General features: G+C 35.1%; 124 protein-coding genes, 2 other RNA genes, 6 pseudogenes and 2 riboswitches (1 of these 134 running past the window's edge). Of the genes and pseudogenes, 26 read left to right on the plus strand and 106 right to left on the minus strand.

What is annotated here, in order from left to right; genetic code table 11:
• Positions 1-219: 219 nt before the first annotated feature.
• The 14 genes and pseudogenes from ACIQ7L_RS02745 to ACIQ7L_RS02810 form a co-directional block, all read right to left on the minus strand.
• Positions 220-1,254 carry a lipid II:glycine glycyltransferase FemX gene (locus ACIQ7L_RS02745; protein WP_400566348.1) on the minus strand — a complete coding sequence of 345 codons (1,035 nt, stop codon included), beginning with the start codon at positions 1,252-1,254 and terminating at the stop codon, positions 220-222.
• A gap of 115 nt (positions 1,255-1,369) precedes the next feature.
• Positions 1,370-2,500, minus strand: a complete 1,131-nt coding sequence (locus tag ACIQ7L_RS02750; protein WP_400566351.1) for a glycosyltransferase — start codon at positions 2,498-2,500, stop codon at positions 1,370-1,372.
• 2 nt (positions 2,501-2,502) lie between these two features.
• Positions 2,503-3,807: an O-antigen polysaccharide polymerase Wzy gene (gene wzy / locus ACIQ7L_RS02755; RefSeq protein ID WP_400566354.1), complete on the minus strand. Its 1,305-nt coding sequence runs from the start codon at positions 3,805-3,807 to the stop codon at positions 2,503-2,505.
• A gap of 34 nt (positions 3,808-3,841) precedes the next feature.
• A complete protein-coding gene (locus ACIQ7L_RS02760) occupies positions 3,842-4,696 on the minus strand; it encodes a glycosyltransferase family 2 protein (protein WP_400567131.1) in 855 nt (284 codons plus the stop codon).
• Positions 4,697-4,730: 34 nt separating this feature from the next.
• Entirely contained in the window at positions 4,731-5,849 is a 1,119-nt protein-coding gene (locus ACIQ7L_RS02765) for a glycosyltransferase (protein ID WP_400566356.1), read from the minus strand.
• 37 nt (positions 5,850-5,886) lie between these two features.
• Positions 5,887-7,119, minus strand: coding sequence for an oligosaccharide flippase family protein (locus ACIQ7L_RS02770; RefSeq protein ID WP_400566359.1), 1,233 nt, complete (start codon positions 7,117-7,119; stop codon positions 5,887-5,889).
• Between the two features lie 48 nt (positions 7,120-7,167).
• Complete coding sequence (locus ACIQ7L_RS02775; protein WP_400566361.1) at positions 7,168-8,994, minus strand: polysaccharide biosynthesis protein; 1,827 nt, start codon at positions 8,992-8,994, stop codon at positions 7,168-7,170.
• Between the two features lie 275 nt (positions 8,995-9,269).
• Positions 9,270-9,428 (minus strand): annotated as a pseudogene (locus ACIQ7L_RS02780) (tyrosine protein phosphatase); the annotation flags it as partial.
• A gap of 206 nt (positions 9,429-9,634) precedes the next feature.
• Positions 9,635-10,375: a YveK family protein gene (locus tag ACIQ7L_RS02785; RefSeq protein WP_400566364.1), complete on the minus strand. Its 741-nt coding sequence runs from the start codon at positions 10,373-10,375 to the stop codon at positions 9,635-9,637.
• Between the two features lie 67 nt (positions 10,376-10,442).
• A complete protein-coding gene (locus tag ACIQ7L_RS02790; RefSeq protein ID WP_400566367.1) occupies positions 10,443-11,117 on the minus strand; it encodes a CpsD/CapB family tyrosine-protein kinase in 675 nt (224 codons plus the stop codon).
• A gap of 717 nt (positions 11,118-11,834) precedes the next feature.
• Positions 11,835-12,224, minus strand: coding sequence for a hypothetical protein (locus ACIQ7L_RS02795; protein WP_400566369.1), 390 nt, complete (start codon positions 12,222-12,224; stop codon positions 11,835-11,837).
• Positions 12,225-12,315: 91 nt separating this feature from the next.
• A complete protein-coding gene (locus tag ACIQ7L_RS02800; protein ID WP_400566372.1) occupies positions 12,316-12,909 on the minus strand; it encodes a histidine phosphatase family protein in 594 nt (197 codons plus the stop codon).
• 151 nt (positions 12,910-13,060) lie between these two features.
• A pseudogene (locus ACIQ7L_RS02805) lies at positions 13,061-13,574 on the minus strand (serine hydrolase); the annotation flags it as partial.
• A 269-nt stretch (positions 13,575-13,843) separates the two neighbouring features.
• A complete protein-coding gene (locus tag ACIQ7L_RS02810; protein WP_097898890.1) occupies positions 13,844-14,005 on the minus strand; it encodes a peptidase in 162 nt (53 codons plus the stop codon).
• A 381-nt stretch (positions 14,006-14,386) separates the two neighbouring features.
• Between ACIQ7L_RS02810 and ACIQ7L_RS02815 the strand changes: the two genes are divergently transcribed.
• Complete coding sequence (locus tag ACIQ7L_RS02815; protein WP_400566375.1) at positions 14,387-14,809, plus strand: YfmQ family protein; 423 nt, start codon at positions 14,387-14,389, stop codon at positions 14,807-14,809.
• A 201-nt stretch (positions 14,810-15,010) separates the two neighbouring features.
• Here ACIQ7L_RS02815 and ACIQ7L_RS02820 read toward each other — a convergent pair whose 3' ends face one another.
• The 5 genes and pseudogenes from ACIQ7L_RS02820 to ACIQ7L_RS02840 form a co-directional block, all read right to left on the minus strand.
• Positions 15,011-15,844, minus strand: coding sequence for a hypothetical protein (locus ACIQ7L_RS02820; protein ID WP_400566378.1), 834 nt, complete (start codon positions 15,842-15,844; stop codon positions 15,011-15,013).
• Positions 15,845-15,866: 22 nt separating this feature from the next.
• Entirely contained in the window at positions 15,867-17,126 is a 1,260-nt protein-coding gene (locus tag ACIQ7L_RS02825; protein WP_400566380.1) for an MBL fold metallo-hydrolase, read from the minus strand.
• A pseudogene (locus ACIQ7L_RS02830) lies at positions 17,123-18,796 on the minus strand (ABC transporter permease). The gene ACIQ7L_RS02825 and the pseudogene ACIQ7L_RS02830 overlap by 4 nt, the downstream one beginning before the upstream one ends.
• A gap of 12 nt (positions 18,797-18,808) precedes the next feature.
• Positions 18,809-19,834, minus strand: a complete 1,026-nt coding sequence (locus tag ACIQ7L_RS02835; protein WP_400566383.1) for an ABC transporter substrate-binding protein — start codon at positions 19,832-19,834, stop codon at positions 18,809-18,811.
• Complete coding sequence (locus ACIQ7L_RS02840; protein ID WP_400566385.1) at positions 19,812-20,804, minus strand: ABC transporter ATP-binding protein; 993 nt, start codon at positions 20,802-20,804, stop codon at positions 19,812-19,814. The genes ACIQ7L_RS02835 and ACIQ7L_RS02840 overlap by 23 nt, the downstream gene beginning before the upstream one ends.
• A 164-nt stretch (positions 20,805-20,968) precedes the next feature.
• Here ACIQ7L_RS02840 and ACIQ7L_RS02845 point away from each other — a divergent pair, with 164 nt between their 5' ends.
• Entirely contained in the window at positions 20,969-21,868 is a 900-nt protein-coding gene (locus ACIQ7L_RS02845; protein ID WP_400566387.1) for a LysR substrate-binding domain-containing protein, read from the plus strand.
• Positions 21,869-21,955: 87 nt separating this feature from the next.
• Here ACIQ7L_RS02845 and ACIQ7L_RS02850 read toward each other — a convergent pair whose 3' ends face one another.
• The 3 genes from ACIQ7L_RS02850 to ACIQ7L_RS02860 all read right to left on the minus strand — a co-directional run bounded on the left by ACIQ7L_RS02850 (position 21,956) and on the right by ACIQ7L_RS02860 (position 24,070).
• Positions 21,956-22,483, minus strand: coding sequence for a hypothetical protein (locus tag ACIQ7L_RS02850; RefSeq protein WP_400566390.1), 528 nt, complete (start codon positions 22,481-22,483; stop codon positions 21,956-21,958).
• Positions 22,484-22,677: 194 nt separating this feature from the next.
• Positions 22,678-22,815 carry a hypothetical protein gene (locus ACIQ7L_RS02855; protein ID WP_400566393.1) on the minus strand — a complete coding sequence of 46 codons (138 nt, stop codon included), beginning with the start codon at positions 22,813-22,815 and terminating at the stop codon, positions 22,678-22,680.
• Positions 22,802-24,070 carry an MFS transporter gene (locus tag ACIQ7L_RS02860; RefSeq protein WP_400566395.1) on the minus strand — a complete coding sequence of 423 codons (1,269 nt, stop codon included), beginning with the start codon at positions 24,068-24,070 and terminating at the stop codon, positions 22,802-22,804. Before ACIQ7L_RS02860 ends, ACIQ7L_RS02855 begins: the two co-directional genes overlap by 14 nt.
• Positions 24,071-24,188: 118 nt before the next feature.
• Between ACIQ7L_RS02860 and ACIQ7L_RS02865 the strand changes: the two genes are divergently transcribed.
• Both ACIQ7L_RS02865 and ACIQ7L_RS02870 read left to right on the plus strand, forming a co-directional pair.
• Positions 24,189-25,403, plus strand: a complete 1,215-nt coding sequence (locus ACIQ7L_RS02865) for a helix-turn-helix domain-containing protein (protein WP_400566398.1) — start codon at positions 24,189-24,191, stop codon at positions 25,401-25,403.
• A gap of 68 nt (positions 25,404-25,471) precedes the next feature.
• Complete coding sequence (locus tag ACIQ7L_RS02870) at positions 25,472-25,651, plus strand: H-type small acid-soluble spore protein (protein ID WP_400566400.1); 180 nt, start codon at positions 25,472-25,474, stop codon at positions 25,649-25,651.
• A 181-nt stretch (positions 25,652-25,832) separates the two neighbouring features.
• Here the strand turns inward: ACIQ7L_RS02870 and ACIQ7L_RS02875 are convergent.
• Positions 25,833-26,381: pseudogene (locus tag ACIQ7L_RS02875) on the minus strand (MMPL family transporter); the annotation flags it as partial.
• Positions 26,382-26,893: 512 nt separating this feature from the next.
• Here ACIQ7L_RS02875 and ACIQ7L_RS02880 point away from each other — a divergent pair.
• The 3 genes and pseudogenes from ACIQ7L_RS02880 (at position 26,894) to ACIQ7L_RS02890 (ending at position 28,211) form a co-directional block, all read left to right on the plus strand.
• Positions 26,894-27,229 (plus strand): antibiotic biosynthesis monooxygenase family protein, encoded by a 336-nt coding sequence (locus ACIQ7L_RS02880; RefSeq protein ID WP_400566403.1) that lies wholly within the window; start codon positions 26,894-26,896, stop codon positions 27,227-27,229.
• Between the two features lie 3 nt (positions 27,230-27,232).
• Positions 27,233-27,838 carry a dienelactone hydrolase family protein gene (locus ACIQ7L_RS02885; protein WP_400566406.1) on the plus strand — a complete coding sequence of 202 codons (606 nt, stop codon included), beginning with the start codon at positions 27,233-27,235 and terminating at the stop codon, positions 27,836-27,838.
• Between the two features lie 12 nt (positions 27,839-27,850).
• A pseudogene (locus tag ACIQ7L_RS02890) lies at positions 27,851-28,211 on the plus strand (hypothetical protein).
• A gap of 32 nt (positions 28,212-28,243) precedes the next feature.
• Here the strand turns inward: ACIQ7L_RS02890 and ACIQ7L_RS02895 are convergent.
• The 19 genes from ACIQ7L_RS02895 to ACIQ7L_RS02985 all read right to left on the minus strand — a co-directional run bounded on the left by ACIQ7L_RS02895 (position 28,244) and on the right by ACIQ7L_RS02985 (position 42,172).
• Positions 28,244-28,639 carry a DUF5367 family protein gene (locus ACIQ7L_RS02895; protein ID WP_400566409.1) on the minus strand — a complete coding sequence of 132 codons (396 nt, stop codon included), beginning with the start codon at positions 28,637-28,639 and terminating at the stop codon, positions 28,244-28,246.
• A complete protein-coding gene (locus ACIQ7L_RS02900) occupies positions 28,629-29,204 on the minus strand; it encodes a TetR/AcrR family transcriptional regulator (protein ID WP_400566411.1) in 576 nt (191 codons plus the stop codon). The genes ACIQ7L_RS02895 and ACIQ7L_RS02900 overlap by 11 nt, the downstream gene beginning before the upstream one ends.
• A gap of 87 nt (positions 29,205-29,291) precedes the next feature.
• A complete protein-coding gene (locus ACIQ7L_RS02905; protein ID WP_400566414.1) occupies positions 29,292-29,465 on the minus strand; it encodes a DUF3951 domain-containing protein in 174 nt (57 codons plus the stop codon).
• 62 nt (positions 29,466-29,527) lie between these two features.
• Complete coding sequence (locus ACIQ7L_RS02910; protein ID WP_400566416.1) at positions 29,528-29,839, minus strand: AzlD domain-containing protein; 312 nt, start codon at positions 29,837-29,839, stop codon at positions 29,528-29,530.
• Positions 29,830-30,555, minus strand: coding sequence for an AzlC family ABC transporter permease (locus tag ACIQ7L_RS02915; protein WP_400566418.1), 726 nt, complete (start codon positions 30,553-30,555; stop codon positions 29,830-29,832). The genes ACIQ7L_RS02910 and ACIQ7L_RS02915 overlap by 10 nt, the downstream gene beginning before the upstream one ends.
• Complete coding sequence (locus tag ACIQ7L_RS02920; protein WP_400566420.1) at positions 30,555-31,385, minus strand: TrmB family transcriptional regulator; 831 nt, start codon at positions 31,383-31,385, stop codon at positions 30,555-30,557. The genes ACIQ7L_RS02915 and ACIQ7L_RS02920 overlap by 1 nt, the downstream gene beginning before the upstream one ends.
• Positions 31,386-31,627: 242 nt before the next feature.
• Positions 31,628-32,041, minus strand: coding sequence for an NUDIX domain-containing protein (locus ACIQ7L_RS02925; RefSeq protein WP_400566422.1), 414 nt, complete (start codon positions 32,039-32,041; stop codon positions 31,628-31,630).
• Positions 32,042-32,341: 300 nt separating this feature from the next.
• Positions 32,342-33,115: a flagellar hook-basal body complex protein gene (locus tag ACIQ7L_RS02930; protein WP_400566424.1), complete on the minus strand. Its 774-nt coding sequence runs from the start codon at positions 33,113-33,115 to the stop codon at positions 32,342-32,344.
• Positions 33,116-33,158: 43 nt separating this feature from the next.
• On the minus strand, positions 33,159-34,469 hold the full coding sequence (locus ACIQ7L_RS02935; RefSeq protein ID WP_400566425.1) for an ATP-binding cassette domain-containing protein: 1,311 nt from the start codon (positions 34,467-34,469) through the stop codon (positions 33,159-33,161).
• A gap of 15 nt (positions 34,470-34,484) precedes the next feature.
• The gene (flhA, locus tag ACIQ7L_RS02940; RefSeq protein ID WP_400566428.1) at positions 34,485-36,551 is read right to left on the minus strand and encodes a flagellar biosynthesis protein FlhA; all 2,067 of its coding nucleotides are present in this window, start codon (positions 36,549-36,551) and stop codon (positions 34,485-34,487) included.
• Between the two features lie 23 nt (positions 36,552-36,574).
• Positions 36,575-37,621 carry a flagellar type III secretion system protein FlhB gene (gene flhB / locus ACIQ7L_RS02945; RefSeq protein ID WP_400566430.1) on the minus strand — a complete coding sequence of 349 codons (1,047 nt, stop codon included), beginning with the start codon at positions 37,619-37,621 and terminating at the stop codon, positions 36,575-36,577.
• A 10-nt stretch (positions 37,622-37,631) separates the two neighbouring features.
• Positions 37,632-38,393 (minus strand): flagellar biosynthetic protein FliR, encoded by a 762-nt coding sequence (locus ACIQ7L_RS02950; RefSeq protein ID WP_400566433.1) that lies wholly within the window; start codon positions 38,391-38,393, stop codon positions 37,632-37,634.
• 15 nt (positions 38,394-38,408) lie between these two features.
• On the minus strand, positions 38,409-38,684 hold the full coding sequence (locus ACIQ7L_RS02955; RefSeq protein ID WP_400566436.1) for a flagellar biosynthetic protein FliQ: 276 nt from the start codon (positions 38,682-38,684) through the stop codon (positions 38,409-38,411).
• A 38-nt stretch (positions 38,685-38,722) separates the two neighbouring features.
• Positions 38,723-39,481: a flagellar type III secretion system pore protein FliP gene (locus ACIQ7L_RS02960; protein ID WP_097896208.1), complete on the minus strand. Its 759-nt coding sequence runs from the start codon at positions 39,479-39,481 to the stop codon at positions 38,723-38,725.
• Positions 39,478-39,792 carry a flagellar motor switch protein FliN gene (locus ACIQ7L_RS02965; protein ID WP_335359121.1) on the minus strand — a complete coding sequence of 105 codons (315 nt, stop codon included), beginning with the start codon at positions 39,790-39,792 and terminating at the stop codon, positions 39,478-39,480. The genes ACIQ7L_RS02960 and ACIQ7L_RS02965 overlap by 4 nt, the downstream gene beginning before the upstream one ends.
• Positions 39,793-39,804: 12 nt before the next feature.
• Positions 39,805-40,164: a flagellar motor switch protein FliN gene (locus tag ACIQ7L_RS02970; RefSeq protein WP_335359120.1), complete on the minus strand. Its 360-nt coding sequence runs from the start codon at positions 40,162-40,164 to the stop codon at positions 39,805-39,807.
• 10 nt (positions 40,165-40,174) lie between these two features.
• The gene (gene fliM / locus ACIQ7L_RS02975) at positions 40,175-41,161 is read right to left on the minus strand and encodes a flagellar motor switch protein FliM (RefSeq protein ID WP_400566438.1); all 987 of its coding nucleotides are present in this window, start codon (positions 41,159-41,161) and stop codon (positions 40,175-40,177) included.
• A gap of 14 nt (positions 41,162-41,175) precedes the next feature.
• Positions 41,176-41,400 carry a flagellar motor switch protein FliN gene (locus tag ACIQ7L_RS02980; protein WP_097896215.1) on the minus strand — a complete coding sequence of 75 codons (225 nt, stop codon included), beginning with the start codon at positions 41,398-41,400 and terminating at the stop codon, positions 41,176-41,178.
• 64 nt (positions 41,401-41,464) lie between these two features.
• Complete coding sequence (locus tag ACIQ7L_RS02985; protein ID WP_400566441.1) at positions 41,465-42,172, minus strand: lytic transglycosylase domain-containing protein; 708 nt, start codon at positions 42,170-42,172, stop codon at positions 41,465-41,467.
• 357 nt (positions 42,173-42,529) lie between these two features.
• Here ACIQ7L_RS02985 and ACIQ7L_RS02990 point away from each other — a divergent pair, with 357 nt between their 5' ends.
• Together ACIQ7L_RS02990 and ACIQ7L_RS02995 are read left to right on the plus strand one after the other, a co-directional pair.
• Positions 42,530-43,660, plus strand: a complete 1,131-nt coding sequence (locus ACIQ7L_RS02990) for a flagellin N-terminal helical domain-containing protein (RefSeq protein WP_400566443.1) — start codon at positions 42,530-42,532, stop codon at positions 43,658-43,660.
• 453 nt (positions 43,661-44,113) lie between these two features.
• Positions 44,114-44,902, plus strand: a complete 789-nt coding sequence (locus ACIQ7L_RS02995; protein ID WP_400566446.1) for a flagellin N-terminal helical domain-containing protein — start codon at positions 44,114-44,116, stop codon at positions 44,900-44,902.
• Positions 44,903-45,203: 301 nt separating this feature from the next.
• Here ACIQ7L_RS02995 and ACIQ7L_RS03000 read toward each other — a convergent pair whose 3' ends face one another.
• The 22 genes from ACIQ7L_RS03000 to ACIQ7L_RS03105 all read right to left on the minus strand — a co-directional run bounded on the left by ACIQ7L_RS03000 (position 45,204) and on the right by ACIQ7L_RS03105 (position 64,133).
• Entirely contained in the window at positions 45,204-46,151 is a 948-nt protein-coding gene (locus tag ACIQ7L_RS03000) for a DNA-binding domain-containing protein (RefSeq protein WP_400567132.1), read from the minus strand.
• Between the two features lie 593 nt (positions 46,152-46,744).
• Positions 46,745-47,653, minus strand: a complete 909-nt coding sequence (locus ACIQ7L_RS03005; protein ID WP_400566449.1) for a chemotaxis protein — start codon at positions 47,651-47,653, stop codon at positions 46,745-46,747.
• A 493-nt stretch (positions 47,654-48,146) separates the two neighbouring features.
• Positions 48,147-48,632, minus strand: a complete 486-nt coding sequence (locus ACIQ7L_RS03010) for a LysR family transcriptional regulator (RefSeq protein WP_400566452.1) — start codon at positions 48,630-48,632, stop codon at positions 48,147-48,149.
• A 38-nt stretch (positions 48,633-48,670) separates the two neighbouring features.
• On the minus strand, positions 48,671-49,006 hold the full coding sequence (locus ACIQ7L_RS03015; protein WP_400566455.1) for a DUF3964 family protein: 336 nt from the start codon (positions 49,004-49,006) through the stop codon (positions 48,671-48,673).
• 68 nt (positions 49,007-49,074) lie between these two features.
• A complete protein-coding gene (gene flgE / locus ACIQ7L_RS03020; protein ID WP_400566457.1) occupies positions 49,075-50,286 on the minus strand; it encodes a flagellar hook protein FlgE in 1,212 nt (403 codons plus the stop codon).
• Positions 50,287-50,324: 38 nt separating this feature from the next.
• A complete protein-coding gene (locus ACIQ7L_RS03025; protein WP_400566460.1) occupies positions 50,325-50,858 on the minus strand; it encodes a flagellar hook capping FlgD N-terminal domain-containing protein in 534 nt (177 codons plus the stop codon).
• On the minus strand, positions 50,859-52,064 hold the full coding sequence (locus ACIQ7L_RS03030) for a flagellar hook-length control protein FliK (protein ID WP_400566462.1): 1,206 nt from the start codon (positions 52,062-52,064) through the stop codon (positions 50,859-50,861). It abuts the gene before it with no gap.
• Positions 52,057-52,467 carry a cytoplasmic protein gene (locus ACIQ7L_RS03035; protein WP_097896235.1) on the minus strand — a complete coding sequence of 137 codons (411 nt, stop codon included), beginning with the start codon at positions 52,465-52,467 and terminating at the stop codon, positions 52,057-52,059. Before ACIQ7L_RS03035 ends, ACIQ7L_RS03030 begins: the two co-directional genes overlap by 8 nt.
• Positions 52,468-52,581: 114 nt before the next feature.
• A complete protein-coding gene (fliI, locus tag ACIQ7L_RS03040) occupies positions 52,582-53,886 on the minus strand; it encodes a flagellar protein export ATPase FliI (RefSeq protein WP_400566465.1) in 1,305 nt (434 codons plus the stop codon).
• Positions 53,883-54,575: a FliH/SctL family protein gene (locus tag ACIQ7L_RS03045; protein ID WP_400566467.1), complete on the minus strand. Its 693-nt coding sequence runs from the start codon at positions 54,573-54,575 to the stop codon at positions 53,883-53,885. The genes fliI and ACIQ7L_RS03045 overlap by 4 nt, the downstream gene beginning before the upstream one ends.
• On the minus strand, positions 54,562-55,566 hold the full coding sequence (locus tag ACIQ7L_RS03050; protein WP_400566470.1) for a flagellar motor switch protein FliG: 1,005 nt from the start codon (positions 55,564-55,566) through the stop codon (positions 54,562-54,564). The genes ACIQ7L_RS03045 and ACIQ7L_RS03050 overlap by 14 nt, the downstream gene beginning before the upstream one ends.
• A gap of 13 nt (positions 55,567-55,579) precedes the next feature.
• Positions 55,580-57,136, minus strand: coding sequence for a flagellar basal-body MS-ring/collar protein FliF (gene fliF, locus ACIQ7L_RS03055; RefSeq protein ID WP_400566472.1), 1,557 nt, complete (start codon positions 57,134-57,136; stop codon positions 55,580-55,582).
• A gap of 22 nt (positions 57,137-57,158) precedes the next feature.
• Complete coding sequence (fliE, locus tag ACIQ7L_RS03060; RefSeq protein WP_097896245.1) at positions 57,159-57,458, minus strand: flagellar hook-basal body complex protein FliE; 300 nt, start codon at positions 57,456-57,458, stop codon at positions 57,159-57,161.
• 17 nt (positions 57,459-57,475) lie between these two features.
• A complete protein-coding gene (gene flgC, locus ACIQ7L_RS03065; RefSeq protein ID WP_335360742.1) occupies positions 57,476-57,889 on the minus strand; it encodes a flagellar basal body rod protein FlgC in 414 nt (137 codons plus the stop codon).
• Positions 57,890-57,908: 19 nt separating this feature from the next.
• Positions 57,909-58,316: a flagellar basal body rod protein FlgB gene (flgB, locus tag ACIQ7L_RS03070; protein WP_097896249.1), complete on the minus strand. Its 408-nt coding sequence runs from the start codon at positions 58,314-58,316 to the stop codon at positions 57,909-57,911.
• A gap of 620 nt (positions 58,317-58,936) precedes the next feature.
• Positions 58,937-59,209, minus strand: coding sequence for a flagellar biosynthesis protein FlgG (locus ACIQ7L_RS03075; protein WP_400566477.1), 273 nt, complete (start codon positions 59,207-59,209; stop codon positions 58,937-58,939).
• Positions 59,199-59,567 carry a flagellar export chaperone FliS gene (locus tag ACIQ7L_RS03080; protein WP_400566480.1) on the minus strand — a complete coding sequence of 123 codons (369 nt, stop codon included), beginning with the start codon at positions 59,565-59,567 and terminating at the stop codon, positions 59,199-59,201. The genes ACIQ7L_RS03075 and ACIQ7L_RS03080 overlap by 11 nt, the downstream gene beginning before the upstream one ends.
• A gap of 22 nt (positions 59,568-59,589) precedes the next feature.
• Positions 59,590-60,945: a flagellar hook-associated protein 2 gene (locus ACIQ7L_RS03085; protein ID WP_400566482.1), complete on the minus strand. Its 1,356-nt coding sequence runs from the start codon at positions 60,943-60,945 to the stop codon at positions 59,590-59,592.
• 22 nt (positions 60,946-60,967) lie between these two features.
• A complete protein-coding gene (locus tag ACIQ7L_RS03090; RefSeq protein WP_400566485.1) occupies positions 60,968-61,831 on the minus strand; it encodes a flagellar hook-associated protein 3 in 864 nt (287 codons plus the stop codon).
• Positions 61,832-61,883: 52 nt separating this feature from the next.
• Positions 61,884-63,182, minus strand: coding sequence for a flagellar hook-associated protein FlgK (gene flgK / locus ACIQ7L_RS03095; RefSeq protein WP_400566487.1), 1,299 nt, complete (start codon positions 63,180-63,182; stop codon positions 61,884-61,886).
• A gap of 17 nt (positions 63,183-63,199) precedes the next feature.
• A complete protein-coding gene (locus ACIQ7L_RS03100) occupies positions 63,200-63,652 on the minus strand; it encodes a hypothetical protein (RefSeq protein WP_400566489.1) in 453 nt (150 codons plus the stop codon).
• 16 nt (positions 63,653-63,668) lie between these two features.
• The gene (locus tag ACIQ7L_RS03105; protein WP_400566492.1) at positions 63,669-64,133 is read right to left on the minus strand and encodes a YaaR family protein; all 465 of its coding nucleotides are present in this window, start codon (positions 64,131-64,133) and stop codon (positions 63,669-63,671) included.
• 143 nt (positions 64,134-64,276) lie between these two features.
• Here ACIQ7L_RS03105 and ACIQ7L_RS03110 point away from each other — a divergent pair, with 143 nt between their 5' ends.
• Positions 64,277-64,774, plus strand: coding sequence for a flagellar motor switch protein FliG (locus ACIQ7L_RS03110; RefSeq protein ID WP_400566494.1), 498 nt, complete (start codon positions 64,277-64,279; stop codon positions 64,772-64,774).
• A gap of 41 nt (positions 64,775-64,815) precedes the next feature.
• Positions 64,816-65,598: a CheR family methyltransferase gene (locus ACIQ7L_RS03115; protein ID WP_400566496.1), complete on the plus strand. Its 783-nt coding sequence runs from the start codon at positions 64,816-64,818 to the stop codon at positions 65,596-65,598.
• Positions 65,599-65,659: 61 nt separating this feature from the next.
• Here ACIQ7L_RS03115 and ACIQ7L_RS03120 read toward each other — a convergent pair whose 3' ends face one another.
• From ACIQ7L_RS03120 to ACIQ7L_RS03150, 7 genes are all read right to left on the minus strand, one after another.
• Entirely contained in the window at positions 65,660-66,373 is a 714-nt protein-coding gene (locus ACIQ7L_RS03120; protein ID WP_400566498.1) for a hypothetical protein, read from the minus strand.
• A 46-nt stretch (positions 66,374-66,419) separates the two neighbouring features.
• A complete protein-coding gene (locus ACIQ7L_RS03125) occupies positions 66,420-67,676 on the minus strand; it encodes a transglycosylase (RefSeq protein ID WP_400566500.1) in 1,257 nt (418 codons plus the stop codon).
• Between the two features lie 29 nt (positions 67,677-67,705).
• Positions 67,706-69,334 carry a flagellar motor switch protein gene (locus ACIQ7L_RS03130; protein ID WP_400566502.1) on the minus strand — a complete coding sequence of 543 codons (1,629 nt, stop codon included), beginning with the start codon at positions 69,332-69,334 and terminating at the stop codon, positions 67,706-67,708.
• A 176-nt stretch (positions 69,335-69,510) separates the two neighbouring features.
• On the minus strand, positions 69,511-71,487 hold the full coding sequence (locus ACIQ7L_RS03135) for a chemotaxis protein CheW (RefSeq protein ID WP_400566503.1): 1,977 nt from the start codon (positions 71,485-71,487) through the stop codon (positions 69,511-69,513).
• 134 nt (positions 71,488-71,621) lie between these two features.
• The gene (locus ACIQ7L_RS03140) at positions 71,622-71,990 is read right to left on the minus strand and encodes a response regulator (RefSeq protein WP_335360254.1); all 369 of its coding nucleotides are present in this window, start codon (positions 71,988-71,990) and stop codon (positions 71,622-71,624) included.
• A gap of 150 nt (positions 71,991-72,140) precedes the next feature.
• On the minus strand, positions 72,141-72,818 hold the full coding sequence (locus tag ACIQ7L_RS03145; protein WP_400566505.1) for an OmpA family protein: 678 nt from the start codon (positions 72,816-72,818) through the stop codon (positions 72,141-72,143).
• An 18-nt stretch (positions 72,819-72,836) separates the two neighbouring features.
• On the minus strand, positions 72,837-73,670 hold the full coding sequence (locus tag ACIQ7L_RS03150; RefSeq protein WP_400566507.1) for a MotA/TolQ/ExbB proton channel family protein: 834 nt from the start codon (positions 73,668-73,670) through the stop codon (positions 72,837-72,839).
• A gap of 170 nt (positions 73,671-73,840) precedes the next feature.
• Here ACIQ7L_RS03150 and ACIQ7L_RS03155 point away from each other — a divergent pair, with 170 nt between their 5' ends.
• Positions 73,841-74,443, plus strand: coding sequence for an HD domain-containing protein (locus tag ACIQ7L_RS03155; RefSeq protein WP_400566510.1), 603 nt, complete (start codon positions 73,841-73,843; stop codon positions 74,441-74,443).
• A 400-nt stretch (positions 74,444-74,843) separates the two neighbouring features.
• Here ACIQ7L_RS03155 and ACIQ7L_RS03160 read toward each other — a convergent pair whose 3' ends face one another.
• Entirely contained in the window at positions 74,844-75,083 is a 240-nt protein-coding gene (locus tag ACIQ7L_RS03160) for a Spo0E family sporulation regulatory protein-aspartic acid phosphatase (RefSeq protein ID WP_400566513.1), read from the minus strand.
• A 400-nt stretch (positions 75,084-75,483) separates the two neighbouring features.
• Here ACIQ7L_RS03160 and ACIQ7L_RS03165 point away from each other — a divergent pair, with 400 nt between their 5' ends.
• Both ACIQ7L_RS03165 and ACIQ7L_RS03170 read left to right on the plus strand, forming a co-directional pair.
• Complete coding sequence (locus tag ACIQ7L_RS03165; RefSeq protein ID WP_400566516.1) at positions 75,484-75,951, plus strand: VOC family protein; 468 nt, start codon at positions 75,484-75,486, stop codon at positions 75,949-75,951.
• A gap of 5 nt (positions 75,952-75,956) precedes the next feature.
• Positions 75,957-77,192 (plus strand): MFS transporter, encoded by a 1,236-nt coding sequence (locus tag ACIQ7L_RS03170; protein ID WP_400566518.1) that lies wholly within the window; start codon positions 75,957-75,959, stop codon positions 77,190-77,192.
• 284 nt (positions 77,193-77,476) lie between these two features.
• Here the strand turns inward: ACIQ7L_RS03170 and nfsA are convergent, their stop codons facing one another.
• Entirely contained in the window at positions 77,477-78,211 is a 735-nt protein-coding gene (nfsA, locus tag ACIQ7L_RS03175; RefSeq protein ID WP_400566520.1) for an oxygen-insensitive NADPH nitroreductase, read from the minus strand.
• 275 nt (positions 78,212-78,486) lie between these two features.
• A complete protein-coding gene (locus ACIQ7L_RS03180) occupies positions 78,487-79,068 on the minus strand; it encodes a YdcF family protein (protein WP_400566523.1) in 582 nt (193 codons plus the stop codon).
• Positions 79,069-79,440: 372 nt separating this feature from the next.
• Between ACIQ7L_RS03180 and ACIQ7L_RS03185 the strand changes: the two genes are divergently transcribed.
• A complete protein-coding gene (locus ACIQ7L_RS03185; protein WP_400566526.1) occupies positions 79,441-80,118 on the plus strand; it encodes a DUF421 domain-containing protein in 678 nt (225 codons plus the stop codon).
• Positions 80,119-80,138: 20 nt separating this feature from the next.
• Here the strand turns inward: ACIQ7L_RS03185 and ACIQ7L_RS03190 are convergent, their stop codons facing one another.
• The gene (locus tag ACIQ7L_RS03190; RefSeq protein WP_400566529.1) at positions 80,139-81,494 is read right to left on the minus strand and encodes an MATE family efflux transporter; all 1,356 of its coding nucleotides are present in this window, start codon (positions 81,492-81,494) and stop codon (positions 80,139-80,141) included.
• 105 nt (positions 81,495-81,599) lie between these two features.
• A complete protein-coding gene (locus ACIQ7L_RS03195) occupies positions 81,600-82,433 on the minus strand; it encodes a MerR family transcriptional regulator (protein WP_400566532.1) in 834 nt (277 codons plus the stop codon).
• Positions 82,434-82,724: 291 nt separating this feature from the next.
• Here ACIQ7L_RS03195 and ACIQ7L_RS03200 point away from each other — a divergent pair, with 291 nt between their 5' ends.
• Complete coding sequence (locus ACIQ7L_RS03200) at positions 82,725-83,885, plus strand: cation:proton antiporter (RefSeq protein ID WP_400566534.1); 1,161 nt, start codon at positions 82,725-82,727, stop codon at positions 83,883-83,885.
• Between the two features lie 268 nt (positions 83,886-84,153).
• Here the strand turns inward: ACIQ7L_RS03200 and ACIQ7L_RS03205 are convergent, their stop codons facing one another.
• The 7 genes from ACIQ7L_RS03205 to ACIQ7L_RS03235 form a co-directional block, all read right to left on the minus strand.
• Positions 84,154-85,503: an aspartate aminotransferase family protein gene (locus ACIQ7L_RS03205; RefSeq protein WP_400566537.1), complete on the minus strand. Its 1,350-nt coding sequence runs from the start codon at positions 85,501-85,503 to the stop codon at positions 84,154-84,156.
• Between the two features lie 190 nt (positions 85,504-85,693).
• The gene (locus tag ACIQ7L_RS03210) at positions 85,694-87,244 is read right to left on the minus strand and encodes a solute symporter family protein (RefSeq protein ID WP_400566540.1); all 1,551 of its coding nucleotides are present in this window, start codon (positions 87,242-87,244) and stop codon (positions 85,694-85,696) included.
• Positions 87,245-87,246: 2 nt separating this feature from the next.
• Positions 87,247-87,588, minus strand: coding sequence for a DUF485 domain-containing protein (locus tag ACIQ7L_RS03215; RefSeq protein WP_400566543.1), 342 nt, complete (start codon positions 87,586-87,588; stop codon positions 87,247-87,249).
• Between the two features lie 339 nt (positions 87,589-87,927).
• Entirely contained in the window at positions 87,928-88,557 is a 630-nt protein-coding gene (locus ACIQ7L_RS03220) for a sterol desaturase family protein (RefSeq protein WP_400566546.1), read from the minus strand.
• Between the two features lie 77 nt (positions 88,558-88,634).
• A complete protein-coding gene (locus ACIQ7L_RS03225) occupies positions 88,635-88,928 on the minus strand; it encodes a cytoplasmic protein (RefSeq protein WP_400566549.1) in 294 nt (97 codons plus the stop codon).
• A gap of 19 nt (positions 88,929-88,947) precedes the next feature.
• Complete coding sequence (locus tag ACIQ7L_RS03230; protein WP_097897983.1) at positions 88,948-89,580, minus strand: LysE family transporter; 633 nt, start codon at positions 89,578-89,580, stop codon at positions 88,948-88,950.
• Positions 89,581-89,719: 139 nt separating this feature from the next.
• On the minus strand, positions 89,720-90,448 hold the full coding sequence (locus tag ACIQ7L_RS03235; RefSeq protein ID WP_400566552.1) for a YqcI/YcgG family protein: 729 nt from the start codon (positions 90,446-90,448) through the stop codon (positions 89,720-89,722).
• 268 nt (positions 90,449-90,716) lie between these two features.
• On the opposite strand from ACIQ7L_RS03235, the gene cspD reads away from it, so the two are divergent.
• Complete coding sequence (gene cspD, locus ACIQ7L_RS03240) at positions 90,717-90,914, plus strand: cold-shock protein CspD (RefSeq protein ID WP_097848555.1); 198 nt, start codon at positions 90,717-90,719, stop codon at positions 90,912-90,914.
• Between the two features lie 119 nt (positions 90,915-91,033).
• Positions 91,034-91,282 carry a DUF2564 family protein gene (locus tag ACIQ7L_RS03245; protein ID WP_400566554.1) on the plus strand — a complete coding sequence of 83 codons (249 nt, stop codon included), beginning with the start codon at positions 91,034-91,036 and terminating at the stop codon, positions 91,280-91,282.
• A gap of 34 nt (positions 91,283-91,316) precedes the next feature.
• Here the strand turns inward: ACIQ7L_RS03245 and ACIQ7L_RS03250 are convergent, their stop codons facing one another.
• The 3 genes from ACIQ7L_RS03250 to ACIQ7L_RS03260 form a co-directional block, all read right to left on the minus strand.
• Entirely contained in the window at positions 91,317-91,493 is a 177-nt protein-coding gene (locus ACIQ7L_RS03250) for a zinc-finger domain-containing protein (protein ID WP_400566556.1), read from the minus strand.
• A gap of 12 nt (positions 91,494-91,505) precedes the next feature.
• Entirely contained in the window at positions 91,506-92,165 is a 660-nt protein-coding gene (locus tag ACIQ7L_RS03255) for a ribonuclease H family protein (protein ID WP_400566558.1), read from the minus strand.
• A 146-nt stretch (positions 92,166-92,311) separates the two neighbouring features.
• Entirely contained in the window at positions 92,312-92,797 is a 486-nt protein-coding gene (locus tag ACIQ7L_RS03260; RefSeq protein ID WP_097897988.1) for a QueT transporter family protein, read from the minus strand.
• Between the two features lie 6 nt (positions 92,798-92,803).
• A riboswitch (PreQ1 riboswitch) is annotated at positions 92,804-92,848 on the minus strand.
• A 131-nt stretch (positions 92,849-92,979) separates the two neighbouring features.
• On the opposite strand from ACIQ7L_RS03260, the gene ACIQ7L_RS03265 reads away from it, so the two are divergent.
• The 3 genes from ACIQ7L_RS03265 to ACIQ7L_RS03275 all read left to right on the plus strand — a co-directional run bounded on the left by ACIQ7L_RS03265 (position 92,980) and on the right by ACIQ7L_RS03275 (position 95,252).
• The gene (locus ACIQ7L_RS03265; protein ID WP_400566559.1) at positions 92,980-93,852 is read left to right on the plus strand and encodes an aldose 1-epimerase family protein; all 873 of its coding nucleotides are present in this window, start codon (positions 92,980-92,982) and stop codon (positions 93,850-93,852) included.
• Positions 93,853-93,946: 94 nt separating this feature from the next.
• Complete coding sequence (locus ACIQ7L_RS03270; RefSeq protein ID WP_097897990.1) at positions 93,947-94,345, plus strand: reverse transcriptase-like protein; 399 nt, start codon at positions 93,947-93,949, stop codon at positions 94,343-94,345.
• 1 nt (position 94,346) lies between these two features.
• Positions 94,347-95,252: a DMT family transporter gene (locus ACIQ7L_RS03275; protein WP_141523236.1), complete on the plus strand. Its 906-nt coding sequence runs from the start codon at positions 94,347-94,349 to the stop codon at positions 95,250-95,252.
• A 2-nt stretch (positions 95,253-95,254) separates the two neighbouring features.
• Here ACIQ7L_RS03275 and ACIQ7L_RS03280 read toward each other — a convergent pair whose 3' ends face one another.
• Genes ACIQ7L_RS03280 through ACIQ7L_RS03290 form a run of 3 tightly spaced genes read right to left on the minus strand, consistent with a single transcriptional unit; the run spans position 95,255 to position 97,129 of the window.
• Positions 95,255-95,515 carry a DUF6123 family protein gene (locus tag ACIQ7L_RS03280; protein WP_400566562.1) on the minus strand — a complete coding sequence of 87 codons (261 nt, stop codon included), beginning with the start codon at positions 95,513-95,515 and terminating at the stop codon, positions 95,255-95,257.
• A 57-nt stretch (positions 95,516-95,572) separates the two neighbouring features.
• Positions 95,573-96,772: an MFS transporter gene (locus ACIQ7L_RS03285; RefSeq protein WP_400566565.1), complete on the minus strand. Its 1,200-nt coding sequence runs from the start codon at positions 96,770-96,772 to the stop codon at positions 95,573-95,575.
• 6 nt (positions 96,773-96,778) lie between these two features.
• On the minus strand, positions 96,779-97,129 hold the full coding sequence (locus ACIQ7L_RS03290; RefSeq protein WP_400566568.1) for a MerR family transcriptional regulator: 351 nt from the start codon (positions 97,127-97,129) through the stop codon (positions 96,779-96,781).
• Between the two features lie 262 nt (positions 97,130-97,391).
• Between ACIQ7L_RS03290 and ACIQ7L_RS03295 the strand changes: the two genes are divergently transcribed.
• A complete protein-coding gene (locus tag ACIQ7L_RS03295; RefSeq protein ID WP_400566571.1) occupies positions 97,392-97,952 on the plus strand; it encodes a cysteine hydrolase family protein in 561 nt (186 codons plus the stop codon).
• A 62-nt stretch (positions 97,953-98,014) separates the two neighbouring features.
• Here the strand turns inward: ACIQ7L_RS03295 and ACIQ7L_RS03300 are convergent, their stop codons facing one another.
• Together ACIQ7L_RS03300 and ACIQ7L_RS03305 are read right to left on the minus strand one after the other, a co-directional pair.
• Positions 98,015-98,644 (minus strand): hypothetical protein, encoded by a 630-nt coding sequence (locus tag ACIQ7L_RS03300; RefSeq protein WP_400566574.1) that lies wholly within the window; start codon positions 98,642-98,644, stop codon positions 98,015-98,017.
• 80 nt (positions 98,645-98,724) lie between these two features.
• Positions 98,725-100,176, minus strand: a complete 1,452-nt coding sequence (locus ACIQ7L_RS03305; RefSeq protein ID WP_400566576.1) for an RNA-guided endonuclease InsQ/TnpB family protein — start codon at positions 100,174-100,176, stop codon at positions 98,725-98,727.
• A gap of 155 nt (positions 100,177-100,331) precedes the next feature.
• Between ACIQ7L_RS03305 and ACIQ7L_RS03310 the strand changes: the two are divergent.
• A pseudogene (locus ACIQ7L_RS03310) lies at positions 100,332-100,581 on the plus strand (winged helix-turn-helix transcriptional regulator); the annotation flags it as partial.
• A 94-nt stretch (positions 100,582-100,675) separates the two neighbouring features.
• On the opposite strand, the gene ACIQ7L_RS03315 reads toward ACIQ7L_RS03310, so the two are convergent.
• From ACIQ7L_RS03315 to ACIQ7L_RS03350, 8 genes are all read right to left on the minus strand, one after another.
• Complete coding sequence (locus ACIQ7L_RS03315) at positions 100,676-100,927, minus strand: hypothetical protein (RefSeq protein ID WP_400566579.1); 252 nt, start codon at positions 100,925-100,927, stop codon at positions 100,676-100,678.
• A gap of 137 nt (positions 100,928-101,064) precedes the next feature.
• Positions 101,065-101,205, minus strand: coding sequence for an FbpB family small basic protein (locus ACIQ7L_RS03320; protein ID WP_097963294.1), 141 nt, complete (start codon positions 101,203-101,205; stop codon positions 101,065-101,067).
• Positions 101,206-101,635: 430 nt separating this feature from the next.
• A complete protein-coding gene (locus ACIQ7L_RS03325; RefSeq protein WP_400566581.1) occupies positions 101,636-102,502 on the minus strand; it encodes a 5'-3' exonuclease in 867 nt (288 codons plus the stop codon).
• Positions 102,503-102,645: 143 nt separating this feature from the next.
• Positions 102,646-103,368 carry a P-type ATPase actuator domain-containing protein gene (locus ACIQ7L_RS03330; RefSeq protein WP_400566583.1) on the minus strand — a complete coding sequence of 241 codons (723 nt, stop codon included), beginning with the start codon at positions 103,366-103,368 and terminating at the stop codon, positions 102,646-102,648.
• A gap of 383 nt (positions 103,369-103,751) precedes the next feature.
• Positions 103,752-103,915: riboswitch (M-box (ykoK) riboswitch) on the minus strand.
• Positions 103,916-104,231: 316 nt separating this feature from the next.
• Positions 104,232-104,408, minus strand: a complete 177-nt coding sequence (locus ACIQ7L_RS03335) for a tyrosine-protein phosphatase (protein WP_400566586.1) — start codon at positions 104,406-104,408, stop codon at positions 104,232-104,234.
• A gap of 39 nt (positions 104,409-104,447) precedes the next feature.
• The gene (locus tag ACIQ7L_RS03340; RefSeq protein ID WP_400566589.1) at positions 104,448-104,834 is read right to left on the minus strand and encodes a DUF350 domain-containing protein; all 387 of its coding nucleotides are present in this window, start codon (positions 104,832-104,834) and stop codon (positions 104,448-104,450) included.
• Positions 104,831-106,063 (minus strand): glutathionylspermidine synthase family protein, encoded by a 1,233-nt coding sequence (locus ACIQ7L_RS03345; protein WP_400566592.1) that lies wholly within the window; start codon positions 106,061-106,063, stop codon positions 104,831-104,833. The genes ACIQ7L_RS03340 and ACIQ7L_RS03345 overlap by 4 nt, the downstream gene beginning before the upstream one ends.
• A gap of 3 nt (positions 106,064-106,066) precedes the next feature.
• Positions 106,067-106,378, minus strand: a complete 312-nt coding sequence (locus ACIQ7L_RS03350; protein ID WP_400566594.1) for a hypothetical protein — start codon at positions 106,376-106,378, stop codon at positions 106,067-106,069.
• 81 nt (positions 106,379-106,459) lie between these two features.
• Between ACIQ7L_RS03350 and ACIQ7L_RS03355 the strand changes: the two genes are divergently transcribed.
• On the plus strand, positions 106,460-106,909 hold the full coding sequence (locus ACIQ7L_RS03355; RefSeq protein ID WP_400566596.1) for a hypothetical protein: 450 nt from the start codon (positions 106,460-106,462) through the stop codon (positions 106,907-106,909).
• Positions 106,910-107,063: 154 nt separating this feature from the next.
• On the opposite strand, the gene ssrS (ACIQ7L_RS03360) is transcribed toward ACIQ7L_RS03355, so the two are convergent.
• The 5 genes from ssrS (ACIQ7L_RS03360) to ACIQ7L_RS03380 all read right to left on the minus strand — a co-directional run bounded on the left by ssrS (ACIQ7L_RS03360) (position 107,064) and on the right by ACIQ7L_RS03380 (position 109,192).
• Positions 107,064-107,247, minus strand: a non-coding RNA gene (ssrS, locus tag ACIQ7L_RS03360) — 6S RNA.
• A 21-nt stretch (positions 107,248-107,268) separates the two neighbouring features.
• Positions 107,269-107,451: non-coding RNA, 6S RNA (gene ssrS, locus ACIQ7L_RS03365), on the minus strand.
• A 115-nt stretch (positions 107,452-107,566) separates the two neighbouring features.
• Positions 107,567-108,400 carry a sulfurtransferase gene (locus tag ACIQ7L_RS03370; protein WP_400566598.1) on the minus strand — a complete coding sequence of 278 codons (834 nt, stop codon included), beginning with the start codon at positions 108,398-108,400 and terminating at the stop codon, positions 107,567-107,569.
• Positions 108,401-108,402: 2 nt separating this feature from the next.
• Positions 108,403-108,675: a DUF2533 family protein gene (locus ACIQ7L_RS03375; protein WP_097897178.1), complete on the minus strand. Its 273-nt coding sequence runs from the start codon at positions 108,673-108,675 to the stop codon at positions 108,403-108,405.
• Positions 108,676-108,733: 58 nt separating this feature from the next.
• Positions 108,734-109,192 carry a GNAT family N-acetyltransferase gene (locus tag ACIQ7L_RS03380; RefSeq protein ID WP_400566602.1) on the minus strand — a complete coding sequence of 153 codons (459 nt, stop codon included), beginning with the start codon at positions 109,190-109,192 and terminating at the stop codon, positions 108,734-108,736.
• Positions 109,193-109,263: 71 nt separating this feature from the next.
• Between ACIQ7L_RS03380 and ACIQ7L_RS03385 the strand changes: the two genes are divergently transcribed.
• On the plus strand, positions 109,264-109,518 hold the full coding sequence (locus ACIQ7L_RS03385) for a DUF3931 domain-containing protein (protein ID WP_400566604.1): 255 nt from the start codon (positions 109,264-109,266) through the stop codon (positions 109,516-109,518).
• 3 nt (positions 109,519-109,521) lie between these two features.
• Here the strand turns inward: ACIQ7L_RS03385 and ACIQ7L_RS03390 are convergent, their stop codons facing one another.
• Positions 109,522-113,181, minus strand: coding sequence for a dynamin family protein (locus ACIQ7L_RS03390; RefSeq protein WP_400566607.1), 3,660 nt, complete (start codon positions 113,179-113,181; stop codon positions 109,522-109,524).
• Positions 113,182-113,667: 486 nt separating this feature from the next.
• Here ACIQ7L_RS03390 and ACIQ7L_RS03395 point away from each other — a divergent pair, with 486 nt between their 5' ends.
• Positions 113,668-114,831, plus strand: a complete 1,164-nt coding sequence (locus ACIQ7L_RS03395) for a DUF418 domain-containing protein (RefSeq protein ID WP_400566609.1) — start codon at positions 113,668-113,670, stop codon at positions 114,829-114,831.
• Positions 114,832-114,850: 19 nt separating this feature from the next.
• Here the strand turns inward: ACIQ7L_RS03395 and pbuX are convergent, their stop codons facing one another.
• Positions 114,851-115,343, minus strand: the 3' end of a protein-coding gene (pbuX, locus tag ACIQ7L_RS03400) for a xanthine permease PbuX (protein ID WP_400566612.1). 830 nt of this gene lie beyond the right edge of the window; only the last 493 of its 1,323 coding nucleotides appear in the window; its start codon lies beyond the right edge, outside the window — the gene reads right to left on this strand; the stop codon is at positions 114,851-114,853.

The following is a 115,343-nucleotide window of genomic DNA, read 5'->3' on the forward strand; positions in this document are numbered from 1 at the left end:
ATGTTAGAATCCATGGAACGCTAGGCTATTTGAGCCCTGTTCAGTACAGACAGGAACACCTTAAAAAAATTGTCTAGTTTCGTGTTGACATACCACTTATTCTGCCCCTAAGATTAGATTAGTTAACGGATTTTTGTTCGTTTCGGCTCATACTTAGAGAAAAAGGAAAGTTTTTATGAATAAGCACTATACTCTCTCATTTTTTAAATAAAAATCGTATCATAAAACACTTCTATATAATGGGAAAAACTCCTCATTTAAAGAACCTAATTTCGCTGCCACATCACACAGATTATCATATAAAGCTTCATCATAAATTTTGCTGCCTACATAATATCCATAGTGATTATTATCAGTAAATGAATTTTTAAATTTAAATAAACCATCATTTTCGCTATAACCTCCTCCTAAATGAAGGAACTTAGCGCCTTTTCCTAGACAAAACTTTACCATATAATCAAACAAAATATTATTTGGTCTTAAATGCAAACAATCCGTTTTCGATGCCCCTAAATGATAGTGTGCAAATTGAGATTTCTTTCCCAGTAGTACCATCAAACCTGCGATAATTTGATTCTCATATTTAGCAAACAACAAGTAGCATTCATAAAGAGACGTTTCATTCACTTGATTATAAAAATAATCCATGTCAAAGTAATATATTTCTTTAGCATGATTCCGATCCATCGTCTCTTTATATAAACTTGCAAATATATCAATGTTCTCTTTAGATATAGTAGCCTTCTCGACCACAATTCCATTCTTAAAAGCTTTTTTTATATTTCTCTTATTGCTGGATGTATAATGATCAAATATCTCTTCATAACTATTACTCAAATTTACAGCCGTCGTTTTTCTAATATAACGAATGTCCATCACTTCTTCTAAATACGTATGATTACTTAATAATGGATGACATCGAATTGTCTCGGTTACAATATTTCTATCTTTACAATATTCTGCAAACAACTTATAAAAGTTCTTTATCTTTTCTTTATTCCCTATCAGATACGGTCCACCATACCCATATGCAGTCACAATGTCTTGGTAATCATAATTTTCAAAAGGAATCTTTCTAACTATATACGGATAAAAAATCTTACAATCGTTATCCTCGTAAAATAGTGCTTCCCCCCTGCCATTCTCTTGTAACGCAAACAAGTCAATATACTCTTTTGAATAATATATATCAAGATTATCAAAATAAGAAATACTCTCATCCCATTCGGACTTTGTAGATACAACTTTAAACATTTTGATCCTCCAATTCGATTTTCTGGATATAATATTCCATTCTATATTATATTTAAAAAAATCTTTAATTTTTGCATGCAAAAAAGAGTATCCATGTAACTGGTACTCTTCTCTCCTATTGCATGTCACTATAAACTTGTTTTAGTTCGTGTAAAATCTTCTCTAATGAATATTCCTCTAACATTTTCTTATAACTACTTTCTTTAAAATTCTCTGCTAACTTCGAATTGGTTAATATACTATAACAGCATTCGGCTATCTGTTGTGGCGACTTAACATCTACAAGAAAACCATTTTTAGAATTTTCCACTAAATCTCGATTCCCTCTAATATTTGTCAATACAACAGGTACCTTCATTGCCATCATTTCCATTACAGATTTAGGTAGTCCTTCTCTTAAAGACACTAACAAACCTACATTAGTAATACTTAATATCTGATTTACATCATTTCTAAAACCTAAACATTTAACATTATGATCTAAACCTAATTCTTTAATTTTATTTTTTATGTCACCAAGCATTTTACCCGTTCCCACTAATAACACTACAAATTTGTCTCCATACTTTTTAATTAGCTCCTTAGCAGCAAGTACTATATCTAACTGTCGTTTATTATCATTAAATTCAGCAATATGTGTAATAATTTTCGAATCTTCTTTTATTCCTAATTCTTTCTTAAGTTTTAATTTAGCTTCAAGATCTATTACTTGTAGATTATACTGATGCATATCTACCCCTACCCCTTTTATATACCTAAGCTTAGTAGGGGAAATAATCTCTCCTCCAGATTTATAGTCATCCTTATTAATAACGATTAATTTATCTGTTTTTAAAGCTCCTATCTTTTCTGCTAATTTGAATACTGTATTTGTGACAAATGAACCATTTTCATTAAAATGGAAACCATGTGCTGTATAAATTACTTTTGTATTTTTCTTACTAGCTAACCTTGTAAGAAAAGAGGCTATGGGGGTATGCACATGAATGAAGTTATAATCTGTTTCTGAAATTAATTTTTTCATTTGCTTATATGCCTTTACATTCTCAAGACTTTTCACACTTCGACTAAACGGAAGGTTATAAACTTCATACCCCTTCAATATACTTCTAAATTTTCTTTCATCACCTATAATCTTTGTAGCAATTTCAACTTGAAATCCCATATTTTCAAGCAATTTGATATGTGGTATTAAAAATGCTGTAACAGTAGTACTAATTGTCGTTACTATCAATACCTTCTTCATAACTAACTCCTTAACTCAAAATATTGTTTCTTTTTATAGCTATGATTTAATATCAAAACTGTAATTAATATTGGAACCTGAATAATTAAAATAGTAAATGCCCCATATGCAGCTAAGTCAATGCATATAATTGATGAAACAGCATACAAATCTACTTTGTTTTCTACTATTGTATTTAACATTCGAATCGCAATCCCATAAAAATAGCCCACGAAAAGTATTCCCACTATTCCAAAATTCAAAATTCCTTCCACAATACCTCCAAAAGCATACCCCCATGATAAATCAGATATACTAACTGCCCCAGCATTATCACCCACATTAGATGCTAGTAAGAAAGTAAACCAACTCTCTGTTGAGTATCCTTTAAAAGGAGCTAGAAAACGTGGAATATAAGCAAAGAAAGTATATATATACCCCGAGCCATAATACGGCAATATATTACTCGAAATGAAATCTGTATTTTCTAACGTTAACCATAGTGTCCAATTCCTGTCAATATCTCCATTAAGAAAAGTAGCAATACCATCACTAAAAGTCGTCACACCTTCAAGTTGATAGCTACTTTTAAAAATAGTTGCATATAAGATAGCAAAGAAAAAAGCACATGTAATCCCTAAAATCAGTGGCTTTAAAGTGTTTTTATATGCATATAGAACAATTAGTGGTAACAAAAAAATCAGTATTAAGTCTGTCCTTTGTCCACGTATAAATGCAATAACCGTAGCACAAATCATGAAAAATACTGCATTTAATAGATTTACTTTTGTCTTATGTTTTATTAATTCACCCCAAAAATAAACCGATACACCCAATGGTATTTGTAACAATATAACTAATGGACCAAATGAACTGAGTTTTTCTCTCAAAATATAATTATTATCCATATTAGACAAACCAATTGAGTTCAGTATATTTACTATAAGAAAAAGGGCTAAAAAAACCCCAATTATTATTACTTTTTTCAAAAAATTTAAATTAAATCGAATTCTCGAAACGCTATTTGCTATTTTTTTAGTAACAACTCGCGAAGAATAATATCCTATATATGTAAAAATCACAAATAAAAAAACTAAACCTATCCCCTGGTATACTACCTCCTCATTAGAAGGATTGTATTTAAACTCAAATATCCCCATTCTTCCTAGAAAATATGGAAAAATAAAAAAAATAAAAATGCCTATATTTGACCAATCTAACATACTAAAAATTTGTTTTTGTTTTTTCAGATATACAATTCGAATTACCAAATATGAGACACACCATATAAAAATAAAACAATCAAAAAAGGCTAGCAAATAAATCACCTACATGTTATTTAATAGTCTACAGCTAAAATTTTTAGATTCGGTAATTTAAACACTCTTTCAAGATATTGTTTGCTTTAATTTCTTCTTCCGGTTCCATTAAATTGTTTCTTCTGGCAATTAAAATATCTTCTCTTTTAATTAAATAACATAATGAATATATGAACTCTTTAGCATAAGATTTCGCAACCAGCTCTAATGTTTTCAAGTCTCCAACCAATTTTGGTCCATAATCCTTAAATATTTTCCTATCAGTCTTACAGCTTAATCTATAATTCTTTAAGTTGATTTGACTATTTTCTCTATAAAACAAAAGAGATTCTTCCATTATAAAAAAATTTGAAGTCTCAATGGTTCTTACCCATATCTCATGATCTTCAGCTCTTAAGTATTCTTCAGAATAGGGATTAGAACGAAACCACGCCCTTTTCCCCATCACGGTAGGATGAATAAATAAGCCTTTAGCCAGTACTATAGGGGGCTCAATGTTACAATCTATCTTTTTTCTTTTTCCAATTATATTATTATTCTCATTAATGATATAAGCACATGTACCAACCAAATCAATATCCGGATTACTTTGAAGATAATCCAATTGCTTTTTGATTCTATCTGGATGCATAATATCATCTGCATCCATTCTAACAATGTAGTCACCTTTTGCTAATGAGGCAATCTGATTCAATCTATACGATAAACCTCTATTTTCTCCATCATGATATACTTTCACTCTAGAATCCTTAATCGATTGAGCTATTTTCAATGATTCATCTAAAGAACCATCATCTATTAATACAAGTTCCCACTCTTGATGTGTTTGAGCAAAAATCGATTTTATAGTAGCCTGTAAAGTTTTTCCACAATTATAAAAGGGTAAACCTATTGTCACTAACAATACTTTCCCTCCCATTCATACTTCCACACTAGTTAATTATTTTTCCGAATAGCGAATCAAATTTAGGAATTACATTATCTTCATTAAATTCTTTAATCCTCTCTAAACTCTGGTGCTGATAAAATTTTATTTTTCCCTTATCTAATAACATACTTTCTATGGCTATACACATCGAATTTTCATCTTGGGATTTTACTAATACCCCATACTTACCATCTTCTAAAATCTCTGCTGGTCCACTCGGACAATCGGTTGAAATAATAGGAATACCTAGAGCCATTGCTTCTGCAATAACCATACCAAACCCTTCAAATCTAGAACTTAATACGAAAATATCTGCTTTTTTTATCCAACTATATGGATTATCTTGAAAACCAGCTAAAAATACAGATTTCTCCATATTTAACTCTTTAATTAACCTTAAAAGATTTACTTTCTCTTCACCTTCACCTAAAATAACTAATCTATGATTAACACCTTTACTTATTAATCTGGCGTGGCATCGAATAAGGTAATCAAATGATTTTTGATATGTTAACCTTCCAGCAGCAATAATAAGAGGACTATCAACTACAAAAGAATTTGGTTCCTCTGCATATTCTCTTATTTCCTTTACTGGTAATGGATTATAAATAACCTCCGTCTTCCCCTTAAGTTTGGGAATAACTTTAATAACCGCCTCTTCTACCCCCTCAGATACAGCAATAGCAGACCTTAAATGTGGATACAGCATTTTCAAAAGAATTTTATGCGAAAATTTTTTTGAAACATGAAATTCTGCAATATCTATATGTATCCAACCAACAGTTGGTTTTTTTGCCATTAGTCCTGCTATTATTGAAAAATATGTAGTTGTTAATTCTAATGAGCTTACTATCAAGCTTGATTGCAAAGCTTGCTTTTTTAACTTATTAATAACCTTAAATGAATTTTTAGTAAAACTTTTCCCAGCTTCTAAAGCATAGTTCACCTCTAAATAACTCGGTAATTTATTAAGATAAACCCCTTCATTTACAAATAAGAATAATACTGGATGATATTTATTCCGATCTATTTTATTTATTACATTTAGAACTACTTTTTCTGCGCCTCCGCCTTGTAAACTCGGTAATACGAATAAGATTCTTTGTTTACTTTTCGAACTCAATCGGCTTTCCTCCTCAGTATAAAATAGTCAATTTATATTACCTTCTTAGGGTGACATAACAAGCCCATCCACTTATCAAAACATACACAAGTGAAGCAATAATCATGGCATATGCTGCACCCATCACTTTATATTGAGGAATAAGAGTAGCACTAAAAATGATATTTGCTATAACTACAACCCCTAATAAATATGGTTGCACCTTAAAGTTACGCATAGCCGTTAGTGCAAACCCAAAAAATGACGAAATATAACCTAATCCAAAATAAATCATTAAAATCACTAATAATTCATGATACTGTGCAAAGTCATTCGTATATAACATTTTTAATATTTCTTGTCCAAACAATTTAGTAATTATCACACCCAAAATCAGTAAGGCTAATCCTACTAACAGAAATTTCATTAATATATTAACAAAATTTCTAATTTTATTTTCCGAATAGTAATGTGCTAGTTTAGGACTAGCAGCTTGTCCTAATGCCATAATAATAATATTACCTGAGAAAGGGATATAAGCTATTGAAGCAAAATACCCTAACTCTTTAGTTCCCACAAAATGCTCTAAAAAATAACGTGGAATATTTTCATTTAGTGAAATAAGCATCATAACAATTCCTAAAGGCATACTTTGAATAGCAAGAGAATATAATTTCTCTTTTTTAAATTCAATTTTCACCCTTACAATTTTATTTACATACTTTAAATCATAGAAAAACAGCATAAATATTCTTGTAAAAACAAAACTCACTAATATAGACAGCACAAAGTTATTAAATATTAATAAAGACATTAATAGGATTACCAACGACAAAGAACCTTTTATAATTAAAGATTTTGACATCAAATCCATTACTTCATTCTTCTGAAACACTCCAAATAACATATCACTAATTGATTCTATCGCTTTAGCTATAGCAATTAATAGGATAATAGTAGTTGTGGCAATACTATAATTATTAAAGAAACATATTATTAAAATGAATACACAAGCTAAAGCCGCTGATACACACCTTAACCCCAAATATACACCAAAAGGTTTTGGTTCTTTTATATCAGTAATGTGCACTTGTCGTAACTGTAAATTTGCAAGCATAAAAACAGGAGCCGTAACTGCTAAAGCTAACGAATACAACCCAATTGTTTCTGATCCACTAAATTTAGCTAAAACGACTATAATTCCCCACTGTGTTGCGGCATACACAATATTACCAATTAAATTCCAAGAAAAGTTTTGCATTAAGGATTTTTTCATTAAAGATTTTTGCATTACGACATTACTTTTTATATAAATAACCTCCCAGGATAAGAACTCTTCTTAAACTGTTAATAACAATTTATTAGCATTACTCAATTGATCATGCGCTATATCTAAAATAATGCTTCTTAATACATCGTTTTCATACTCCAAATACCTTGTTATTAATCTAATAATAACATCCATATCAGTATCCTTTTTCTTCCCTATATATATCTTTGGATATATTTGTTGATCTTGTACCTCATCTTCTTTAAGTAATTCTTCAAATAATTTTTCTCCTGGCCGCATACCTGTAAACTCTATACCAATATCATCTACATGAACCCCCGATAATTTTATTAAATTCTTCGCAAGATCGACAATTTTAACCGGTTCACCCATATCAAGTACAAACACTTCTCCACCTTTAGCTAACATACCCGCTTGAATAACTAAACGTGAAGCTTCAGGAATTGTCATAAAATAACGAACCATATCAGGATGAGTAACTGTAACAGGGCCGCCTTTTTGAATTTGCTGTTTAAATAACGGAATGACACTCCCTCTACTTCCTAAAACATTACCAAAACGAACTGTAACAAATCGCGTTTCACTTACCGTATCCATATATTGCACAATCATTTCTGCAATTCGCTTAGTTGCACCCATCACGCTAGTCGGGTTTACCGCCTTATCAGTAGAAACCATTACAAACGTGTTCACTTTAAAAGTATCGGCTGCTTCTGCAACATTTTTCGTACCAATAATATTATTTTTCACAGCTTCTTTAGGATTACGCTCCATAAGTGGCACATGTTTATGAGCTGCCGCGTGATATACAATATATGGATTATACATCTCCATGATTTCAAACATTTTATTACGATCTTGAATATCAGCAATTTCCGTTATAATTTTAATTGCATCTTTATATAACGTTTTTAGTTCCATTTCAATTGTATAAATGCTATTCTCACCATGCCCAAGTAGTACAATTTTAGCTGGCTGATATTTCATTACTTGGCGGCAAATTTCAGAGCCAATTGATCCACCTGCACCCGTTACTAAAATTGTTTTCCCTGTAATTTCTTCACTAATACCGCTATCATCTAGTTTCACAGGTTCTCGACCTAATAAGTCCTCTACCTGTACATCACGAAACTCATTGACAGAAACTTTTCCATCTAAAATATCTTCTAACATAGGAACAATCAGTGTTTTTACCTTTGTTTTCGTACATTTCTCAAAAATTTTATTTACTTGTTTTCTACTTAGAGAAGGAATAGCAATAATAATAAGTTCAATTCCATATTCATCAACGATTTGTTGAATATTTTCTGTAGTTCCTACTACTGGAACACTATATATTTCTAATTTTTGTTTATTTTTATCATCATCCACAAAAGCAACTGGATGTACTTTTGCTTCCTTATTTTGACGTAATTGTCTTACAATCACTGTTCCCGCTGATCCTGCTCCTATAATTAGTGTAAGTTTTTTATCACTATTCCTTGTAATATATGTATCTCGAAAAATCCGCCATACAAACCGAGAACCGCCAATCAATAACATATGAAGCATCCAAGAAATTGCCATAACACGCACATAAACATCTTGATTAATAATTACTTGTACAATTGCTGTTACGATATTTGAAAAAGTAACTGCTTTAATAATTTGCGTTAACTCTCCAATACTTGCGTATTCCCATGCTTTTTTATATAATTTGTAATAAGAAGCGAACATATGATGACAACAAAGCAACACAAATGAACTAATAATTAAAGGTATGGGGACTTGTGTTAATACGTTTGGATGTATAAACCAATAACTTAAATACACTGAGACTAAAACGATTAGCGAATCGATTAGGATGAGTAAATATAATCTTCCTCTATACGTCAATTTCTCTTCCTCCTACGTCTCGATTACACGTAAATCTGGATTGTTGTATAACAAAGACTTGAGCTACATGTCCTTAGGCAGAACTCTATAGCTCAAGTTTTTATAAATAGTATCGGGCATCTAACCCACCCTCACACTATGCTTCCGACGACACACGTCTAAGGTAGCATGTCTTACTCTACCCACAACACAACCGAGTGCCTCCGTTGATAGTGGTTAGGAGACATCACCATATGTATACAAAATACAGAATCTTCTTAAAATTAAGTAAATTAATCCGGATGAACGATGCGTAATTCATACAATATTTTTTCTGTATATTTTGATACATGGTTTGATAGGAATTCTTTGAATACATATTTAGTTGTTTCATTTAAAGTAAAGATGTTATTTGTTTCATAATCTGTTAGTAGCTCACCATGAAGACAAACTTCTTAACCTAGTCAAGCATTCAAATCTTTCTATTATTTCGTTTACAACTTTAAATGATAAGGGAAATGTACGTGTGCCACACACTTCTTTCATTCGTACTGTATCTATTCACAATCATTGTGAAATCAATATATTATATTTGCTATATTCCTTGAAGATATACCATCTTTCCTGTAAGCAATTTATTGATGCTACTGCTTATTAATTGTTAAGAGCTAATAGTGTATCCACTATCTTTCTTCGTTGATTTTGCATGTATTTTCAATTCTTTTTCTTCTTCTATATGCGCTACAATCCCTAATACCGGTAAGCCAATCAATATTTCAATATCTTCTTCTCTTTTTACTGTATTGTCTAAGTACTCGAGTAAGAATGCCAAAGAGATAGCCATCACTAAACCAATAACAAATGCAATTACAACATTTAACACTGGACGTGGTTTAATTGGAGGTTGATTTCCCACTACCTCTGCCTTTGATAATACTGTTATGTTATCTACACTCATAATTTTTACAACTTCACCTTTAAATACTTCTGCTATTGTGTTGGCAATATCACGTGCTACCTTTGGATCTTTATCTTGTACCGTAACCGAAATGACTTGTGAATCTTTTTCATTAGCAACCTCAATCTTCTTCGTTAAATCTTGCACTGTCATATCTAAATTTAATTTGGCTTTCACTTGATCTAAAATAACCGGACTTTTAATAATTACCTTATACGTATTTGTTAATTGAATGTTTGTTTGTACCTCATCCATGTGCAAAGCCGCTCCTTCTTGTTTCTTCTGGTTAACAAGAATTTGCGTTGAAGATTGATAGATTGGTGTTATAAAGAAAAAGCTGATAACCGCACTGATGATAGCTATCCCTAGTGTAATTAAAAGAATCATTGCTAGGCGTTTTCGTAAAATATGAAATAAATCTTTTAAACTAATCGTTTCCTCCATAGATTCCTCCAACCTTCATAAATTTATATACAAAAAAGATGTATTTTTACAGATTTCACACATTCTTTTAGTAGTATCCGTATTTAGTGTCTACCTGTTTTTTATCATTTAGAACAACGCCAAGTAATTTTCCTGTTGTTTTATCTAACAGCTGCTTCGCTTTAACCACTTTATCTTTTTCAGTAACTTCGCTACGTACAACTAAAATAATTCCATCACATAAGTTGGCTACTATTTGTGCATCTGTTACAGCGAGTACTGGGGGTGTATCAATTAAAATAAGATCGTACTCCGCGTAACCTTGCTCTATCAATTCTTTCATCTTACCACAACTTAGTAATTCGGCTGGGTTTGGTGGAATGGGACCAGATGGTATAAAAGATACATTTGGAATGTAGGTCTCTTGTACACACTGCTTAAATGAAGCTTGACCTGATAATACGTTCGTTACTCCAAGTACACTTTTCGTTTGAAACAATTGCTCTAGCGCCGGCTTTCTCATATCAGCACCAATTAATAACACTTTTTTACCTTGTTGTCCAAATACAACAGCTAAATTTGCAGTTGTAGTAGTCTTTCCTTCCCCTGCGTTGGAAGATGTAACAACTATAGAATGCATCTCGCTTTCAATGGCAGTGAATTGAATGTTCGTACGGATATTCCGATATTGTTCAGCAACTTGCGATTGCGGCTGCACATGTGAAATGAGTTTTCGAATGGCTGTAGCTTTCTTAACGAACACGAATATCCCTCTCTTCTATAATTATTGCAATATATGAATATATATAATCTAAAAAGAAAAACTACTATTATCTATCTTTCACATCGTTACAGCGTTACGTCGTTCTTTACTAAAAATTCAACATGCAAATCTTACATTTAATTTACAGGATTTATCATTTTTTTTCAATAATTTTCAGAATATTTATATCGTCATATTTTTACATTATTTTACATAACAACGAGGAATATAGATATAAAAATATTCACCGTACATACAATTTTTATACATTATTTATTGTTTAATTTTTTATTTCTTATATTCAAATGTAACCTATTCCGTCCATGCTGAGCGCACTAAAAAAGGAAAGCAGTCTTCACTGCTTTCCTTTTTCATCTATTCATAATCTTCCTCATCTTCATCACCATCATAATACGTGTTTTCATTGTTCACATATATAGGACCATTCGCAACATCAACACGAAGTACCTATGCCCATGGTACAGCTAAACGTTTGTGCAACATATAATTTACAAGATTTATAATTTTCTCAATAATTTTCAGAATATTTACATCGTCATATTTTTACATAGAAACAAAAAATATTCACCGTACATACAATTTTCTATACATTATTTATTGTTTAATTTTCTATTTCTTATATTCAAATGTAATCTCTTCCACCCATGCTGAGCGCACTAAAAAAAGAAAGCAGTCTTCACTGCTTTCCTTTTTCATCTATTCATAATCTTCCTCATCTTCATCACCATCATAATACGCATTCCCATTGTTCACATATATAGGACCATTCGCAACATCAACACGAAGTACCCATGCCCATGGTACAGCTAAACGTTTATGTAACGCGCGCCAAAATTCCATTGACTTTCTTTCGTACCTTTGGAACTCCTGAAGTATCTCTTTGTAGGAGGAACCGTCTAACTGAATATTTGCTTCTAATAAACGAGAATAGGCATAGTGCTGTAATTCTAGTTCAGCAGCAACTTCCATTTCTTCTGGCGTTGCCATACCAATAATTGTTCCGTCAGGTGGGACAATTTCGTATACATTATGAACTTCAATAAGCCCTTCCGATTGATCCGCCAACCGCTTCTCTTTTTCAAACATGTAAACAGCCTCCTTTAACACACATTTTTTTTATGGTACAAAAGCATACTTCTTTAACAACTTTGTTTTTTCCTGCTTTCTCGATAAAATTTTACAAATTATTCACTAGATGACCTGTTTGTCGTTTCTTATCACCTATTTCTATCCTTACAGCAGAAATTAATTTCTCCTCATTAAATGTGCATTTATATATATCAGGCATTTTAAGTGTTTTCCAAAAGTGAAATTCATATTTAGAATCAAAATAGTTCATCATTAACACCATAATATTTCCATGGGTTCCTATTACAATATTTTTTTCTTTATATTGCTTTAATATATTTTGGATACATCTGACACCACGCTTTTGTGCTATATCATTTGATTCTCCACCTTCAAAAGAGAAAACTGGATCCTCCCATATTTTCATAATCGCTTTCTCAAAATCTACTACTGGTTCTTTACTTAATAATCTCTCACGTAAATCTTCTTCCGTTTGTACTGGCAATTCAAAGTGATTTGCAACTCCTTGAACAGTTTGTATTGCTCGTTTGTATGGACTAGAGATTACAACATCGATTTCTTCCCCTTTTAATAAATCTGTCACAGTTTGTGCATCATTCCGTCCTTTTTCAGATAATGGACGTTCTCTTTCTTCTGATGTATAAATAGAATGAGCATGACGGACAAAATAAATATGAGTCATGAAAAGCCCCCCTTTATTATCTCTTCAATTAATACTTCTACCCAATTTGATTCAATTAAGTAGCGATTAATTCCTTTCACTTTTCCTTATACAGTAAACAAAAGGTGCTCTATCAAAAGACACCTTTTGTTTACATAATAAAATTATATAGTTATAACTTCTTCCTAAATTCTTCACTCGTTACTACGCCTTGAATGAAATAATCTATATTATTTGTCAGTTTTTTGAGCGTCATATCATCTAAGTCGTTAGACATGAAAACAAATTCAACCTTGTTTCCTTCTTTATCTGTACCATAAAAGCTTTTTGTTAATGCAAATGCTGTTGAGCCGCCTTTCTGGCCTGCATGTTCATATATGCTATTCTTCAACAGTCCCCTTGAAAATTTTCTCAATCTCATCTTGCATTGGTTTTGGAAATTCAGTTCTATTATTGATTTTTCCTATTAAACTCATATAGTCTTTTGCCGTTGCATTTACTAGCCTGTCAGACCAAATACGTTGAAATTCCATGTCCATTTTTAATGGTATATTGTGTGTTTTCCATTCCACTTCGTCTTTCATCCATTCATGTATTTGCAAAGCATGCTTTCTATATTCATCCATGGACATTTTACGTAACACTTCTAAAGATTGATCTTCAGGTACATGAAGTTCTTTTTCTACATCTACATCCCTGCTATGCAGAATAAAGAGTAACCTACACTCGTTTGCTCTTTCTGTTTTTACTTCGCATGTGGCAAAAAAAAGGACCTGACCGCTTCTATGCATAGCCAGATGCTCTCTCCCACCTAAAAAGAGGGGTTTCATATCGTTTTTTTAATTGAGGTATATATATCATTCCTACTATTCTTTACATAACAAAAAAACATGCTCCACAATGCTAGCATGTTTTGTGATATTCTTCACATTATCTAATTAAAAAATAAACCTCTTTACTTACCATGATGTAACATTAAATCGCCAAACTCTTCCTCAATATGATTTAACTTTGCAATTCCTTCTTTCCATTTATGAATATAAAGCGAGACCCCAATAACAAATAAACAAATAATAGTAGAAAGAATAATACCGTATACGATAGTTACAGTACTCATAGTTACACTTCCTTGTAATAGGTTATAACTTTATTATAATCCTTTTTCTTGTGAAATATCGGAAATTCGACTTATTGTAACAAAATTAATTTTTCTGACTATAAAAACCAATTTAGGAGCGTATATATAAATCCATGTTAATTTTTCGACATCTAAATCCCTGCTATGCAGAATAAAAAGTAACCTACGCTCGTTTGCTCTTTCTGTTTTTACTTCGCATGTGGCAGAAAGGCCCTGACCGCTTCTATGCATGGCCAGATGCTCTCTTCCATCTAAAAAGAGGACTATTCTTTTTTATGTCACAAAATGTACAAATTTCAACTATTTTCCCTATTGTAATATGAGTTATATTAATTTAGAACACAAAGGAGATGGTAAAATATGACGACTTGGTTTATCGTTACGCTCATTATTTTAGGTGCTTTAAAAATAGCAGTAGCGAGCATTCCAAATTCTGTTGTGGAGTCGTTTATCAGCAGATTTGAATTACATCCACAACTTAATGAAGCGGCTGTCACCGTAACTATCGATGGAAAGCGTTTACAAGAAGAAGATAAAACTCAAATTATTGATCATTTTAACCAAGCGATATTTCTAGAGCGATATTATTTTCCTCCACAGAGCAGTGGGACTCCATTGATCATTAATGCAAAGAGGGGAAAAAACGATGTTACATTTTCTGTGTACAGTTACAACGATCACGTTGATGTATTCAAACAATACAAGAAGAAAGTAGTCGCGTATAGTCTGCGTTCCGATAGTCTTCAAAAGCGTTCTATGTTAGCAACAGGAGATTTAGCCTAAAAGTATTTTCAAAGAAATGGCCTTTTTTTAACCTCATTGATTATTTTCAAAATATTCACTAAATAAAGAAAGAGGATTCCTAAAATATAAGGAATCCTCTTTCTTGTCAAAAAAGTAGGGGCTCAACACCAAATACATGAACGCTATCCTTCCTAATACTAAAAGGCAAGGAACTAGAATAGCACTCATTCCCTTCACATTTCACTGAAAAATAAGTTCTGTCTTCAAACTATCTTTAGGCAAAAACCACCCTTTTTTCTCTAAACTATTCATTAATAACTCTCTTTGCTTCTTCGCAATATTTTCATCCCTAGCTTTAAATGATACTTCAATAACATAGTCCTCTTCTACTTTTCCCGTATTATCAACCGGCCAAATCTCAATATTGGTTTTTATACCATTTGTTTCACCTGTATACCTTTTCATTAAAACGGGACCATAAATATGAGAATTACTTAACATCTTTTCTCCCCAATTGGCATATAACCATTTATTCATTTTCCCTGGAAGTTTCTCTATTAACATTTTCTTAGCTACTTGCTCATTTGGCAAATCAAGTATTCCGTACCCTTTTGCACTATAATTCTTCTTATTGGAAATACTTAGTGTTTTCTTTTCAAAGCCCCAATCAACTTCCGCCTCATAATTTTCAGATTTACTATCAAATCCATCCTTTTTAGCTATTTCTAACGCATCATAAATTGTACCATTTTGAATTGGATATCTTTTTTTATACGTTAACTCAAAATCTTTACTAAATTCTTTTTTTCGAATTCTAGCAAACCAACCTTCTTTGCTTAAATCTTTACTAGCTGTATCTAAAAATTGCACTTGTATTCTCTCATAATCGGAATGAACTTGAAAATGTTCTAATACCTCTTTGTGAATTTTCTGTTTAGAATCTAGCACTTGTTCTGGCTTTACTAGTAACTTCACTTCAAAATTAGGTTCCATTGGACTAGCAGCAAATACTTCACTAAAATTGTATAGAAAAGAACAAAGAAAACCTATGAAAAAAACAAATACTTTTTTCATATACTGTAGCTCCTTTACACTTTTATGTTAAGTGAATGTCTTCTATAGTCAGTGAGTATAAATTTTTATACCCCATTGCACTAAGTTTTCGCTGTAATCGATCTGTATCCGCTTTAAGAGAATGGACTAAAATAGTATGTTCAGGCAATAAATTATTTAACATCGACTTTATATCTGTTATTCCTTGATGAACCTTGTATGGAATTATCCCCACTGTACACTGATTATTTGTAGGTTCTTTTATTACATTTCCTGCAAAGCTCCTCATAGCAATATGTCCAGTAAAAATAATTGAATTTCTCTCATCATTTCGCAGTTGTTCATAATACCATTGCGCTCTTTTTGTTTGCATATTTGCATCGCTCATTACGATAATTCCATGACTATAACGCGTACATTTCCCCTTATCCATAACTATTATATTTCTTTTCAACTTCTCCAAAGTCTGTTCTATTTCTTCTTTGTTTTTAATCCACTCTTTATACATCTTCATTTTTTCAAAACCATCAATAATTTCTTTATCAACCATAATTGAAAGTTCATTATACCTTTGCTGTAAATGTAACAATATATCTTGTGCTCTACCCAATGGAGGAAGTGGTAATAAGACCATGCCCTTGTTACTAATTACTCGTTCAATCTCTGTAAAGAGCTCATGGACTCGTTGATTTTGCGAAATATCTTCAGTATGATAGGCAGCATCTACTATCGCAACTTTTATACGTTCTTGTAAATTCTCTGGTAAATTAGCCCGCAGTAAATATGACTCTGATGTGTAATCCCCAGAATAAAACACATATGTACCAGCCATATCTACTAGAAACCAAACGGATCCTAATACATGCCCACTATATCCCCATTGAAAACGTAAAGATGGCGTAACATGTACCCATTCATTTGGATTACTGATTTCATCAATACATATGTAATTTAAATTTTGAATATCTCGCTCGTTATAAGGTAATGTTCGTCCTTGTGAATGATTATAATCCCTCCATTTTTCAAAATAAGAAGGAAGTTGCTGCATCGTATAACGAGTGGTCCAAATTTGTTGCTTATATCCGTGTTTTGCTAGTAGCGGAAGCCCCATCGTATGATCCTCATGAATATGCGAGAGAAAGACAGCCTGTAAAAGCGGGACAACCTCTTTTTCTACTTTTGGATAGCCGTCCACACAAGAACGATTAATACCACAATCAAATACAATCTTTTCTGTTTTATTTTCTACATAATAGCAAGAACGGCCATATTCCCCAGCTCCTCCCCACACTTTCACCTTCATAATTCTATTCCCTTTCTCTTTTGCTCTATATGTTGAAGAAGAAGTAGACAAATTGTGGTTAATCCTACAGAAACAACAGCCATCGCCATACCTACAGAAACCTCACCTTATTCAAACTGTGCTAAAATAAATGTCGCTGACGTTTCTACAGATGGAGGTAATACAAGAAGCGATGCTACCAGCTCTCGTATAGAAATCGTAAATGTCATTGCCCATCCTGCAAGAATTCCAGGAACAATAAGAGGCAGCATAATCTTTCTAAATACATATAATGAACTTCCAGAAAATATTTTTCCAGCGTGCAGAAGAGAATCGTCAATTTGTCCCAGTGATGCTTTCACATATTGCACCGTATATGGTAAAAAAAGTACAACATACGTCAAAATAACCATTGTAGGTGTATTATAAACAGAAAGCGGCATGTAAGGTGAGTTCCAAAATAAAATGAGGCCTACAACCATAACAATACTCGGAACCATATTAGGTAACATCCCACACATATCTATCCATTTTTCAAATACTTTCTTTCCTTTGCGAATCATGAGTGCTAAAAATACACCGATAATTACTGCAATTATTGCTGTTATAAATGAAAATAAGAAACTATTCTGTAACGCTTCTAAACCTGGTGATCCTGCTGTAAATAATGCCTCATAATGAATGAAAGAGAAATTATCCCAATGTAAGCCCCCACCTCTTAACTTTGAAAAAGAAGCAATTAAAATAGAAAAGTATGGGATACCAATTGCAACAATTAGTAAGCCAATCACATATCCCCATGCTAAAATGCGTACAGGAATAGAAAGAGCGTACTTTTTTGACCGCACACCTTTCCCACTTACCATCGCATATGAAAACTTTCGACTTAATACATTTTGCATATACCAAATGAGCATACATGCACTCAGTAATAACGAAGACAATGCTGTGGCACTGCCAAAATCAATCGGCCAACTTGAAATAAACTTATGAATTTCTGACGTTAACACATGAAAGCCTATTCTTCGTCCGAACGTGGCAGGTGTTCCAAATTCTGCAATTGTCTTCACAAAAATAAGCAAAGCTCCCATCACATAACTTGATAACAATAGTGGCAATATAATTTTTCTCAAACGATATACAAAGCTACCGCCATGAACCGCTGCCGCCTCCTCTTTACTACTGCCGATTTGAAGTAACGTATTTTTTAACATAAGGTATAGGAAGGGAAATAAGTGCAAGCTCATAATAAGAACCATGCCACCTAAACTAAAAAAGGAAGTAGATATTGTCTTTAAAGTCGGAAAAAATTGTTCAAAATATCCATTTGGCTGCATAAAAAGAATCCATCCCATTGATCCAATATAGGGCGGAGTCATAAAGGGAATCATAAATATAATATCAAGCTGTCTATACTTTCCGATTTCTGTTTTACTCATAATAAAAGCAAGTGGAAATGCCAATATTGTCGCTCCCATTACAACAAGTACACCAAGAAGCATTGAATTCATAAAGACTCCTGCTAACCCACCGCTCCCAATTACTTCAAAAGGCCTAATAAAATTCCAACTACTATCTTCATAGACACTAGATAATAAAATGAGAAAGAGTGGAACGACGATTAACATCGCCACAAGTAGCAATGCTACCGTCATTCCAATTTGTCTTACTGATACAATTCGATTTAACATATTATCACCATCTTATTGGAATACTTTCTTAAATTGTTTCCCTGTTTCATCTTGTTCTTTTTGAATTGTTTTCCAATCAATATCTAATACTGGAATTCCCTCTACATTTGGTCGTTTTTCAGCTTTTATATCTTTTCTACCTGGTAACAAATAATCATTAGAAATAAGTTTTTGTACTTCATCTGATAATAAATAATCAATAAACTGTTTCGCACCTTCTACATTATTACTATCTTTCATAATTCCAGCCGCACGTGGACTAATTACTGTTCCACTTTTCGGATACACAATATCAACTGGCTCACCCTTTGCTTTCGCACTATAAGCCATATAATCAACACCTGCTAGTACCATATCTTTTGCACCTGTCACCACGGGATCTAATGCTTCTTGGTTAGCACCCGCTACAGCTACTTCATTTTTCTTAAACTGCTCAAATAATTCCCATCCCGCTTGGCCATTCTTTTTTACATATCCTGTTACGAAATCTAAAGCTGATCCTGAGAGGGCTGGATCTGGAATATTCACTTTTCCTTTCCATTCTCCTTTTGTTACATCGCTCCAATCCTCAGGTACTGTCTTCACATTCTTTGTGTTATACACAATTCCTAATGCTGAAGCACTGTATCCAAAATAATGACCGTCATCATCAGACCATTCTGATCGGAGTTGATCTGCTTTCTTCGCTTCTTTATAAGCCAATGTCTGCCCTTCTTTTTTTAATCCTTCCATTGCCGGTAAAGAAGCTAAAACTACAACATCGACGACTGGATTCTTTTTTTCAGCTTCCATTCTTGCTAAAATTTTTCCCGTTGTCCCTTGAAACATCTCGACTTTTATACCTGTCTTTTTCTCAAACCCTTTTTGAATTTTCTCAGCCAGCCCCTTTGGTCCTGCACTATACACAACAATTTTCTTTTCGCTAGCCTTTTTATTTTTCGCATCAGCACTATTCGTTTTTGAACTACATCCTGTTACTACCATTGTAAAAAGTAATGTACATAAAAATACAAGCCTACGCCAACTGAATCGCTTCATATGTTTCTCCTCCAATATTATGAACAAATTTTTGTGGTACATATAATGAAACCGGCTTTCCAATACTTAACTTACTATTATGATAAGCCGTCCATACTCCAAGACTCCCCATGTCTACCTTTACTTCGTAACGTTCCCCAACATATGTAACATGCTGAATTTCACCTGCATACATTTGAGATACATCACTTTTCATCCAGCTAATATGTTCTGGCCGAATCATTTGTTTATTCTCTACAAGCCAGTTTGTCTTTCCTACAAACTGTGCAACAAATGTATGAGATGGTCTCGCATAAATTGCTTCTGGTGTCCCCTTTTGTAATACTTTTCCTCGTTTCATTACAATAATTTGATTAGACATCGACATTGCTTCTGTTTGATCGTGTGTCACATATAACGCGGTTAAACCAATTGAATGTACAATATCCATAAGCTCCAAGCGCATTTCCTCTCGCAAAATTGCATCGAGAGCACTTAACGGTTCATCAAACAAAATAAAATGCGGTTTTGTTACAATTGCTCTCGCAAAGGCAACACGTTGCTGCTGACCACCTGAAAGTTCATGAGGATATCTTTTCTCCAGTCCTTCTAGGCGAACACGCTTAATTGCGCTAGCAACATTTTCTCGTAAATGAACTGTTTGCTTTGTAGCACGCAAACCAAATGCAACATTCTCAAATACTGTCATATGTGGCCATAAAGCAAAGTCTTGAAACACCATGCCAATGTTTCGTTCATGAGGAGAAATTTTTATTTTTTTACTAGAAGAATAGACACATTTCTCTCCAAAATATATTTCTCCCTTATTTGGTTCTTCCAGTCCAGCAATCATTCTAAGCAACGTTGTTTTTCCACAACCCGATGGTCCTAAAAGCGTTGTAAATTCACCTTGTTTCATTACAATATCAAGTGGTTCTAAAGCCTTAGTTGTTCCAAACGTTTTTTCCAAACCACGAATTATAATGTCCATTGCGCCACCCTTTCTTTTCCATTTATTAACTTGTTTTCATTTTATCTGGAAGATTTATACTGAATGTTAATCCAGTGTAAAAATTAAATTAAAAAAACTATAACGAACTATTTATTTCTATAGATTTTTTCTATAGTTAAAAGAAAAAGGGAGGATATCACACAATGAATCTTTTAAAATTAGAAATTATAGTACTTATAAAAAAGTATCAAAAACTTACAATTGTTGCGGAAAAAATCGGTGTAAAGCAACCTACTGTAACATTTCATATAAAAAGTTTAGAAGAAGAATTAGGCGTTCGGTTATTTGAGTTACGTTCAGGTCGCTACTTCTTAACAGAAGCTGGTGAAGCTCTGCATCATTATGCTTGTAAAATAAATGCTCTTATGAAAGAAGCAAGACGGGTCACACAAGAATTTAAAGAGTTTGGTAAAGGATCCATAACAATCGGTGCGAGCTATGTACCAGCAACTTATGTTTTACCAGAAATCATTCATCAATTTCATCATGAATTTCCTAATGTGAGGATATCACTTATGGTAAAAACCGCTCCGGAAATTCGGACTCTATTAAGAAATCATGAGATTGATCTCGGTATCCTTTCCGCCGAACCATTTGATGAACCTCTTTTAAAACAAACAATTATAATGCCAGATACGCTTGTTCTTGCCTTTTCTCAAAATCATCCTTTTTCCAAAAAGACAAGCATATCATTACAAGATATTGCAAAAGAATGTATTTTGCTCCATCGTCAGCCTTCAACAACAAGACATTTACTTACGCAATGGATGATGACTCATAACATTACATTTCAATCCGAAATTGAACTTGATTCGCTAGAAACAATGAAACAGATTTTAAAGTATGAAAATGGAATTGCCTTTATATCCAAGCTAGCAATTGAACAAGAATTGAAAAGAAATGAGCTTTGTTGCATTCCAATTCCTAATTTTGCATTTCAGCGTAACATTTATACCATTCATCACGAAGACCGGTGGAATTCAAAAATGATTTCTTATTGGCTTGAGGCCCTTACTTCTTTTTCAAAAGAAAAACAGATATAAGAAATCAAACTTTAATCAATTAGAATTCTATTTACTGAAGAAATAGAAAAAGCTGTCGTTATTTACGACAGCTTTTAAACCATAATCCTATTGATTTTTCTTCGCTTCTATTTTTTCTTTTTCTGTTTCAGCCTTATCTAATGATTCTCCAACTTTTTTCTGCTTTTCTCTTGCTTCATCAACACTATCTACAGCTTTAATAACTTTATCAATCCCCTCTTCATCAACCTTCTTTTGCTTCTCTACTCTCGTTTTTTCTTTCTCTTCAATATCTTTTGCCTTCTGCAACATCTCTTCTGCATTTGACTTTACAGCTTTCTCAAGGGACGCATCTTTTTTCTTTTGCAACACTTGATTTGCATCGTCTTTTACTTCTAAATATTTACCATCTTTTAACGCTGATGCACCGTGATCCATCAGCTTGGCAACTTCCTTATATGATTTTGCTTCTTCCGTAGATTTTTCTTTTTCTGCTTTTTCGAACCACATAATTGCATCACTATATTTTCCATCTTTTAATGCCTGCATGCCTGTTTCCATTTGGATATCATAATTACTGCTACATCCAGCCATTACAAAAAGCAAACAAAGCATCGCAAAACTTATTTTTCTCATGATGTTTTTCTCCTCTTTCTGTGTTACACATCTTACCTTATTTAATCGCATTTTCTTCTATGCATACTTTATTAAATCTATCACACCTAAAAAATACTTTCAAAAAGAAAAAATCATCCAGTAATCCTAATACAACAAAGAAAACTGGATGATAAATAGATGATGAGATTATAAATTCCCTTTTATACCTTACTTCAAAACGCTTTATACACTTTTTTCGTCTTCGGATTTACAGCGTACCACCCCCATGTAGCTGTATGGCTTTCTTCTCCATTTGTTACAACCTCATACACGTGGATGACATAATCACCTTGTTCCTTAAGCTGACACATCTATTTGTTTTTTCATACTCCATTGCTTTGTTCCTACTAATACAACGAAAAGCAATCCAGCCCCTGATGTTAACATGACAATACTAGTTGGAATCATATCTAATAAAAATCCGTACAGCATCATTCCAAGCGGTTGAATGGCTGTAGCAATGGTTTCAAGAAGTCCAAAAACACGCCCTAAATACCCTGGATCTGTTGTTTTTTGCATATGTACTTGAAGAGGGACATTTATTGAAATCATTGTTGCCCCGCAAAGAAACATAAAAATGATATAGTAAATAAAACTTACTGTCTTTGGAAGAGTAAATAATAATGGAAAAGCAGTACATAAAATTAACCCTGCAAATACAAACAAACCAATGCGAATAGAGCGGAACATATCATTCATTTCCTTACGAATGGATAAAATAATTGACGCTGCTAATACACCAACTGATAACATCCCTTCTACGATGCCAAGTTGCCTAGAAGATAGGTGTAAACTTTGAATAATAATATATGGAAGTGAAACAGAAAGTGCACTTAAGAAAAAGTTAATCCAAAAAGCCATCTTCAATAGCCCATAAATATCATGTTGCTGTTTCACATATAAAAAACCTTCTTTTATACTTGTTAAAAAATGGGCCTTCTCCTGTTCTGCCTCTACTTTGTATAAATCAAATACAATAAATAACTGCACGATTACAGCTAAGAAAAACGCAATCCCATTTAAGAGAAAAAAGAATGTAATTGAAAAGAACCCAAATACCATTCCACCAATAATCGGCGCTAAAATCGTCGATAAGGAAGCTGCTGTTTGATTTAAAGCACTTGCTTTTTGAATCCGCATACCATCAACTAAAGTTGGAATAGAAGCAGTAAAAGCAACCGAATAGAAACTTGCACAAATTGCTAACAGTGCTGCAGATATATAAATAAATAGAAGTGAAGGTCCAAATGTAGTAGAAAGAACAAACATTGTAAGCATCGTTACACTACTTAATAAATCAGTGCCGATGACAAGCCATCTTCGGTTTACACGATCGGCTACTACCCCAGCAATTGGCCCGCATACTATTCTTGGAATTGAACCACATATGAGCGTAGTCGCAAATCCGACACCTGATCCTGTTATTTTTAAAACATATAACCCCATTGCAAACGTATAAATTCCTGAACCTAATAAAGAAGTCATTTTTCCAATCATCATCAAAATGATATTTCTCGTTGCAATTTTGATTCTTGGATCATTTTGACTGATACTTACGTCTCCCATTATGTCACTCTCCCCTTAAAAGTTAAATTGTGTTAAACTTATTATATAATCATTTTTTAAATTTTGACAACAAAAAGTTTAATTGTATTTAACTTTTTTATGATAAAGGAGCAATTATATGGCTACTCTTGGTGAAAAAATTAAAGCACTGCGAAAAGAAAAGCGGCTTACTCAAACAGAATTAGCTGGTACAGAGTTAACGAAAAGTATGCTAAGTCAAATCGAAAATGGGAAAGCAACACCTTCCATGAAAACATTACAGTATCTTGCTGGTAAGCTTGAATGTGAAGCTAGTTTTTTACTAGAGGAAGACAACGAAGAAGTGACAGAGCTTATTCCAAAGATGGAACAAGCTATAAAAAATAATCAATTTGAAGAAGTGTATCGTACACTGCTGCCTATTGTTCAAAAAGAACTACCACCTACTTTAAGTACAGCTCGTTTATATAAACAATTTATAGGCGTTGCATTTAATATGAAAGATTACAACATACATTCCTATATTGAAAAAGCTATTCCGATTTTCCAAAAATATACCTTATATCGTGAAAGTACACAAACCAAATTAATGCTTTATTATATATTATTTGTTGAAAAAAAATATGAAGAGTGCTTACAGCTTATCGCATCTATTCGAAAAGAATATGAAACGAAACAATTAGAAATGGATCTTATCATGCAAATACAACTTTTCTTAAATGAAGCTATCGTCTTACTTGCATACGGTGATTATGAAGGGTGTGAAAAAATCATCTTACAAGCGCTTGATTTCTCTAAAAAAAATCAAGTGTATTATAAAACAGATGAATTTTATCGCATTCTCTCTTACCAAAAAGTAATCATAGCTGATGAAAACAAATACTTACACTATATAAAAAAATCTGAGCAATTTGCTATTTTTACAGAAGATTCTTTATCCATCGCGATTGTAGATATATTAAAAGCTTATTACTATAACACAATCACACATGAGTATACGTTAGCCTTGCAGCACCTAGAGTTGTTTAAAGAAAAAATGCAAAATGAGCCAACCTTTGAAGATGACGGCATTTATTATCTTGAAAAAGGAAAAGCTTTATATGGTCTTAAGCAATATAAAGCGGCGTTAGAAATATTAGAACGAGCAACCATTCCAGATTATATGTTCCATCCATTGGATCAAGCATGGACGATAACAGCAGGTGCTTACCGCGCACTTTGTTATATGGAACTCCAAAATAAACAAAAGGCGCTTCAAGAGGCAACAGAAGCCTTTCATGCTATACAAGAATTTCCTAATTCAACATTTACTTCGTTTATTAAAGAAACATTACAAATAATACAAAAACTTTAAATTCACTCCAAAATGGTATATTACTCCTCCTTTTTAGCAAAAATAATAAGGATGGGAGGAATGTAAGAATGAATGTACAACGTGCAAAAGAAATTTCCGAGTCATCAGAAGAAGCTCATGTCAGTTTTCAAGGCATGCCAGTTATGATTCAACATGTTGATGAAAGCAATGAAACCGCCCGAATATACGATGCTACAAATCCAGATCGTGAATTAACTGTTCCAGTCAATAGCCTAGAAGAAATATAAGAAAACCCACTTCAGTTTTATTTGAAGTGGTTTTTTTCTTATTTTCGTTTCATATGAAATGAAAGGCCACCAATTTGCCTCTCCAAATATTTTGACCATCACCGGCACAAATAGTGTCAACATGACAAAGGCGTAAAGCAGTAAACCACATAATATTACGGTAGTTACCTCTAACATTGTTAACACACCCGATGGATATAAAGCCGCGAATGTACCGCTTAAATACAAATTCACCAGCCTTACCCCAAAATTGATTTTCTTTATGCTCTGCCGATGACTTAGAAGGCCAAAACAACTTATGCCCAAGGACTGCCATAAAGAATGGGACAAACGTGAGAAGAGCAAGTAGTAATACAGTAACGCCAACTGCTACCCCAACTGCTGATTGATATAGATTAAATTTTGGGAAACCAATCGCTGCGAACCCTACAAGAAACATTTGTGAAAATGTCGAAAGAGGAAAATTCAATTGATCTACTAAAAAAGCAATAATGGATTGTATACTAATATAGCTAAGTCCCACTGTAACAAGTGGAATAAAAGCCGCAACAATAGAGCGGAATACAATAATAAGCACGACTAAAATGAAAACAACTGTAATCATTTCAGTCTTCTTTAATCCTTGCTCCGCGTTTTCCGTAAAATCATTATCAATAAGCCAACTTCCCGTATAATAATGATCTACTTTTATATTATCAATTGCTTTATATAACTGCTTGCTAATTTCTTTTCCCTCACTATTTTTATATGCAATAGTTTCAGTTCCATATTAACAAAAGAAATACTTCATAAATACAAGTTGAATCCCCGCTGCTTTTTGGCAGAGGTATTACTGTCTGCCAATAGTCGAAACAACAAATTTCATCTAAAATCGGCAAGGATACCCCTACTTCAATCGTGTGAAGGGCGTAGCCCAGATAAGTGGGGGTATCCTTGCCGTCAGATACTTGGTATGGTACGTTAAAAATCATAAGATTTTGTACCATACCAAGTATCTGAAACTTCCACCTTGCCTCCTCCTTTCTCAGTTTAGGTTATTTACTTTCACTAAAAATTTGTTGTAATTTAGTTAGTGAAAGGCGGTGAAAATAATGTCTACAATTACTGCAAAAATACAAATCTATGTTTCCGATAATCAAACTGAAAGTCTAAAGACAACAACTAACGCTTACCGCAAGGTCGTTAAGTGGTGGGTAGTTGACGATAAAATACAGTTCATATATACATTGGAGGGGATATATTATGGATACGAAAAGACAAAGCAACGACACTTATTACGCAGTCATATTTACTTCTAAACTTTCAAAAGACACCACTGATTATAATGATGTTGCCGATGAAATGGAAAATCTCGCTAGAAAACAACCCGGATTTATAGACGTGGAAAGTGTACGAGATACATCAGGATTAGGCATTACTATTTCCTATTGGGAATCGCTAGAAGCAATCAAACATTGGAGAGACAACATAGCACATACCGCAGCAAGAAAAAGAGGCCGTGGGCAATGGTATGAAAGTTTCCATATGAAAATATGTGTTGTAGAAAAAGAATATGATTTTCGGAGAGAAGGTTTATAATCGATGCAAAACAAAATAGCTCTTATTGTTGTTCACGAAATATACGGCGTAAATAATCATATGCAGGATGTAATAGCAAGGTTTTCTTCACCACAAATAGATGTCTTCTGCCCAAATTTTTTACAGTTAGATGCTCCTTTTCATTATGATGAGGAAGCAAAAGCCTATTCTCATTTTATGCAAAACGTTGGCTTCCATTATGGGAAAGAACAAGTTGAGGAAATGGTTACGAAACTTTCAAAAGACTACGAATACATAGGGCTCATCGGTTTTAGTATCGGCGCAACAATCGCGTGGCTATGCAGTGACAATCCAAAGGTTCATTTTATTATTGGCTGCTATGGCTCCCGCATACGAGATTATTTACAGGTTAAGCCTACGTGTCCTACTCTTCTTATTTTTCCAGGAACGGAGGCAAGCTTCTCGGTATCTTCACTTATCACAGCACTACAAAAACAAAACAATCCACTACTACAAATTGAGCAACTTCCCGGTGAACATGGATTTTTAAACTCTTATACTACAAAATATAACGTACCATCTACAAAACAAGCGTATAATGAAATAGACTCATTTCTTCTAAGAAACCTGCCTAAAAACATATATTAGAGGAGTTTTTATATGCCATTTACCCTACTCTTACTTGCTTTCTTTATTCTAGTTGTCATCATAGCGTTTACCTTCATTTTTATAACCATAAAAAAAGGAAAGTATCTACATCGTCCTTATCGACATTCTTTTATCGTTATTTTATTGTTTTTTTGGGCATTGGATTTTAGTGTTAACTGGCTTTTACACTATACTCCCTGACGATATTAGTAACTTTATTTTCCTACCAATTTGGTATTTTCTTTGTATTTTAGGGTTTATGGTTTGTTTCAAGGAATGGAAAAATAACCGGATCATTTCTATATCTGTCGGAGCTTTTTCTTTTATTAGCTTACTCTTCGGGATGCTGCTCCATGTCATTTCTAATATGTAAATTTTTAAAGGAGCTATCTGAAGATGGCTCCTTTAAAAGTTTTTACGTTCCATCCAAATCGGAATGAACAGATACAATGCATACGCAAGAACCATCCATATTGTGAAAGAAATTATTTGCTGTGATGAAAGCTGCGGAAAGATACTTGAGGAGTAATACAAGATGAATGAATCTAAAAATAAACCGATTCCAGTGCCGAATATTCCTAGTTTTATAACTGCATAGCGGGAAGAATCTATTTTTTGGTACAGCCACATGACAAGATACAATGCGACTGCCGTACCAATTTCAAGAGAAATAAGAACTTTGAGAAATGAATGTGATGTGATTTCTACTAGTACAACTGAACCAAATAAAAAGAAAAATATTGATGCTGCAAACCAAATACCGACAGAAAATAAAATAGTAACCCACAATTTATTGTTCATCCTTTTGCTCCCCCTCTTGTAAGAATACTAACTTTTGCACTAGTACATGCAATCCATCATATACGTCTTCAGTAGAAAACACTGGATTACATAATGCTTGCAGCGCTAATCCATCTATTAACGCGTTACACATGATAGCCCAAGTTTCAGGTGAGATTCCTTCAACTGGTGATTGTTCCCACACTTTTTGTAATTTTTTATTTTCATAGTTTAGCAATTCACCAATCTTCTCTTTTATTAATTCATTATTCAATCCGTTTGCTACTAATTGAAAAAACAAATGATGATACATCGAATCTTTTGTACATCTACTTTTTGCTGATTGTAAAGCTTTTTCAACATGAAACTCTTTACCTACCTGCTCCCATGATGACTTACAAAATGATTCTGTTACTTCAAGTAATAACCGTTCTTTCGTTTTAAAGTGATAGTACACCGTCCCTTGTGTAACATCGGTCCTTTCTGCAACTGCTTTTAGCGTTAGTTTCTTCATTCCTTGTTCAGCAATCAGTTCTTTTGATGCTTGTAACAATTGTTGTTTATTCACAACATTAGGTTTTGCCAATGGAAATACCTCCTCCTTTAAGTTAGTTAGATAACTAACTTATATTATACAGAAAAATCAGAAATAAAAAAGAAGAAAAGCCTACAATTAGCTTTTCTTCCTTCTATTTTTACCTTTATAGGACTGCATAGTTACAGAGTCACAAGGTGTGTAATATATTTGGGGAGTTGCTTTGTTAACAAGCATTGTAAAAGTGATCAAACCAATGAGAAGGAAAATAAACACTGTAAATAAAATAACACCTATCGTTAAAAGAATCATAACACCACCCCTATTATATTCGTGATATTACACTTTTCGATATAATATATGGAGAATCCTTGTTATAAGAACAATCGTAACAAAATAATCACAATCACTCCCGTTAATACTGTTCCTAGTAAACTACGTGTATAGATGGCCACAAGAAATGTTGGAATTGCCGCAATGACATAATCCCATTGCATCGTTTCGTTCATAAATAACACTTGTGCAAGAAGGGCCGCGAGTATCGCAATTGGTATATAACTTAACCACTTTAATCCCCAATCTGGAATTTGTATTTTACTAAACACAACGAGAGGTACTACGCGTGGTATGAAAGTGACAACACCTGCCCCAATTAACAGTAGTAATACATCTAATCTTACGTCCATTTCTCAATCACCACCCCAATTGTTGCTGCTGCAAGTGTTGCTATAATCACCGCTACGCTTGCTGGCATAAAAAAATGCGAACCGTAGGCAATTATAATCGCTGCAATTGCGACACTAAGATGAATCGCCAGTTTCGGTTTACTACTTATTAACTGGAGAACAAATAAGCCAATAAACATAGCCGGTAAGGCATAGTCCATACCATATGTGTGAGGATCTGGTATCCACTCACCAAAAAGTCCACCAATAATTGTAGCTATAATCCAATTTACATATGCTGTTACATTTAATCCAAGCATCCAGCTTTCGCCTAAATATCCCTTTTTGGCTGCGTGCTGCACAGCAACACCGAAAGTTTCATCTGTAATTTGCGAACCGATTATCATATTTTTTAAAAAAGGAACTTTTATGAAATAGGGAGCAAGCGCAGCGCTCATTAATAGATGGCGTAAATTCACAAAGAATACAGTAAAAATAATTGCGGAAGCAGGAGCGCCAGCTGCGTACATACCAGCTAGTATAAATTGCGCAGAACCGGCATAAATCAAAGTGGACATAAAAGCGATTTCTACAATTGAAAAACCGGCTGTTTTTGCGATAACACCCGCCGCAATACCGATACTTAAATACCCCAGTACCGTTGGCAAGCAGTCTTTCATGCCTTGCCTGAATGTTTCGTCACTATGCAATGTCACTTGTACCTCAGCTCTACTCATCACCCTTCCTCCTTCATTTCTTTCATACTTCGTTTTCCGGTTACAACATGAACTAAATCTATATTGCCTCGCCAAAGCTTATCTAACTTATCAGGACCAAACTCCTTTGTAATTTCTTCGACCATAATATCGTGCCGAACATATTCTGTTGCGACAAGGACTAGCGCCGGATCGTACGTTGTCACAGCCCACGAAGTGCCATGATCTGAGAAATTAGCAATGAGTACTTCTTTTCCATCACGCGCAATCACTGTTAAATGACCACCCATTCGCTCTTTCACAACATCTGGCGTCATATAATTATGGTGAAATGTCGTCCCTATTTTTGTATCAGGTGCGCCAAAGAGAATCGAAAATATATGTACGCCTTCCTGCTCTTTTCTCTGAATCAATGACTCTAACTCAGTTACTTGCTGTTCCCATACAGAAATCCATAGTTCTCCTTCAGCTCGCTCGATAATATTACGAATTTCTTTTATAATACGTTCATCCGTGCGAATATGAGAGATCACATCTACTTGGCGTTCTTGCTCTAAACTATTTAACTTCTGATCAAGAAAATCAAATGACTTTTCAAAATCCTTTCTCATTCGGTCCATTAACTCTGTTGCCGATACGGGAACATATTTAACCGGTTCTGACGGTACTAAGTGCACCGCTCCCTTATCCATCAATTTACCAAGTACCTCATAAATCATGGAACGCGGTACACCAGTTTGCTTACTAATCTCATACCCCGTTGCTGGATAATGCTTTAATAAGCCGATATATGCTTTACACTCATATTGAGAAAACCCTAATTTCTGCAATTCTTTCATAACTTCATCCATTGTAATCCCTCGCTTCGTTATTTAAACCGCTCGTACTTCAAAACGGCGATTTTGTTTTCCTTTATCTCTGTTTGACAGCTTCTTTTATATGCATCTTGTAAAAATAATGCTTCTGTCATGGTCCCGCCCCTTTAGTAGTTATTGTTATACCTACTAATATAAAAAGAGAATATGAAATAGTCAATAAAATTCTGAATTTTTAATAAAAATAAAAAAATCCTCTATTAAGGGCTTTTTACACATTATTTCGATTTCCCATATTCTTTTAATGCATTTTGTAATGTTAGCGTTAGCGGCGTTGGCAAACTTTCTAACGAAAACCAGCCTATCCGATCAATTGCATGCTCTTCTAAGTTTTCTGCTGTTCCGCTTATTACTTTTGCCATATAGGTCGGACATACCCAGTGCACATTTTCTTCACGCAAAATATGATTCGTTACGCATAATAGCGATGTAATTTGAATTTCTAACCCTACTTCTTCTTGGATCTCCCTAACGACTGTATCTTCTACTGTTTCCATCCACTCTACTTTTCCGCCAGGCAGGCTCCAATAACCTTGTTCTGGTGCTTTTTTTCTTAGCACGAGAAGCAATTCCCTTCGCTCGTTTAAAATAAAGGCCCCGGCGCCAATTCGTGGATACAATTGCTCATCCATTATTCTTACACTCCTTCTTACTTTCCCTTTGTTTACAACATATATATCCATTTTGACTTTCCAACATATAAGTCACGGCTATGAAGAACAAAAGGTGATCGCTACTTATTTTCTCTCTTTGTTTTCACTTGGCATGGGGCAGGAAAAGGATCTGACCGCTTCTATGCATGGCCGGATTCTCTCTCCCACCTAAAAAGAAAGGTTTTATGTCGATTTTTCAATTTGTACTTATATATAATCTCTTTACTAAGAGTACAATAGAATTCCAAAAGAAAAAGGACTCCCATATGGGAACATCCTTTATCTTAGTATTTCATTCGCTTCTTTTTCATAAATTTTATCAAATGTTGTCATGACGCGCTGCGATGCTTGGACCATTTTTTGATTGGTCATAATATCCGCCATTTCTTTCGCCATATCCACATTTGAATTTTCTAGCATATAATTTCGAACAGTTGCTGTTCCATTAGGTAAATCAGCAATGTTTCTATCTGCTAGCGTAAAGCATTTGTTCTCACGCTGAACAAGGCGTGCATGCGCTTCAGCATCTACTGTTTTCGTTTGTAAACGTGCAATATTATTTTTTGTAGTCTCGTCATATAGCGTACCATCCGCTCCTACAGCGAGTTTTGCACCTTCTGGAATACGAATACGTTCATTATTACTTCCAAGTACGAAAGCACCTGATGTCGTTTGTAAGTAACGATCACTATTTACTGTGAAATGACCATCTCGCGTTAAAAACGTTTCCCCCTTGTTAGAAGTAACGAAAAACGATGAAGTACCTGCTGTTCCGTCATCTAAAAAGAAGTCTGTATCGCTATTAGTAATTTGCGTATTACCTGGCACTAAATTTACATGGGTCGCAGCTGGTACAACTGCATAATCAACCGTACCAATTGCTGTCTTCTCTCCATTACCAAGGCGATACGTATTTTGTGCATCAAACACTTTCGAAGTCATCTTCTCTGCTTTAAAGCCCGCTGTTTGCGCATTTGCTATGTTGTTCGCATGTACATTTACATGCTGCATGTAGTTCATCATACCCATAGAGCCTATATAAATACCATTCATATTAATTTGAATAAGACAACCGCCTTATTCCTCACCTCTCTTCTTATGATGTTTGTAACATTTGTTTTGCTAAATGTTCCGCTGTAGCGATATGTATATGTTGTTTCACATCTTGCCCATCTGTCATGAAGACGATAGGAGCGGATGAGACTGCTGGAATTTTCAATAACTCACCACTGCTTGCTGTTTCATCAAATTTTGTAAATACAATCCCATCGATATGAATATCTTTAAAGTTCGTAATAATTTCAATCATATCTTTACTTTTCATAGAAGCTGATAACGTTAAACAAATATAGTCTGGCTCTACTTGTTTCATCGTTTCGATCATCTCTTCAACCGTTTCTGATGTACGATAATTTTTTCCAGCTGTATCAATTAAAATGTAATCTACACCGGCTTCTTCTTTAAAGTAAGTGAGCGCTCTTGTCATCGCTGCTTCACCCTGCACCGCAATGACTTCCGCTCCAATTGTTTTCACGTTATCTTGAAGCTGCTGCACCGTTCCGATGCGAGAATGATCCGTTGTAATAAAACCAACCGTTTTCTTCTGACCGTGAAGCTGCCATGCTATTTTCGCAAGTGTTGTCGTTTTTCCAACACCAGTTGGGCCGATTAAGGCGATGGTCTGTACATCTTTTTCAAATACATTCTCTGTATGGAAATGCGTTCTCATATCTTCTAATATGAACTCGATTACTTCTTCTTCCGTAATCATCGTCGCGTTCTCAAACTTCACTTTCAGTTTTTCAGCATACGCACGAATAAAATACTGTTCCACATCACTTTGTTCTAACATCCGAATGACTTTTTGGATGATAAATGGTACAGATTGTTGTTCTTCTTGTTGTACTGGAACTTCTTTCTTACTTTCAGCGACTACTTGCATAGAACCAAGCTTGTTCTCTTTCGGAGGCGCTGTTCTCTCCGTCTGTTTCACAACTGTAATTCCTTGCCGAAACAGCTGCAATAATTCCTGTTTTTTCTGTGCCAATTCCTCACTATTTCCTGTTTGAATAGCCACAGGAATGGAACTCGTTGTATGTTCTAAGTTATGCAGCACCGATTGAATATGATTCGCTCTGACGATTTCTTCTGACGGTTCATTGACCATACCCATCAATTGTGCATGAAATTTTGGTGCTTCCATACTCTCTTCGCTTTTCTTATCTTCTGGAAAGGCAACTAACATTTCATATTTCTTTTTCCAAAAGAACGGGATGCTTCGCTTCACGCTTTCATCGACAACATAGTAATAATCCGTACCATACTGCTCAAACAATTTACGATACAATTCGTTTTTCGAAGCAGCTTTAATTCGTTTTAACGCTTCCTTCTTTTCTGTGCTTTCCACAATCTCACCTCCCTACTATTCGATATAAGCAATTTGATCCACAACAATTTCTGGTGCAAGTTCGCTAATACATAACACTTTTGCCTCTATTTGATAACGATCAAGAAGCCTTACAATTCCGAATCTGAAATCTTTTCTGCGTGTTAATAAAACTGGGTCTCGTCCCATTAAGCGAGCTTGTTTGAAAATATGCTGCACTTGCTCTATAACACGTGTTTCTAATTCTAAATCCCAGTTTAATAAATAACCTTGGTACGAGTTATTGACAACATCCGCATCTAGTTCAAGAGAATCAGCGAAAAGTGCCGCGTAAATTTTCCCGTCAGGATTTTTCGCATGCTCACAAATGACTTTGGAAATACATTCACGAACAAATGCTGTCACACCATCGACATGACTTTGATAAATTTCTTTCCCATCGATAATTCCCTCAATAATTGTTGGTAAGTCCCTAATTGAAATTCCTTCTTTTAGAAGCTGTTTCACAACATTTTGAACAAGTGATAGATCGATTTCTTTCTTCTTGATCTCTTCTAATAGAACGCCGTGATCATTTTCAAGCGATTGAATTAAATCTTTCACATGTTGACGCTGGATAAGCTCATGAAGATTACGGCGAATAATTACATCTAAATGCGTAATTAATATACTAAGCGGCTCTAATACTTGATAGCCTTTCATCTGCGCATCTTGAACCATATGCTCTAAAATCCAGTATCCGTCTTCACCGAAAATTGGATCTTTTGCTGGTTCTGCATCTAAATCAGCCATCACATTTGGCGTTTTCAGCGCTAATAAATAGCCTGCTTTTAAAACACCTTCTGCGGCTTTCGCCCCTTTAATACGGATCATATAGCGCCCACGTGGCCTAAAGCTCGTATTATCTTTAAAGTTAATTCCTGGAACATTAATACCAAGATCGGTAATAATGGATTTCCTCATGAGAACCACTTTATCACGGGCCGTTTCACCGTTAATCTTTTGTTTCACAAGCGCCGCTAAGTCTAATCCTAGCTCCACGATAATTGGATATTTATCTGTAAATACTCCAAACGAATCTTCTACTTGTTGCAGTTGATCTTCATCGTTTTGAATCATTTCTATTTCTTTCTGCAACTCAGCATCTTTCTCCCTTTGTATCCGTTTTTTATTGCGGAAACCTAAGAACATAATCGTACCGCCAACAAGTGTAAATGGTAAGAATGGCAGTGGCGTAAAGATACCCATTGCGATAAATAAACCGCCAAGCGCGTAAACAACGACTTCATGCGCCATTAACTCTTTAAAGATACCTTCAGTCACTGTATCAGGTGAACCATCAAATACACGCGTTACGATAATACCTGTCGAAATTGCCAGCAGTAACGAGCCAATTTGGTTGACGATTCCATCACCGACAGTTAGCTGCGTATAATGAAGAGCAGCCTCTGAAAAGCTCATACCTTGCTGCATCATCCCGACAATTAAGCCGAAAATAATGTTAACGAATAAAATGACAATCCCGAAAATAACGTCCCCTTTAATGAACTTTCCGGCACCATCCATCGCTCCATAAAACTCTGTTTCCATATTTAATTTTTTTCGTTTGGCCTGTGCATCTTTGTCTGTAATAATACGCTGGTTTAAATCAGCATCGATGGACATTTGTTTCCCTGGTAAGGAATCAAGTGTAAAACGTGCCGCAACCTCGGCAGTACGAGATGCACCGTTCGCTACGATAAACTGGAAAATAATTAGCACCGTAAAAATAACGATACCAATTAATAAATTCCCGCCAATTACAAACTGACCAAACTCTTCAATAACATGACCAGCATTCCCGTTTGTTAAAATCGCCCGCGTTGTCGAAACGTTAATCGATACGCGGAAAATCCCGATTAATAACAGCATAGTCGGAAATGCCTTTAGTTCGTCCCACTCTTTAATACTTGTTGCTCGCATATAAATAAGCACTGACATGCTTAATAAAAAGACGATAATAATATCAAGTATAAATGGCGGAAGTGGAATTAAGAGCGCCACAACGAATGACGCTGCTAAAAAGATAGAAAAATAGGTTCTTGCAGAATCTATCTTAAACAAAGAGATCTCCTCCAAACGCGCTTTTATACTTCAATTTGTTTCGTTTGAATTAAATAGCGCATAACTTCAATGACAGCTACATATAAATCTTCTGGAATCGTCTCCTCTTCCTCAACTTGGTAATATAAAGACCGAGCAAGCGGACGATTTTCCACCATTGGTATTTCTTGTTCACGGGCAAGTGTACGCATATATAATGCAAGCTCATCTTCCCCTTTTGCCACCACAATCGGCGCAGCGTCAACGTGTTTATTGTAACGAAGCGCAACCGAAATGTGCGTCGGGTTATTGACAATAAACGTGGCGCCATCCATTTTCTTTGCAATTGTCCCTTGCAAAATGGCATGCATAAAGTTTTTTCGTTTCCCCTTTACTTGCGGGTCCCCTTCATTATCTTTATGCTCTTGTTTTACTTCTTCTTTTTTCATTTTGATATCTTGCTCGTATTCCCATTTTTGATAAATGAAATCAATAATAGAAAGCACAATTAAAATAATTAAAATCGATAAAAAGATAAATTTAATTTCTCTTATAATTTCTGTCAGCGATGCCGTCCAGTTAAATCCAATCATGCTGACGATTTTCTCTAAATTCCTTTTAAAGAGAACATACGCAACATAGCCGATTAAGACCATATAAAACAGCGACTTTAAAATATCTACTAAACTTTTTCGGCTAAACAATCTCGTAAAATAGTTTTTCGGATTAATGCGCGATGCCTTTGGCTTAATCACTTTAGAAGAAAATAAGAAACCGACTTGAATCATATAATTGAACAAATGAAATATATAGACGAGTATTAAAACGGGAGCTGATATTTTTAAAAGCAGCATCCCCATTAAATAAAAATACTCCGTCACATCAGTATTCTTTCCAATTTGATCGAACAGTGCCGCGACAGAATTCGCAATTTCATATCCGAGCCAATCTCCGAAAAAATAAACAACCACTGCTAGTACAAGAATCGAAAATAAATTATTTAAATCTTTACTCCGGGCGATATTCCCTTCTTCACGCGATTTCCTACGCTTCTGCGGGGTGGCCTTTTCTGTTTTATTATCCTTTGCCATACGTGCCCCCCTACTTCGTTAAGAAAAAATTAAATAGTTTTGTATATTCCTCAAGTAACACATCCGTCATATTTTTAAACACATAGCCAAGCATTGGCACACTCATCGCAATAAACAAAATACCGCATGTAATTTTAATTACGAAAGCATTCATAAACACGTTTAATTGCGGAGCATTTTTTGCGATCAAAATGAGGACAAAGTTAATGATGAATAAGCTCCCCATAAGCGGAAGTGCAATTTCGACCGCTGACGTCATCGCAAATAATAATGTCGCTAATAAACTATCTAAGAAATTTGTTGTCAATAATTTTGAAATCGCCTCTGTATATTGAAACGACTTTAAAATCGTGGCAACAAAATAATCAATGCCGCCGAGTGAAATAAAAATAACAAGGAAAAAAATATCAAAAATCGTTGCTAATAAAGTCGATTGTGCACCCGCGTTTACATCAAATAAACTGGCCTGTGACAAACCGATATCAAAGTCTAAAATATGGCCTGCCATTTTCGGAATGTTCCACAGCATTTCTACGATTTTTGAAAGTGCTAATCCAATCACAATTTGCGTTCCAGCGTAAGCTACTACATCCCACACCGTTTGAATATGAGACACATCCACTTTGTCAGCGATTGTAATGGAAAGCCCTAATCCAAATGTCACCTTGGCCATCGCTGGCATCGATCGTCCTGAAAAAAACGGTAAAAAATATAAAAATGAAGTGATGCGGCAAAACGCAAAAAACGTTGCCGCCCATAATTCCATATTCATTTCATTCACCTATCTTTAGTACGAGCGCAGCAGCGATGGAATTTTGTCAAACAAATCTAAAATGAGTGTCGTTAATTCTTGAAACATCCACGGACCTAAAATAATAATAACAAGCACAATACTTGCCATCTTTGGTAAGAATGTCAACGTTTGTTCCTGAATTTGCATCATCGCCATAATCACGGCGATGATAATTACAACAACCAAACTCACACCGGCAATCGGCAGTAAAATCATAAACCCTTTATAAAAAAAGGATTGAAAAATCTCTATAATTGGTGATGTATTCATTTATATGACTCCTATCACATAACATCAGATAAAGTACTTCAGGCGACCGTTTTAAACATAATATCGACGATTTTTGTATATCCACCTAAATATACAAAAACAAGTATTTTAAACGGTAAACTTAAAATCATAGGCGGTACCATCATCATCCCAAGATACATTAAAAGGGTACTAATGATTAAATCGATAAATACAAACGATAAATAGATGAACATCCCTGTCAGCAAGCCTTTTTGAATTTGGGTTAATGTAAAGGATGGTACAAGTGTAAATAACGAAATGTCTTTCGTGTTTTTCGGTACCTCTTCCCCGCGCACTTTCAGCATCATTTTTAAATCATGCTTATATGTATGCTTTGCCATATATTCTTTCATAATGGGCGCAGTCTTCTCTGCTGCCTGGCTTACCGTTATTTTCTCTTTCGTCATTGGATCCCACACATCACCCTTTAATTGTCCAAGTACGGGCTGCATCGTAAATAACGATAAGAACAGCGCTAGACCGACAAGCACTTGGTTCGGCGGTAAGTTCATTACCCCAAGTCCTTGACGAGTAATTCCAAGAACAATCATAAAATAAGTAAAATGCGTGAATAAGAGAACAATAGAAGAAGATAACGATAGAAGTGTTACAAGCGCAAATAACTGTACACTTGAATTACTCGTAAACTCTTTCCCATTTTCGAAATTAATAAAACCGTTTGATGCCGCATACGCTGGATTTACAAAAATAATTGAAAAAATAATTGAAAATACAAAAATAACCGCAACTAACGATATATGTTTCTTTATTCTCATGATGGATCCTCTACTTTTTTCGTTTCACTCTTTACCGCGTCTTCTAGCGCTTGTTGAAACTGATTTCCTGTTAATTGTACAGATTGCACACCGTTATTACTCACAACAGTGAACACTTGCTTTCCGTCTACTTCAAATAAAAAGGCGCTCGTTTGATGGTTTAAATACACGCCATCTTTCACTTGAATATGACCGTTCTCACCTTGCTTGAAAAACTGCTGTTTGCGCGTCTTCTTCGTCATATAATACGCACCATAACCGAGTACGCCAAACAGTAAGATGACTTGAAATAAGGTCGTCATATACGACATATGACTCCTCCTCTACTCTTTTTCCAGTACTTGCTGCTGTGCCATCATCAGCGCAGCCTTTTTCTTATCGGCCTCGATTTCAGAAATAATAATGCCGAACTTCTCGTCCATGACAATCGCTTCGCCTATACCAACTTTCATATTACTTAAATATACATCCACTTTATGCCCAAGATTTTTCTCAACCTCAAGGACATCACCGACTTTTAAACTCTTAACATCCCCAAGCTGAATCGACGTTTTTCCAAGCTTCACGCCAAGTTCAAGCGAAATATCCGAAACGGTTTCAATATGTGCTTTTGCCGCTTCCTTTCGCTGCGCTGCATATTCTTCTAAACTCATTAACGATACAGGTGATACTTCATGCTTCATATAGATCCTCCTATTCTATAAAATTTTTAAATAAGAGCGCCTTACGCGTCCTGTCTTTTCCAATAAAACAATTAAACTTATATTTTCCGTCTACATAACCACGGAGCTGATCGGTTACTTTCGTATGAAGCGGAATAATATCGCCTTCTTCAATTTGCTTAAGCTCACCAATTTTCATCTTCTGCTCACTAACAGCTACATGAACAGGCTTATACACTTGATTAACTTTCACTTCTACTTCAGAAGTGTATTTTTTTCGCTTATCAGAAGAATGTTCGACAATATTTTCAGATGTTAACTTGTCCATAATATCTTCAACAGATAAAAACGGAATTCCAATACGAACTGTCGTATTCCAATACTCTGTTTTCATATTAACGTTTAACAGCGAAATAATATCGCTCGCCGTCGTAATCTTTAGTGCATTCGGGTCTGTCTCTGTCGTCACAAACTTCGGTTCAATCGAAACAACACTTTCAAATGCTTGTTCTAAATTATTACAAAGAATAGAGAAAATGTTATCCAGTGTTATAAACTCAAACGCTGTCAGTGGTCTACGCAGTGTAAAGCTTCGCTTACTATCTCCTCCGAGCCAGCATTCATGAATATAGATAATAAATGCTAGGTCCATCTCAACAACAATTTCTCCAAGCTCTGGCAGCCCAAGATCAATGACGCAATATAAATAATAATCCTTCGGCATCTTCTCCACATACTCACTTGTAAATGGAACTTGTTCAACCGTTGACGGTTCTAACTCAATTGGAATACGCATGCGCGCTGCTAGTGCCTGCGACGTTTCCTTTCCAAAACTAGCTGCAACTGCCTGCAAGCTACGTAAATGCTCTACACCGAACTTTTCCGGTCTATTAAAATCATACTCTTGTAATTTCTCTTTTTTGTCTGCTTCTTGCGCGAAAGCGGGCATCTCTGAACCATCATTCATCGCCTTCAGCAGCGCATCGATTTGCTCTTGGCTTAATTTATCGCCACTCATGAAAATCCCCTTCCCTATCCTTTCAATTCAACAATTTCGACGTACATTTTTCCGTTTTTCGTCAAAATGATTCCGGTTCCAATCTCTTCATTTTCCAACATAAGACGCACCGTATTTTTTGTCGAATTTTCAAGACGATACAATGTTCCTTTCGTAATATGAAGCAGATCCTCAATTTTCTTTCTTGTTTTTCCAATTTCAAAATAAATTGTTAATGGAATCTCATCTTGTAATTTCAAATCTAGCCAACTCCCATGTCGTGTTCACTAAAATTTCATTTTTTCTTATATGTATAATGAAATTTTAGTTTGAAACGTCGATATTTAATATTTTTTTAATATATCCTTGCGTTTCTTTAAACGGTGGTACACCTCCATACTTTCTCACATTGCCAGGTCCCGCATTATATGATGCAAGTGCCAAGACAAGATCTCCGTTATTCTGTTTCAAATAACCACTGAGCTCTTTCACCCCGGCTTCAATACTTTCCTCTGGTGAAAATGGATTTTTCACACCAAGTTCTTTCACATTTTCTGGCATAAGTTGCATTAATCCCATTGCCCCGGCAGAAGACACCGTTTTTGGATTAAAGTCAGACTCTACTTCAATCATTTTTTGAATTAATGCTTTCGGAACTCCATATGTACGACTTACGCGATCAATAATATCCATATACTTCCCCTCATTTTCAGAACGTATATTTTGAATATTATACTTCTTCGTTAATCCCCACGTGTCTGCACTCTCATTATTCGTTTCTGGGAAACGCCTTGCAAACTCTTTTTGCGCCACTTGAACTTGTTCTACTTGTTTTGTTTCAGATGGCGCAGCCGGCTTACTGACTTCTTCTACTTTCATAGGCTGCACTGCAGCTTCCGTCTCTTTCACCGGCGCACTTTGCAACGTTTCTTGAAAACGACTGCTCACAAAAGCCCGTGGACTACTTAACTTTTGCTGAATCTGTCCTTTCTTATATGAAAGAACTTCTTTTACTATATTTCCAATTATCATAATATCACCTTTTCGGTAAACAAAGATAATCTAATATTAGAGTTTTTTAAAAAAGTTTGCAATAAGCCTTTTAAAGAAATTTGTAATAAAAAAATATATACATTAAAGATATTTGTAATAAAAAAATATATATATTAAGGATATTTGTAATAAAAAAATATATATATTAAGGATATTTGTAATAAAAAAATATATACATTGTTAAAATTATATTTTTCTATATTTATTAATTCAAATTTTAAGTTGACAGTTGCCGAAATAAATATTACAATAAATCTCGAATCGAAATTGTTTTTTTTGTATATTACCCTTTAGGGATTTACAAAAAAATAAATAAAAAAATTGGGGGTTCTTATAATGAGAATTAACACAAACATCAACAGCATGCGCACACAAGAGTATATGCGCCAAACACAAGCAAAAATGAGCGGTGCAATGGACCGTTTATCAAGCGGTAAACGTATTAACAACGCTTCTGACGATGCAGCAGGTCTTGCAATCGCAACTCGTATGCGTGCTCGTGAAAGCGGCTTAGGAGTAGCTGCTAACAACACACAAGACGGTATTTCATTAATCCGTACAACTGACTCAGCTTTAAGCTCTGTGTCTAACATCTTACTTCGTATGCGTGACATCGCTAACCAATCTGCGAACGGTACGAATACAGATAAAAACCAAGCAGCACTAGACAAAGAATTCTCTGCATTAAAAGAGCAAATCGATTACATTTCTAAAAACACAGAATTCAACGACAAAAAATTATTAGATGGCAGCAATAAATCAATTGCAGTTCAAACACTTGATAACTCTGATACAGGCAAACAAATTGATATTAAATTAGCTGATTCATCTACTAAAGCATTAGGACTTGATACATTATCAATTCAAGGAATGAGCAGCACTAAAACAAAAACAATCGCTATTACAACAGCAGACATTACTAAAGATCAAGCAAACATTGATGCTTTAGGTGCTGCTAAAACTTCATTAGCAGGTGCTGCTGATGCAGCAGCTGCTGCTCCATTTGTTGCTGACTTTAAAGCAGCATTTGCAAAAGCTGATAAAAACTTAATGAGTGACGCTGATATTAAAGCTGTTAATGATGCAATTGCTGCATTCGATGCAGATACAACAGACGTTACAAAAGCTAAAGCAATCGGAATTGCTTATAAAGCACCTACTGCAGGTAACATTACAAAAGGAGTACCAAATGCTAATGAGGCAATCGCTGCAATCGACACTGCACTAGAAGGTATCGCTTCTAACCGTGCAACTTTAGGTGCTACATTAAACCGTCTTGACTTTAACGTAAACAACCTTAAGAGCCAACAAACAAGCATGGCTTCAGCTGCTTCTCAAATCGAAGACGCTGACATGGCAAAAGAAATGTCTGAAATGACTAAGTTCAAAATCTTGAACGAAGCTGGTATCAGCATGCTTTCTCAAGCTAACCAAACTCCACAAATGGTAAGTAAATTATTACAATAATCCATTTTATGAGTATGTAAATAAACCTCTCTGCTTGCAGAGAGGTTTATTTTTCTATATAAATACAAATGAAAAAGACATAACCCCTTTCTTTTTTAGGTAGGAGAGCGCATCTATAATTTAAAAACCGACATAAAACCCCCTCTTTTTGGGTGGGAAAGAGCAACTGGCCATGCATAGAAGCGGTCAGGGCCTTTTTCTGCCACATGCGAAGTAAAACCAGAAAGAGCAAACGAGTGCAGGTTACTTTTTATTCTGCATAGCAGGGATATAGATGTCGAAAAATTAAAATGGATTTATATAGTCATGCATAGAAACGGTCAAACCCTCTTCCTGCTCCATGCCACATGAAAACGAAGGGAAAAAACGAGAGCATGTTAGCTTTTGTTTTCATACAAGCGACTTATATGTTGAAAAATCAAAATATATATGAACCTATAAGGAGTGTCTACTATGCAAATTGGAACAAACATTATGAGCATGCACGCAAGGCAGTCATTATACGAAAATGAAAAACGAATGAATCTAGCAATGGAACATGTAGCAACTGGTAAGAAGTTAAATACCGCTTCTGATAACCCAGCTAATATTGCCATTGTAACTCGTATGCATGCAAGAGCAAGCGGTATGCGCGTTGCAATAAGAAATAATGAAGATGCCATTTCCATGCTTCGGACAGCGGAGGCCGCTTTGCAAGCAGTTGCGAATATTTTACAGCGAATGCGTGATTTAGCTGTTCAATCTGCAAACGGAACGAACTCAGATAACAACCGTAATTCGCTCGATAAAGAATTTCAACAATTAACAAAACAAGTTGGCTATATTAATGAAACGACAGGGTTTAATGACTTACCCGTATTTGATGGGCAAAGCCGTAACATTACACTAGATGATCTCGGTCATACGTTAGATATATCGCATCAAGAAACAAACATCCCCCTCTCCCCTACAAAGAATGACATCAAGATTTCAACAGAACAAGAAGCAAAAGCGGCTATTGACAAAATTGACGATGCTCTGCAACATGTAGCACTTCACCGTGCTGATCTTGGCGCAATGATGAATCGTCTGCAATTTAATATTGAAAATTTAAATTGCCAAAGTACAGCGCTAACAGATGCCGATATGGCGCAAGAAATGAGCGATTTTATCAAATATAAACTATTAACAGAGGTTGCCTTAAATATGGTTTCACAAGCAAATCAAATTCCAAAAATGATATCAAAGTTATTGCAATCATAACGATGTACATCCATTTTAATTTTTCAAAATCTCAATCCCTGCTATGCAGAATAAAAACTAACCTACACTCGTTTGTTCTTTCTGTTTTTACTTCGCATGTGGCAGGAAAAAGCCCTGACCGCTTCTATGCATAGCCAGATGCTCTCTCCTACCTAAAAAAGAGGGGTTTTATGTCGTTTTTTTAATTGATGTATATATAGTTGTTAGGTGTCCTATTACTCTATTGGAACAATTTCATACAAATAAAAGGGAAATACATATCCGCTATGTATTTCCCTTTTATTTTGTACCCCATTCTTCTTTAACGTGTCATCGCCATCACTTGTCCACTGCGATCAACCATGATTTTCATTGCCCCATCTTGTGCGTTATATAATCCTAGCTTATGCAAATCTTGTTTACATTCCCTAACGAAATACGGTAATGTACGAATTTGGTCAATGTCAGAACTCGTAATGAAATGAATCAGATGATGTGTCATTTCTTTAACATCCGTAACAAGCTCTTGTTTTTCACGCTGCAACCGTTCATTTTCGGCACGCAGCTTCTGCAATTCACCTTCTAGCGTATTTGTGTCATGTTCTTCTTTCATATGCTCTGCAGCCATGCTAGAAAGCTTATAAATCCCATCCATAAATTGGTGCAGTTCACGTTCTTTTTTTTCACTATGTTCGCTAATTGTTTCAAAGTTATCAACAATACCTGATAGGACTGTAACAAGATTCTTTTCTACTTCTACATTAGGAATTGTTTTGCTTATTTGTTGACTTTGTTCTTGTTTCGGCCCTACTATCATTTCTTTTTCAGATACATATTTTCGCTTACGTCCTGGTTTTTGTTTCTTTATATCATCAAATGGAATTTCTTCATTTTTTAATTTATAATACGTATTTTGTAATTGACTTTCTGTTTTCGGAAACAGGTTTAGTTCTTTCTTACTCACATACTTTGAAATGTTAGCAATGTTTAAACCGTGACGCTGACAAAATTGGTAGACAGTATATAGCAGTTCTAATTCAGATTTTAACCATGTAATATTTGATTTCTCATATGCAAATATGCCACCATTTTTTTCAATATCAATTTGAAATAATACCCTTTTATTATATAGATCGACTAACTCTTCATACCCGATTCGGAATTGTTTCTCTATTTTTTGAAATTCCGCTTCTAATTGTATATCATTTTTTTTATTATTTGACATGTTTTGTAAAAGATTTAATACATTAATTGCTTTGTGGTGATACATAATCTGTGTCACGCCTCCTCATCCTTTCACAATTCTCATACTACTCCCATGTCTCTTTTTTAAAATGGAAAAATTTCCATATCCATATTATAGCAGTTCAGAATTGTCTGTCAAACAATTAGCATACAATAGTTAACATACAAAAATGTATAAAAAGTATCGAAATATAATAAAATGGTGGTTCATTTTTGATATCGTTAATAATCTAGTCTGATAGAGTATCTCTATAATACATCCATGTTAATTTTTCAAGATCTCAATCCCTGCTATGCAGAATAAAAAATAATCTACACCCGTTTGCTTTTTCTGTTTTTACTTCGCATGTGGCAGAAAAAGGCACTGACCGCTTCTATGCATGGCCAGATGCTCTTCCCCACCCAAAAAGAGGGGGTTTTATGTCGTTTTTTGGGTTGATGTATATATATAGAATCTACTATTCTTCTATTTTAAACCTTTTTTCTCCTAAATTCAAAAATAAAAATTGAATCCTCTTATTACAGGCAGTAAAACCCTCAACCCAATATTCAAAGAAAATTGAGCTGAGGGTTAACCATAAGAGCGATATACAACTCACCTCTTACAGAAGTTTCATTTTATAAAACAAGCTTATCAACAAGACCAATTAATTCTTGAATATCCGGCTTACTTACTTGTGCATTTGCCCCAACGGATTCACCTTTATGATACAGTTCATTTGTAATTAAAGAAGAGAAAATAATGACTGGTAGTTTGGTAATTATTTCATGATCTTTAATTACCTTTGTTAAATGGTGACCATCCATTTTCGGCATTTCAATATCTGTAATCAATAGATGAATATGCTCGAACATTCTTTCACCCTGTTCTTTTGCTAGTTTTTCAATTTGCGCTAGCGCTTCCGCACCGTTGCTGAAGAAGTTCATTTTCGCATAACCAGCTGTTGACAATGTTTCTTCTAATACTTGGCGAAGCATTGCTGAATCTTCAGCGATATAAATTACTTTTTCTGCACGGTCTGTTTTTTGTTCTAGTCCTGGAAGTTTTTGTGTTTCATAACCAGTGTTACTAATTTCGCAAACGATTTTTTCATAATCTAATAGTAAAATGATTTTGCCGTCTAGTTTTACAATACCAGATGTTGTTTCTTCTAATCCCATCGATAATGAAGCGGGCTCATCAATTTGCTCCCAAGAAATACGCTGAATGCGATGCACTTCATCTACGCGGAAAATGACTTTCATTTGATTTAATTCTGAAATGATAAATTTTGTTTGATCAAGCGGCTTCGCTGATTTTAAATTAAGCGCTGTTGCGAGGTTAATAACTGGTAAAATTTCACCCCGAACTTGGACAACACCTTCCACTGCGTGATGGGATTCCGGCACAGTTGTAACAGGAAATGGATTAATAATTTCGCGCACTTTCATTACGTTAATGCTAAATAAATTTTCACCAACAGTATATGTGACGATTTCTAGTTCATTTGTTCCACTTTCTAATAAAATGCTTTGCGCTTGTGACATATAGGTGTCGCTCCCCTTCCGATAATTCCGTATATATATTTATCAAGCTTTATTAGGCATATAAGTCATCTATCTGAATTGAATCATCGATATATAAATTCATTTTGATTTTCCAGCATATAAGTCGCGGCTATGAAAAACAAAAAGTGACCTACACTCGTTTGCTCTTTCTGTTTTTGCTTCGCACGTGGCAGGAAAAGGATCTAACCGCTTCTATGTATGGTCAGATGCTCTCTCCCACCTAAAAAGAAAGGTTTTTTCAAAATGGATTTATATATATAAATCCATTTTAATTTTTCGACATCTCAATCCCTGCTATACAGAATAAAAAGTAACCTACACTCGTTTACTCTTTCTGTTTTTCCTTCGCATGTGGCAGAAAAAGGCCTTGACCGCTTCTATGCATGGCCAGATGCTCTCTCTCACCTAAAAAAGAGGGCTTTATGTCGGTTTTTTATTGATGTATATATAGATGACTTATTTATATAAAAAGCTATTCTTGTATAAACGAAGCAAGTGCTTCTAATAATACTTCTTGTGCCTCAGCAATCTCTGCTGGCATTGCCTCCCATTTTTTTGCAAGCTCTGTTTCCACCCTGATTCGCAGGCTAGGATCCATTTGTTCCAGCACATACTCTTTCGTTGCTACATCTACATCAAGAAGAGAAAGTGCATACAGTTCCGAATCGTTTACTTTTTGGAACAGCTGCTGCAATATAGCAGGTGCGACATGCTTTAATTTTTCAACATGAATTTCCTTATCTGAGAATAATAGCTCATATTGAATGAAAGTTATATTTTCCTTGATCACTTTAAAATAACAGTTATTTTTTTTGTCATTTACAAAGTACCCATTCGGATCAGCAATGATATTCTCAACTTTTCGAATTAAATCAGGTAAGCTATTTGCTGACATAATGGTACGTTGTTCGATCTCACTGGGAGAAATGAATGTAACTCGATATTTATTTTGTACCATATTATGTTTTGCTCCCTTCCGTTTCATTCTTTATCATGTTAAGAAGCAGCTAGTAATTCAATATTGTTAAACCAAAATGCTAGCTGTTTCTCTGTAATACTTGACAAATTAATAAAAAACTCTCGGCATTTCATTACATCAACAAACGCTTGATACTTCCAATTATCCCCACCATAAATGCCGACAAAATAAAATTCATGGATTCTACCAATAACAACTTGCCTTTCCCCAAATGTATACGGAGGAACTTTCTTTATCTCAAATTGATCTGGCAAATATCGATGTTCTTCTTGTTCTATTTTAATAATTTGTCTTGCTAATTCAGGCTTATCCTGAAAAAAAGGCAACTGTAAAATCCGTTCTTGTCTTGTCATACCGAGACCCTTTCTATATATCAAATAAGCATGTAGCACCTATGAAAGATGCTACATTCCTCTATATACTATCGAATTAAGTTTACAACTTCGTTTAATATATCATCCGATACTTTAATTACTTTTGTATTTCCTTGGAATCCACGTTGATACAACATTAAATCAACGAATTCAACAGATAAGTCAACGTTAGAATTTTCTTGTGAATTCCCTTTTATTTTACCTGCGCCATTTTGATTGGAAACACCGATACTTACAACACCTGCCGCCGCAGTTGGTTCATAATTTCCATTCCCTAATTTCATTAGCCCGTTGTCATTTGGAAATGTAGCAACTGCTAGCTGTCCAGCAACTCTCGAGCTACCATCCGAATAAGTTACCGATACATCACCATCATCAGATATTTTATAGTCCTTCGCCACTGCAGCTTCACGACCAGTTGTAGCTTTCGATGTAAGGGTGTTTTCTGTAGGCATATTACTTAAGCCACTTACGTCTAACTTGATTGTACCTGTACTTCCGGGAGTATTAAATGGAATGTCTACTGCTCCACCGTTTTGAAGCTTCCCTGTATTATCAAATGTAAGAGTGTTATTTGGAACATTAACAGGCTGCCCACCCACAAATACATCATATTTATACTGATTTGTTGTTGTTGTTTGACTAATTTCTATGCGTACACTTACTTTCTTTCCTGCACTGTCATACGCATCAAACTCATGTGCCACTTTCGGCACATCTCTTGGAATATTCCCAGAAATTTTCGCCGCATCCGTTTGAACCCCCGCAATTGCTGAGCCTAATGGAACTGAAATTGGTTTTACCCCGCTTAAATAATCAACCTTGCCTGTTTTTGGATCCACACCATATCCTAATACATACTGACCTTCTGTATTGACAATATAATCATCAGCAGATTTACTAAACGTCCCTTTGCGTGTATATTGGGTATTTCCCCCTCGAGAATCACCTACTACAAAGAAACCATTTCCTTCTATTGCTACATTTCCTTTAACACCTGTCGGGTTTATTGTACCAGGGCTATAATCTGTATCCGTTCCACTTAATTTCACACCATTACCAATACTTTTTGGATTCGTTCCAGCATAACTGCCGTCTCCTCTAGAACCTACTGTATTGTTATATAATAAATCATCAAACACCGCTTTTTGTTTTTTATATCCAACCGTCTGTGCATTGGCAATGTTATTAGAAGTAACACTTAATGCATTTTGCATCGCATTCATACCTGAAATACCTGTATATAATGATTTAATCATTTTGTTTACACTCCTTATGCTCTTTTATTTTTAAATTGTTATTTTATCTCTGTATTTACTGCTGATTTTTGTTCTGGTTTTTGTTCCGGTTTCTCTGCTGATTCTATCGCTTGATCTGATGCACTCGTTACAAAGTTCATTAATACAATTTTGTCTCCTACAACAAGTTGTACTTCATTGTTAGAAGCCAATCGTACTGCATCTACCTTACCAGAAATCTTCGCCCCATCAGTTGCAGCCCCTGTTATATGCTTGCCTAGGAACTTCATACCGCCATCTAATGCTGTTGTATTCACTGTATTTTTTAAAGCATCAACAGCTTTCGTCATATTTTGTACTTGCTCCATAAGTGACATTTGCGACATTTGATTCATCATTTGGTCCATATCCATCGCATTAAATGGATCTTGATATTGTAAGCTCGTTAAAAAGAGTTTCAAGAAATCATCTTTCCCCATAACACCAGGTGTTTTTTGATCACCCGCTTTTGTAGCTGCTGGTTTATTTTGAGCTTGTGTTTGGGTCGCTTGCATATGATTTGTATTTGTTGCATTCATTTCAACACCTGGCATTTAGTATTCCTCCAATAACCCAGCAAAATCTTGTTCTGGCGCTTTTTCTTTTTTAACTATCACTCGCTGTTGCTTTTGCGCTTGTTCTCGCTCTTGTTGTTGACGTTGCTGATCTTTATTCGTATAACTTAGTTCAATATGAATCTCTTTTTCTTTTAATTTTAATTTTAATTCATCAAAAATCATTTCAACTCTTTTTTTCGCATCGTGTTTTTCCATTTCAACATGAACTTGAATGGAATCACCTTGTTTTTTCATATATACGGTTAACGTCCCAAGCTTTTCAGGATTTAATTGGAACAACACTCGTTCTTGCTTTACGATCAGTTTTTGTAAAGCCTCCACTTTCGCTTCCATTTTATTTCCTAATTCCGGAAGGGAAACTTTTTGTGCTTGGAGCTGTTCACCGTCTTTTTTCAAGACATGGTCATTTCCAACAAAAATTGGATTTATACCTTGTTCTCCTTCAGAATCTACTGGTTTTTCCAACTTGTCTTCCAGGCCAATAAAAGTTTCTTTTTGTAGCTGTTCTTTTTCAGCTGCAGGTTGTTCCCCGGCCAGTGTCTTCATTTTATTTTCTGCATTAGCAACTACTTCCTTGTTTAATAATGGATCTGAAGCACTTTTTGTCGTTAAATCACATGATTCTATTTGAATGGATTTAGAGAGCTCAGACAGCTTTTCTGAAGAAGTTACTTTTTCTAAAATCATTTGAATTGTATCTTCTGAACATATAGCATTTTCAATATTAAACTCTTTAAAAAAGGCTTGCAGTTGCTGGATCTCTCCTGCAGGTAATTCATTTATTTTTATATTTCCATATGTTTTATACAATTCTTGTATTTTTTGTATGTATTGATATAACAATTCTGGTTGCGCACGTAAATGCTCAATTGCCATCATTTGTTCTGATACTGCTAATAGCAATTCTTCTGTCGTTTTCTTTTCTTCTTTCTTCTCATTTCCAGGTGGTTCTTCTTGTTTTAAAGATTTTCTTGCGAGAAGATATTCTTGCTGTTCTTCCTGTGGTGCTTCCTTTTGTCCCGTTCCCTCCGTTTTTGGCTGTTTCTTGTCTTGTTCATTCATTTTTTTTAGAAATGAAGATTTCCCATCTTTCGACTGTAATTCTAGCCCTTTACCTTTTTGCGGAGGTAAACTCGGTTGCACCGAAAATATAGGTTCTATCACCGTATTCACCTCATCCATTCATACACATTTTCAAATCAAGAAGCATCTTCTCTTCTCGTTTTTCTTGTACTTTCGCAAACTTTTTACAATCTGCTTGATACATTTCATCAATCACACGTTCTTTTTCTTTGATTTGTTCTAAAAGATTTTCATTTTTTTGAATAAACCCAGTTATTTTTTGTATTTTTCGATTCCATTCTTCTATTCTTTCAGGTGAAAATGTATGAGAAGAAAGCATGCCAACCATAATCTGTTCCCCAGCCTGAACAATTTTACTGCGCGATTGAAAAACATGTAAATCATATTCTTTTTTTTGTTCTATTTTTCTTTTTTCAGCTGTTAATTCGTACACTTCTTTTAAAACATGTTCTTTTTCTTGATTGATTTGCCATTTTATCGTATCATACTGCTGCTTATTCACCTGTTTTATAACCCCCTTCTATTATAACGTTCTCTTATCCTATTATATAGTTTTTTCACAAAAAAATCTGTGAAATATTAAAAAACAAAAATAAGACCTCAAAAAGCGAGGTCTCTATACAATATGATGCATCGCTTGAACGGTATCACTAAAATGATAACTGTCGGTTCGACCTTGTTTTAAAAATGTATTTATACTATCTATTTTATTTTTGCATGCAAAGATGTAAGCATTTTCTTCATTTTCTTGAATCGTTCCTAATTTGAAGTACAATTCATTTTCTTTATAGATTGATAACGTCTTTCTTATTTCATTTGCTAGCTGCCAATGCTCTTCTGATACGATTTCTTCCATAATCCGGCTCACAGAATCTAGCACTGAAATGGCTGGATAATGATTGAGTGTTGCAAGGTCCCTCTTTAATACAATATGTCCATCTAAAATACCGCGGGCTAAGTCTGGTACAGGGCCATTTAAATCGTCACCATCAACAAGTACAGTATAAATACCTGTTATCGATCCTTTTTGCGTCTTACCGGAGCGTTCGAGTAGTTTCTTCATATAACTTTCCATAAGAAGTGTTTTCCCGCCAATCGGTAATTCCTTCACCGCAATATCAACACTTCGTCTTGCATCCGCAAAACGGGTAACAGAGTCCATCATAAGCAGTACATTATTTCCTTGATCGCGGAAATATTCAGCGATTGACGTTGCTAGCTTTGCAGCACGCAGCTGCATAAGATGACTTTCATCGGAAGTTGCTACCACAACAACGCTCTTTTTCATACCTTCTTCGCCAAGTTCTTTTCGAATAAAATCTTTTACTTCGCGACCGCGTTCCCCTACTAAACTAATGACATTAATATCCGCCTTCGCATTTTTTGCAATCATACCAAGCAGTGTTGATTTCCCAACACCCGAACCAGCAAAAATACCAATCTTTTGTCCGATGCCAATGGTTAACATGGAATCAATGGATTTAATACCCGTTTCAAATACTTCGGTAATCTCTTCCCTTTCAAATGCATGGATGGGAGGCGCGTCTAATTTCACTTTTTGAAGCGGTACATTCTCACTTGATTCGTTTAAAATCTCCCCATTCGCACTTAACACTTTTCCTAGTAAATGATTCCCACGAGGTACGGCAACATCTTCAGTAATTAACGTTACAGAATCGCCATAGCATACTTTTTCAGTCTGTTCAAATGGAAGCAGCATATTGTTTTCTTTTTCAATTGCAATGACTTCACATAAAACACGATGTTTACCAACGAGACAAATATCACCAATCTTTGCTTTTGGCCCTTTCGAAGTAAAGAACTGCTCCTGTACACTATGAACTTTTCCTGTTTTTGTATAAAACGGCGCATTGATAAATACATTCCATTTGTTATGTTCATTCATCAACATACCGCTCATACCTCCTCGAATGCCTTTTGTTCTTCCCATTTTTGACGAAGCTTCTCAAATACAGGTACAAACTTAAATTCGAAAAACTCTTTTTCTTCTTCAATGACAAACTCACCAAATTGCAGGGAGAAATCATATTTCCATTCTACAAGTTGCAGGAGCCAATATTCTTTCGTATTTTCCTTTTCCTCTTCAATCCGTTCAAATGTTTCCGGATGTACCGTAATAATTAACTTTTCAAATGAGGTCGGAAGCGTTTCAACAATTCCTTTTAAAATAGGAAGAATATCTACCCCACGTGTATCAACTGCTTGATTAACAACTTTTTCGGCAAGCTGAAGTGATTGATCCCATAGTAACTCTGCCCATTCATATGCCGTTTCTTGTTGCTTCTGCTGAAACTGCAGACGCGCTGCTTCCAGCTGCTCCATTTGCTCATGAACATGCATTTGGAACTGTTCTTTTTCCTCTAGGAGTTGTTTTCGTTCCGCCTGTAACATTTGCTGGTCTTTTCTTAACTGACTCATTTCAGCATGCAGCGCTTCTTGCTGTGCAATTAATTCTGCATAATCAACTTCTATTTCGCTTTCGATTTCTTCCTGTTCTACGTGAACTGGAGGTTTCGGAAATTGTAATTCATACGTTTCTTCAGAAAAAGAAACAGAATTCTTGGGAATTCTGTTTTTAAATAAGGACATCATCTTCACCTCTTTGAATGACAATTCTTCCTTCTTTCTCTAGCTTTTTCACCGTACCTGTAATCGTTTGCTGTGCTTTTTCAGCCTCCGTCATCTTAATCGGTCCTAAGCCATCTAACTCTTCAAGAATCATATCTCTACGGTTTGCAGACATACATGTAAATAATTTCTCTTTAATTTCTTCTTTCGCAATTTTCAATGCTTTCGCAAGAACGCCGTTATCTGTAATTTCTTCTAATACACGGCGAAGCGCAAGCGAATCAAGGCCAAGTAAGTCTTCAAAGACAAACATATTTTCTTTAATTTTTTCGGATAGTTCATAATCCACTTCATCAAGTTTTTGAAAGACTGTTTTCTCCACACCACGTGAAACGTTGTTTAAAATATTAACAATCGTTTTTAGGCCATCTGTTTTATTAATCGCACTAAATGCCATCGTATTTAATTTCGATTTTAGCAGCTCACCGATTTGACCAATCAGATCGCTATCTACTTGCTCTAGTTTGGCAATACCCATTACTGTTTCCACACGCTTATGATCTGGTAATTTCTCAATTAATTGAGAAGCAAGCTGCGGCTTAATATAAGATGCAATAATGGCAATTGTTTGTGGTGATTCATCATTTAATACCGTCAGAAGCGGTTCTAAATCGGTAAGTGAATTCAGGAACTCAAACGGATTATCTTTGTTATACCAAAGATCCTCTAATAGTTTTTCCAGTTCATCTTCCGGCATATTTTTAAATATACGGCGAATATATTCTTTATCTGGCGTAACTAAGTTAAGCTCTTTCACGTTTAATTCATATAAAAATTGTCCCATTACATTTTCTAATGTTTCAGGTTTATACACACGAAACTTAGCAATCTCGCGAAGCAATACTTCTTTTTCATCAGCAGTCATATATTCAATGACTTTCGCTGCCACCCTTTCGTCTAATGTACGAATGATAATGGCAGCTTTTTCTTTGGAGGAGATTTCATCTAACATCGTTTTTCCTCCCTCACTTTCCGTTTAACCATTTTTTAATAACTTTCGCAGTGCCTTCTACATGCTCTTTCGTAGCTTCCTGCACTTGTTCATCTAGCGTTGGTTCCGCTGGTTCTGGTTCTGGCTCTTCCTCTGGAATTTCCATAATGACTTCCTGAGTAGCAGCCACTTCTTCTTCCGCAAATGGCTCATATTCTTCTAGTTCTTCTTCATCCTTTTTCTTACGTTTCGCTAAGAAGTACCATAATAAACCACCTAATGCTAGAAGCCCTCCAGTTATTCCACCAATTAACCACCAGTTGAAACCACTTGGTTCTGGTTCTTTTGTTTTTTCTGCTTTCGGTTGATCAAATTGGACCGTAACAACATTTACTTGACCGTTTGTAAATTGTCCATTTGGATCTACTTGTAAACCAGCAGCTGTTCCAATGGCTTCTTTAAAAGTTGTCATATCAATTTTTCGTTTTACTAACGTATCATTATCTACCCAAACAACAACGTTTGTCTTTGTTAATTCTGGATGCTTTTTAATCGTTTCAACCGTTTTATCAATTTCGTAGTTTTCGATTTTGTTACCACTGTTGTTGTCATACACAACTTTTCCATTTTGATTATTGCTTGTACCGTAGTTTGGCACTTGACCATTTGCAGTAATACCAGCGGCCTGCTTCGCATCCGCACCTTCTTGCGCTGTGGAGCGTTCCTGCTGATCTTGTTTACTGCGAAGCACACCTTTATCACCATATTTTTCTGACTGGCGTGTTACTTCATCATAATTTACATTTACCTTCGTATTGACCTTAAACTCATTTTGTTTAAACATCGTTGATAATGTTGCATCAATATCTTGTTTCAGCTTACTTTCAATTTGCTGCTGCATCTCTACTTCTTTCTCATATGAAGACGAACCTGCATTATGAGATGCATCTGCTCCTTTTGAAACGATGCCTTTTTTACTATCAATAACGCTGACTTCTTCTGGTTTCACACCTGGAACTGCCGCACTAATCATCTGCTGAATTCCTGCAACTTGATCCTCTGTCAACGTTTGTCCGCGTTTTACACCAACTGTAATCGCAGCCGTTCCTTTTGCTTTTTCTTCATCGAAAATCGTTTCTTTTTCTGGCAAGGTAATTTGAACGTTTGCGCTTTCTACTGTCGCAAAGTTTCTAACAATATCTTGCTCCAATTGTTTCTTCGTACCGACAAGCTGTTTCATCTTCTTGTCTTGTTCACTTGATCCAAGTGAGCTTTCTAATAAAATCTCTTCTCCGCTTTTAGAGTTAAATGGTAAACCCATTCCATTCATTTCTTTTCGAATCCACTGAGCATCTTTCTTTTGAACCCGAATCGCTCCATCGTTTGCTAGCTGATAATCGACACCTAGCTTTGATAATTCTGCTGTAATCTCTTGTTTATCTGCATCATTTAAATTTTGATATACAACAACGTATTTATCTGGCAAGGTGAAATATAAAAGTACTCCTGTTGCAATCGCTAAAAGCGCAGCGCCAATGACCATCTTATGCCACGTTTTTAACGATCGGAAAACATTCTTTATCTTTTCCATTTAAACACACCCGTCCATTTTCCTAAATTTGCATATTAAGTAGCTGTTTATAGTTTTCAACCAGATTATCACGTACAACAGCCGCTGTTTTCATTTGTGATTCAGCTTTCTTTTGTTGAATGAGGACATCATGTGTCTCTCCCACACCTTTTGTAAGCAAATCATATACTGCTGTTTGAGCATTGTTTTGCGTTTGATTCATATCTTCCAATAAATCAATAAACTTCTTACCTTCAACCGTAGATGTTTGTGAAGTTTTCGGCGCGCCAATTGGTTGGATTGTCCCAAATGGTTGTGTATTCATCACTGATTCGATTTTCATACTTTCCCTCTTCCCTATTATCCTCGGCCGATTTCTAAATCTTTATCGAGCATTTTTTTATTTGCATTTAGTACACTTGTATTCGCCTCATACATTTTTTGTGCGACCATTACATTCGTCATTTCAGCTGTCATATCAACATTTGGATAGCGAACATATCCTTCTGCATTCGCATGTGGATGTGACGGATCATAAACAAGATTTTCCTTTGGATCTGATTCAATACTTTTGATTTTAACTCCATTATTCGGAGTTTGGTTCAACATACTTGCAAAATTATTATTTTCCTCTAATACAACGCTACGGCGACGATATGGCTCTCCATCTGGCGCTCCTGTTGTATTGACGTTAACAATATTATCAGAAGTAACTTCCATCCACTTTCGCGCAGCTGTTAATCCTGATCCACTTGCATTAATTGCCTGAAACATAGTTGTCACTCCTTTTTCCTTAACGTCCTCGTGCCGCTTGATCGATTGCATACTGCGTATTAATTGAATTGATTGAAATACCATATAACTGATTTGTTTTCAGTAAATCTATCATTTCTGTTGTTGCATCGACACTGTTTCCATCTTTATTTGTTTGCATCGATTTCGTCTGAATCTTTGCATATGTATTTTTCGCATTTGCTGTCGGCAAATGCATATTACTTGTTTGATATAAATCAGGATTTGTCTGCAAATCAGCTTTATTTTTTTTGTACAATTTATTGCTCATATGCATCTGTTCAGCAAATGTAACATCCTGTGCTTTATATCCTGGTGTATTTGCATTTGCAATATTACTAGAAACTGTATTTCGTTTTGTTACTAAATAGTTCATATAGTGACCTACGTCACTAATCAAATCTGGCATATTCCACACCCTTTCTTTTCCATCATTCTCTTTTATGAGCACAATGATCCGCTGATGGAAGTTTCACTTCATGATCCATTTCCATATATGTATCTATTTATTAAAATAATAACTATTATGTATCCTACAATATTTTATGTCATTTTTCCAATATTGTCTTTAGAAAAATAAAAAAATATAAAAAAAGAATACAAAAAACAATATAAGAAGAAGGAACAACGATTCAATTCTACGAACAAAACCGCTTCGCTTCTGCCTATATCCATAAAGTGACACCTCTATCAACGAACTGTTTTACTTAGTAATTTTATATACATCCATTTTAATCTTTAGACATCTAAATCCCTGCTACGCAGAATAAAAAGTAACCTACACTCGTTTGCTCTTTCTGTTTTTACTTCGCATGTGGCAGAAAAAGGCTCTGACCGCTTCTATGCATGGCCAGATGCTCTCTCCCATCTAAAAAGAGGAGTTTTCTGTCGTTTTTTTAATTGATGTATATATAGTTTGAAAGCAGGGGATTCCCTTACAAGTTGAATAGGTAAATCCCTGCTTTCATCTTATACAAAATCACTTCTTCATATACTTACAATAACCACCCAATGGATTATTATAATAGATTAATATTTACCGTAAAATGAATTTGCTTTCATACGCCCATCGTTCGACATAATCATTTCTTCTAATATCTTTTGTTTCTCTCGAATATGCTGAGCGGCTTTTATAATGAATGGACTGATTTTTCCTGCAACTTTTGCCCGTTCTTCATCATCTAATGTCATCATCCAGCGATTTAACATTTCACTCTTTTCCGCAAATTCTTTCTCAGATGCCGCAAGCTCACCTATTTCATTAAAACAGCCGACAAATGCTTGATAGATATCATTGTTCATTTTCCAACACTCCGCGGTAACCTTCTATTAAATCTTGTAATACTTTTTCAATCGCATCAATACCTGTTGCTTGACGCGTTAGTTTCATCGATTGAATTTGCACACTAATCCAATCATATAAGCCAAACAAGCTATCATATAAATCTTTCGTGATTTCTGGATTTAATTGTAGTTTTAGCTCTTCAAAAATACGATCTAGCTTTTCAAGAAGCGCATCTCCTTCTTGCAACTGAAAAGTAGTCAGTAATTCTTCTAATTTACGAAACTCAACGATACATCTTTCATAAATAAAGATTGTATTTTTTATCGGATTACTCGTCATAATATCATTTTGCATATAACGTTGCCATGCTTGCATACTTTCACTTCCTCAACCTTCATTAATCATCGCTTTTTTGTTTTGTCATTGCTTTAATTTGTTTTAACTGACTATCAAGTGCTGCTAATGTAGTCTCTAACTGTTGATATTTCTTAATAATATCATCTTGTTTTTGTTTATTTTGCGCATCAATATCATTGATTTTTTTATCCAGATCACTTACGCGTTTGTCAATATTTTCTACTCGATTTCCAATTATACCTTTATCACCGAAAATCTTATTAAGCGGCTCTTCCATCATTTTTCCTAAGCCTTTAGAACCAAAAAAGAATTGTTTCGCTGCGTCTGGATTTTCTTTCAACGCTTTCGTTAATTTCTCATCATCTACTTTCAATGTTCCGTCTTCTGATTTGATTTGAATACCGTACGTAAATAAATAGCTACCCTCTTGTGAAAATGTTACAACATCGCTCATCACTTGACGAATACTTTGCATAATCGATTGCCCTTGAAAAGCTCCGCCTTTCCCAGCAAAGAGATCTACGGTTGAAACAGCTTTATTATAATCCGCTACCATTTTTTTAATGAGATTGGCTGCATCTGTTACGTTTGAATCATCTACTGTAAATTTTAGCTCTACTGGAGTCGTTTCTGCAGCTGTCACTTTCAGCAACTCAATTTTCATACCTGGAAGTGCCTCGACTGTGTTACTAGCGCTCGTTCCTTCAATACCATTAATGGTATATTTTGCATCCTTTGCTTCATTGATTGTGTTTAAGACGCTTGTACCGCTCGCTTCTGAGTAGAACATCCTTTTAAATAAATCTGATGTCCCATCCTGTAAATTAATTTTGTTTTCTTCCCCTTCTTTTGTGGAAGACATAAAGATTTTTCCACCAAGCGTATACGCAGATACACCATAGTTTCCATCATTAATCCGATTAATTAAATCTTTATAAGTCATATCAGCTGTTACTTTTAGTTCCTTTAGTTCCTTATCCTTACCAATTTTGAGCGTGTCATTTACATTTAATTTATCATCTAGATTAATTGGATTCGAAGCAATTTGATGGCGCTGAGCCAATTGCGTAATTGTCATGTTAAACGTCCCCGCAATTGCACCACTATCTGCTTTTACATTGATATAACCGTCTTTTGACGTCGTTACCTTCTTCTCATTTCCTTTAAAAGCAGCTAAGTCTTTAAATGTTTGTGTAAATGAACTAAATTGTGATTTTAAACTTACATATAATGATTTATCGTTTGAAAGTTTATTTTTCTCGTTATTATAAGGTGTTTTTCTCATCTCTAACGCTGATAGCTCTAAATCCACAAAATTTTTCGTATCAATAAGAGTATTACCAAGATTCCAAATCTGTTGTCTATCCCCAATATTAGAAATTGATGTTCCTGCCATTTTCTTCCACTCCTTATTCTGTTTACATATAATCTAAAATACTCGTTTTGCTCATCGTACTAACAGCCTTTAATGTTGCTTCATACGTGGCATTTATATACGCTAAATCAGAAATAGCTACCGCTAAATCAACATCTTCAATTTCTTTGCGGTTTTCTTGCAGTGCTAAATTCTGTTCACTTAAGATTGTTTTAAATGTATCCATTGTGTTCATTGTTGAACCAACTTCTGTTGTACGATCCAGCACCTTGTCTAGATTTTGCTTATTTACATCTAGTAATGGTCGTAACGCTTGTTGATCAGCGTTCTGCAATGCATCTCTCATCTTCATCAATGTTTCAATAGCCGGAGATAATACCTCTTTTCCATTGCGGAATGCCTTCACTTCATAACCGTCGTTTAATTGCCAAATCACATCATTTTGGCCGCCTTGATACGTTCCATCTTCTTTAAATGGAGACTGCGCAACACTATCTCCGCCAAAAATGTAACGCCCTTGTTCTTGTGTATTTGCTAAGTACACGACTTGTTTTAAGATTTGATCGACTTCTGCTCCAATTGCTCGCAGTTCGTTTGGACCATTCGTCTCATTTAACGCTTGAATTGTTAATTGGTTCGCTCTTTTTAAAGATGTAGAAATGCCTTGTAATGCAGTTTCTGTTTGTGTCAATACATTTTTCGAATCCGTTATATCTTTTTGCATTTGTGTAATATCCTCTAATGAATGCGCTATTGCAAACGATTTACTTGCTGCAAGCGGATCTTCACTCATGAGAAGATTTTTCTTACCAGAAGTTACTTGATTACGATGATATTGCTGTTGAACATTTAAGCTCATCATTTGGTTTTTAGCCCAGTTTGCATTTTGAAATGTGGATACTCTCATAAAATCACCCTCTTTATATATTTTAATTCTTTATGAATTAACTAGCTTCACTTTATCGAATAATTGAAAATAGGCTATCAAATACTTCATTAATCGTCGTAATTGCCTTTGAATTCGCTACAAAATACTTTTGGAATGCCATTAAATTGACCATTTCTTCTTCCATATTGACGCCTTCTATACTCATTTTTTCTTGTTCAATACCTTGTAATAAGTCTCCATGAATGTCTTTAAATGCGCTAGCGGCGTTTTTATCAGATGCTACCCCAACAAGGAATTTATCTAATGTTTGCTTATAAGAAAGTCCGTCCTTATATTGTTGATCTGTAACTCTTGCAAGTTGGTTTGCAGTATCAGCAGAAATTTTCATTTTTGAAACGTCTTTTATGAAGTCAGGGTTTAATTGAATATTTCGTGCATGATCTCCTTTAAAGAATTCTTTCTTCATAACAGTGTTCACTTGGTCCTTAACAGCAATCACTAATTCCTGGAAGTCTTTCTTATAGTCAGCAATCTTTGCTTTCGTATCAATTGCAGCAGAAATGGAACCGCCCTGTAACGAAATATCTTTTCCAGAAATTTGGACTTTATATGGTTCCTGATCCTTTTTCAGCTGAAGTGGGTATGTATCTTGTCCACTCACTGTTAACGAGCCGCTTATTCTAACACTTGCAATATTAGGATGCATTGATTCGTAAGAAACTTCTATGTTGGCATATTGAGACATGTCCTTGATAATACGATCCCGCTCATCTAAGAGCTGATTCGGTACGGGCGAGCCTGCCTGTCCAATCTTTTTATTCGCTTCTGCTAAATTAGTAGCAAGGCGGTTAAACTCATTTACATGTCCTTCAATATCTTCTGCTGTTTGTGTTTCTGCCGTATCTAAGTTTTTTGCGAGGCGATTTACTTGATTCGTAAATTTATTTGTTCCAGCAATTAACGTATCATAGTAATTCGGTTGTTCTGGATTTTTCGCTACTTCACGAAATGAATTAAAGAAACCATCCATTAAACTCGATAACGAGTTGGGCCCAGTTGTTCCTACCATTGACTCTACTCGTCCTAAAGTAGAATTCATATAAGAATAATAAGAAAGCTGAGAGAATTGCTCATTATATTGCTTTGTTTTCACTTCATCCGTAACACGGTCTATGCTCAATGTTTGAACACCGTTGCCAATTCTTTGCTCTGGTGTATCACCTCTACTTGATCCAATCGATCCGTAATTCACCATTTGGCGTACATATCCTGGTGTATGAATGTTAGAAAGGTTTTGTTGCGTTGTTTTCAACCCTAGTTGTGCTGCTAACAAACCCGATAGCGGTCTATTATAGTCAGATAACCTCATGATTTTTCACTTCTCCTTTACAATAACTCATTTATAAAGATTTGCGAATTATGATTCCTTTCCAGATTGTACTCAGAAACAGAATCCACAATACCTTCTGTAATTTTTAATAGTACGTTTAAGTAATATTGATTTTTCAAAAGTATCATTTTTACATTTTCTTCTAGCGTTGCTAATGTTTTTTGTAATTCTTTTATTTTTTCAATTTCTTCTTCCGAAAAATACGAAAATAATGATTGCATACGATATGGTTCGATGCCATTTTCCTTACAAAACTGCTCAATCATTTCTTGAAAAGCAGTTGTCAGCTGTTTGACACCGTCTATATACTGCAGTTGCTCTACTTGTAATTTTTGTACTTCACTCACATTTTTTTGTTGTAAATTCTCATACATTTGTTCTCCAAGCACACTAATATTTTCATATGCCTTTTGGATAAGAACAAGTTTCTCATATAATTGTATGTACATATAACTTCCCTCCTTTTTACAATACTAGGTTAACAATTAAACCGTGAATTTCGCCGATTTGATTTAACATTTCTAAATGACCTGTTTTTGTATTAATTAAATTCATAACATCCTCTAAATCATTTAAACCCATTTCAGCTTGTTTCACAATTGTCATTTTTTGCGAGTATCCATACCTCGGATGACGCGACATCACATCTTTGTACTGTAGTACGTGATCAACATAGAAATTCAAAAATGATTTTACTGTATTTTTGTATTCCATCACATTATCCAGCGTTAACTCTAATTCAATTTTTTCTTTAATTTCTCCAATATTATCAACAAATGTCTCCATTTGTTCTAGCAATTTATCATTCTTGTCCTCTGCGTGCAAATTATCCGAAAAAACAAGACCACTTCTTGAATTCGCTTCTTTCGGCGTTTGCGCAGCAGGCGGTATATGCGATAAAATTGGATTATGCGAGATAGAACGTAGCATATATATCACCTATTTATTTTTTTATTTCTTTCTTCACTTAATCGTAAAATCCAGTTATTTATAATTATACTCTGTATCACGATATTTTGCAGTTATTTTTTGCAGAAGATATGTTACAATTTATCATGAGGTGGCACAAATCTATGAATATCTTTCTTTGTGGTTCAAATCAATTAACAGCATTAGATCGAGAAGAAATCAAAAATTTTTTATCAGACTATGCTAACAAACATAAAATTTACATATTATGTTACAAATCTATTGAAAATGAAGTCCTTCGTTTCTTTGTTGAAAATGAAAGACTTGCACAAAATTTATACCTGTATACATTACAACCATTGCATTTGCTAACAGACGAATTTCAAGAGGCTATTGATTATTTACAAGCACATGGGGCTCAGTATATCGCCTTCGATCACCCATACGATTCAATTTATCGATCAGAATATATGTTTTTTGTTAAACAAATTGTCGAAAACAGCAATTTAGTTCTCTGTTTTTATAACGGCGATAAACATACTTCTGTTATTCCTGTCGATATCGCCAAAGACGCCGGAATTGATGCCGTTATTTACGATTTACCGGGCTCACATGTAGAACAAATGCAAAAAAGCTTTGAACAAAAAATTCGCATGATGTAAAAGGGGGAGGCACAATACAAAAATATTGTGCCTATATAACTATGACAACTGAACAGAACTATGATTATTTTATAGCGAGTTTTAAACAGCAATTTAATATGGATATTTCTTCGTATAAACAAGATAGGATGCGTAGAAGAATTGATTCTTTTATTTCTCGAAAAGGTTTTGAAAATTACGCCAACTTCCTAAACACTTTACGAAATAACCAGGAATTATTTACAAGCTTTATTGATTACATTACGATCAATGTATCGGAATTTTTCCGTAATAAAGAACGCTGGCAAACGTTAGAAACAAAAGTTCTCCCAAAACTATTAGAACAAAATAACGGTAAATTAAAAGCATGGAGTGCTGCGTGCGCAGCTGGCGAGGAACCGTATACCCTCTCGTTAATCTTATCAGATCGATTACCAGCGTTTCGCTATGAAATTCAAGCAACAGATCTTGATTTTCATATTTTAGAAAAAGCAAAACAAGGACAATATACGGAACGATCACTAAAAGAATTACCTGACACCATTAAAACACGTCATTTTACAAAAGAAAACGATACATATACACTAAGCCGAAGTATTAAACAGCAAGTAACATTTAAACAGCATGATTTGTTAACACAATCCTTTGATACAAATTACGATTTAATTATTTGCCGTAACGTCATGATTTATTTTACAGAAGAAGCGAGAAGTAAACTTTATGAAAAATTCAGCCGTTCTTTACGAAAAGGCGGCGTATTATTTGTCGGTAGCACCGAGCAAATCTTAACTCCTGAACGCTATAATCTTCAGCGCTTCGATACATTCTTTTATGAGAAAATATAACCTATAAGAAAAGGGTCGCCTTCTTGTATAGAACGGCGACCCTTTTCTTATGTCATTGCTATTACCATCGAATCAGAACGATACAAATGATCCATATGAGTAAAAAGCAAATGGTCATAGACCACTTATGCTCCTGCGCGACTTCTTTCAATTGCTGAGATAACTGTGTCATATTCATTTCAGCTAGCGCTCGCCATACACTTGCATCGCGGTCTTTCGGAACGATATGCGTACCATTTATCAAAACAGCCTCACTCGACAGCTTTGTGATATAGGCTGTAATCACGCCAACAATCATGTTTATATTTCCTTGTGAAGAATCCTGCTCCGCCCTAGAAACAAGCCCGCCTACATCCAGTAATGGAATCAATACTTTTCTCCCAAACGACATCGGTACTTCAGCGAAGTCATATGTTCCATCTAGTAAAGGAATTCCTTTCACATGCGCTTGTTTGATAAGACCCTCTATACTTCTTACAATTTGTTCATAGATTGGCTCTGATTGTCGTCCTTCTTTTGACAGGGTATGAAGCTTCGAAAACAACTGCAATACTGTGTCCATTTCCTTTATGAGAACTTCTTTTAGCGCTTTCCCGTCAGCAAGGCTGGCAAGTAAAATTCCGATTTCATTATTTTTTGTAATAATTTGAGATTGAGTCGTAAACGTAACATTACTTTGCTTTTGTTCTTTCTGTACTTCTTGTTCAGAAATAGCAGCAGGCTGTTTTAATGGCTCTAACGTCTTATTTTCAATCGCAATGCGTTTGATGTCCATTTTACGCCTCCCTTTTCAAATACCACAGTATAATATATCGTTCTTTTTAGCCCCACTCTTTATTATTTTTTAAGACAAAGAATAATACGAACAATCCAGATATAACGGCAAATACATCTGAGGCCTCAATACCTTGTTCATTTTTCGGCTGTTTTTTCTCTTTTTGACTCTCAACTTGCTCTTGTTTTTTTGAAGCAGCTTTATCGTCCTTTTCATCCGTTGTCTTCTTATGTACTTTCGTCGCTTCTTGTTGAGAATGAGTTGGTTCCTCTTGCTTCTTAGGTACACCTATAACCTCGGCCATCTTTTCTTCTTGCTTAGACACTTGATCTTGCTTTATATGCTGCTCTTCTTGTTTATTTGCTTGAATCGATTCTTCTTGCTGTTCCTTTTCTTTTGGCTGTTGTTCACTAACCGATATCACATATTCACTTTCTTGGACGAATTGATTCCCCGCAGCATCAACGATCTCAATACTAAGGCGATACGTACCCGTTTGCAACGCCCCTGTTACTTCATACATTTTGCGCCAATCCATTTCACGCTTATTGTAATCTAGTAAAAATGTAATGTCGCTGCTGTTCTCTTTCCCTTTTAATACAACGCGCACTTCTTTCACCGCTGATTCTGCATCTGATGCTTTCACACGAATATGGAGCGAATCACCAATCTTTCGCTCTACCACTCCATCTTTCGCTCCATCAATGATCATTTGCTCAAGCTTCGGTAGTTCTTTATCCAAAGTCGGTGTTTCATTTTTAATATGAACAAGTGGAACCTTTTCTTCTCGCTCTTCTAATTCTTCTTTTCCAGCTTCTTTACGACTTTGCATGAGCTGAAGATGCCAATCACCTTCTAAATCGTATGGTCCAACCGTATAATATGCAACCCATTGCTTCGTTTCATCTTCGTACGCAAAAGATAGCGGTCTTTTTTGATCATACTGGCTATCATTTTTTTGCAATTGCAATGAGCCTTTTATACTTTGAATATTTTGTTCTTTCGGCTCTACTGCAATTCGAACCTTTTCTCCAGGTATAGCCTGTTGTTTACTAACCGTAACTACACCTAACTCCGTTTCTACCTTTTGCTCATGCTGCTGTTCGTTTTCTTTTTTTTGTTCTTTCTCTTCTTTTTGGTCTGTCTCTCGTTCATTTCCTTGCTGATTTCGATCATCTTGTTGATCCATTTTACCTATATCATTATTTTGTACTACATCTTCTTCCGCTTTACTCTGCATAGGGAACAATATAAGTAGATGTACTACCATCCAGCCAATGAGAAAACGTCTCATACTTTTCATCTATTTGTTCAAACTCCTATTTTGATGTCTTATAACGATTTTGTAACTTTCACACCGAAAAAGCCATCAACATTTACAAGTTCACCGTAAGCGACTAATACATCATTTACATAAATTCGAATCGGTTCATCAATATCTTCATCCAAAACAACTGCGTCATTTTCATGTAAGCTTAATATGTCTTGAATCGTTTTGACCGTACTTCCAAATACAAATTTTACATCGACTTCTACATTTTGCAGAATGGATGTATCCATATACGATGGATTATTCACTTTGATTTCTTGAAACTCAATCGGCTGCACTACCGGAACTCGAATTTCTTCCTCTTCAGCTGCTTCTTCGACAACTGGATAAAGAAGACGTCTTGCCATTTCCTTCGCTTCTGGAATCGGTAAAATTTGATACATTTTTGAGTGAACAAGATCCCCAATGTCAATATTGAATGTAATTTGAACAAGTTCGTCCAAATCTGTTCCTTCTCCTAAATATTCCATTTCTTCTTTTAATGTAACAAATTTCACCGCCGGCGGAGTAATGTCCATTTTCTCCATAAACATTTCTGACATTGCAGTTGCCGCATGCCCCATCATTTGGTTCATAATTTCTTTAATGCCGCTTAGTTCCAGCTCTGTAAGTTCTTGCTCTGGATCAATTTCGCCAGTCCCCATCATCATAAGGTCTACCATCGTTAAAGCAACATCTTTCGTAAATACGAATATATTTTCATTTTTCAAACCTTCAACAAAGTCAACGTTTAAAATAACAAACGGCATCGGCACATCATCATAATGACGAACATTAATCGTTTCCACATTCGGTGTACTAATACTTACTGGTTGATTTAACACTGTCGACAATACAGTTGAAGCTGAACCTATAGAAATATTAGCAATTTCTCCAAGAACATCCTTTTCTTCTTGTGTTAAGTACTCTTTTACAGGCTGTTCTTCCGTTTTTTCTAGTTCCTGCGTCTCTTCTATGTCTTGTACTTCTGCTGGTTCTGCACCGCCAGATAACTGCAACAATTTATTTATCATTTGTTTCGCATTTTCAACTGACACGATTTGTACAAGTTTAGAGTTTACAAGTTCATCTATTTTTAAATCAAATGACACTTTAATAATTGTACCGTTTCCATCAATACCAGAGATTTTCTCCATCTCGTCTGCTAACTTTACAACCTTAATCGTTGGCGGAGACATATCAACCGTATCTCGGAAGAACTCTGACATAGATGTTGCCGCAAACCCCATCATCTGATTCATCGCTTCTTGTACCGCACTTAGTTCTAATTCTCCAGGTTCTTTTCCTTCTTCAACCTCACCTGTTCCCATCATCATTAAATCCGCGATAGCCAAGGCAACATCTTGTTTAAGGACAAGAAGATTCTCCATATCTAGTCCTTTTGTAAAATGAATATTTAATACGACATGTGGAACTTCAATTTCTCTCGCATCATATAAATCTACCATCTCTACATGAGGAGCAGTAATACTTACTTGCCTATTTAAAATAGTTGATAATATAGTTGAAGCTGAACCAAATGATATATTTGCAATCTCTCCAAGAATGTCACACTCTTGAGACGTAAGTGGCTGATTTTCTTTTTCTAGCACAATTGTGCCCGTGTCTCCTTTTGTATGTTGTTCAGGCATTTTCCCCGCCTCCTCATTTCTATTTTTTCATAAAAATCATACAGACTATCTATTACACTCGTTATATTTTAACAAACTTATTATAAAAATTATAAACATAGATGAGCAAATATACACTTTATTATTCTTGTAACTAAAAACTCCCCAATTCCATCTACTGGGGAGTTTCATTCATACTATAAACCTTCTGGGTTTAAAATGAGGACTACCCGTCCGTCACCAAGAATTGTCGCACCAGAGAAATGATTTGCATTCTCTGCAAAAAAGTCACCTAACGACTTTAAGACAATTTCTCTTTGACCAATAATTGTATTTACAATAAGTCCATAGCTTCGATGCGTATTACGAACGATTAAAACCGGAACCATTTGACCTTCATATGATTCAAACACCTCAGCTGCTGTTTTCTCACCAAAAACAACACTTAAATGTTTCACTTCAATAATTTGATCACGATAATTAAGAACGTCTTTCCCATTTAATGCTTGTATGTCCTCTTTCTTAATTCGAATCGCCTCTACAATATTGCCAAGCGGGAAAGCATAACGCGTTTCATTCGTTTGCACAAGCATAGATTGAATAATAGAAAGTGTTAAAGGAAGCTCAATACGGAACGTACTACCTTTTCCTTCTTCTGAATCAACAATTAAATGTCCGCCTAAACTATGAATCGTATGCTTTACAACATCTAATCCAACACCGCGTCCAGAAAGATCTGAAACAACTTCAGCCGTACTAAAACCAGGTTGTAAAATAAGTTCAAACACTTCACGATCCGATAATTTATTAGCATCCGCTTCGGTTACAACACCATTTTTGATGGCTTTTTCTAATACTTTCCCTTTATGAATGCCGTTTCCATCATCCGTAATTTGGATTACAACATGATTACCGCTATGGAACGCTTCTAATTTCATCGTACCTGTTTCATTTTTACCAGCATCGCGGCGCTTTTCAACTGTTTCAATACCATGATCGATTGCGTTACGAATTAAATGAACAAGCGGATCTCCAATTTCATCGATAACGATTTTATCAACTTCAGTATCTTCACCTGTAATTTGCAAATCAATTTTTTTCCCTAAATCTTTTGCAAGCATGCGTACCATACGCGGAAAGCGATTAAAGACCGTTTCAATCGGCACCATACGCATATTTAATAGTACATTTTGAATATCCTTAGAAATATCACCTAATCGATTTAAATGTTCAATTAATTCTTTATTTTGAATCGTCTCTGCTAATTCATCGATGCGACCACGTTCAATTACACTTTCTTCAAACATGTTCATCAATCGCTCGATTTTTTCTAATTGCACACGAATAGAGCGGTTTTCTACTTTTGCATTTTTACCTTTTGCGCTCCCTTTTGAAGGCGCCTCTTTAGAAGTCGATTGAGCAGGCGTTACGTTCTGCTTAATTACAGACTGAACAGCTTCTTTCTTCTTTTGTACGGCTGTTTTTTCTTTTTGGATTTGCTTTACTTCTACTTTTTCAATTTCAGAAACATGAAGTGCAGCTTGCTTTAGCTCTTCCTCACTTTGATCTGTATTCATATAAATTGTAAATTCAAATCCAAAGGTATCCGCCTCAATTTCTTCCATACTTGGGACTGTTTTTTCTATACTTCCCAATTTTTGCAATGCTTCAATACACATAATTGCTCGTACTGCTTTTAAGATTGCTTGTTGTTCCACAGTAACATGAATTTCGTAAGAAGCTGTGTCATCGTCCTCTAACTCAACTTGGGCTTGACTTTCCGCAGCACCTACTGCATCACCATTTAATAATGCTTCTAGTTTTTGTTTTGTAGCAGTAACATCTATATTTCCCATACCGCCTTGTTGAACATCTGCGACCATTTTCTCCAAATTGTCAATACATTCAAAAACAACATCTATAATATCGGCATTTACTGCCATATTACCATGACGAATTTCATCAAGAACATTTTCCATCTTATGCGTTAAATCTGCCATTTCACTAAATTCCATACTTGCAGACATACCTTTAAATGTATGCGCTGAACGGAAGATTTCTCCTACGACATCCATGTCTTCAGGGTTCTGTTCTAAATTCAGCACATTTTCATTTAATGATTGTAAATGCTCTTCTGCCTCTTCAAAAAATATATTCAATAGATCTGTTTGCATTTTAATCCCCTACCTGTCTCCACAAACATTTCATTTATGTATAACAATTTAATGTTTTAAAAACAATAGAAAAAGAGGTACCACACTTCTATACATATCATTGTTCGATTCTTTGTGGCACCCCTTTATATGAATTAGCTTGTTACTACTTTTGTTAATGCTTCAATAACACGGTCAGCTTGGAAAGGCTTAACAATAAAGTCTTTCGCACCAACCTTAATTGCATCTAGTACCATGCTTTGTTGTCCCATCGCAGAGCAAATAACAACTTTTGCATTCGCATCAATTTTTATAATTTCTTTTAATGCTTCTAATCCATCCATTTCTGGCATTGTAATATCTAGTGTTACAATATCAGGCTGAAGCTCTTTAAATTTTTGAATTGCTTCTAATCCATTTTCTGCTTCACCGATAATTTCAAACTCAGTGTTGCCTTTCAATAAGTTTTTAATCATTGTTCTCATAAACATCGCATCATCTACAACTAAAATTTTATGTGCCATTTTTTTCAGTTCTCTCCTTCTATGTATAACCATATCTTAATATTTAAGCCTATCATTCTCACCCATTATACAAAATAACACGAGAAAATTTAACATTTTTTTTAAAGAATTTCTACATTTTTATTATTTTATTAATAAAATAGAAATATATTATTCTTTTACATATATAACAACACGACGATTCTTTGCCCAATTCTCTGGTGAATCGTTTGGTGCTACTGGTTTTGTATCCGCATACCCTACTGCTGCCAGCCTTTTATCATCTATATGATACACCTCAACAAGATGGTGAATCATATTTGCAGCACGAGCTGAAGATAATTCCCAGTTTGATGGGAATTTTTCATTATGAATTGGTCTACTATCCGTGTGACCTTCTACGACAATTGGATTTGGAACAGATTGAAAAAATCCCGCTAATCCACTTATAATATCTTTCGCTTCAGGTTTAATGTTCGCATCTCCTGTATCAAATATTAAATTATCTACAATAACAATACTAACACCTGTATCTTCACGGTAAACTTTTACCTCTTCAATTCCATTATCTGTTACATAATTTTTTAACTTTTTATATAATTCATCCATTCTTTTTTTAGAAGCTACCTTTTCACTATTTTTCTCATGAGAAATATCAGGTATTGTATTTTCCATTACTTGTGCATCTACTTGCCCTGTATCACTAAACTTCTCAAGCATCTTTGAAAATTTCGCTGTATCTTGTTTTGACGTAGCAACTAATAATACAAAAAAAGTAAGCAATAACATCGTTAAATCGGTAAAGGTCGTCATCCAGCGCGGTGATCCTTTTTGCGGTCGTTTTATCATCATACCCCCCCTAAAAAACTAGGCTGCTCGTTTTTCTTTTTTTATTTTCGTTTCATATACATACGTATCCAGCTTTAATTTTAATTTAGAAGGAATTTGTCCACTATACAACTCTGAAATCGCCTCCATAATAAATTTCTTTTCTGTATACATATCTTCGATACCGCGATATACTTTTTCAGCAAGCGGAATCGCAATCATATTGGCAATTACCGATCCATACAGCGTCGTTAACATCGCTACTGCCATACCAGTACCAATTTGTGAAGTATCCTGTAAATTTTGAAGCATAATGATTAGACCAATTAATGTCCCAATCATTCCCCAAGCTGGTGCAAAATCACCAATTTTATCTAGTAATGTCGCACCTTTTTTCAACTCATATACTTCTGTTTCAATATCCCTCGTTAGTATTTCTTTTAATTCCTCTTCATCGTACCCACTTAGCATTAAGCGAATTCCTTTTTGAATAAAAGGATTATCTACCTGTTCTCCATCCGCCTCTAACGATAATAGGCCATGTTTTTTTGATTTTCTGGAGAAATCTACAAATAATTCCGTTAGTTGTTCTAAGTCTTCTTCTTGTCTATTCAATACAGAAAAAATACTCTTCGTGTATTTTTTTATTTCACTAAATCTATAAGCAACAACAACTGTAGCTGCTGTTCCTCCTATAACAATTAGAATAGATGAAATATCCAAGAAATTTTTAAAACCTTTTATTCCACCGCCGCCAAGCATGATTGCTGCAATTACAATGACGAATCCTACTACAATGCCAAACGGGCTAGAAATATCAAACTTTCTTTTTTTCTTATTTGGTCTAGCTAACAATTGATTTTCGTCTCCCATATTCCTGCCCTTCCTTTTTGTTTTTTTGAATATTTTTTTATTTTAATAATACATTTTTGCATTCATTTATCATTATACTTCCCTTATCCGTTTATCGCAATATTCTCATGAAATTGACACATTTCATTTTTATATTAAAATTACAATATAGCAATGTGAGGAGGATCCATATGGAACATAATATTTTACAAGTCATTGCACTAGCAGAAAAACTGAAATATGAAATGAGACATAGCTGGCTTTCTAACGGTCGTCAAGAAAGCGTTGCCGAACATACATGGCGTATGTCACTAATGGCTGTCTTGGTTCAGCCTTATTTAGATAAAGAAGTAAACATGGAAAAGCTACTTAAAATGGTTATCATTCATGATCTTGTGGAAGCTGAAGCTGGAGATATCCCTGCTTTTGATACAATGAATAGTCGTGAATTACAATTAAAAAAACAAGAAAATGAACAACAGGCAATTTTACATATTAAACGTACACTAGAAGGTCCTCTTGGCGAAGAATTGTACGATTTATGGATGGAATTTGAAGCGAAAGAAACATATGAAGCCAAAGTTGCAAATGCTCTCGATAAGCTAGAGGTAAAGATTCAACATAACGAAGCAGATATCGACACTTGGCTTCCAATTGAACATAAAATGACATTTCAAGTTGCTAAGCATACAGACTTTGATTCCTTCTTATCAAAATTACAAAAAATCATTGAACAAGAAGGTGAAAAGAAATTAATTGCTGCGGGCATTGATGTCGAGGCTTGTAAACAATAACAACTTCTCTAGGAGAAACTACGATAACTTTAGACACTCTATTGAGTGTCTTTTCTTTAAGTAGTTCTTTAAGTAGTTCTATAAATACCAACTTAAAAACCGCTTTTTTAGATGGACGAGAGCATCTGACCATGCATAGAAGCGGTCAGGGCCTTTTTCTACCACATGCGAAGTAAAAACAGAAAGAGCAAACGAGTGTAGGATACTTTTTATTCTGCATAGCAAGGATGTAGATGTCGAAAAATTAAAATGGATCTATATATTTCACAAATTTTTCTATACGATACGCCTTCAAAAAATTCCTCACCATGTTTTCTTGCTCAATAAACTATTAATCACAATATACATCAATAGAGATATTAATTGTTTGTAACTACCAAACAGTTGAATTGATTCCTATTTATCTCGTTAACTGTCCACACAATATCACATCATTTTTCTGTTCATTCATAAACCTATTAATTAGTATATCTAAATCTCGACTAAATAATACAACTTTATCATGAGCTAATCCATATTTAGCAACAAGTACACTTAACTCTTGTTTTTGATCTTCTATTTTATCTTGTAATTGTCTCATCTCCATCTCTATACAAAAACTCCCTTTTCCCATATTATTACTTTTTAAAGTATAATTCATCTTTGCATATAAAAAAATAAAAAAATAAATATTTCTTAAAAAATTCATAAATTGTAATTTATTGTTATTGAAATACGTTATTTTTTCATACTTTTGTATGAGACAATCCCATCCTTTTTCATGATTTAAATTAGCGATATATCGTTTAACATTAAAAATAAAAGATGTAATTTAATGGTTCATCACCAAAAGACGAGGGTGACATATAGATAGATGCACACTCCATCCGCGGGCGAGAGCGAGCCTCCTCGGCAAGCCTGCGGGGTCTCACTTTCCTCGCTATTCCCGCTGGAGTCGCCACTCTCCGTTCCGTGTATGAAAAATGATTCTTTTTCAAAAAATCAACCTCATGTTACGGTGATGAATCAATTTAATCACATAATTTTACAGGAGGATTCGAATGATTAAAGGTTTATATGAAGCACATTTACCCGTCCGTAATCTACAGATATCCATACCATTTTATGAATCATTAGGTCTCAAATTATATAAAAAATATGAGAACGCTACTTTCTTTTGGATTGTAGAAAAGGAAAGTTGGCTCGGTCTCTGGGAAGGCGAAGAATATAAAGTAAAGTATCACCCTTCTCTACGGCATATTGCTTTTCAAGTAGAAATGAATGATTTAGAACATGCCATAGAATGGTTAAATAACAAAAATATTGCTGTAAGAAAAGACTTTGGAATGGAACCAATTGAACCAATCGTTTTTCCAGAACAAGCACATGCATCTGTGTATTTCCATGATCCTGATGGGAATAGTTTAGAACTCATCACAAGACTACCTTTTGAATTAGCAAATATGAATAAGATATATTTAAGTGAATGGAAAAGACAAGTACAACTATTGTTAGGAAAAGAGAGCTGATCCTTATGTCATCACAACCTATCACATATCGTAATCTCCTAAAACAAAATAGTGACTTTACAAAACTCTTTTATGGGCAAACATTAAGTGTACTTGGAGATTGGTTTCACACCATTGCATTATTAACACTCGTGTATAGTGTAACGCAATCTTCTTTCATGCTTGCGCTAACCTTTATGAGCAAAAGTTTGCCACAGCTACTTCTCAGCCCTTTCATCGGTGTAATTGTAGATCGTTTTTCAAAAAAGAAAATCATGATCGTGACCGATATTTTACGCGGAGTGATTGTCCTTACTTATTTGCTAGCAATCTACCGAATTGAAATCATTTTTATTGCTAATATCATATTGGCAGTGCTTTCTTGCTTATTCGAACCAGCCAAACAATCTTCTATAAAAAGAGTTGTAAAGCAAAACCATTTAGTAACCGCAAACTCTCTTTCTAGTACAATGAATGGTTTTATGGCTATCATTGGTGCTTCACTGGGCGGAATTACCGCTCAGATCCTAAGTGTAGAAGCTGCTTTTTTTATCAATAGTATTTCTTTCTTACTTTCTGCCTTTTTCATTTTTAAGACAACCATTCCTTTTACTGAAACATCTAAAACGAAGGCACCATTTTTTACCGATATAAAAGAAGGCTATACATACATATTACGGCAAAAGATTATTATGGCTTTAATTCTCGTTGGGATTTCATGGGGCATTATTGGCGGCGCCTATCAGCTGCTTTTAACAATCTACGCCGAAAGTATCTTTCATGCAGGGAATACTGGAATTGGCGTTTTATATACTGTCCAGGGTGCTGGACTTATGATTGGAAGTTTACTTGTCAATCTTTATATTGGCTCAAATGAGAAAGTAATGAAAAAAGCATTTGGCTGGGCTTATTTGTGGCAAGGGATTTTCTTTCTCGGTTTCGTTCTTTCCGATCAACTTATTATTGGCACCCTTACATTACTATGTATGAGACTTGCTGGAGGAATGATAGTTCCACTCGATACAACATTATTACAAACCTATACGAAAGAAGAGATGATCGGCAAAGTATTTGCATTTCATTACTCAATTTACGGCTCACTTATACAGATTTCTATGTTTATTACGGGATTACTTCTAGAAAGAATTTCTCCTCAAGTAATCGGTAGTGTTCTAGCTGTATGTTGTATTTTCGTTAGTTTTATATGGCTGTTTCTATTTTACAGCGGAAAGCTATACGACAATTCTTCCTCTATTCGATAGCATGTGTATAAGCATGCTTTTTACATCATCGCTTTTTCACAACAGGCGAACCACATATATTTGAAAATATTGCTTCTGCATGGCTCAAGTGTTCTATTCGTGCTGAACATGTCAATTTAGAAAAATCTCTGCTGCATGCAATACATTCATAAAGAAAAGCGGCTCTAAATAAGCCGCTTTTCGTTTTAAATCAAAACCGATATTCATATACAACATAATCAAAAAGATTTACAAATCCTACACTCTCTGCAACAGCAATCGAAGGTAGATCTGCTTTTCAAACTTTATTTTTTATTAAACCCTTTTTTACTCAAAAATTCCTTCATGTGTAATCGCTTCTCTTTTGACATGAAAGCACTCATTGATCCTGTCCATGTTACATTCTTTTGATTGGTAGATCTTCCCTTATAGTATTCATTCGTTATTTCGTCATATTCTGCTAATAATTCATCATATTTATTTTCGTCATATGCATTTTCATGTAAGATGGCTTCAACTGGCAAGCGTGGTTTCACTGCATGGCTTTCATCTGGTACTCCGACTGTCATCCCAAATACCGGATATACTTTATCTGGTAAATGAAGTATATCACTAACTTCTTCTGGATTGTTCCGAATCCCGCCAATATAACAAATGCCATATCCTAATGATTCTGCAGCGAGTGCTAAATTTTGCGCAAACAACGATACGTCTACTGTAGCTACAATAAAGTTTTCTGTAGTATCATGTTTAATCTCTGTCCCTTGTTTCTCACAAGCTATTTCTAAACGCTTTAAATCTGCGCAACAGACAAAGAAGGCCGCACAATCTTTCACATGACGATTTCCAGATAGCTCTGCTAATTGTGCCTTTAATGATTCATCTGTTACATAAACAACCGAATACGCTTGAACAAAATGTGATGATGCGGCATGTTGAGCTGCTTGTACCATTCTTTCAGCTATATTTCTTGGAATCGGTTCATTTTTATATTTACGGACTGAAACGTGTTGCTCCATCTTATGTATTATCTCATTCATCAAAATCACTCCCTTTTTTCCTTCATACTGAAAAATTAACACATCTGTTTCAATATTCACAACTTATATGCCCAGCAAACTGTTTCGATATGCCACTTCTATAGTCTAATCCATATCACTTACGATAAAACAAACCCTCCCCCTAAACAAAAAAGAGTAAATTCTTACCGAATCACCCTTTTTTAACTCTATTATATTAAGCTGCACTCAAAACTTTAATACCTTTAATAATATTCAAAACGAAATAATAAATCCCTACAATTAAAGACTTGTCGCTATATTCGATTGGTTAGCCAATATTGTGTAATCGCAAAGTATTCTCGCACATTCGACTGAATGATAATTGGTTTTGGTGTTTTTGCAGGAAGTCCCTCTACTTTTAAACCTTGTTTTTCAGCAATTTTTTTTGCCCGGAACATATGAAAGTCATTCGTAACAATCATCCCTTTTTTCTTATTTGCTGGAATAAGAGACTTTGAGAATTTAATATTTTCATCTGTATTTGTCGAGCGCTCTTCCATTATAATTCTGTCTTCCGCGATGCTTTGTTTTATTAATCCTTTTTTCATAGCCAACGCTTCTGAAATATCTTCGCCTTTTCCTTTACCACCGGACACAATTACAATTGTTTGCTCATGTGTTTTTAAATACTCCGCCGCTTGATCAATGCGATATTGTAAAGAATAAGAAGGCTCTGTTCCTTTCACCTTTGCCCCTAACAGAATCATATAATCTGCATCATCTGGTGCCTTCATATGACCATGCTTATAAATGTTATATTGTAAGAACCCCATATAACCTACTATAATCATCATTACAATTAAGCCATACTTAATCATTTTTTTCTTCTTTAACATTTACGTATACTCCTATTTTTTTCTATTTTCTCATCATAATATTTCTCTAGTTATTTGTATAGATTCGATTTCCAATTCAATCTATATAAATCATTTTAATTTTTTAACATCTAACTCCCTGCTATGCAGAATACAAAGTACCCTATACTCGTTTACCCTTTCTGTTTTTACTTCGCATGTGGCAGAAAAAGGCCCTGACCGCTTCTATGCATGGCCAGATGCTCTCTCCCACCTAAAAAAGAGGGGGTTTATATCGTTTTTTTAATTGATGTATATATAATTCAACCTTAAAAAGTAATATTTATAATAAATAAGGGCATAGTGAATAAAGTATATTTTATAATGGGAGCTTTGTATGAAGGGGTGTAAACATTGTTTGTTTTTTTATGTAATGTAACATTCTTCTTTTTATTATTTCTCATATCGCTTAAACTGCTAGGCAAATCCGCACTCGCACAGCTTACACCACATGATTTTGGAGCCATTATCTTTTTATCCTATTTTGCTTTTCAAGCAATGCCGGTTGATGGTGCTTTGCAAGCTATTGTCGGTATGAGTGTAATTACATGCCTTCACCTTTTAATCACAAAGCTAAGCCTACTCAATAAACTCAATCGTTTCATCCTAGGGCATCCCATTATTTTAATTAAACATGGAGATATTATTTTTGAAAATTTAAAGAAAAGCAGATATCCAATCGCTGAATTACTTTCTAATCTTCGCGTAGCAGGATATCCTAGCGTTCATGAAATTGAATATGCCATTTTAGAAGCAAATGGTGCGATTAGTATTTTACCTAAAAGAGAGCTTGTTCCTCTTACTCCAAAAGATATGCATATCGATGTGAAATATGCTGGGTTACCAATTGCCCTTATCGTTGATGCACAGATCCAACACGATAATTTAAAGTTAATCCACAAAAATGAAAAATGGCTCTATAAAGAGTTACTCGATAAAGGCGTGAAAGGTATACAAAATATTGCTTTTGCTTCCGTCCAAGAAACAGATGGCTCTTTTACGATTACGCTGAAAAATGAGAAATCCCCTTAAACGGTTAAGGGGATTTCTCATTATGATGCTTGTTTCTCCTCCATGATTCGTAATGGTACAGGATGCTTCATACGGTTCATCCCAAATACAATAATCGCTGTTAATAGCTCTGCAACTGGCATGACAAGCCAAATTCCATTTACTCCGAACAACTTTGGCATCATCCATAGTAGCGGAATAATGAAAAATAAACCACGACTCAAAATAATAAAGACTGATTTCTTCGTTTGTCTTACCGACTGAAAATACTCTCCATACACGATGTTGTAGCCTAAAAATACATATTGGATAAAGAAAAGGCTAATTCCCGTTATCGTTAATTGAAATAATTCTGGTGATTGAACATCAAATAAACCGATCAGATATTTCCCAAAGAATAAACCAATCACAATTGCTGCACACCCAAGTGCAACTGCTATTTTTACGGCAAGCTGTAATCCTTCCCTTAATCTTTCAGATAAATTCGCACCATAATGAAAACTTGCAATTGGTTGTAATGCTGCTCCAACACCAAAGAACAATAACAATGTCATGGAATGAATGCTATTTACCATCGCATAGGAGGCAACTCCTAATTCTCCTGCATATTGAATAAAGGCTATATTGAAACCAATTGTTACAATCGCTACTGTTATTTCAGTTGTAAAACTTGGAAAACCAATCACCATAATTTGTTTGACTGTCTCCCATTCAAAATGAAATTTCGTCCATTTTAAAATACTACTTTTTCTAAAGAAATGACTTAATAAAACAAGAAAACCAATTGCTGCTGAGAGGATAGTCGCTGCCGCTGCTCCTGTTACACCCCAGCCAAATATAAAGATAAAGACATAATCAAATACGATATTTAATAAAGCTGTTATAACAAGACCGGCCATCGCTAAATTTGGATTCCCATCGTTACGGATAAACGTACTCAAAACATTTTCTAAAACATATATCATCCCAAATGTTAACAATACTTGTAAATAATCTAAAGCATACGGCAAGATTACATCATTTGCTCCAAATAAATAAGCTAAATCTTCTATTTTCCATAAACAAATAACCATTAAAATACCTACAATTATAACTGCTACTGTCATGGATTGTGTAAAAATAGATCTCGCTCGCTCTATTTTATTTTCACCTAATGCAATGGAGTACAGTGTTGCCCCGCCCATACCAATCCATAATGAGATAGAAAAAAAGATTGAAAAAGCTGGAACAGCAACGTTTACCCCGGCCAAACCATTCGCTCCTACTCCCCTACTAATCATCACTGCATCAATCATAATATTAACTGACATTAATACCATTCCAAGAACAGCTGGTATTAAATACGAAATAAACAAACGTTTTATTGGTTCTTCTCTTAATCTCTCTGTTGTTTCCATTTTAAATTGCTCCTTTACGACTCTCTGCTCACATTTTAAACCTTAAAGCAACTTGAAGGTCAAGAGAGAAGTAAAAAATGCGATTTTTCTTAGCATTACTGCATTCTATTTCTTTTTTACGACAGGGATTTGTATTTCCGTTACTTGCTCTTCTGGATTTTCTGTCACAGACCAATCAATTAAAGCGAGTTCAACTGCATCTCCGGATACTTCATATCCTTCCTTTTCAATGCCTCTTAATAACTCCTTGTAAGTTTCATCCGTTTTTTCATACGGCCCATGATGATAAGAGCAAGCATACATCCCCTCTTTAATAGTATCTGAAGTCGCCATTTGAAACGGCATATAATCAAGCAAAATAAAAACACGATTATATGATTGGAATTCATTTTGAAACAATGCTTCTTTTGATACTGTCACACCAAGATCTCCTGAAAATACACTATCATCTATTTTCTTCATATTTTTTTGAAGTGAATGTATATAATATTCAAACATATCATCCGTTATATTCGGTGCAATAGCTAGCGCCGTAATTTTTCTCTTTGGCAATTTTTTAAATATGACATGATTTACTTTTGACCCTGTAGCTTCTTTCATCATCTCAATTTTACGCTTCATTTTCGCCAATGCATATTCAATTTCCCTTTGCTTCTTTAACATCATCTCTTGCTGTTTTTCAAGTAGATTTAAAGCATAAGTTGGATTTCTTTCATCAATATACTTCTTTATTTCTTTTAAAGAAATATTTAACTGACGTAAAAATTTGATTGTATCTAAAAGTGAAAACTGATCAATGGTGTAATATCGATAATTTGTTTGCGGATCGACAATGGATGGATGAAAAATACCTTTTTCATCGTAATAACGTAATGTTGATTCTGGAATATTATGCATTTTTGCCATTTCTCCAATTGTAAAACGTTGATTGAATAACATGTTTCCTGCTCCGTTTCTTTCAAATAGATTTATTCCTTCTAGCTTCTTTCTTCTTACCCTTCATTATATAGGCATATATTCCTTATTCAAAATGAATCCTCTACTAAAAAAACTGCTCATTTAACATTGATTTTTTCTGAAACTTATTATATATTTATTACAAGTTCAAATTACAAGTTCAAAAGAACTCGTATAAAGACCTCCTGTTTAATGTGCATTACATATTGTTTTACATTAAGCACACTCCGAGAAATCGTATGATAAAAACAAAAAATGAAAAGGAGAGATGAGATGGAATTTTTCTTTCAAATTGCGTTAATTTTATTAAGTACAAAAATTGCTGGTGACATTAGTGTTAGGCTTGGTCAACCGTCTGTACTTGGAAAATTGATCGTCGGTATTATTATTGGGCCTGCTGTATTAGGGTGGGTTAACAATTCAGATTTACTTACACAGTTAAGCGAAGTAGGGGTTATTCTCCTTATGTTTATGGCTGGACTTGAAACAGACTTAAAAGAACTAAATGAAAACCGTAATTCCTCTTTAGCGGTTGCAGTTGGGGGCATCATTCTGCCATTTGTGGGTGGTTATGTTGCAGGACTTGTAATTGGCATGGAACAAGCTAATGCAATCTTTTTAGGATTACTTCTATGTGCAACAAGTGTTAGTATCTCCGTACAAACACTTCGCGACTTAGGTAAAATGAAGACAAAAGAAAGTACAACTATGTTAGGTGCAGCTGTATTTGATGATATTCTTGTTGTTATTTTACTAGCCTTTGCGATGAGTTTCCTAGGAACAGGTGATGTGAATTTAACAGTGATTATCTTGAAAAAAGTTGTCTTCTTCGCAGCTATTATCTTAATTGGCTGGAAAGGTGTTCCAATGATTATGCGCTGGTTATCACCACTGCGTGTATCAGAATCTATTATTAGTGCAGCTCTTATCATTTGTTTTGCTTTCGCATATTTTGGTGAACTATTAGGAATCGCTGGAATTATCGGCGCATTCGCAGCAGGTATTGCCATTTCTCAGACAGATTACAAACATGAAGTTGAAAAGAAAGTAGAACCAATTGCTTATGCAATGTTCGTTCCAATCTTCTTTGTCAGCATTGGCATGAACATTACGTTTGCAGGTATTGGAGATAAAGTATGGTTTATCTTAGCATTAACTATCATTGCTGTCTTAACAAAACTAATTGGTTGCGGATTTGGGGCACGAATCACAGGCTTTGATTTACAGTCTTCTACAATTATCGGATCTGGCATGATTTCCCGTGGTGAAGTTGCTCTTATCATTGCAGGACAGGGACTTGCTTCTGGTCTACTAGCAAAAGACTACTTTACAGCAATTGTTATTGTCGTTATTTTAACAACAATGATTACACCACCAATGCTGAAATATTCTTTCGGTGTAAAAGATAAGCAATTAAAACTAGGTAAATCGTAACTATATATACATCAATTAAAAAAACGACATAAATCCCCTCTTTTTAGGTGGGAGAGAGCATCTGGCTGTACATAGAAGCGGTCAGAGCCCTTTTCTGCCACATGCGAAGTAAAAGCAGAACGAGCAAACGAGTGTAGGTACTTTTTATTCTGCATAGCAGGGAGTTAGATGTCGAAAAATTAAAATGGATTTATATATATTGAGTACTAATTTCATAATATAAAAAACGAGATGATTGTCTTCACAAGACAATCATCTCGTTTTTTTATTAAATGCGTTCCATCGCTGTCTTCAATGTCCCTACAACAAAAGCGATTTCTTCACTTGAAATAATAAGAGGCGGTGCTAATGTTAAAACATTATTATAGCCTGCTGTTGTCATTCCGTTACGTCCAACGATTAATCCTTTTTCTTTACAAGCGTTCACGACACTTGCAATTTTATCATTATCAATTGGTTCTTTTGTTTCCTTATCATTTACTAATTCTATACCGACTAATAGCCCTTTTCCCCTAATGTCTCCAACAAGCGGATGATCTCCAATCTCGTCTCTCAATTGCTCTAATAAAAGCGATCCCATTTGTGCGGAACGCTCAATTAAATTTTCATTTTCCATAATTTCTAAGTTTTTAAGTGCTAACGCACAAGCAGCTGGATTCCCGCCAAACGTGTTAATATGACGGAAAAATTCATATTCTCCTGTTCCCTTAAACGCTTCATAAATTTCTTTCTTCACCGCTGTTGCTGATAACGGCAAATATGCACTCGTAATTCCCTTTGCCATTGTAATAATGTCAGGCTTTACATCGTAATTCATAAAACCAAACGCTTTTCCGGTACGGCCAAAACCACAAATCACTTCATCACTAATAAGGAGTGCTCCATGTTTTTGACAGATTTCATGAACAGCTTTCATATAATCTTGCGGAGGCATCAAAATACCACCACCTGTAATAATTGGTTCCATTATAAATCCAGCTATCGTTTCACTTAGTTCCCACGTCATAACACGGTCAATTTCTTTCACACACTCTACATCGTAAATATTTTGCGATTCCACTCCTTGCATTCGGTAACAATCTGGCGGCGTCACATGTAAAAAACCTGAAGTAAATGGTTCATATTGATATTTACGCTGTGCTTGTCCTGTCGCTGCCATCGCCGCCATTGTATTACCATGATAGCCACGATAACGTGACATAATTTTATAGCGATGCTGTTCCCCTTTATATGCATAATATTGCCTTGCAATTTTAAAAGCTGTTTCGTTCGCTTCCGATCCACTATTAGAGAAGAAAATGACATATTCTCCTCCGAGCCACTCGTTTAATTTTTCAGCAAGTCGAATCGCTGGTTCATGCGATTGTGACATGGGAAAATACGATAATGTTTGCAGTTGCTCATACGCTGCCTCAGCAAGCTCTTTTCTCCCATATCCACTATTCACACACCAAAGACCACCCATACCATCTAGATATCGTTTTCCTTCTATATCTTCTACCCAGCAACCTTCCGCTTTTGCCCCAACCATTGTACTATTTGGACTAAACGGGCGCATTCCATGCCACACATACTGTTCATCCTTTGCTAGTAATGAATCTGTTTGTTTCGTTTTCATCATATCTTCCACCTTCCATAACAACTTATTCTTCTCCAAGCTGCACTGGTGCCATGATGAGTTAAAACTTCTCTCTGCCTATTTTCATTCCACACTTATAAGACAAATCCTACCAAATAACAAGTAATATTTAAAACAAAATTACAAAATGAAAAAAGCCTTCCAAATATTTTGGAAAGCTCATGTTCTTTTAGTGTGCAGAAACGTCACTCACTCCGTGACCTGTATTGGATTTCACGAGAATTTCATCAAATTTTGCTGCATCTTCTTTCTTACTTGAAAAAATTGTCCCTAAGTATGCCGCTAAAAATCCAAGTGGAATGGAAATAATTCCAGGTGTTGTATATGGGAATAGTGCTTCTCCCACAAAAATCGCTTTCCCTGCTACAGGATTCCAAACATTTGGACTTAATGCCACTAGCACAATTGCTGAAACAAGACCGACAATCATACCACAAATTGCCCCCGTCGTATTAAAACGCTTCCAATAAATCGTAAATAAAATAACTGGTAAATTTGCACTTGCAGCAACCGCAAACGCTAACGACACTAAGAAAGCAACATTTAACGTTTGAGCAAATAACGCTAAAATAATAGATAATACCGCCACGCCAATGGATGCATAGCGCGCCATTGATACTTGTTCTTTTTCTGTTGCCTTGCCCTTACGAATAATCTCATTATAGAAATCATGCGCAAATGCTGAAGCGGCTGTTAACACAAGACCCGCTACAACTGCCAAAATTGTTGCAAATGCAATTGCAGAAACGAAAGCAAATAAGAAATCTCCTCCAAGTGCTTTTGCTAATAACGGTGCTGCCATATTACCAGCTGGGTTCGCCTGAATAATTGCAGTATTTCCTACAAACGCAGCTGCTCCAAAACCTAGGAAAATCGTCATAATATAAAAAGCTCCAATTAACCAAGTTGCACATACGACAGATTGGCGTGCTGTTTTGGCATCACGAACAGTAAAAAATCGTACCAGAATATGAGGTAAACCTGCTGTTCCAAGAACAAGGCCTAAGTTTAAAGAAATCGTATCTAATCCATCTTTGTATTTTACACCAGGATTTAAGAAAGCTTCCTTCAGTGGTGTAGCTGTTTTCATCTGGGCAAACATTTCTGTAATACTAAAATTAAATTTCGCGAACACAATAACTGAAATAACAAATGTTCCTGCCATGAGTAAGACAGCTTTGACAATTTGCACCCAACTTGTTGCCGTCATACCGCCGAAAATAACATACACTGTCATTAGTGTTCCAACAATTAAAACAGATGTCGTATATTCAATTCCTAATAGTAATTTAATAAGTGCACCCGCTCCTACTAGTTGTGCAATCATATAGAAAATTGAAATTGTCATCGTATTTAAAGCGGCAATACCTCGCACCTTCTTCGCATCAAAACGTGCTGCAATCATATCGGCCAATGTATACTTCCCTAAATTTCTAAGCGGTTCCGCAACAAGATATAATACAACTAAATAGGCAACGAGAAAACCAACACTATAAAAAAAGCCATCAAATCCAGTTAACGCTACAGCTCCAGCAATTCCAAGAAACGAGGCAGCTGACATATAATCCCCAGCAATGGCCAAACCATTTTGCCACCCAGTTAATCCCCCTCCAGCTGTATAAAACTCACTCGCATTTTTCGTTTTTTTCGATGCAAAATATGTTATGACGAGCGTACCAAGAACAATAATTAAAAAGAGTGCAAACGCAGTTGTATTCAAATTTATCCCCTCCCTTTTTGCATTTTTTGAAGGATTCCCTGCGAAATTTCATCAAATGATTCTGCTTTTTTGCTATAAATCATACATAAAGCCCACGTCATAACAAATTGGGCAAAAGCAAAAATCCACGCCCATGTCACATCACCAAATGCTGGTGTATTTAATACTTTTGAATAAGATGTCAAAATAGGTAATGCAATAAAAAAGCTCAAAAAGAAAATGGTCATAGGAATAATAAATTTTCGTTTCTTTTCTAACAGTGATTGAAATTCTGCTGACTGAACGACTTCTGTATAATTTACCTCACTTTGTAACTTGCGTGCTGAACTATCATCTCGTTTCATTTCTCAAGTCCCCTCTCCCTCATTCTTTAAATCAAATTCCCCCTTGCCTCCTAAAAAACTAAATTTTATAAATATTCAGAAACTTATATTCATTTTAGACAATCTCTTCTTCTCTGCAAAGATTTTTCGATAGACATCTTTCGTCATATTTTTCCATTTTTTTAATATATTTTTTTGAAATAAAATAAAACTTTCGTCAGTGAACATTCTCTTCATCTCTACTAGTGATTAGCCCTCACGAATCGGTCTTTTACAGGCAGTTTACTTCCCACTTAACTTCTTTTCTTTCGCTGAATTTTGAAATAGGAGTATTACTGCGCGTTAAAGAAAAAGCAGTGCTCATTGCACCACTTCTTTGTCCTTCTCTTTTTCTAGGTTACGCGCCGTCTCACTTAATTCGACATCTTTTCCATTTTTATACGTGCCAAATAAGAAATCATAAACTGGATTCGACACACCAAACCAATAATTTTCATTTTTATAATGATGCAATATGTGCTGTTTCTTTAACCATCTACCAAAATGAGTCAGCGGTCGAATTGGCTTATGTGCGATATAATGTTTCCATTCATAAATAAGCAGCATAATAATCATCCCAATTCCAAATGAAAATGTAATCGTTATATTACTTGTAAATCCATACACAATGAACAAATAAATCGCGAACCCTGGCAAGCTATACCAAACTGGTAAAAACAATAGTTTTAAATCATCAGGGTACACATGATGATCATAATGTAATCTCCTTAACATTTTCAGTAAAAATGGATTTTTAGGAGGTTTAATATGAAATAAAAATCGATGTGTTACATACTCATTGATTGTATAAAAAATGATCCCTGCAAGACACGACAACAATGCTACCCCTGTAAATAATTGCATTTTCAAAATAATGATAAACAGTATCAATACCCCGGACATAATGACAATATCATGTTGGAAAAAGAACTCCTTCATCACCCTTTTCATTTACTCTTCCCCCTTTTTTCAAAAAACAGCCGTAACATATTGTTACGACCGTTTCTTATCTATTTATTTTATTCTCATTACAAATTTGCTTGCTGTTCTATTGTAGCAAAAAAATTCTTGGAACCAAATATATTTTGCTTTGGAATGATGTGTTCAACTGCAAAAACAGTTACTTCTCCCATCTGCACTTCCCCAATAATCAGACCGAATACATCATGATTTACAGCAAATGTTGGTTGCTTTGTTTGTAATAATCTTTCAGTAGTATGAAGAACAGCTTCATATAATGGATTTCTGTCAGTAACTTCTTTTCGAATTTTTGGTGCTAATGTAATAATGATTTCTTTTCCATTAATAGTGGTTCGATACATAAAAATCTCCCCTTCAATCTTATGTGAACAACTGTAAAGCTTTGTACGCAAAATGGATAGAATACCCGACTAGAATGATTCCAGCCCCCGCTGTAATATAGCCAAGCGCTTTTTGTTTAAGCAATGTTCGTCCAAAATGAACGGAAAAAGCAATATTTAAATTCCATAAAATAATGCCAATAATAATACAAAGACTATACAAAAAGGCTTCTTGCTTGGTTACTTTTGTAAGTAGTGAGCTAAGTGTACTCCCGTATACACCAAACCAAAAAACAAGATTTAATGGATTGGATATCGCAATTAAAAATCCAGCCATAAAGGACTGCTGAAGCCCACCTACCTCTTCTTGTTTATATTCCATATTCGAGTGTAAAATTCCTTGTTTTACACTTTGAAACCCTAAATAAAACAGTAAGAAAAATCCTATGCAATACATAAATGCTTGTACATATGTATACATAAATACAGAAGATAAACCAAAATAAATGAGGAGCATAAATAAAATATCTGCACTCATTCCTCCTATTCCAACAACCCAAGCGTGCCAAAAACCACGTTCAATTCCTCTTTTTAACATTTCAATATTAATTGGTCCTACTGGTGCAGCTAATGAAATACCTAGTACAATTTGCTGTATAATTACTCCAAACATCGCTCTATCCTTTCTATTCCTTTTTCTATTAGCAAATGAGGAAACTACGAAAAATAGACTAGCTTTTACGAAAAAATATACATAATTAAAATGTCCTTTTTTATCCAAAATATGCAAAAAAGCCGTCCATGGGCGGCTTTCATTTTTCTACTTTATGATGAAATGGACATTTTCCGTTAATCGGTTCAATGTCGTCTCCAATAAAATATTGCCTCCACTCACGGTGGTCAGGATCACCATAGTGGCTAATATTCGGATGCTTTGGCAACTGATCCCACTTTTCAACCCGCTCTCTAACCATTTGCCGTGAATATGAACCTTTTGGTCGATCCCCTTCTAGTCCATTAAAAATGATACGCGGTTGGAATCCAATAATAAGTGAGTTTCCTAAATGCCGCGTTTTTCTTTGTTTATAAGCAGGCGCATTTCCAAACGCAAACATAGGCTCGCCACCAAACGAAAATTCCCATAAATGATGATCTGGATTTTCGGGGATTTTTTCAGGCCATGGCTGTTCATCTGCTTCATGTAAATATTGTAGTACTCTCCAAAAATAGGACCGGTAATGTTCAATGGACTGTTCTTCAAGTTCTGGTTCTACAAAAAGAAAAAAACCCCTTCTTACAACTGGTCGTTCGTGCATTAGATCTAAAAAAGAAAGCATCGTATGCGGTAAATGACTCCAATCATCATGGGAAAGAAACGAATACCGAAGTTCATTCTTCTTTAAGGCCGTTAATCCAAAATAGCACGGAAAGGTTGGATCCAATACAACATGAGAAAAATTTGCAAACTCCTCAGAAACCCAACTCGGTATATCTACCCTATTTTTCATTCCTTCATTATCTAATAGATAAGACTGAACCATTCTCTCACCTCACTATGTACAGCATTCACTTAAACATATTAAAAAGTGAACTCGTCCTATACCATGAAAAAAACTTGAGCAGAAAATTATTTAAAAATACAAAAAGATAAAAACGCTTACTTGACTAAAATCTACCATTTCATGTATATTTAAATTATCATTTAGCAGAATATTCGAGAATATAGCATTTTTAGTTTTATGAATTTGCAAACATTTCAGGCGAATGTTACTAAATGAAAAGTAATCGTTTTTTAGGAGGAATTGTAACATGCAAGGAAAAGTAAAATGGTTTAACAACGAAAAAGGTTTTGGATTTATCGAAATTGAAGGCGCTGACGATGTATTCGTACATTTCACAGCTATTCAAGGCGACGGCTACAAAGCTTTAGAAGAAGGTCAAGAAGTATCTTTCGACATCGTTGAAGGTAACCGCGGACCCCAAGCTGCTAACGTAGTAAAACTTTAATCCAACATATAACAGGAGGTTGCCTACTAGGTAACCTCCTTTGTTATTCCTTTGTATATTTCCTTTTTGCAGAGTAAAAACTATGTGCAATGTAACAGAATACAAAGGAGGAATCGACAATGGGTTCACATGTAAATGATTTTGAAGAAGTAAAATTACGCGTAGAAACAGCACAAAAAATGGTAGGTTCTGCGACAATTACAATGGATCCAGAATCACTAGAGCATGCGACAAATGCAGTCGAATCTGCACGTTCACAGCTTGAAATCATGAAATCTGTTGCGACAGACTTGGATGAACCATTCTTAATGAATGAAGAAAAAAAATTAAGTAAATGTGAACATCAATTGCAAGAAGCTAAGCATTGAAAAAACATCCAGAGAGCTACCTCTGGATGTTTTTTCATGATAATTGATCTCCATATTTCTTTAACTTTTCGCCAATGGTACATTGCCGAATACAAAAAGAATGAGCGTAATACCTACTACGTGTTTTTCTATAATGTTCTTGCAAAAAACATCCTTCACAATATGTTTCTAATAAATCATTTGCCTCTGTAATGAGCTGCTTTTTATTCACCGCTGCACCTCTCTATTCGGTTATTTCTTTATGACTGTCGATGGCTGTTCCTTCCAATGCTTGCGTTGCTAATTGATGCGCCTCTTTGTTTTGTTTTCTTGCTACTGGCTCACAGACAAGCTTTAATTTCATTTGCTTTGCTTTTTGTTCAATCTGATCTAAATAGTGATTCAGATGTTCATCATAGCAAGGCCATTCTCCAGCTAATTGCTGCAAGGCCACTTGGGAATCGCCATGAAGTGTAATCGATTCATATTTAATCCCTAATTCCTCCAGTACATTCATTCCATATAATAATGCTGCATATTCCGCCTCATTATTATCATATATCCCCGCTATGTACGCATTACGACGAACTCGGTAATTTGCATTCCCTTTTCTATAATAAATACATATACCAATCCCTGCTTCTTTTGTTTCCAGGTCATACCCACCATCAAAGTACATACGAATGTCTTGTGGTTCTTCTTCTACTTGCTTACTGAGCTTTTTCATTTCTTTTAGCGTCCATTCCGCGTCCATCTCATCGTAAAATACAAGTTCTTTTACTCTTCCTGTTTTCTCAAAATCAGCCGCAAATTGAAGTGCCTCTTCTATACTCATATAATCTGTTGTTAATTCTGTTTGCAGATTAGACTTTGTTTTATATAGCCAATGTATTTTATATTTCATACTCATTTCCCCCTATATAAGACTTCGTATTTTTATTATATTTTACCAATAGTCATAGTATTATATTCGAATGGAAGTTGACGAGTGTCAACTTTTAAAATACAAAAAGAGCTGCTCCATATCGGAAGCAGCTCTTTCTATTCATGTTACATAAATCTATTAAATTGCACTCGTTTATTCATCCAATACATAACCGGCATACCAATTGCCATCACGACAAATTCACCAGCTGCGCATGTAAGCCATGTAAATAAAAATGGCAGGTCAAATGCTAGATGAAGTTCAATTGCTATCATAAACATTGTAACTGTAAAGATAACTGTATTAAAAATCATACGAGCCCAAACACCCTTAATAAAACGCATGGAAATAATCGTAGCAAGAAGTGCAAGAATGGATTGCCCTACTCCAAATACTAAATCATACGCAATCATAGGTGAGAAAAAGAGATTTGTTAAAAATACGCCTAAGACAATTCCATAAATCGATTTCTTATTAAATACAACGAGATGGTTAAACATCTCCGAAATACGAAATTGTACATTCGTAAAGCCAAACGGCTGAATAAGCGCGGAAACAGCAATGTATAATGCCGCTAAAATACCATTACCAACTAATGTTTTTATATTCATGACAAAATCTCCTTAGTTTTTTTACGTGGGATGGTTTCGAACCACGTGATTCGTTTTTAAACAACAATTTTATATTGTACGCAATAGCCAACCATTCGTCAATAGATTTCTACCATTCACTACCCTTTTTCGAATAGACAACGTATAATAAAGGATATGAAGGATTTAGGAGGTTTCGCTTCATGACAGTAACAATTCAAAATGAAAAACTGATCGTTTCCCTCTCTGAAAAAGGTGCAGAGTTACAAAGCATTTGCTTAAAAGAAGATAACACAGAATATATGTGGCAAGGTGATCCTAAATATTGGGGACGTCGTGCACCAATTTTATTCCCAATTGTCGGTAGATTAGTGGACAATACATATTATGTAGATGGTAAACCTTATTCATTAACACAACACGGCTTCGCTCGCGACCTTACATTTTCCATAGAAGAGCAAAGTGAAACAAAAATTACTTATGCAGTCTCCAGCAATCAAGAAACTATTCAAAAATATCCGTATGAATTTGAGTTGTCTGTTTCTTATGAGCTAGATGAGCAAAATATACATGTTACTTACGAAGTACATAACCCTACTTCAAAAGAGATGTTCTTTTCTATCGGAGCACATCCAGGCTTCAATTGTCCATTAGTAGAAGGTGAGTCATTTACAGACTACCATTTATCATTTCATGGCCCTGAACATTTAGAAACAAGCATACTAGAAGGCGCATTTCTTTCAAAAGAAAAACGACTCATCGCTAAAAATACGACCGAATTACCACTTACATACGATTTATTCAAAAATGATGCCCTTATTTTTGAAAATATGAATACAAGTGAAATTTCTATTCGCTCTCATAAACATAATAAGTTTGTAAAAGTAGCATTTGAAGGCTTCCCATTTGTCGGTGTGTGGACACAAAATAATGATGCCCCTTTCTTATGTATTGAACCTTGGTATGGAATTGCTGATGAAGTAGAACCAGCTAAAGATTTCAAAGAGAAAAAAGGTGTGCAATCCTTACAAGCGAATGAAACATTTGCATGCCGCTACAGCATTACAATTGGATAAAATGCATTTTTATTTTCTATCCCCCGCCTTTAGAAACTTTTAGGCGGGGGCTTACTATAAGCTAACGCTATATAAATAATGGAGGTATTAAGTTTTGATCGAAGTATATATTGATGGTGCATCAAAGGGAAATCCGGGGCCTTCTGGTGCTGGCGTTTTTATTAAAGGCGTACAACCGCCAGTGCAATTATCACTGCCGCTTGGAACGATGTCTAACCATGAAGCAGAATATCATGCACTACTCGCTGCATTAAAATATTGTACAGAACATAACTATAGCATTGTATCTTTTCGCACAGATTCTCAACTTGTTGAACGTGCAGTAGAAAAAGAGTATGCAAAAAACGAAACGTATGCACCACTTTTACAAGAAGCGCTGGCGTACATCGAGAAATTTGACCTTTTCTTTATAAAGTGGATTCCAAGCAGTCAAAACAAAGTTGCTGATGAATTAGCAAGAAAAGCTATTTTACTAAATGAATGGGGGTCATAGCGTGAAAAAAGGGTGGATTGCTCCTCTTGCTTTATTATTTGTCTCCTTTATTTGGGGAGCCACATTTGTCGTCGTTCAAAATGCAATGTCATTTGTTGGTCCATTTACGTTCAATGGTGTTCGATTTTTATTTGCTGGAATTATTTTGTTATTCGTCCAAATGATGTTTTCGAAAAAAACTTCAAAACAACAAATTCAAGATAGTAGTATCGCTGGATTAATTGTCGGATTCTTCTTATTTATCGGTTATTTATTACAAACATTTGGATTAATTTATACCACTTCCTCTAAAGCAGGATTTTTAACTGGACTCAGCGTTGTTATGGTTCCAATTCTTTCATTTATCTTTTTGAAACAAAAAGCTACACCTTTTATCGTACTCGGCATTATCGCTGCTACAGCTGGCTTATATTTACTAACCGCTGGTGATTCTTTTCAATTCAATATTGGAGATATGCTTGTTCTCGGCTGTGCAATTGCCTTTGCAGCACATATTCTGATTAATGGGATCTTTTCCAAAAAGATATCCCCTCTGTTATTAAGTACATCTCAAGTATTGTCCGTTGGAATTTTCTCTACCATCTGTGCTTTTTTATTTGAGGATTGGGAGAAATTATTTTCAATCTCTTTATGGACGAATGATGCCTTTTTATTTGCTCTACTTGCAACATCCTTATTTGCAACAGCAATCGCTTTTTTTATTCAAACAGCTGCGCAAAAGCACACCTCTCCAACGAGAGTCGCCATTATTTTCGCAATGGAACCTGTCTTTGCCGCATTAACAGGCGTTCTTGTTGCAAACGAACAACTTTCGATTTCCGCAATACTTGGTTGCCTTTGTATTTTCCTAGGCATGATTTTCGTTGAACTTCCTTCAAAACAAAAAAAAGAAGCGCAGGCTGCGTGAAGTTATGCTTGTAACTTCCGCATAAAAGCCTTTGCGCTTTTTTTGTCCGTAATTTCCTCTTCTTTCAATCTCTCTAACAGCGCCACAAAATAACTTCCATCAAACTGTAATTGATGTTTAATCGTCGCTTCAATCGCTGCGTTCACGATTCCATCAGATGCACCCGTATATCCTTGACCAAACATAATAAATCCTTGTGCTTCTTCTGATAATTTGAATCCTTTTGTATGTAAGAATGAAAGATAATCTTGCACTGTTTGCATGCTGTTCCCACCTAATTCAAAAAATTGTCCCTTCCCTATCATACATGTTTTTAGACTTTATGAGAATGAATTTTCTTTGACACCTTCTTTATATTGACTTGCTTTTCGATATGATAAAAACAACATTGCCATCGCAAGTAATTCAAATATCGCGCCTATATAACCAAGATAGACAATGGAACTATACTTCAAAATAAATCCACCAACAATCGCTCCTATAGCAATCCCTATATATAACGTTGAAGCGCTTAAAGATAACACAACCGACGGCGATTTATTTGACAAGGAAATAAGATAACTATTGAGCGGCGCATTAAATAACCATGCCGCAATTCCCCAAATTGTTCCCATCAGAATAACGAAAACAATTGGTAAATTCCCATTAGAAAAATTCATCATAATAGACAAAGCTAACATAGATAAGCCGAAACATATAAAACTGATTTGAATTATCTTGATATTACCGAATTTATCACCACTATATCCACCAATAACGTTTCCAATGACACTTCCTATTCCCACCATGACTAGTATATAGCTAATCTCTTCACTCCTCATACTTGTAATGGTTTGAATAGCAGGTACAACATAATTATAAATTGAAAATCCACCAATTGTTGCAAAGGCAAAACCTACTAAAGCCAGTACTATTCTTCCATCTTTAAGCATTAACATGCGTTCTACAACCGGTATTTTTAATCCTTTTTGAATGGATGCTGGTAAAAATAACATCAACCCAATACTGCCTATACATCCCCATAGTGAAACAATAAAAAAGGTAGCTTGCCAGCTTATTATACTTCCAATCCATGTACCAAAAGGTGCTCCGATTACAATTGCCACTGTAAGTCCTATATTGACAAAGGCAATTGCCTTTCCTCTTTCCTTTTCGGAAACAAAACTAGATGCCACCCCAATTGCTGTAGGAGTATAAAGTGCTGCTCCTATCGCTGCTCCCATTCGTGATAAAAATAATAAAGAAAATGAAGAAACACATGCGGACATAAAATTTGATAATGAAAATATGCTTAACGCTAGAATGAGAACTGTTTTTCTAGGCATATTTGCTGTGATTGTTGCAAGTAATGGTGAAGAAATTGCATATGTAAGTGCAAAGATAGTAACTAATTGTCCAGCTAGGCTAATAGAAACATCTACATCATTTGCAATACTAGGCAATAATCCTGCAATCATAAATCCATCTGTCCCTATTGCAAACGTACCCATTGTTAATAGAAAAATACGAAAGTATGACATTTATATTCACACTTCTTTCCAATAAGAAATTTTATTTTCTATATAAGCTTTTGCCATTTGAAGCACTTCAATTTTTTCATTGATTTCAACTAATTTCTTCTCATACATTGTTAACGCCATTGTTTTACACTCACTACCATGCTGCTCCGGAGGGCAATTCATAATATGAGAAATTTTGTCCGCCGTTAAACCGACTGATAAATATAGTTGGATTGTCTTCACACGGCCTATATCCTCATTCGCATATATCCGATACCCATTCTCTAACCTTGTTGGATGTAGTAAATTTTTTTCTTCATAATACCGGAGCGATCTTACACTAACTCCAGTTTGATTTGAAAGTTCACTAATTTTCACTTTCCATCCCTCCCCTTGGTTATATTGTAAGGTGTTACATGATGTGAAGGTCAACAATGAAATTGGAATAATTTTCTTATACAAACAGGATTTACTGACAACATCTAGAAGTAGATACAGTGAAACTTGAATCAACAGTGACTTTCTTCACGACTCACCTATCTTCTTTACTCTGTTCGGAATATTGACCTGAGAAGACGTTTGCCCCAAAATAACGGAATGAAAAGAGAATCTTATATTTTATTTAAAAAGGAGCTATTTAATGAAACAAGCCCTATTAATTATTGATGCCCAACAAGAGCTTATTGACGGTAACGAACAAGAAGCTGCAGTATTTCATAAAGACCAATTATTAGCTGCAATAAATGTAGCCATTCAAAAGGCTCTTCAATCCAATGCTCTGATTATTTTTGTCAGAGATACTGATGTTGCTTCCGGTATAGGACAAGGATTTCAAATACATAAGGAAATTACAGTACCTCCTGAAGCCGTCGTTATAGATAAACAGGCTACCAATTCATTTTATAACACTTCTTTACAGGCCCTTTTAAAAGAGAAAGAAATCGGTCATCTCATTATAGGAGGATGCAAAACCGAGCATTGTATTGATACTGCCGTTAGAACCGCAACCGTACAAGGATTTGATGTCACTTTAATACAAAATGGCCACTCAACGACCGATTCTACCATTCTATCAGCACAGCAAATTATCGAACATCATAATAAAACACTACATGGTCATTATAATGTCGACCATTTTTCTATTATAAGAGATGTCGAGGAAGATCTATTTTCCCCTATTCATGATCAATATCGTGAATAGAAAAATCTCATTTCTAAAGTAAAAAGATTCCTTTTGCGAAAGGAATCTTTTTTCATCTTCATTTATACAAACAAAACATTTCTTTGTGCTCCTTCAAGAACCCCCTCCTGAATTTGTTGTACAAACTTGTAAATTGTTTGTTCTTTCTGCAAAGAGACTATTTCTTGTTCATTCATATAAGCTGCATAGTAATATTTCCATAACAGTATAATCATCTCAATTTTATTTTCCTTTTTAAACAACGGATTTTTTTGGATATAATCTACAAATGAATTAGCATTCGTTACATATTCAATTTTTATTTGAGTAACAATACATGATAATATTTTTTTAGAGTAGTACCGAACTACACCTTCTTGTTCCATCTCTTTCACTATACCTATAAATATCTCATCCGTTACTTTGCTTTTTTCACCAAAATAGTGCATCCATTCTTTACATGTACGTCTTTTGTTATTTTGTATGCATAATATCAGTTGATTCACGTATACACGATTTGTATCTTGATTATTTCTTATTTCTATTTCATCATTTTGATTTAACTGTACATAGCCTTTTTCAAGTAATTCAATGAATAATATTCCTATCGTGTACAGTGGCAAACTAAATGTATAACGACTGTTTATTGTCATTGGTTGCTCTGCAAGACAGCTACTAATAAAGCCTTTTGTCATCTTCCCCATTTCTTGCATATATAATCCCTCCCCTATATGAAAATTCCCGCCACTTATCTCCTTCGGATCTTGAAGTGGGGGTTTCTCGTGTATCATCTTCAAGAGATGCTTAATACGAGTGGAGTTGACACAGCTGCCTGATGGCACAACCCCTCTATTCCATTGGCAAATGCCTTTAGAACTGCTTTTTTTAAGATATTATAGGAACCATTCACATCAGCGTTCAGTAGTTTGTTCTCTTTCGTACGATACAAGCCACGTTTGATACGTTTTCCACTGAATACAGGAATATCTTTCTCACCGTAAGTAGGAATCGCATCATTGTCTAGAAAGGATGCCTTGCTTGTATACGATTCTTCCACCACTTGTACAGTAATACCCTGTCGATGCGCCTTATATGTGATCATTTCAATGAGTAGATTATGCGGGATATGGCAGAAGGATTGATTCTGCCTTTTTCCTATATCACTGTTTTGTTTCCATGATGTATTTTTCCCAATGACAATCATAGAGATCTCATGTTGAACTGCGAAATGAACAATATGGTAACTCATTTTGTGAAAGAGATCTTTTATTTTGAGAAACCGTTTTTCATGAAGCCTCTCTAAACGCTTGGATGTATGTGGTCCTTCTTTGGGTTCTTTTCCATGACGAAGAATACTCAGTAAATGCGCCTTTTGTTTGTTGTAGTACTGATTAATACTTTTGATGACATTGCCCTTTACTAACACAGGTATGGTTCCTGTATTCGTTGTGATAGTTGCAATGTTATGAATCCCTAAATCAATACTCATATAACGGTTATTGTCCACATGCTTAAGTGCTGGCTCAGATTGTTCTGTCACAATTTCAATCTTAAACTTCCCATAAGCAGGAGAAACACGTACCTCTTTGAGATTATCAATCCGTCCAAACAATTTACCTATATTTAATTTTATGCTTGTTTTTGGAAAACGAATGTACTTATCTTGGAGTTTACATACTTGATTCGTGAATACAATTTCTTTCATAGATGATTTGATGTATTTGGGAATGCGAGGTCTGCCCGTAAAAGTGGAATGATGTTTCTGATATGCTTTCATGGAAGCAAAGAATGATTTCCAATTTTGATATAATTTCTTCATAACCGCTTGATTCACTTGCGATGGTAGATTTATATAGTCTTGTTGCTTCATTGTTTTAAACAAACAATCTAGGAAGTTATAGGATAGGAATGATTTCTCTTTTGTCGGTAACGTAAACAGATTACACTTGATTTCTTTCCGTTCTTCTGCCGGCTTTTCTTTCTGCTTTTGCACACGTTTTTGATACGCATGAAGTTGATTTTCATTTATGATTTCAATATATGCTTGTAATGTATGGAGAACTTCTTGTTGAAGGGGCTGTAGAGTTTTCTCTGTACGTAAAGCCGTATACACTTGGCGAATGTAGAAGTTTGTTGTATTGTAGAGATTTTTTGCATTTTGACACATTTCCATGAAGTAGGCGTACAATTTATGCCCTTTCTTGATCCAAATTTGATAGGTTGCATATTCTTTTTCTGTTGTCATCATGTTCACCACCTTCTTTTCTTCATGATACTACAAAACAGCCGAAAAGAACATACATTCGCCGTGCTACAAAAATATTTTTACAAATTCGATGGCAATTCATCTCCACCTTAAACTGGGCTATGCCCTGCACGTTTTGAAGATGGAGTTTTCTTGCCAATTTTTCGATAAATGGTCCAATGCGCTTTAGTGCCATTCAACATTTATTTCCCAAAATTACACATAAAGTATTAACGAAACAATTACGTGAATTAGAAGATGATGGTGTAATCGCAAGAAAAATTTATCCAGAAATCCCGCCTAGAGTATTCTTTAACAGATCTCGGCGAAAGCTTACAGCCCATTTTACAAATGATGTACGACTGGGGAGAAAAGAGGATTCAGCAATTACAAAAAGAATCATAATTAAATACCCTTACAAAAAATAAGGAGATGCGTTCAAATTACGTCATCTCCTGCTACTACCTATTATTTATTTCAACCGTAATATCATAACAAATTATTTATTTAATATTCTATTCAGCTCTTTCTGAAATATCATAATTTCTAAATCATCTTTTAACATTTTATCAATGTCATACCCTATAATAAAATTCTTTACATTCGAGTTAAAAAAAACAATTGAACCATACTTATCTTGAAACCATTTTTGTTGTCTTAGTAACTTGAATTTTTTGTTAGCTATTCTTTGTTTTTTTGTAGGAATACAAAGAACAAATTGTGCGGCCATCTCTCCTATGAATTCACCCACTTTTTCCCCTTCTTTCTATGTTATAAGCTCACTTTGAAATCAGTATCAATATATGGTGTGGCTATAATTGTTTATCTTTATATACAAAACCCCTTCAGATTATACATGAAGGGATTTTATATATAATGTCATTTTCTTTAATTACTCGATACACGGTACGATACATGTCGTCTTTCAATTTTTTCTTCTATTTCTCTTATATTCTCTTTATCGTTCAATAATAATTGTTTATTCTCTATCAATAATTGTTTAAAGGATTTTCTTATTTTTTTTCGCATGTTTCTTTTCCTCCTTCACTATTACAAATAACTTATCAAAGGATTATTTATATAAAAGATAAGTAATTATCTGTGTGGTTTTATAATAAAAGATACATGTGAAATCCATTTGAACTCGACATGAAAACTATGTATTTTTTCTGATAAATTTATCAATTGAAAGAAAGCACAAAAAAACGTCCGATCAAATATATTTGATCGGACGTTTTTTGTGTGAAACAATCTCTTCTAATACTATATAAATCCATTTTAATTCTTTGACATCTAAACCCCTGCTATGCAGAATACAAAGTAACCTACACTCGTTTGCTCGTTCTGTTTTTACTTCGCATGTGGCAGAAAAAGGCCCTGACCGCCTCTATGCATGGCCAGATGCTCTCTCCCACCTAAAAGAGGAGTTTTATGTTTTTTAATAAATGTATATATATTTTTATAGCATATTTATAAATATTTCAGGTCTTCCCCAGTTCATTTGCGCACAAACAAATCGTATTTTCTCTTCATCAATTGTATGCAGACCCTCTTCTAGTAAGCATGAAATTGGAACTTCACAATGAATTTTCGCCAATTGTAATGATACATTTAAGTTCTCTAAATCACTTTCAATTTTTGTACGTTGTGCTTTTGTTAATAATGCTATGTTTTCTAATACTGCCGCTACTGTTCCGTGTTCTTGAATGAGCTTATATGCCGTCTTTTCACCAATTCCTTTTACACCTGGATAGTTATCACTTGTGTCTCCCATAAACGCTTTCGCATGGACGATTTGCCAAGGTTCTACTCCTTTTTCTTCCATAATCTTCTCAGGAGTATAATACTCATAGTTTCCGATTCCCTTACGAAGAAGCATGACCGTAACATTTCTATCGACAAGTTGTAGTAAATCAGTATCCCCTGTTAAGATATATACTTCCGCTTCATTACAATATTCTTTTGCTAACGTACCAATGCAGTCATCAGCCTCATAGCCTTTCATACCAATTACAGGAACAGATAGCTTCGATGTCATGTCTTGCACTAAATCAAATTGTGGAATTAACTCTTCTGGTGGTGCTGCGCGGTTTGCTTTATAATTTGAGAACGATTCCGTTCGAAATGTTGTACTTCCCATATCCCAGCACGTTACAACATGCGTCGGTTCAATTGCTTGCGCTGCTGTTAATAAATGTTTCATATAACCATGGATCCCATTTGTTGGGGTACCATCTTGTCGTTTCATAAATTGTCCATACACACTTGTTGCGTAAAAAGCACGAAATAATAGTGCCATACCATCAACTAACAATACTTTTTTCATAATTCCTCTCCTACTAACAAAAAATAATAACCTCACGTCATCACGTAAGGTTATATGAATAGATTACCATTCTACGTCTCTTTTCAACTCTATCTATTATACATTGTTTTAATATATTTAGCACCATTAACGGTTTAATATGTCTAGCTACGGCACGTATGAAGTAATCCAGAATACGTATTTTTACCTGTTGAAACGACCACAGCCTTCGCAGTTCCCTTTACAATATGTGTGCCTTGAAAACATACATTTTCAAGTTGAAGTGGATTGTAATCTTTCATACGCTTTAATGGCATAAACCGTTTACGTTCCAGATGATAACAGCTTTCGAATTTCTCAATATTCGTTTCGTTCCCTGTTAGCATTGATTCATTTACTAACAAATCTTCTGCATAAATAATACGTACATCAGCTGGAACGATATCACCTTCTGAAAGAAAAACCATATCTCCTGGAACAAGTTCTTCAACTGGAAGTTTCATTATTTTCGATTCACTATTCATCCCTGCAATTGTACATCCTTCTACTCTAGAAACAGTTACCGTTACAATCTCACACTGATCTTCATTATGAACACGTTGCTTTGCAAATCCAGGAATCATTCCGCCTAGTTTCATCATTACATCAGAAAGGATTGCTCGTTTTGAAGATAATTCATTTTTTCCGTACACATGAATGCGTTTTTGCGCTTCTTTCATAGAAAGACCATCTCTTGTTGTTTTAAAATAAGCAAATACAGATTTCACATCTCTTGTTGCAATTTCGATTAACAAGTCTTTATTTTGTTTTAACATAGATTGTTCTTTCATCATTTTTTTATTTTGTTTATGAGGCATGTTACCCACAATTTTGTTTACATATAACATATTATCGTCTCCTCCTTTACAACATAGGAAGAAACGCTTTGTTTCTCAATTTATCTCACTTTAACAATTTATGTATTTTTATGGCCTGTTAAAGTGTTCCACGTTCAACTTATAACTATAAAATTGAACGTTATCTTATGATAAATATAGGGGGGGAGGAACAAGTCGTTTCCTGCCTACATCATATATTTTTGTTTCGAAGTATATGGGTAACGGAACCGAGTCAGAATTTGACATGCTCCTCACCTCCTCTTTCATTTTTTAGTCAATATTTATACTATGAAAATCTCTCACAGCTTGTTAATAAAAAGACCTCTACTCTTAAACGAGTAAAGGTCATTACATACATAAATAAGCGATTCCTAATAAACATAGGAATCTACGAACCTCTCCCTCGCCGAGTTTTAGCACTGTATAGCATAGGTGTGTTACCAGCTACGTTAAGAAAAACCTTAATTCGATCATTCCTGTTGACCCATTGGCGTCTCTCGACATTTTTGGGCAGTAGCATTTCTCTATACAGGAGCCTCACCTAACAGAGACTTATTTTTTATTATATAGAAAATGTTACTCTTATTTAAAATAGATGTCAACACCTTGAATTCAAACTTTTCCTTATTACAGCAAGTATTTCCTAGAAAATGATTTATATATACATCAATTCAAAACCGACATAAAATCCCTCTTTTTAGGTGGGAGAGAGCATCTGGCCATGCATAGAAGCGGTCAGGGCCTTTTTCTGCCACATACGAAGGAAAAACAGAAAGAGCACACGAGTGTAGGTTACTTTTTATTCTGCATAGTAGGGATTTAGATGTCGAAAAATTAAAATGGATTTATATAGACCAGGAACACTCTTATTCTCATACTAATTGTTTAAGGTTTTGTATGCTCTTTTTCTCAAGGTGACAAGCTTGAAGAAGACACACTTCAACATCTCCATACTTTTTTATAATTTCACCGTAAACTTCATCTAAATATTCAGAGCGAACTTCTAACATAGGCTTGATCCGCTCTGGTGAGACTTGAAATAAACTCATCCACCTAATAAAAACCTCACGTATCAAACGTAAGGTTTTTCAATATGTTAAGCACCCAGCAATCACAATTCCAATAGAAATTGATAAAAACATAAGGAAAAGTCCGACGGCTTGGTTATCATCTTCAATGCTTTGATTAATATTAAAACGCGGCGTAAGCCATTCTGCTAAATAAAACACAATAATTTGGGCTAATACTCCAATCGCTCCCCATAAAACCATATCCATTAATGAAACAGAATGAGCAGCAGTCGAATACAAGACGACAGCAAGACCAAGAAGTCTTCCTCCAAGTGCGTAGCTTGCTGCTCGATTCCCTTTAGCCATTAACGAAAATTCCTTCACTTTTGTTGTCACTGCCATAAGAAACAGACCGATACATAAAAGACCGAGTGAAACCGCTAAATAAAGTAAAAAATTCATCATTTATAATCCTCCTTCTTAATCCCTACAGGTAAATAATAAGATTCATTCCCCGTAATTTTTTCACCGGCACGTATACCGATACTACTTGGTTTTCCAGCAATTAAAAACGATCCAAACACATACGACAGCTCCTCGTTTCCTTTTTCAGTCTCAAGAGAAACAACTGGCAGCTTTATATACTTTTGAAAGACAGGAAGTTCTTTTTTATACGTTTGATATGAATTTTGAATCACAATATTCGTGTCTTTGTCACGAATTGTAACCGTGTCACCTTCTCTACCGAACGAAGGTTTTTGAACAAAAGAACTTTTTCCTAAAAATAGATCTGGTTCTAAGTAAGTAGGAAGCATATATTCCTTAATCCATTGTCGTTCCTCATTTGTATAAAAAGCGCCTATCTCAGCTAATCCCCAAATCAAACATTGAATCGATTTCGGCTGAAGTAGAAAGGATGAAACAGGATTTATAATAAAGAGTTTTCCTTCCTTTACAAGTTGCAGTAACTCAATCCCTACAAAATCTCCCGTTTTAGGATCCCGGTCCTCAACCAAATCTTCAATAGGATATGTTTGGCGATACAAAATATCAATTGGCACACCGTCTCTATCGACCAAAGCATCGTCAGTAATTCTAAGTTCTGACATTGACACCATTTTGTTTTTAACCTGACATAGCTGACTCAAATACATAGTAGTATTCCAATCTTCTATATGTTCATGATGGGCCGTGAAGACAACGTTTGGCATCTCTATTCCTTTAGCAGCCTCCATTACAGCTTTTGTGATACCAGAAGAAAGAAGTCGTTCCTGATTCTCGTTTGGGTCATGATAATTTAATTCTTTGCATACTTTTCCATTCATTTGGAAGCATTCTACGATAAATGTTGGGGTATCACTATTAAACTCAAGCATTTTGATACCACAATCCGTCAAAACAAAATCAAACCGTGAAATAACAGATTCAGGAAAAAGAGATTTCATTCTGATAAAAGGCAGACTTGTAGATGGAAAACCAAGTTCAAGAAGCTGATCATCCGACAAGGTCCGAAGAAGCCTAGCAGTCTTAAAAAATACTTTTCCCATTCGTTCTGTTGCTAATTGCAAATGCCTAATAGTTTGTTCTGTTATTTCAAAAACATAAAAAAGGCTATACTCACTCCCGTATAAGTCAGACCAAAAATGAGGAAACCTTGAATAAAATTGACTTCGTTCCTTTATGTAAAACGACATGATTTAACCTCCAAATCCGCCCTTTGAGCCGCTTCCAATTCCCCCTTTAAAATTAGAAGAAGCTTGATAGGACTTAAATTCAGATGAATTTTTGAAAGTTGATTTATTTTGATAATATGTACCACCGTAATAATAATGCCCATGATAACTTGAATGATTATCATCACATCGCCACACGCCAAGTTCATCATCCCAATCCCAATCGGAACAGCTCTTATCATTCGGTTTTGGAGGAAGATTTTCTGTACAGCCAGATAAAGTGCTGGCCATTAAAGAAGTAAGAACACCAGTTACTAACCATTTCGTTTTTGTCACCTTCCCACACTCCTTATAGATTATATTTTTATTATAAAAGAATTCATGATAAAGTAGAAGAAAAAGGAAGAGGGATAACTATTGCGGTTAGAATATCGGCTCAATGATGAAGCTAAACAATATCCTGCCTTATGGAACTATACGGATATTCCTATCTCTGAAACCGTCGCAAGGATGACTTGTGAGTATTTCATTAAAGAAGGGGATACGTATGTCGTAACAGCGACCGCGATGGACCCTGACGGAACAGCAGTATTATATGTCCAAAAAGAAAAATTCTTCGATGATTCGTCAGAAACCACATATTCTCATATAGGTTTTGAGATTAGAGAACTACAAGGAGAAAATTCGATTTTGATAGAAAGTAAATATGTATGGAATCATGACGAAATCTTAACGTATCTTCATTCAGATATTTTGTACGTTCAAAAGGGCGGAATATTTCTGGAATTCACCTTAGACTCAAGAGAGATTGATGAAGACCGAAAGTGCTATGTTTATTATGGAGAATTTACAGGTGAATGCAGATAACAATAAAGTGAAACTCCCATCAGTGGGGGTTTCACTTTATTTCTAATATTTTTTTATAGTTCCCACACAACGAAATTTAAATCATTTCAAGTACGCTGATAAAAAAGGGCTCCTACAACAAAAAAAATCTTACGCATAAAACGTAAGATTTTTATATAGTCCCACACATGCCGTTATCTCTAGATGTCCATAAACCTGCTCTCACAGGTGGATGTCCTCACAAATGTTTGCAGTTTCCTTCTTAAAAAGACGGCGTGCTGTTTCCATTTAAATATTGAACTTCCGTATTATACTCATTGGTTTAAGACATACATAAGCTACGTACACCGTAGGAATTTTATATAATGTTAGTTAAAATAAGACCCCCGCACGTGCCGTCCCTCGTAAATGTCCAAAAACCCGCTACTTGTAGGTGGATGCCCTCACAGCTACCATATATCTTCCTTCACAAAGAAGGCTTGATGATGGTCGCTAAATGTTGAGCTTCCGTATAACTAACATCGGTTTTAGACATAAATAAGTTACGTACACCGCAGGATGTTTTATTTACTTGTCGCTATCTTATCACATTGCATGCAATGTGTAAAATGTAATGTTTTGAAGCAATTTCTTGCTTGTGACCTTATTTTAATACAAAATATTTTTGTATGCAAGGGTTTACTGTCCTTCTTTTACAATTTGATTTTCCGGATAAGAAATCCAGTCACTCCAGCTCCCAGCATACAACTTCACATTACGAAAACCAGCTGTTTGTAACGCTAATACATTCGGACATGCTGTTACACCAGATCCGCAATAAACGATTGTTTCCTTCTCTTTATTAAGATGATGGAAACGTTCCTCTTGCTCATCTTTATTTTTGAACTGTCCTTTCGCTGTGATTCCATCTTTCCAAAAATAGTTTTCTGCTGTCGGAATATGACCCGCACTATGATCGACAAGTTCTTCGGCACCAGCATAACGCTTTGGCTCCCTAGAATCAATTAACGTAATATCTGCATTTGTACGAATCTTTTCTTTCACATCTTCCATCGTCACAAGCAAGCTTTCTTGTACGTTTGGCATAAAATATTTTCGTTCAAATGTTGGAACTTCCGCTGTTGTAGATAAATGTTGTTCTTTCCAAGTAGGAAAACCACCATTTAACACATATGTTTTTTGATGTCCTACATATGTTAATAGCCACCATAGACGCGAAGCCATTGCACCAGCTTGACTGTCATATGCAACAACTGTTGTATGTTCATCAATACCAGCTTGAGAAAGCTTTTCGGCAAAATCCTCAAGGTTCGGGAGTGGATGACGGCCACCATTCTCCGTAATAGGACTGGACAAATCAAGATTCAAGTCGAAATATAGTGCATGGGGAATATGTTCTTTTTCATACTGTTCTCGTCCCCAATTTGGATTAGCTAAGTCAAAACGACAATCAACTATACGAACATGTTCATCTTCTATATGCTCTCGTAACCATTCGACTGTAACAATCATGTTTAACGACCTTCTTTCTCTTGCAGGCGACTTACATACTCCATAACCATATCTTCTGTTACAATTTTACGTTGCGGTGCAACACCTCGTTTAGCAAGGTCATTGATTTGCTTTGTTACCATATTAATTGCATCTACTGAGAAATGTTTTCCATTTGAAGCAAGTGCTACCGCCGCTTCAATTGCCGCTTCACGCTGTGCTTCTAGCTGTAAAAATGTTGTCACAATTTCATTTTGTTTACGAGAATGTGCTGTAATTGCTTTATGTACTTCCATCTTCTCTTCCCCCTAAGTAAAATTTGTACTTTCTTGCCAGTTCTTCATAAGAAAATGACTACGCGAGTTCCATTGTAAGCCGAATCATATCACGGCATACAATTCCATTTTCAATAATCTCTTCTTCATAATGCTTTGAAAAGTAATCAAAATCAATAGAAAAAATACGAAAACCACATTTTTGATATAATGCAAGCTGCGAAACACTAGAATTTCCTGTCCCAACTTCAAGTGTATGCATATGATGTTCTTTCGCAGTTATAATCGCATGTTGTAACAATTGTCTCCCAATGCCTTGTCCTTGTAACTCTTCCAAAACAGCAATATTCATAATTTCCATTGCTCGTGGCCTTGTTTGAAGCAATACATATACACCTATTACCTTTTCTTCCTCTTTCATAGCATAGATAAGACCGCGCTGGAGATATGAATTGATTTGACGTTCACTTGGATCGGCAAGCAATAACAGCGACTTCGGTGCAATCTCTTTAGAAATACGCTCTATTACAATTCCCATAAAATTTCTCCTTTCTCTCTTGTTCTAAACCCTCCTTGTCTACCATAAGTAATACAAAGGAGGGATTCACCATGGACAACAATGAGAAAAAGTGCAACGTCATCTCAATTGATGGAAAGAAAAAGAAAAATGGAACATATTCCTATCCAAAATTAGTTGTAGAAGGAAAACCATATGAGTTTTCTTCATTCGTCTTATGCGGTGAAACACCAGATGGTAGACGATTAGTTCTTACTCATATGATTTCTACAGATGAATTTGCAGGATTCGTAAAATCACTGGATACTGTATTACAAAAGAAAATTGAACAAATCTTTTTTTCATAGAAGTTATACAATATGAATTTCTTTTTCGATTGCTGCTAATTGTTTCTGTAATTGTCCCTTACTTTGTTCATATAGCGATACATCAATTGTTTCTGCTAAAGCGAATAATACACTTTCATAATATTGCTTAACATCTTGCTGCATCACTTCTCGGAATAGGTCCCACTTCACTTCCCATTCTTGTTTATAGTGATGAATAAATAATTCTTCTTCATCCGCTACATATTGGGATACGAAAGGCTCGAGTGATTCCTTCGTATCTTCTTGCATGGCTGCTTTATCATTTTTCTCAAAAAAGCTTTTCTCGTTTTTAAAATGGGATAATGCCTTTTTAAAATCTTTTATTTCTATAGAAGGAAACGGCTCTTTATGTGTAATAACTTGGTACTCATAATCCGCTGTTCCATTCATAGAGATAGATTTATTTTCCGACTTACATTTTACTGCAATTTCATCCCCTGCACGCTGCATCGTTTCATCAATCCATCTTTCAAGACGCAGTGAAGTTGCTCGCATTTCTTGCACCAAATCATGCTGAATGAAGGATACAAGCTCCATGAGGCATTCTTGCAACTTAATTTTTACATTTCCATCTGTTCGAAGCGATGCTGGGTTAATAAATTCAGTAAACACATCGTTATAACGTAAAAATAAACGTTGCTGTACATAATACAACAGTTCTTTCACTTCATTTTGCATTGCCTGTTCTTCAGCAAGTACACTATACGATGAAATAATATGAAGTAGCTGCTCACGTTCTGCTTCATATTTTTTTATTTGCTTTTCTTTTTCATCATTTCCTTGCTTGGCTCCTTGTATCATGTTTGCAAGAAGTTGATCTGCGCTTTGCAGTGCACTATATAAAGAATGTACAGACACGAGCATTAAATCACGCATCATAAAGGATGTAAATGATTCCTCAAACTTTGTAATTCCCGAATTTTGCAAGATTCCATACTGTTCTTTTGAAATACTCTTTCCTTGTTTCTCTTTCAGTGCACATAAGCTTGAAATTGCAAACAAGCGCGGATTTCGAATACCGTATTGTAAGAGCTGATCTGCAATATATCCTTTTACCATTTCAAGTTCATCCTCAGACTCTGCTAAGTCCGCTGCATTAATTAGGAAGAACATTTTATCAAGTGCAAATGTATCTTTCACACGACCAAGCTGAATTAAAAATTCACGATCTGCTCTTGAAAAGACATGATTGTAATACGTTACGAATAGAATTGCATCCGCATTTTTTATGTATTGGAATGCAACATCTGTATGGCGGGCATTAATAGAATCTGCTCCCGGCGTATCAACAAGAGCAACCCCTTGTCTCGTTAAAGCACAATCATAGTAGAGTTCCATATATTCCACAAAACATGACTTTTCTTCATTCGCTACATACTCAGCAAATTCTTCTAACGTAACTTGTACTTGTTCTCCTAAGTTGTTAGAAACTGCCTGATATCCTCTTTGTACCGCACGTAAAAAACTAAATGTTGTTTTTTGCTTTCCACTTGGTGATGGATACTGAATGATTGTATCTATTTGTGATAATGCTTCTTCCAATGTTGCTATTTCATAATGAAACAGTTTATAAACTGCTTTCATATCTTCTAACAATGCTTGCTTTGATTTAAATTGAACAACCACCGTACCGTGAGGTTTCTCTTCTGTAATTGGCAAAATTTGATTGATCGTCGCCGTTGTCGGATTTGGTGACACTGGGAGCACATTTTCACCAAGCAAAGCATTTGCAAATGATGATTTCCCTGCACTAAACGCCCCAAATAGCGCTACTGTAAATTGTTTCGTTTCCACACGTTTTCTTTTCCCAACAACTTCTTGATGCAAATGTTTAAGCGTAGGAAGAGGTTCTAATATCGTTTCCGCACCTTTTACTTGTTCTAATATACGATGAATATTTAATGTTGCTGTCGTTTTTACATTTTCTTCATTATAAGAAATGCTATCACTTCGCACCTCTTGTTCTTGTAATGTAAATTTCTCATTTACAACCTGCTTCTTACCTTGCAATACTTCTTCTATTTGTAATCCATCTGGCACTGGTACATGATCGCTCCAAATACCTTGTAAGTAATTTTCGTATTTATCATACGCTTTAACATATTGTAATTTTGTTTCTTTCGCCGTCTGCAATACCGCATATTGTTCAATTTCTTCTTCAATGTGAACAATCTCTTCTTTGACCTTTTCCTGTAAAACACTCGTACTCTTCTCGAAAATCTGCTGCGCTTTCATAAAGTATCTTTTCTTTAGCTCATTCGCAACATCCGCTGTATACAGAAGCAAGTAATCTCCTGTAAATCCTGCACCTTGTTTAATTGTTTCTGCTAATAATTCGGGATTAAAAGAACTTTGCATTGCATATATGTCTTTTCCTACTTCTTCTGTAAACAACCCTTCACCTTTTAAGAAAGCTACAATAAACTCTTTTACATGGAAATCAAGCTGCGTTTCAACGGTCTTCTCTAGTGCTGAATAAAATGCATCTAAACGCCGCTGTTTTTCTTGCTCTGTTTTTCCTTTTGCAAATAATAAACCGACTTTAAATTTTGTTAGTTTCGTTTCTAAATATTGATTCGCTAGCTCTCTCATTTCAAACGGCATTAAGTAAGCGTTATCTAATATTGCTTGCAAACCTTTTATAAACTCATTTTTTACATCGGATTCTTTATTATCCACACGTCGTTTATTTTCAAGAAGCTCTTCCTTCTTTTCCATTACTTCTGAAAGCGATAACGGTGATGCTAATTCTTTTTCATATGGCATAAGCTGTTTTTCATTTTCTGAAAGAACGAATGAAAAATGCTCTTGTAATAAATATTCTGTTTCTCTTTCCATACCATTGCTCACATATTGTTCACGCGCTTTCATAATAGAAGAAAGCAAATTCTCTAATTTTTGAATTTCATTGTGCGGATGGTTCGTCATTCGTAAAGAAGTATAAAAAATACCATCTACTTCAATATCCCAATTAGAGAATGATTGTTTCACACTTTGCCTATAACTCTCAAATGACAGCTCATTTTCTTTATGCTTATCAATTTGATTGACAACAAGATACACCGTTTTATTACGCTGCTTTAATTCTTTCACAAACTGCAAGTTCACTTCTGATTGAACATGATTATAGTCCATCATGTAAAAAATAACGTCCGCAAGATGGAGCGTTGATTCTGTTGCTAATTGATGCGCGTCGTCCGTCGAATCAATTCCAGGTGTGTCAACAAGCATGACACCATCAGGAATTGGTGCATCATTTCGGTAAATATGAACGCCAATTATTTCATCACCATTTTTACAAAGCTGTTTCAACTCTTCCGCTGAATACGCACCGTCATATTCATAGTGCTCTCCAGATTTCACTGTAACAACAACACGATCCTGTCCCTTTTCAATTTTAACTACATTTGCACTTGTTGGAATCGGACTTGTCGGCAATAGCTGCGCTTTATATAAGTGATTCATCATCGTTGATTTCCCAGCAGAAAAATGGCCACAAAATGCAATCATAAGCTGTTCTTCTTTATATTTTTGCATTACCTCAAACAATTTCAAGCTATTTTCTGTATCACCATACTTCTGCCATTCTTCATAAAAACAAACAAGTTTTTTCATACTGTTTGTCTGTACTATGTTTGTCATCCCCTTGATCCCCTTTATTCCAAGATGTATATACCCTATTATCATACTAAATTTTCAGCATATTCACATCAAAAATAAAAAATCCCCTTCATTCTTTTTACAAATGAAAGGGATTCTATGTGAGATTATTCATTTTGTTGTTCCAACCTCATTTAACACATACTTTGTAATGACAGCATATACAACAACCGTTCCTGCAATTAATGTATACATCATATTTAACACCAGCCTTTTTTGATAATGATTATCAATTTTGTATTCATTTTATCATTAAAGAGAATCATTATCAATATTTTTTTTCGAAAAGAAAGCCCCTTTGAAAGAAGGGGCTTTTTACTGCCTGTTTTAAAGGAGTGAAAAACTTGTTGTGCACTCTTATTATATCTCATCATACACATCTTAATAGTTTCAAAAATTGGAAATACCTCTATCTCCTTTTGTTTACATTTTGTATAATAAAAGGGATTTGCTTAAAGGAGGAAAATAATGACACAAAACATTTCACAAGGCGAGAGGATTCATTCTATCGATATTATTAGGGGAATTGCTATACTTGGTATTTTTCTTGTTAACTGGCCTGTTATTGCCGGTGTTGACACTAGTGAAATCACAGGAAGTTATGAAGGAATAGACCGTTATATCCGCCTATTTTACGACATGTTTATTCAAACAAAGTTTTATACTATTTTTTCATTTTTGTTTGGACTAGGATTTTATATTTTTATGCAACGTGCTGAGACAAAAACAGATCATCCAAAAACATTGTTTGTTCGTCGACTTCTCATCTTATTGTTGTTTGGTTTCTTACATTACGTCCTTTTATGGGATGGGGATATTTTACATAGCTATGCAATTGCAGGATTTTTCTTATTTTTATTTTATAAAAGAAAGCCTCGTACTATTTTAATATGGGCTTTAGTTTTATTAGGACTTTTCCAATTTTTCATGCTACTAGTGAGTTTAATCCTTATGTTTATACCAATAGAAGAATTAAGAACTTCCCTCCCCATTATGCCTTTAGAAAATTGGGGAGTACAAGTGCAAGATCGCTTTACAGACTTTTACTCTGAAGTAATCCAGACAAACCTTTCTATGCTTCCAGAAATAGTTGGATTATTCTTACTCGGTCTATATGCTGGCAAAAAAGACATTTTCCGCCGAACGAAGGAACTAGATCCAAAACTAAAAAAATGGCAAATCATTATGTTCGTTTTAACATTACCTATGTGGTTCTTCATGATTCGCTACTTTGTGGCAAAACAACCATACGAGCCAATCCACATGTACGGTCTTACAATGTTTAGCGGGAAAACATTATTTATCTTTTACATTTTCACACTTATGCGTTTATTACAGCGAGAAAGATGGCAAAAGCTATTACGTCCCTTCCAATATGTAGGACGAATGGCACTAACAAATTACATTTCACAGACAATCATTACATTGCTTGTGTTTGGTCTAGTTTTCAAAAATTACTTACCAATACCATTATGGATCGGCCCAATATTTTGCATCGGCTTTTATACATTACAAATCTTTATTAGTCGCTGGTGGCTCTCTCATTATCAGTACGGTCCACTTGAATACATTTGGCGCCTAGGTACGTATGGGAAATTGATGCCACTCAAAAAGAAAAGCAAGGTCTCTTAATGAGAACCTTGCTTTTTGTTTATGCTTCTGTTACAGCGCTTTGCACTGGAATTTTCTCTTCTTTTGTTTTCGCTTTGCGCTGCGGAATCATATTAAACACGATATTTAAGAGTACCGCTGACGCACTTCCAAGCACAATTCCGTTATCTGTTAAAATACGAATGCTTTCTGGAAGCTGAGAGAATAACGTTGGAACGACTGTTACACCAAGTCCGATTCCAACAGAACATGCTACAATTAATAAATTTTCTTGCTTAGCAAAGTCTACGCTGCTTAACATTTTAATCCCATATGCCATAACCATTCCAAACATCGCTAGCATAGCACCGCCAAGCACTGGTTTTGGAATAATCGTTGTAATAGCTGCAATTTTAGGAATAAAACCAAGTACGATTAACATCCCACCGCATGTATAAATGATCACACGATTTCGTACACCTGTTAATTGAACAAGACCGACGTTTTGAGAATAAGTCGTATAAGGAAATGCATTAAAAATACCGCCTAAAATC

The organism is Bacillus sp. NPDC094106 (genome assembly GCF_044764345.1).
Taxonomy (GTDB): domain Bacteria; phylum Bacillota; class Bacilli; order Bacillales; family Bacillaceae_G; genus Bacillus_A.

Excerpts from the sequence above, each read along its gene's own strand:
- ACIQ7L_RS02820 (WP_400566378.1), bottom strand. The coding sequence starts at position 15,844 with ATGAAAAAAGTATTTGTTTTTTTCATAGGTTTTCTTTGTTCTTTTCTA.
- ACIQ7L_RS03225 (WP_400566549.1), bottom strand. The coding sequence starts at position 88,928 with ATGTATCGAACCACTATTAATGGAAAAGAAATCATTATTACATTAGCA.
- ACIQ7L_RS02745 (WP_400566348.1), bottom strand. The coding sequence starts at position 1,254 with ATGTTTAAAGTTGTATCTACAAAGTCCGAATGGGATGAGAGTATTTCT.
- fliE (WP_097896245.1), bottom strand. The coding sequence starts at position 57,458 with ATGAAAATCGAATCAGTGATGAATACACAACCATTTGGGACAATCCAA.
- ACIQ7L_RS02800 (WP_400566372.1), bottom strand. The coding sequence starts at position 12,909 with ATGACTCATATTTATTTTGTCCGTCATGCTCATTCTATTTATACATCA.
- ACIQ7L_RS02960 (WP_097896208.1), bottom strand. The coding sequence starts at position 39,481 with ATGAGAATAAAGAAACATATATCGTTAGTTGCGGTTATTTTTGTATTT.
- ACIQ7L_RS03345 (WP_400566592.1), bottom strand. The coding sequence starts at position 106,063 with ATGTCGTTTTACATAAAGGAACGAAGTCAATTTTATTCAAGGTTTCCT.
- ACIQ7L_RS03190 (WP_400566529.1), bottom strand. The coding sequence starts at position 81,494 with ATGGAAACAACAGAGAGATTAAGAGAAGAACCAATAAAACGTTTGTTT.
- ACIQ7L_RS02970 (WP_335359120.1), bottom strand. The coding sequence starts at position 40,164 with ATGAAGCATGAAGTATCACCTGTATCGTTAATGAGTTTAGAAGAATAT.
- ACIQ7L_RS03105 (WP_400566492.1), bottom strand. The coding sequence starts at position 64,133 with ATGCTACGTTCTATCTCGCATAATCCAATTTTATCGCATATACCGCCT.
- ACIQ7L_RS03150 (WP_400566507.1), bottom strand. The coding sequence starts at position 73,670 with ATGGGAGACGAAAATCAATTGTTAGCTAGACCAAATAAGAAAAAAAGA.
- ACIQ7L_RS03165 (WP_400566516.1), top strand. The coding sequence starts at position 75,484 with ATGATTAAAGGTTTATATGAAGCACATTTACCCGTCCGTAATCTACAG.
- ACIQ7L_RS03090 (WP_400566485.1), bottom strand. The coding sequence starts at position 61,831 with ATGAGAGTATCCACATTTCAAAATGCAAACTGGGCTAAAAACCAAATG.
- ACIQ7L_RS02860 (WP_400566395.1), bottom strand. The coding sequence starts at position 24,070 with ATGGGAGACGTAAGTATCAGTCAAAATGATCCAAGAATCAAAATTGCA.
- ACIQ7L_RS02785 (WP_400566364.1), bottom strand. The coding sequence starts at position 10,375 with ATGGAGGAAACGATTAGTTTAAAAGATTTATTTCATATTTTACGAAAA.
- ACIQ7L_RS03390 (WP_400566607.1), bottom strand. The coding sequence starts at position 113,181 with ATGACAAACATAGTACAGACAAACAGTATGAAAAAACTTGTTTGTTTT.
- ACIQ7L_RS02825 (WP_400566380.1), bottom strand. The coding sequence starts at position 17,126 with ATGAAGGTGAAAGTGTGGGGAGGAGCTGGGGAATATGGCCGTTCTTGC.
- ACIQ7L_RS02925 (WP_400566422.1), bottom strand. The coding sequence starts at position 32,041 with ATGGATGAGCAATTGTATCCACGAATTGGCGCCGGGGCCTTTATTTTA.
- ACIQ7L_RS03325 (WP_400566581.1), bottom strand. The coding sequence starts at position 102,502 with ATGAAAAAAGTATTGTTAGTTGATGGTATGGCACTATTATTTCGTGCT.
- ACIQ7L_RS02880 (WP_400566403.1), top strand. The coding sequence starts at position 26,894 with ATGGATACGAAAAGACAAAGCAACGACACTTATTACGCAGTCATATTT.
- flgC (WP_335360742.1), bottom strand. The coding sequence starts at position 57,889 with ATGTTTCAGGCAATTAATGCAAGTGGATCAGGATTAACAGCTGCGCGA.
- ACIQ7L_RS03330 (WP_400566583.1), bottom strand. The coding sequence starts at position 103,368 with ATGTTATATGTAAACAAAATTGTGGGTAACATGCCTCATAAACAAAAT.
- ACIQ7L_RS03155 (WP_400566510.1), top strand. The coding sequence starts at position 73,841 with ATGGAACATAATATTTTACAAGTCATTGCACTAGCAGAAAAACTGAAA.
- ACIQ7L_RS03145 (WP_400566505.1), bottom strand. The coding sequence starts at position 72,818 with ATGATAAAACGACCGCAAAAAGGATCACCGCGCTGGATGACGACCTTT.
- ACIQ7L_RS03340 (WP_400566589.1), bottom strand. The coding sequence starts at position 104,834 with ATGATGAATTTTTTACTTTATTTAGCGGTTTCACTCGGTCTTTTATGT.
- ACIQ7L_RS03385 (WP_400566604.1), top strand. The coding sequence starts at position 109,264 with ATGGACAACAATGAGAAAAAGTGCAACGTCATCTCAATTGATGGAAAG.
- ACIQ7L_RS02990 (WP_400566443.1), top strand. The coding sequence starts at position 42,530 with ATGAGAATTAACACAAACATCAACAGCATGCGCACACAAGAGTATATG.
- ACIQ7L_RS03130 (WP_400566502.1), bottom strand. The coding sequence starts at position 69,334 with ATGCCTGAACAACATACAAAAGGAGACACGGGCACAATTGTGCTAGAA.
- ACIQ7L_RS03000 (WP_400567132.1), bottom strand. The coding sequence starts at position 46,151 with ATGTATCACCACAAAGCAATTAATGTATTAAATCTTTTACAAAACATG.
- ACIQ7L_RS02865 (WP_400566398.1), top strand. The coding sequence starts at position 24,189 with ATGGCTACTCTTGGTGAAAAAATTAAAGCACTGCGAAAAGAAAAGCGG.
- ACIQ7L_RS03235 (WP_400566552.1), bottom strand. The coding sequence starts at position 90,448 with ATGGTTCAGTCTTATCTATTAGATAATGAAGGAATGAAAAATAGGGTA.
- ACIQ7L_RS03110 (WP_400566494.1), top strand. The coding sequence starts at position 64,277 with ATGAATATCTTTCTTTGTGGTTCAAATCAATTAACAGCATTAGATCGA.
- ACIQ7L_RS02930 (WP_400566424.1), bottom strand. The coding sequence starts at position 33,115 with ATGAATGGTATTTATATAGGCTCTATGGGTATGATGAACTACATGCAG.
- ACIQ7L_RS03160 (WP_400566513.1), bottom strand. The coding sequence starts at position 75,083 with ATGAATTATACTTTAAAAAGTAATAATATGGGAAAAGGGAGTTTTTGT.
- ACIQ7L_RS02955 (WP_400566436.1), bottom strand. The coding sequence starts at position 38,684 with ATGAATACATCACCAATTATAGAGATTTTTCAATCCTTTTTTTATAAA.
- ACIQ7L_RS02795 (WP_400566369.1), bottom strand. The coding sequence starts at position 12,224 with ATGTTTGAAAAAGAGAAGCGGTTGGCGGATCAATCGGAAGGGCTTATT.
- nfsA (WP_400566520.1), bottom strand. The coding sequence starts at position 78,211 with ATGAATGAGATAATACATAAGATGGAGCAACACGTTTCAGTCCGTAAA.
- ACIQ7L_RS03115 (WP_400566496.1), top strand. The coding sequence starts at position 64,816 with ATGACAACTGAACAGAACTATGATTATTTTATAGCGAGTTTTAAACAG.
- flgB (WP_097896249.1), bottom strand. The coding sequence starts at position 58,316 with ATGCCAGATTTGATTAGTGACGTAGGTCACTATATGAACTATTTAGTA.
- ACIQ7L_RS03100 (WP_400566489.1), bottom strand. The coding sequence starts at position 63,652 with ATGTACATACAATTATATGAGAAACTTGTTCTTATCCAAAAGGCATAT.
- fliM (WP_400566438.1), bottom strand. The coding sequence starts at position 41,161 with ATGAGTGGCGATAAATTAAGCCAAGAGCAAATCGATGCGCTGCTGAAG.
- ACIQ7L_RS03255 (WP_400566558.1), bottom strand. The coding sequence starts at position 92,165 with ATGAAATATAAAATACATTGGCTATATAAAACAAAGTCTAATCTGCAA.
- ACIQ7L_RS03380 (WP_400566602.1), bottom strand. The coding sequence starts at position 109,192 with ATGGGAATTGTAATAGAGCGTATTTCTAAAGAGATTGCACCGAAGTCG.
- cspD (WP_097848555.1), top strand. The coding sequence starts at position 90,717 with ATGCAAGGAAAAGTAAAATGGTTTAACAACGAAAAAGGTTTTGGATTT.
- ACIQ7L_RS02845 (WP_400566387.1), top strand. The coding sequence starts at position 20,969 with ATGAATCTTTTAAAATTAGAAATTATAGTACTTATAAAAAAGTATCAA.
- ACIQ7L_RS02770 (WP_400566359.1), bottom strand. The coding sequence starts at position 7,119 with ATGCAAAAATCTTTAATGAAAAAATCCTTAATGCAAAACTTTTCTTGG.
- ACIQ7L_RS02840 (WP_400566385.1), bottom strand. The coding sequence starts at position 20,804 with ATGGACATTATAATTCGTGGTTTGGAAAAAACGTTTGGAACAACTAAG.
- ACIQ7L_RS03280 (WP_400566562.1), bottom strand. The coding sequence starts at position 95,515 with ATGCAAACAGTGCAAGATTATCTTTCATTCTTACATACAAAAGGATTC.
- ACIQ7L_RS02850 (WP_400566390.1), bottom strand. The coding sequence starts at position 22,483 with ATGAGAAAAATAAGTTTTGCGATGCTTTGTTTGCTTTTTGTAATGGCT.
- ACIQ7L_RS03080 (WP_400566480.1), bottom strand. The coding sequence starts at position 59,567 with ATGCAAGCATGGCAACGTTATATGCAAAATGATATTATGACGAGTAAT.
- ACIQ7L_RS03265 (WP_400566559.1), top strand. The coding sequence starts at position 92,980 with ATGACAGTAACAATTCAAAATGAAAAACTGATCGTTTCCCTCTCTGAA.
- ACIQ7L_RS03125 (WP_400566500.1), bottom strand. The coding sequence starts at position 67,676 with ATGAAAAGTATGAGACGTTTTCTCATTGGCTGGATGGTAGTACATCTA.
- ACIQ7L_RS02965 (WP_335359121.1), bottom strand. The coding sequence starts at position 39,792 with ATGTCGTATATGACGACCTTATTTCAAGTCATCTTACTGTTTGGCGTA.
- ACIQ7L_RS02810 (WP_097898890.1), bottom strand. The coding sequence starts at position 14,005 with ATGAGTACTGTAACTATCGTATACGGTATTATTCTTTCTACTATTATT.
- ACIQ7L_RS02815 (WP_400566375.1), top strand. The coding sequence starts at position 14,387 with ATGACGACTTGGTTTATCGTTACGCTCATTATTTTAGGTGCTTTAAAA.
- ACIQ7L_RS03395 (WP_400566609.1), top strand. The coding sequence starts at position 113,668 with ATGACACAAAACATTTCACAAGGCGAGAGGATTCATTCTATCGATATT.
- flhB (WP_400566430.1), bottom strand. The coding sequence starts at position 37,621 with ATGGCAAAGGATAATAAAACAGAAAAGGCCACCCCGCAGAAGCGTAGG.
- fliI (WP_400566465.1), bottom strand. The coding sequence starts at position 53,886 with ATGAGCGGTATGTTGATGAATGAACATAACAAATGGAATGTATTTATC.
- ACIQ7L_RS03320 (WP_097963294.1), bottom strand. The coding sequence starts at position 101,205 with ATGCGAAAAAAAATAAGAAAATCCTTTAAACAATTATTGATAGAGAAT.
- ACIQ7L_RS03075 (WP_400566477.1), bottom strand. The coding sequence starts at position 59,209 with ATGAACAATGATATCTATCAAGCATTTGTCGGCTGTTTTAATGAAATA.
- ACIQ7L_RS03375 (WP_097897178.1), bottom strand. The coding sequence starts at position 108,675 with ATGGAAGTACATAAAGCAATTACAGCACATTCTCGTAAACAAAATGAA.
- ACIQ7L_RS03285 (WP_400566565.1), bottom strand. The coding sequence starts at position 96,772 with ATGTCATACTTTCGTATTTTTCTATTAACAATGGGTACGTTTGCAATA.
- ACIQ7L_RS02995 (WP_400566446.1), top strand. The coding sequence starts at position 44,114 with ATGCAAATTGGAACAAACATTATGAGCATGCACGCAAGGCAGTCATTA.
- ACIQ7L_RS03005 (WP_400566449.1), bottom strand. The coding sequence starts at position 47,653 with ATGTCACAAGCGCAAAGCATTTTATTAGAAAGTGGAACAAATGAACTA.
- ACIQ7L_RS03260 (WP_097897988.1), bottom strand. The coding sequence starts at position 92,797 with ATGAATATAAAAACATTAGTTGGTAATGGTATTTTAGCGGCATTATAC.
- ACIQ7L_RS02870 (WP_400566400.1), top strand. The coding sequence starts at position 25,472 with ATGAATGTACAACGTGCAAAAGAAATTTCCGAGTCATCAGAAGAAGCT.
- ACIQ7L_RS02915 (WP_400566418.1), bottom strand. The coding sequence starts at position 30,555 with ATGAGTAGAGCTGAGGTACAAGTGACATTGCATAGTGACGAAACATTC.
- ACIQ7L_RS02855 (WP_400566393.1), bottom strand. The coding sequence starts at position 22,815 with ATGTGTCAGCTTAAGGAACAAGGTGATTATGTCATCCACGTGTATGAG.
- flgE (WP_400566457.1), bottom strand. The coding sequence starts at position 50,286 with ATGATTAAATCATTATATACAGGTATTTCAGGTATGAATGCGATGCAA.
- ACIQ7L_RS02985 (WP_400566441.1), bottom strand. The coding sequence starts at position 42,172 with ATGATAATTGGAAATATAGTAAAAGAAGTTCTTTCATATAAGAAAGGA.
- ACIQ7L_RS03245 (WP_400566554.1), top strand. The coding sequence starts at position 91,034 with ATGGGTTCACATGTAAATGATTTTGAAGAAGTAAAATTACGCGTAGAA.
- ACIQ7L_RS03295 (WP_400566571.1), top strand. The coding sequence starts at position 97,392 with ATGAAACAAGCCCTATTAATTATTGATGCCCAACAAGAGCTTATTGAC.
- ACIQ7L_RS03050 (WP_400566470.1), bottom strand. The coding sequence starts at position 55,566 with ATGTTAGATGAAATCTCCTCCAAAGAAAAAGCTGCCATTATCATTCGT.
- ACIQ7L_RS02835 (WP_400566383.1), bottom strand. The coding sequence starts at position 19,834 with ATGAAGCGATTCAGTTGGCGTAGGCTTGTATTTTTATGTACATTACTT.
- ACIQ7L_RS03135 (WP_400566503.1), bottom strand. The coding sequence starts at position 71,487 with ATGCAAACAGATCTATTGAATATATTTTTTGAAGAGGCAGAAGAGCAT.
- ACIQ7L_RS03085 (WP_400566482.1), bottom strand. The coding sequence starts at position 60,945 with ATGGCAGGAACATCAATTTCTAATATTGGGGATAGACAACAGATTTGG.
- ACIQ7L_RS03300 (WP_400566574.1), bottom strand. The coding sequence starts at position 98,644 with ATGCAAGAAATGGGGAAGATGACAAAAGGCTTTATTAGTAGCTGTCTT.
- ACIQ7L_RS03195 (WP_400566532.1), bottom strand. The coding sequence starts at position 82,433 with ATGTTATTCAATCAACGTTTTACAATTGGAGAAATGGCAAAAATGCAT.
- ACIQ7L_RS02910 (WP_400566416.1), bottom strand. The coding sequence starts at position 29,839 with ATGGACGTAAGATTAGATGTATTACTACTGTTAATTGGGGCAGGTGTT.
- ACIQ7L_RS03140 (WP_335360254.1), bottom strand. The coding sequence starts at position 71,990 with ATGGCACATAAAATTTTAGTTGTAGATGATGCGATGTTTATGAGAACA.
- ACIQ7L_RS03010 (WP_400566452.1), bottom strand. The coding sequence starts at position 48,632 with ATGGTACAAAATAAATATCGAGTTACATTCATTTCTCCCAGTGAGATC.
- ACIQ7L_RS03200 (WP_400566534.1), top strand. The coding sequence starts at position 82,725 with ATGGAATTTTTCTTTCAAATTGCGTTAATTTTATTAAGTACAAAAATT.
- ACIQ7L_RS03025 (WP_400566460.1), bottom strand. The coding sequence starts at position 50,858 with ATGCCAGGTGTTGAAATGAATGCAACAAATACAAATCATATGCAAGCG.
- ACIQ7L_RS03220 (WP_400566546.1), bottom strand. The coding sequence starts at position 88,557 with ATGAAAAGGGTGATGAAGGAGTTCTTTTTCCAACATGATATTGTCATT.
- ACIQ7L_RS03030 (WP_400566462.1), bottom strand. The coding sequence starts at position 52,064 with ATGGATGAGGTGAATACGGTGATAGAACCTATATTTTCGGTGCAACCG.
- ACIQ7L_RS03305 (WP_400566576.1), bottom strand. The coding sequence starts at position 100,176 with ATGACAACAGAAAAAGAATATGCAACCTATCAAATTTGGATCAAGAAA.
- ACIQ7L_RS02885 (WP_400566406.1), top strand. The coding sequence starts at position 27,233 with ATGCAAAACAAAATAGCTCTTATTGTTGTTCACGAAATATACGGCGTA.
- ACIQ7L_RS03180 (WP_400566523.1), bottom strand. The coding sequence starts at position 79,068 with ATGTTAAAGAAGAAAAAAATGATTAAGTATGGCTTAATTGTAATGATG.
- ACIQ7L_RS03120 (WP_400566498.1), bottom strand. The coding sequence starts at position 66,373 with ATGGACATCAAACGCATTGCGATTGAAAATAAGACGTTAGAGCCATTA.
- ACIQ7L_RS03335 (WP_400566586.1), bottom strand. The coding sequence starts at position 104,408 with ATGAGTTTATTTCAAGTCTCACCAGAGCGGATCAAGCCTATGTTAGAA.
- ACIQ7L_RS03205 (WP_400566537.1), bottom strand. The coding sequence starts at position 85,503 with ATGAAAACGAAACAAACAGATTCATTACTAGCAAAGGATGAACAGTAT.
- ACIQ7L_RS02750 (WP_400566351.1), bottom strand. The coding sequence starts at position 2,500 with ATGAAGAAGGTATTGATAGTAACGACAATTAGTACTACTGTTACAGCA.
- fliF (WP_400566472.1), bottom strand. The coding sequence starts at position 57,136 with ATGGAAAAGATAAAGAATGTTTTCCGATCGTTAAAAACGTGGCATAAG.
- ACIQ7L_RS02920 (WP_400566420.1), bottom strand. The coding sequence starts at position 31,385 with ATGGATGAAGTTATGAAAGAATTGCAGAAATTAGGGTTTTCTCAATAT.
- ACIQ7L_RS02895 (WP_400566409.1), bottom strand. The coding sequence starts at position 28,639 with ATGAACAATAAATTGTGGGTTACTATTTTATTTTCTGTCGGTATTTGG.
- flgK (WP_400566487.1), bottom strand. The coding sequence starts at position 63,182 with ATGAGGTTATCTGACTATAATAGACCGCTATCGGGTTTGTTAGCAGCA.
- ACIQ7L_RS03015 (WP_400566455.1), bottom strand. The coding sequence starts at position 49,006 with ATGACAAGACAAGAACGGATTTTACAGTTGCCTTTTTTTCAGGATAAG.
- ACIQ7L_RS03370 (WP_400566598.1), bottom strand. The coding sequence starts at position 108,400 with ATGATTGTTACAGTCGAATGGTTACGAGAGCATATAGAAGATGAACAT.
- ACIQ7L_RS02950 (WP_400566433.1), bottom strand. The coding sequence starts at position 38,393 with ATGAATATGGAATTATGGGCGGCAACGTTTTTTGCGTTTTGCCGCATC.
- ACIQ7L_RS03230 (WP_097897983.1), bottom strand. The coding sequence starts at position 89,580 with ATGTTTGGAGTAATTATACAGCAAATTGTACTAGGTATTTCATTAGCT.
- ACIQ7L_RS02905 (WP_400566414.1), bottom strand. The coding sequence starts at position 29,465 with ATGATTCTTTTAACGATAGGTGTTATTTTATTTACAGTGTTTATTTTC.
- ACIQ7L_RS03045 (WP_400566467.1), bottom strand. The coding sequence starts at position 54,575 with ATGTCCTTATTTAAAAACAGAATTCCCAAGAATTCTGTTTCTTTTTCT.
- ACIQ7L_RS03215 (WP_400566543.1), bottom strand. The coding sequence starts at position 87,588 with ATGAAACGAGATGATAGTTCAGCACGCAAGTTACAAAGTGAGGTAAAT.
- ACIQ7L_RS03170 (WP_400566518.1), top strand. The coding sequence starts at position 75,957 with ATGTCATCACAACCTATCACATATCGTAATCTCCTAAAACAAAATAGT.